Annotated in this window: 97 protein-coding genes, 1 pseudogene, 2 riboswitches and 1 other annotated feature; of the genes and pseudogenes, 66 read left to right on the top strand and 32 right to left on the bottom strand. The window is 44.5% G+C overall.

Annotated features, from left to right (window positions below; translation table 11 throughout):
- Positions 1-621: 621 nt before the first annotated feature.
- Both katA and AC58UU_RS32090 read left to right on the top strand, forming a co-directional pair.
- Positions 622-2,073, top strand: coding sequence for a catalase KatA (katA, locus tag AC58UU_RS32095; protein ID WP_497321600.1), 1,452 nt, complete (start codon positions 622-624; stop codon positions 2,071-2,073).
- Positions 2,074-2,175: 102 nt separating this feature from the next.
- The gene (locus AC58UU_RS32090; protein ID WP_497321598.1) at positions 2,176-2,670 is read left to right on the top strand and encodes a hypothetical protein; all 495 of its coding nucleotides are present in this window, start codon (positions 2,176-2,178) and stop codon (positions 2,668-2,670) included.
- Here the strand turns inward: AC58UU_RS32090 and AC58UU_RS32085 are convergent.
- From AC58UU_RS32085 to AC58UU_RS32070, 4 genes are all read right to left on the bottom strand, one after another.
- Positions 2,667-2,885 carry a hypothetical protein gene (locus AC58UU_RS32085; RefSeq protein ID WP_497321596.1) on the bottom strand — a complete coding sequence of 73 codons (219 nt, stop codon included), beginning with the start codon at positions 2,883-2,885 and terminating at the stop codon, positions 2,667-2,669. The two genes, AC58UU_RS32090 and AC58UU_RS32085, sit on opposite strands and share 4 nt — an antisense overlap.
- A gap of 118 nt (positions 2,886-3,003) precedes the next feature.
- Positions 3,004-4,125, bottom strand: coding sequence for a Ger(x)C family spore germination protein (locus AC58UU_RS32080; RefSeq protein ID WP_497321594.1), 1,122 nt, complete (start codon positions 4,123-4,125; stop codon positions 3,004-3,006).
- On the bottom strand, positions 4,118-5,206 hold the full coding sequence (locus AC58UU_RS32075; protein WP_497321592.1) for a GerAB/ArcD/ProY family transporter: 1,089 nt from the start codon (positions 5,204-5,206) through the stop codon (positions 4,118-4,120). Before AC58UU_RS32075 ends, AC58UU_RS32080 begins: the two co-directional genes overlap by 8 nt.
- Positions 5,207-5,217: 11 nt before the next feature.
- Positions 5,218-6,621 (bottom strand): spore germination protein, encoded by a 1,404-nt coding sequence (locus AC58UU_RS32070; RefSeq protein WP_497321590.1) that lies wholly within the window; start codon positions 6,619-6,621, stop codon positions 5,218-5,220.
- Positions 6,622-6,838: 217 nt separating this feature from the next.
- Here AC58UU_RS32070 and AC58UU_RS32065 point away from each other — a divergent pair, with 217 nt between their 5' ends.
- Entirely contained in the window at positions 6,839-7,768 is a 930-nt protein-coding gene (locus tag AC58UU_RS32065; protein WP_497321588.1) for a DMT family transporter, read from the top strand.
- Positions 7,769-7,830: 62 nt separating this feature from the next.
- Here the strand turns inward: AC58UU_RS32065 and AC58UU_RS32060 are convergent, their stop codons facing one another.
- The gene (locus AC58UU_RS32060) at positions 7,831-8,043 is read right to left on the bottom strand and encodes a hypothetical protein (RefSeq protein ID WP_497321586.1); all 213 of its coding nucleotides are present in this window, start codon (positions 8,041-8,043) and stop codon (positions 7,831-7,833) included.
- A gap of 207 nt (positions 8,044-8,250) precedes the next feature.
- On the opposite strand from AC58UU_RS32060, the gene AC58UU_RS32055 reads away from it, so the two are divergent.
- Genes AC58UU_RS32055 through AC58UU_RS32045 form a run of 3 tightly spaced genes read left to right on the top strand, consistent with a single transcriptional unit; the run spans position 8,251 to position 9,536 of the window.
- Positions 8,251-8,733 (top strand): YhcN/YlaJ family sporulation lipoprotein, encoded by a 483-nt coding sequence (locus AC58UU_RS32055; protein WP_497321585.1) that lies wholly within the window; start codon positions 8,251-8,253, stop codon positions 8,731-8,733.
- A 13-nt stretch (positions 8,734-8,746) separates the two neighbouring features.
- Positions 8,747-8,905, top strand: coding sequence for a hypothetical protein (locus tag AC58UU_RS32050; RefSeq protein ID WP_497321583.1), 159 nt, complete (start codon positions 8,747-8,749; stop codon positions 8,903-8,905).
- 31 nt (positions 8,906-8,936) lie between these two features.
- Complete coding sequence (locus tag AC58UU_RS32045) at positions 8,937-9,536, top strand: YitT family protein (protein WP_497321581.1); 600 nt, start codon at positions 8,937-8,939, stop codon at positions 9,534-9,536.
- A 58-nt stretch (positions 9,537-9,594) separates the two neighbouring features.
- Here AC58UU_RS32045 and AC58UU_RS32040 read toward each other — a convergent pair whose 3' ends face one another.
- Complete coding sequence (locus AC58UU_RS32040) at positions 9,595-9,960, bottom strand: hypothetical protein (RefSeq protein WP_497321579.1); 366 nt, start codon at positions 9,958-9,960, stop codon at positions 9,595-9,597.
- 249 nt (positions 9,961-10,209) lie between these two features.
- Between AC58UU_RS32040 and AC58UU_RS32035 the strand changes: the two genes are divergently transcribed.
- The 11 genes from AC58UU_RS32035 to AC58UU_RS31985 all read left to right on the top strand — a co-directional run bounded on the left by AC58UU_RS32035 (position 10,210) and on the right by AC58UU_RS31985 (position 21,445).
- Positions 10,210-10,854, top strand: coding sequence for a chromate transporter (locus AC58UU_RS32035; protein ID WP_497321578.1), 645 nt, complete (start codon positions 10,210-10,212; stop codon positions 10,852-10,854).
- 16 nt (positions 10,855-10,870) lie between these two features.
- On the top strand, positions 10,871-11,413 hold the full coding sequence (locus AC58UU_RS32030) for a chromate transporter (protein ID WP_497321576.1): 543 nt from the start codon (positions 10,871-10,873) through the stop codon (positions 11,411-11,413).
- A gap of 221 nt (positions 11,414-11,634) precedes the next feature.
- Positions 11,635-13,203 carry a phosphoenolpyruvate carboxykinase (ATP) gene (pckA, locus tag AC58UU_RS32025; RefSeq protein ID WP_497321574.1) on the top strand — a complete coding sequence of 523 codons (1,569 nt, stop codon included), beginning with the start codon at positions 11,635-11,637 and terminating at the stop codon, positions 13,201-13,203.
- 79 nt (positions 13,204-13,282) lie between these two features.
- Complete coding sequence (locus AC58UU_RS32020) at positions 13,283-13,894, top strand: helix-turn-helix transcriptional regulator (protein WP_497321572.1); 612 nt, start codon at positions 13,283-13,285, stop codon at positions 13,892-13,894.
- Between the two features lie 15 nt (positions 13,895-13,909).
- Positions 13,910-14,710: a pyruvate, water dikinase regulatory protein gene (locus tag AC58UU_RS32015; protein WP_497321571.1), complete on the top strand. Its 801-nt coding sequence runs from the start codon at positions 13,910-13,912 to the stop codon at positions 14,708-14,710.
- A gap of 41 nt (positions 14,711-14,751) precedes the next feature.
- A complete protein-coding gene (gene glpX / locus AC58UU_RS32010) occupies positions 14,752-15,717 on the top strand; it encodes a class II fructose-bisphosphatase (protein ID WP_497321570.1) in 966 nt (321 codons plus the stop codon).
- 249 nt (positions 15,718-15,966) lie between these two features.
- Entirely contained in the window at positions 15,967-17,277 is a 1,311-nt protein-coding gene (gene rpoN, locus AC58UU_RS32005) for an RNA polymerase factor sigma-54 (RefSeq protein ID WP_497321569.1), read from the top strand.
- A gap of 116 nt (positions 17,278-17,393) precedes the next feature.
- Positions 17,394-18,068: a hypothetical protein gene (locus tag AC58UU_RS32000; RefSeq protein WP_497321568.1), complete on the top strand. Its 675-nt coding sequence runs from the start codon at positions 17,394-17,396 to the stop codon at positions 18,066-18,068.
- Between the two features lie 152 nt (positions 18,069-18,220).
- A complete protein-coding gene (locus tag AC58UU_RS31995; protein ID WP_497321566.1) occupies positions 18,221-19,303 on the top strand; it encodes a Gfo/Idh/MocA family protein in 1,083 nt (360 codons plus the stop codon).
- Positions 19,304-19,337: 34 nt separating this feature from the next.
- Positions 19,338-20,423 carry a Gfo/Idh/MocA family protein gene (locus tag AC58UU_RS31990; RefSeq protein ID WP_497321564.1) on the top strand — a complete coding sequence of 362 codons (1,086 nt, stop codon included), beginning with the start codon at positions 19,338-19,340 and terminating at the stop codon, positions 20,421-20,423.
- A gap of 239 nt (positions 20,424-20,662) precedes the next feature.
- A complete protein-coding gene (locus tag AC58UU_RS31985; RefSeq protein WP_497321611.1) occupies positions 20,663-21,445 on the top strand; it encodes an SDR family NAD(P)-dependent oxidoreductase in 783 nt (260 codons plus the stop codon).
- A 481-nt stretch (positions 21,446-21,926) separates the two neighbouring features.
- On the opposite strand, the gene AC58UU_RS31980 is transcribed toward AC58UU_RS31985, so the two are convergent.
- Positions 21,927-22,046: a YjcZ family sporulation protein gene (locus AC58UU_RS31980; RefSeq protein WP_497321562.1), complete on the bottom strand. Its 120-nt coding sequence runs from the start codon at positions 22,044-22,046 to the stop codon at positions 21,927-21,929.
- A gap of 144 nt (positions 22,047-22,190) precedes the next feature.
- Positions 22,191-22,301 (bottom strand): sporulation protein YjcZ, encoded by a 111-nt coding sequence (locus AC58UU_RS31975; RefSeq protein WP_157036562.1) that lies wholly within the window; start codon positions 22,299-22,301, stop codon positions 22,191-22,193.
- Between the two features lie 227 nt (positions 22,302-22,528).
- Here AC58UU_RS31975 and AC58UU_RS31970 point away from each other — a divergent pair, with 227 nt between their 5' ends.
- The 7 genes from AC58UU_RS31970 to AC58UU_RS31940 all read left to right on the top strand — a co-directional run bounded on the left by AC58UU_RS31970 (position 22,529) and on the right by AC58UU_RS31940 (position 32,009).
- Entirely contained in the window at positions 22,529-23,875 is a 1,347-nt protein-coding gene (locus AC58UU_RS31970) for an ABC transporter substrate-binding protein (protein WP_497321560.1), read from the top strand.
- 159 nt (positions 23,876-24,034) lie between these two features.
- On the top strand, positions 24,035-25,054 hold the full coding sequence (locus tag AC58UU_RS31965; RefSeq protein ID WP_497321559.1) for a LacI family DNA-binding transcriptional regulator: 1,020 nt from the start codon (positions 24,035-24,037) through the stop codon (positions 25,052-25,054).
- 19 nt (positions 25,055-25,073) lie between these two features.
- Complete coding sequence (locus tag AC58UU_RS31960; RefSeq protein ID WP_497321558.1) at positions 25,074-26,189, top strand: glycoside hydrolase family 88 protein; 1,116 nt, start codon at positions 25,074-25,076, stop codon at positions 26,187-26,189.
- Positions 26,182-27,333, top strand: a complete 1,152-nt coding sequence (locus AC58UU_RS31955; RefSeq protein ID WP_497321557.1) for a DUF2264 domain-containing protein — start codon at positions 26,182-26,184, stop codon at positions 27,331-27,333. Before AC58UU_RS31960 ends, AC58UU_RS31955 begins: the two co-directional genes overlap by 8 nt.
- Before the next feature lie 186 nt (positions 27,334-27,519).
- Positions 27,520-29,175, top strand: a complete 1,656-nt coding sequence (locus tag AC58UU_RS31950; RefSeq protein WP_497321555.1) for a PucR family transcriptional regulator — start codon at positions 27,520-27,522, stop codon at positions 29,173-29,175.
- A gap of 122 nt (positions 29,176-29,297) precedes the next feature.
- A complete protein-coding gene (ald, locus tag AC58UU_RS31945) occupies positions 29,298-30,413 on the top strand; it encodes an alanine dehydrogenase (RefSeq protein WP_497321553.1) in 1,116 nt (371 codons plus the stop codon).
- A gap of 759 nt (positions 30,414-31,172) precedes the next feature.
- Positions 31,173-32,009: a YitT family protein gene (locus tag AC58UU_RS31940; protein WP_497321552.1), complete on the top strand. Its 837-nt coding sequence runs from the start codon at positions 31,173-31,175 to the stop codon at positions 32,007-32,009.
- Here the strand turns inward: AC58UU_RS31940 and AC58UU_RS31935 are convergent.
- Positions 31,996-32,181, bottom strand: a complete 186-nt coding sequence (locus tag AC58UU_RS31935; protein WP_497321551.1) for a helix-turn-helix domain-containing protein — start codon at positions 32,179-32,181, stop codon at positions 31,996-31,998. The genes AC58UU_RS31940 and AC58UU_RS31935 overlap by 14 nt on opposite strands.
- A 21-nt stretch (positions 32,182-32,202) precedes the next feature.
- Between AC58UU_RS31935 and AC58UU_RS31930 the strand changes: the two are divergent.
- Positions 32,203-32,907: pseudogene (locus tag AC58UU_RS31930) on the top strand (DUF5695 domain-containing protein); the annotation flags it as partial.
- Positions 32,908-33,188: 281 nt separating this feature from the next.
- On the opposite strand, the gene AC58UU_RS31925 reads toward AC58UU_RS31930, so the two are convergent.
- From AC58UU_RS31925 to AC58UU_RS31915, 3 genes are read right to left on the bottom strand one after another with little or no spacing between them, the layout of a single operon-like run.
- Positions 33,189-34,037, bottom strand: a complete 849-nt coding sequence (locus AC58UU_RS31925) for a MetQ/NlpA family ABC transporter substrate-binding protein (protein ID WP_497321549.1) — start codon at positions 34,035-34,037, stop codon at positions 33,189-33,191.
- Positions 34,038-34,065: 28 nt separating this feature from the next.
- The gene (locus AC58UU_RS31920) at positions 34,066-34,728 is read right to left on the bottom strand and encodes a methionine ABC transporter permease (protein WP_497321547.1); all 663 of its coding nucleotides are present in this window, start codon (positions 34,726-34,728) and stop codon (positions 34,066-34,068) included.
- On the bottom strand, positions 34,725-35,750 hold the full coding sequence (locus AC58UU_RS31915) for a methionine ABC transporter ATP-binding protein (RefSeq protein WP_497321609.1): 1,026 nt from the start codon (positions 35,748-35,750) through the stop codon (positions 34,725-34,727). Before AC58UU_RS31915 ends, AC58UU_RS31920 begins: the two co-directional genes overlap by 4 nt.
- A gap of 231 nt (positions 35,751-35,981) precedes the next feature.
- Here AC58UU_RS31915 and AC58UU_RS31910 point away from each other — a divergent pair, with 231 nt between their 5' ends.
- The gene (locus tag AC58UU_RS31910) at positions 35,982-37,652 is read left to right on the top strand and encodes a hypothetical protein (RefSeq protein WP_497321546.1); all 1,671 of its coding nucleotides are present in this window, start codon (positions 35,982-35,984) and stop codon (positions 37,650-37,652) included.
- A 24-nt stretch (positions 37,653-37,676) separates the two neighbouring features.
- Positions 37,677-38,636 (top strand): acetylxylan esterase, encoded by a 960-nt coding sequence (locus tag AC58UU_RS31905; protein ID WP_497321544.1) that lies wholly within the window; start codon positions 37,677-37,679, stop codon positions 38,634-38,636.
- 45 nt (positions 38,637-38,681) lie between these two features.
- On the opposite strand, the gene AC58UU_RS31900 is transcribed toward AC58UU_RS31905, so the two are convergent.
- Positions 38,682-39,560 (bottom strand): helix-turn-helix domain-containing protein, encoded by an 879-nt coding sequence (locus tag AC58UU_RS31900; RefSeq protein WP_497321543.1) that lies wholly within the window; start codon positions 39,558-39,560, stop codon positions 38,682-38,684.
- Positions 39,561-39,690: 130 nt separating this feature from the next.
- On the opposite strand from AC58UU_RS31900, the gene AC58UU_RS31895 reads away from it, so the two are divergent.
- Positions 39,691-42,666: a family 78 glycoside hydrolase catalytic domain gene (locus AC58UU_RS31895; RefSeq protein ID WP_497321542.1), complete on the top strand. Its 2,976-nt coding sequence runs from the start codon at positions 39,691-39,693 to the stop codon at positions 42,664-42,666.
- A 1,387-nt stretch (positions 42,667-44,053) separates the two neighbouring features.
- On the opposite strand, the gene AC58UU_RS31890 is transcribed toward AC58UU_RS31895, so the two are convergent.
- Both AC58UU_RS31890 and AC58UU_RS31885 read right to left on the bottom strand, forming a co-directional pair.
- On the bottom strand, positions 44,054-44,767 hold the full coding sequence (locus AC58UU_RS31890; RefSeq protein WP_497321540.1) for a DUF977 family protein: 714 nt from the start codon (positions 44,765-44,767) through the stop codon (positions 44,054-44,056).
- Positions 44,742-46,373, bottom strand: coding sequence for an ATP-binding protein (locus AC58UU_RS31885; protein ID WP_497321539.1), 1,632 nt, complete (start codon positions 46,371-46,373; stop codon positions 44,742-44,744). Before AC58UU_RS31885 ends, AC58UU_RS31890 begins: the two co-directional genes overlap by 26 nt.
- Before the next feature lie 225 nt (positions 46,374-46,598).
- On the opposite strand from AC58UU_RS31885, the gene AC58UU_RS31880 reads away from it, so the two are divergent.
- The 6 genes from AC58UU_RS31880 to AC58UU_RS31855 all read left to right on the top strand — a co-directional run bounded on the left by AC58UU_RS31880 (position 46,599) and on the right by AC58UU_RS31855 (position 52,503).
- The gene (locus tag AC58UU_RS31880) at positions 46,599-47,666 is read left to right on the top strand and encodes a Bug family tripartite tricarboxylate transporter substrate binding protein (protein ID WP_497321538.1); all 1,068 of its coding nucleotides are present in this window, start codon (positions 46,599-46,601) and stop codon (positions 47,664-47,666) included.
- A 72-nt stretch (positions 47,667-47,738) separates the two neighbouring features.
- Positions 47,739-48,197: a tripartite tricarboxylate transporter TctB family protein gene (locus tag AC58UU_RS31875; RefSeq protein WP_497321536.1), complete on the top strand. Its 459-nt coding sequence runs from the start codon at positions 47,739-47,741 to the stop codon at positions 48,195-48,197.
- 55 nt (positions 48,198-48,252) lie between these two features.
- Complete coding sequence (locus AC58UU_RS31870) at positions 48,253-49,779, top strand: tripartite tricarboxylate transporter permease (protein ID WP_497321534.1); 1,527 nt, start codon at positions 48,253-48,255, stop codon at positions 49,777-49,779.
- 96 nt (positions 49,780-49,875) lie between these two features.
- Positions 49,876-50,799 (top strand): AEC family transporter, encoded by a 924-nt coding sequence (locus tag AC58UU_RS31865; protein WP_497321533.1) that lies wholly within the window; start codon positions 49,876-49,878, stop codon positions 50,797-50,799.
- Between the two features lie 31 nt (positions 50,800-50,830).
- Positions 50,831-52,264 (top strand): NAD-dependent malic enzyme, encoded by a 1,434-nt coding sequence (locus tag AC58UU_RS31860; RefSeq protein ID WP_497321531.1) that lies wholly within the window; start codon positions 50,831-50,833, stop codon positions 52,262-52,264.
- Positions 52,261-52,503, top strand: a complete 243-nt coding sequence (locus tag AC58UU_RS31855) for an HPr family phosphocarrier protein (protein WP_171646211.1) — start codon at positions 52,261-52,263, stop codon at positions 52,501-52,503. Before AC58UU_RS31860 ends, AC58UU_RS31855 begins: the two co-directional genes overlap by 4 nt.
- A 488-nt stretch (positions 52,504-52,991) precedes the next feature.
- On the opposite strand, the gene AC58UU_RS31850 is transcribed toward AC58UU_RS31855, so the two are convergent.
- Positions 52,992-53,198, bottom strand: coding sequence for a YrzA family protein (locus AC58UU_RS31850; protein WP_047673864.1), 207 nt, complete (start codon positions 53,196-53,198; stop codon positions 52,992-52,994).
- 184 nt (positions 53,199-53,382) lie between these two features.
- Between AC58UU_RS31850 and AC58UU_RS31845 the strand changes: the two genes are divergently transcribed.
- From AC58UU_RS31845 to AC58UU_RS31805, 9 genes are all read left to right on the top strand, one after another.
- Positions 53,383-55,137 carry an ABC transporter ATP-binding protein gene (locus tag AC58UU_RS31845; RefSeq protein ID WP_497321607.1) on the top strand — a complete coding sequence of 585 codons (1,755 nt, stop codon included), beginning with the start codon at positions 53,383-53,385 and terminating at the stop codon, positions 55,135-55,137.
- Entirely contained in the window at positions 55,121-56,923 is a 1,803-nt protein-coding gene (locus tag AC58UU_RS31840; protein ID WP_497321529.1) for an ABC transporter ATP-binding protein, read from the top strand. Before AC58UU_RS31845 ends, AC58UU_RS31840 begins: the two co-directional genes overlap by 17 nt.
- A 348-nt stretch (positions 56,924-57,271) precedes the next feature.
- Positions 57,272-57,357, top strand: a riboswitch (cyclic di-GMP riboswitch).
- Between the two features lie 95 nt (positions 57,358-57,452).
- A complete protein-coding gene (locus AC58UU_RS31835) occupies positions 57,453-59,123 on the top strand; it encodes a pyridoxal phosphate-dependent decarboxylase family protein (RefSeq protein ID WP_497321527.1) in 1,671 nt (556 codons plus the stop codon).
- A gap of 7 nt (positions 59,124-59,130) precedes the next feature.
- Positions 59,131-60,867, top strand: coding sequence for a methyl-accepting chemotaxis protein (locus AC58UU_RS31830; protein ID WP_497321526.1), 1,737 nt, complete (start codon positions 59,131-59,133; stop codon positions 60,865-60,867).
- Positions 60,868-61,036: 169 nt separating this feature from the next.
- Complete coding sequence (locus AC58UU_RS31825; protein ID WP_497321525.1) at positions 61,037-63,274, top strand: GDYXXLXY domain-containing protein; 2,238 nt, start codon at positions 61,037-61,039, stop codon at positions 63,272-63,274.
- 57 nt (positions 63,275-63,331) lie between these two features.
- Positions 63,332-64,198 (top strand): EamA family transporter, encoded by an 867-nt coding sequence (locus AC58UU_RS31820; protein WP_497321524.1) that lies wholly within the window; start codon positions 63,332-63,334, stop codon positions 64,196-64,198.
- 48 nt (positions 64,199-64,246) lie between these two features.
- Positions 64,247-64,467: a binding site (T-box leader), on the top strand.
- 77 nt (positions 64,468-64,544) lie between these two features.
- Positions 64,545-66,431 carry an arginine--tRNA ligase gene (locus tag AC58UU_RS31815; protein WP_497321523.1) on the top strand — a complete coding sequence of 629 codons (1,887 nt, stop codon included), beginning with the start codon at positions 64,545-64,547 and terminating at the stop codon, positions 66,429-66,431.
- A gap of 25 nt (positions 66,432-66,456) precedes the next feature.
- The gene (locus AC58UU_RS31810) at positions 66,457-66,600 is read left to right on the top strand and encodes a hypothetical protein (protein ID WP_497321521.1); all 144 of its coding nucleotides are present in this window, start codon (positions 66,457-66,459) and stop codon (positions 66,598-66,600) included.
- Between the two features lie 90 nt (positions 66,601-66,690).
- The gene (locus AC58UU_RS31805; protein WP_497321520.1) at positions 66,691-67,320 is read left to right on the top strand and encodes a hypothetical protein; all 630 of its coding nucleotides are present in this window, start codon (positions 66,691-66,693) and stop codon (positions 67,318-67,320) included.
- Positions 67,321-67,948: 628 nt separating this feature from the next.
- Here the strand turns inward: AC58UU_RS31805 and AC58UU_RS31800 are convergent.
- The 3 genes from AC58UU_RS31800 to panD all read right to left on the bottom strand — a co-directional run bounded on the left by AC58UU_RS31800 (position 67,949) and on the right by panD (position 70,450).
- The gene (locus AC58UU_RS31800; RefSeq protein ID WP_497321518.1) at positions 67,949-69,154 is read right to left on the bottom strand and encodes a threonine synthase; all 1,206 of its coding nucleotides are present in this window, start codon (positions 69,152-69,154) and stop codon (positions 67,949-67,951) included.
- Positions 69,155-69,309: 155 nt separating this feature from the next.
- Positions 69,310-70,056, bottom strand: coding sequence for a YheC/YheD family protein (locus tag AC58UU_RS31795; RefSeq protein ID WP_497321516.1), 747 nt, complete (start codon positions 70,054-70,056; stop codon positions 69,310-69,312).
- Entirely contained in the window at positions 70,049-70,450 is a 402-nt protein-coding gene (gene panD, locus AC58UU_RS31790) for an aspartate 1-decarboxylase (RefSeq protein WP_497321514.1), read from the bottom strand. The genes AC58UU_RS31795 and panD overlap by 8 nt, the downstream gene beginning before the upstream one ends.
- A 248-nt stretch (positions 70,451-70,698) precedes the next feature.
- On the opposite strand from panD, the gene AC58UU_RS31785 reads away from it, so the two are divergent.
- Together AC58UU_RS31785 and AC58UU_RS31780 are read left to right on the top strand one after the other, a co-directional pair.
- Entirely contained in the window at positions 70,699-71,364 is a 666-nt protein-coding gene (locus AC58UU_RS31785) for an ABC transporter ATP-binding protein (protein WP_497321512.1), read from the top strand.
- Complete coding sequence (locus AC58UU_RS31780) at positions 71,352-72,095, top strand: ABC transporter permease (protein WP_497321511.1); 744 nt, start codon at positions 71,352-71,354, stop codon at positions 72,093-72,095. Before AC58UU_RS31785 ends, AC58UU_RS31780 begins: the two co-directional genes overlap by 13 nt.
- Positions 72,096-72,243: 148 nt before the next feature.
- On the opposite strand, the gene AC58UU_RS31775 is transcribed toward AC58UU_RS31780, so the two are convergent.
- Positions 72,244-73,011, bottom strand: a complete 768-nt coding sequence (locus AC58UU_RS31775; RefSeq protein WP_497321510.1) for a sulfite exporter TauE/SafE family protein — start codon at positions 73,009-73,011, stop codon at positions 72,244-72,246.
- A gap of 198 nt (positions 73,012-73,209) precedes the next feature.
- Between AC58UU_RS31775 and AC58UU_RS31770 the strand changes: the two genes are divergently transcribed.
- Complete coding sequence (locus AC58UU_RS31770; RefSeq protein WP_497321605.1) at positions 73,210-74,541, top strand: MDR family MFS transporter; 1,332 nt, start codon at positions 73,210-73,212, stop codon at positions 74,539-74,541.
- 21 nt (positions 74,542-74,562) lie between these two features.
- On the opposite strand, the gene AC58UU_RS31765 is transcribed toward AC58UU_RS31770, so the two are convergent.
- Complete coding sequence (locus tag AC58UU_RS31765; RefSeq protein ID WP_497321509.1) at positions 74,563-76,344, bottom strand: putative bifunctional diguanylate cyclase/phosphodiesterase; 1,782 nt, start codon at positions 76,342-76,344, stop codon at positions 74,563-74,565.
- A 63-nt stretch (positions 76,345-76,407) separates the two neighbouring features.
- A riboswitch (cyclic di-GMP riboswitch) is annotated at positions 76,408-76,501 on the bottom strand.
- A 206-nt stretch (positions 76,502-76,707) separates the two neighbouring features.
- On the opposite strand from AC58UU_RS31765, the gene AC58UU_RS31760 reads away from it, so the two are divergent.
- Together AC58UU_RS31760 and AC58UU_RS31755 are read left to right on the top strand one after the other, a co-directional pair.
- Complete coding sequence (locus AC58UU_RS31760) at positions 76,708-77,358, top strand: HAD family hydrolase (RefSeq protein WP_497321508.1); 651 nt, start codon at positions 76,708-76,710, stop codon at positions 77,356-77,358.
- Between the two features lie 41 nt (positions 77,359-77,399).
- Positions 77,400-77,822 (top strand): GNAT family N-acetyltransferase, encoded by a 423-nt coding sequence (locus AC58UU_RS31755; RefSeq protein WP_497321507.1) that lies wholly within the window; start codon positions 77,400-77,402, stop codon positions 77,820-77,822.
- A gap of 73 nt (positions 77,823-77,895) precedes the next feature.
- Here AC58UU_RS31755 and AC58UU_RS31750 read toward each other — a convergent pair whose 3' ends face one another.
- Positions 77,896-79,449 (bottom strand): ABC transporter substrate-binding protein, encoded by a 1,554-nt coding sequence (locus AC58UU_RS31750; RefSeq protein WP_497321506.1) that lies wholly within the window; start codon positions 79,447-79,449, stop codon positions 77,896-77,898.
- Positions 79,450-79,560: 111 nt separating this feature from the next.
- On the opposite strand from AC58UU_RS31750, the gene AC58UU_RS31745 reads away from it, so the two are divergent.
- Both AC58UU_RS31745 and AC58UU_RS31740 read left to right on the top strand, forming a co-directional pair.
- A complete protein-coding gene (locus AC58UU_RS31745) occupies positions 79,561-81,309 on the top strand; it encodes a sensor histidine kinase (protein WP_497321504.1) in 1,749 nt (582 codons plus the stop codon).
- A 9-nt stretch (positions 81,310-81,318) separates the two neighbouring features.
- The gene (locus tag AC58UU_RS31740) at positions 81,319-82,911 is read left to right on the top strand and encodes a response regulator transcription factor (RefSeq protein ID WP_497321503.1); all 1,593 of its coding nucleotides are present in this window, start codon (positions 81,319-81,321) and stop codon (positions 82,909-82,911) included.
- A 346-nt stretch (positions 82,912-83,257) separates the two neighbouring features.
- Here AC58UU_RS31740 and AC58UU_RS31735 read toward each other — a convergent pair whose 3' ends face one another.
- The gene (locus tag AC58UU_RS31735) at positions 83,258-83,413 is read right to left on the bottom strand and encodes a hypothetical protein (protein WP_497321502.1); all 156 of its coding nucleotides are present in this window, start codon (positions 83,411-83,413) and stop codon (positions 83,258-83,260) included.
- 302 nt (positions 83,414-83,715) lie between these two features.
- On the opposite strand from AC58UU_RS31735, the gene AC58UU_RS31730 reads away from it, so the two are divergent.
- The 9 genes from AC58UU_RS31730 (at position 83,716) to AC58UU_RS31690 (ending at position 94,239) form a co-directional block, all read left to right on the top strand.
- Positions 83,716-84,657: an ABC transporter permease gene (locus AC58UU_RS31730; RefSeq protein WP_497321501.1), complete on the top strand. Its 942-nt coding sequence runs from the start codon at positions 83,716-83,718 to the stop codon at positions 84,655-84,657.
- Positions 84,658-84,674: 17 nt separating this feature from the next.
- Complete coding sequence (locus AC58UU_RS31725; protein ID WP_246358572.1) at positions 84,675-85,559, top strand: carbohydrate ABC transporter permease; 885 nt, start codon at positions 84,675-84,677, stop codon at positions 85,557-85,559.
- A 57-nt stretch (positions 85,560-85,616) separates the two neighbouring features.
- The gene (locus AC58UU_RS31720; RefSeq protein ID WP_497321499.1) at positions 85,617-87,185 is read left to right on the top strand and encodes an ABC transporter substrate-binding protein; all 1,569 of its coding nucleotides are present in this window, start codon (positions 85,617-85,619) and stop codon (positions 87,183-87,185) included.
- 283 nt (positions 87,186-87,468) lie between these two features.
- Positions 87,469-88,305: an electron transfer flavoprotein subunit beta/FixA family protein gene (locus tag AC58UU_RS31715; protein ID WP_060648969.1), complete on the top strand. Its 837-nt coding sequence runs from the start codon at positions 87,469-87,471 to the stop codon at positions 88,303-88,305.
- 64 nt (positions 88,306-88,369) lie between these two features.
- The gene (locus tag AC58UU_RS31710; RefSeq protein WP_497321497.1) at positions 88,370-89,512 is read left to right on the top strand and encodes an electron transfer flavoprotein subunit alpha/FixB family protein; all 1,143 of its coding nucleotides are present in this window, start codon (positions 88,370-88,372) and stop codon (positions 89,510-89,512) included.
- A complete protein-coding gene (locus AC58UU_RS31705; protein WP_057306460.1) occupies positions 89,509-90,819 on the top strand; it encodes an FAD-dependent oxidoreductase in 1,311 nt (436 codons plus the stop codon). The genes AC58UU_RS31710 and AC58UU_RS31705 overlap by 4 nt, the downstream gene beginning before the upstream one ends.
- A complete protein-coding gene (locus tag AC58UU_RS31700) occupies positions 90,816-91,103 on the top strand; it encodes a ferredoxin family protein (protein WP_036634482.1) in 288 nt (95 codons plus the stop codon). Before AC58UU_RS31705 ends, AC58UU_RS31700 begins: the two co-directional genes overlap by 4 nt.
- Before the next feature lie 148 nt (positions 91,104-91,251).
- Positions 91,252-93,447, top strand: a complete 2,196-nt coding sequence (locus AC58UU_RS31695; RefSeq protein ID WP_497321495.1) for an alpha-galactosidase — start codon at positions 91,252-91,254, stop codon at positions 93,445-93,447.
- A 276-nt stretch (positions 93,448-93,723) separates the two neighbouring features.
- On the top strand, positions 93,724-94,239 hold the full coding sequence (locus AC58UU_RS31690) for a DinB family protein (RefSeq protein ID WP_497321494.1): 516 nt from the start codon (positions 93,724-93,726) through the stop codon (positions 94,237-94,239).
- A 35-nt stretch (positions 94,240-94,274) separates the two neighbouring features.
- Here AC58UU_RS31690 and AC58UU_RS31685 read toward each other — a convergent pair whose 3' ends face one another.
- Together AC58UU_RS31685 and AC58UU_RS31680 are read right to left on the bottom strand one after the other, a co-directional pair.
- Complete coding sequence (locus AC58UU_RS31685) at positions 94,275-94,502, bottom strand: hypothetical protein (RefSeq protein WP_029198041.1); 228 nt, start codon at positions 94,500-94,502, stop codon at positions 94,275-94,277.
- Positions 94,503-94,705: 203 nt separating this feature from the next.
- Positions 94,706-95,506, bottom strand: coding sequence for a helix-turn-helix domain-containing protein (locus tag AC58UU_RS31680; RefSeq protein WP_497321492.1), 801 nt, complete (start codon positions 95,504-95,506; stop codon positions 94,706-94,708).
- 135 nt (positions 95,507-95,641) lie between these two features.
- Here AC58UU_RS31680 and AC58UU_RS31675 point away from each other — a divergent pair, with 135 nt between their 5' ends.
- Both AC58UU_RS31675 and AC58UU_RS31670 read left to right on the top strand, forming a co-directional pair.
- On the top strand, positions 95,642-96,418 hold the full coding sequence (locus tag AC58UU_RS31675) for a sugar phosphate isomerase/epimerase family protein (RefSeq protein ID WP_497321490.1): 777 nt from the start codon (positions 95,642-95,644) through the stop codon (positions 96,416-96,418).
- A gap of 24 nt (positions 96,419-96,442) precedes the next feature.
- The gene (locus tag AC58UU_RS31670; protein ID WP_497321488.1) at positions 96,443-97,462 is read left to right on the top strand and encodes a Gfo/Idh/MocA family protein; all 1,020 of its coding nucleotides are present in this window, start codon (positions 96,443-96,445) and stop codon (positions 97,460-97,462) included.
- A 111-nt stretch (positions 97,463-97,573) separates the two neighbouring features.
- On the opposite strand, the gene AC58UU_RS31665 is transcribed toward AC58UU_RS31670, so the two are convergent.
- Positions 97,574-99,685 (bottom strand): LTA synthase family protein, encoded by a 2,112-nt coding sequence (locus tag AC58UU_RS31665; protein ID WP_497321487.1) that lies wholly within the window; start codon positions 99,683-99,685, stop codon positions 97,574-97,576.
- A gap of 244 nt (positions 99,686-99,929) precedes the next feature.
- Between AC58UU_RS31665 and AC58UU_RS31660 the strand changes: the two genes are divergently transcribed.
- Positions 99,930-100,790 carry a YitT family protein gene (locus AC58UU_RS31660; RefSeq protein WP_497321603.1) on the top strand — a complete coding sequence of 287 codons (861 nt, stop codon included), beginning with the start codon at positions 99,930-99,932 and terminating at the stop codon, positions 100,788-100,790.
- Here the strand turns inward: AC58UU_RS31660 and AC58UU_RS31655 are convergent.
- Both AC58UU_RS31655 and AC58UU_RS31650 read right to left on the bottom strand, forming a co-directional pair.
- Entirely contained in the window at positions 100,787-101,485 is a 699-nt protein-coding gene (locus tag AC58UU_RS31655) for a LuxR C-terminal-related transcriptional regulator (RefSeq protein ID WP_497321485.1), read from the bottom strand. The genes AC58UU_RS31660 and AC58UU_RS31655 overlap by 4 nt on opposite strands.
- A gap of 14 nt (positions 101,486-101,499) precedes the next feature.
- A complete protein-coding gene (locus tag AC58UU_RS31650; RefSeq protein ID WP_497321484.1) occupies positions 101,500-102,858 on the bottom strand; it encodes a sensor histidine kinase in 1,359 nt (452 codons plus the stop codon).
- Here AC58UU_RS31650 and AC58UU_RS31645 point away from each other — a divergent pair.
- Both AC58UU_RS31645 and AC58UU_RS31640 read left to right on the top strand, forming a co-directional pair.
- Positions 102,857-103,903 carry a CPBP family intramembrane glutamic endopeptidase gene (locus AC58UU_RS31645; protein WP_497321483.1) on the top strand — a complete coding sequence of 349 codons (1,047 nt, stop codon included), beginning with the start codon at positions 102,857-102,859 and terminating at the stop codon, positions 103,901-103,903. The two genes, AC58UU_RS31650 and AC58UU_RS31645, sit on opposite strands and share 2 nt — an antisense overlap.
- 81 nt (positions 103,904-103,984) lie before the next feature.
- Positions 103,985-104,965, top strand: coding sequence for an aldose 1-epimerase (locus tag AC58UU_RS31640; protein ID WP_497321481.1), 981 nt, complete (start codon positions 103,985-103,987; stop codon positions 104,963-104,965).
- 74 nt (positions 104,966-105,039) lie between these two features.
- Here AC58UU_RS31640 and AC58UU_RS31635 read toward each other — a convergent pair whose 3' ends face one another.
- Both AC58UU_RS31635 and AC58UU_RS31630 read right to left on the bottom strand, forming a co-directional pair.
- Positions 105,040-105,423: a YmaF family protein gene (locus tag AC58UU_RS31635; RefSeq protein ID WP_497321479.1), complete on the bottom strand. Its 384-nt coding sequence runs from the start codon at positions 105,421-105,423 to the stop codon at positions 105,040-105,042.
- Between the two features lie 60 nt (positions 105,424-105,483).
- Positions 105,484-107,571, bottom strand: coding sequence for an LTA synthase family protein (locus tag AC58UU_RS31630; protein WP_497321478.1), 2,088 nt, complete (start codon positions 107,569-107,571; stop codon positions 105,484-105,486).
- A 224-nt stretch (positions 107,572-107,795) separates the two neighbouring features.
- On the opposite strand from AC58UU_RS31630, the gene AC58UU_RS31625 reads away from it, so the two are divergent.
- Positions 107,796-109,187 (top strand): MFS transporter, encoded by a 1,392-nt coding sequence (locus AC58UU_RS31625; protein ID WP_497321476.1) that lies wholly within the window; start codon positions 107,796-107,798, stop codon positions 109,185-109,187.
- A 68-nt stretch (positions 109,188-109,255) separates the two neighbouring features.
- Here AC58UU_RS31625 and AC58UU_RS31620 read toward each other — a convergent pair whose 3' ends face one another.
- Entirely contained in the window at positions 109,256-109,900 is a 645-nt protein-coding gene (locus AC58UU_RS31620; RefSeq protein ID WP_497321475.1) for a DsbA family oxidoreductase, read from the bottom strand.
- Positions 109,901-109,952: 52 nt separating this feature from the next.
- Positions 109,953-110,753, bottom strand: coding sequence for an AraC family transcriptional regulator (locus AC58UU_RS31615; RefSeq protein WP_497321601.1), 801 nt, complete (start codon positions 110,751-110,753; stop codon positions 109,953-109,955).
- Positions 110,754-110,896: 143 nt separating this feature from the next.
- Here AC58UU_RS31615 and AC58UU_RS31610 point away from each other — a divergent pair, with 143 nt between their 5' ends.
- Positions 110,897-112,924: a beta-galactosidase gene (locus AC58UU_RS31610; protein ID WP_497321474.1), complete on the top strand. Its 2,028-nt coding sequence runs from the start codon at positions 110,897-110,899 to the stop codon at positions 112,922-112,924.
- Positions 112,925-113,514 lie beyond the last annotated feature (590 nt).

Below are 113,514 nucleotides of genomic sequence, written 5' to 3'. Positions count from 1 at the left end.
GCTTTTTCTTTACTTTCACCAAAAAAACAAACGGCACAGGACTTTTCCCATGCCGTTTCGGATTTCATTTTTATTCCTGTTCTTGTCTTTGAGCTAAACTAAATGACATTGCCCGTGAGGGATGCTTTTTTTGTAAGATAAGAATTTATATCTTTTGGGTGACCGAGATGTTCCCCTTTATTACAGGTGGTATTAGGCCAGATATCCGCGCTGTGTGTGGCTTGTAACGATGTTTTACATCGTTGCAGATGTCTCTCCGTGGCTGTCGCGCGCTGGAACGATGATTTTCATCGTTATAGATGAAAACAGCGCTGGCATCCGCGCTACGTGTGGCTTGTAACAATGTTTTACATCGTTGCAGATGTCAAAGTAACTGGGAGGGGCTGTTAACCGAAGGACCTAGCTAATGGAGCTTACGGAGTCGCGTCCGGAGGGGAAGTGAGCTGAAAGTGCGGAAATGGAGCACTTCCTTACCCTCGCATAATCGGAGCATCATATCATGACAGGTTCTCGAATACATATGAATAAGGGAAATGGAAGGTTGTCACATACATAATCCTGTAAGCGATGAGAGCGCTTTGCGCAGAGTTTTCAACATTTTACTGAAGAGGTGATTGTAGGATGAGTACGGAAAAAAACAAGCTAACGACCAGTTGGGGAGCTCCAGTTGGGGACAACCAAAACTCGATAACGGCGGGCTCGCGGGGTCCAACGTTGATTCAAGATGTCCACCTTTTAGAGAAACTAGCACACTTTAATCGAGAACGCGTACCTGAGCGAGTCGTTCATGCCAAAGGGGCCGGAGCGCACGGCTATTTGGAAGTCACGCAAGATTTGACGAAGTATACGAAAGCGAGCTTGTTCTCAGAGGTAGGCAAGCGTACACCGTTGTTCGTTCGATTTTCGACAGTGGCGGGTGAGAATGGTTCTTCAGACACGGTCCGGGACCCGCGTGGATTCGCTGTGAAATTTTATACCGATGAAGGCAATTATGACTTGGTTGGCAATAATACGCCTGTATTTTTCATTCGCGACGCGATTAAATTCCCTGACTTTATTCATACTCAGAAAAGACACCCCCAAACTCACTTGAAAAATCCAAATGCCGTCTGGGATTTCTGGTCATTATCTCCTGAATCTTTGCATCAAGTGACGATACTGATGTCCGATCGTGGTATTCCCGCAACGCTGAGACATATGCACGGATTTGGCAGTCACACGTTCAAATGGGTCAATGCCGAGGGTGAAGGCGTGTGGGTGAAGTATCATTTTAAAACCGAACAAGGCGTTCAGAACTTGGCGCCAGATGTTGCTGCACAGCTCGCAGCCGACAATCCGGATTATCATACCGAGGACTTGTTTAACGCGATTGAAAAAGGTGATTTCCCTACTTGGAAGCTATGTGTACAGATCATGCCGCTGGAAGATGCGAATTCGTACCGTTTTGATCCTTTTGATGTCACGAAAGTTTGGTCACAGAAAGATTATCCTTTAATTGAAGTTGGGCGTATGGTGCTGGATCGCAATCCAGAAAATTATTTTGCAGAGGTGGAACAAGCCACATTCTCGCCAGGGACACTCGTACCAGGAATCGATGTTTCACCAGATAAAATGCTGCAAGGTCGATTGTTTGCATATGGGGATGCACATCGGTATCGGGTAGGGGCTAATCATCAGACTTTACCAATTAATCGCCCGCGGAGTGAAGTGAATAACTATCAGCGAGATGGCCAAATGCGTGCGGATAACAACGGCGGGGGTTCTGTTTATTACGAGCCGAATAGCCTTGGTGGACCGAAAGAAACTCCTGCGGATAAACCGGCACCTTACGAGGTGTCTGGTTCGGCTGATAGTGTTGCCTATGATCATCACGATCATTACACACAACCAGGTGATTTATATCGCCTGTTAAGTGAAGAGGAACGCAGTCGACTTGTTCAAACGATTGTTGGTGCAATGAAACCTGTTGAGTCGGATGATATTAAGCTCAGACAGATTGGCCACTTCTACAAGGCAGATCCCGAATATGGTATCCGCGTGGCAGAGGGTCTTGGGTTATTCATACCGGAATGAAATGAATAGTGAGAGGCAGCTACCTTTTCGCCACAAAAGGATAGCTGTCTTTTTTCTATGGCATATGCTGTAGGGAGTAAGGCATAATCCGAAGAGGTGATCATGGTGGGGACTCGTTTATTATCCGAGCAGCTTGTGAGAAATCGTTTTCCGCATTTAAGATATATTAGAATTCATACGCCTGAAAAGCATAAAGCGACGATCTACGCTTGGAATGGGGATTTGTATTTAACCGAGAAAGATATTCAAAGCGTACAACATTATGCAAGCGGTTACTTATATCCCTATGTCAACTTTCAAGTAAAGGCATATAGCGCGGTTCAACCCGATAAAGTGCCACAACTGCAAGAAATACCGAATGCTATCATCCAAACAGCATTGCGGAGAAATTTGAATCAATATGGCATCTTAGAGGCGATAAACCGATTATTTCCTTATGGTCGTTTAACATTTAAAAGATATCAAGCTGCGGATAGTATTATCCATTTTGATTTTCATGCAATTAGATTACTCCATGATAAGGAAAAAAGAGCCATGCACGATTATCTACAAGAATTGATTCCCGTAGGTTCCTATTGTGAAGTGACCTTTTATTAAGGCTGATGGCTGGAGCGTTCCTCAATACGGAACTCACTTTCATCCCGCAAATAATTCGTTTCGCCAATCTTTACGTAATGAGTCGAATACTTTTCGATCACACCTGAAGCGATGAAGACAGGGATATCATCTGCTGTATGTTGAATGACTGCTACTGTAACTTGCGAAAGCGCAGCCGCGAATAATTCCATATCCGTTGTCAGTGTCTTGTTCATTGAGCTTTTCACCTCCGGGCTCCATGTCTCGTTAAGCCATCCTCTGATTCTAGCACAGGAACATTAACGTTAAAAGAGTCCGGAACGGAACGGTTCACACAGGTTTTCAGGTGAAACGCTAACGAATCATCCCGTAATCACTAATTCTGGTATCAACTTCTACACGGATATCAGCACGGGGATAAATGGATTTCCAATTCAATTTGTTCCATTTCTCATAGCTCATACTGTTGCGAACGTAAGTGCCAATACCCAAGTTATCCCCGCCACTGCTCTGCACAAGGCTAACTATCGCTTGTAATTGTTCGCGAATAGCTTCAGACAAATCCTGATTTAATTTTTTTTGCTCTTCCGCTTTTTTGAACGTCGATTTTCCTGTGTATTCCAGAATAATGCCACTCAATCGAATACGGATAACGACTTGGGGAACGGTGCTTGTACGTTCTTGTTTGTTTACAATCACTTCTCTCTTGCTCGCAATTGAACTAATCATCGCACTTTCTTTCCGTCCAGATGAACGATCCATGAATGTAATATCGAACTCACCCATTTTTAGGCTTTTATTAAGAATAGCAAACATGACGGTTTGTTCTGCACTAATTTTGCCAATGTAACGATCTTTTTTGAACAGGGCAATCCCGTCGATTTCAACATTATCACCTTTAACAACAAGTAACGGAGCGATTGGATCAGTACCATCGTCATAATAGTCGCGTACGAAACTGTAGAGAGATACATCAGGAATCTCATGGATTTTAGCCTCTTGGGTCAATAACTGATCGATATGACTTCCGATAGATCGTATTTGTGCATATTTATGGGTCAACATGTCGACAGCACTGCCGTTAACTACGACAATTTTCAATTTTTCTCCAACGGTATAATCGCGGCGATAGGAATCAAGTTCCTTCCAAATCCCCTGTTTAGCCAAGTCTTTACCGAACAGCATACTTCTCAATTGTCCTGAAACAAGGACTTTGTTAATTTTACGGGACATTTTGCTCCGTCCATCTTTAGGGGACTCAGCTATGGTTTGTAGAATGTCTGTTTGCTGTGTGTCCATTGTTCCAGCCTTCGGGATGGAGATAGCCGTAGACACGTCCGTTTCAGAAGGTTTTCCATTCTCTTTATACACGGAGTCCAAAGCAACGATATCAGACATGCCTAATTTCTCAATGCGATTTTGTTCGACACAACCGGTGAGACACAATAGTACGCCAACCATAACCCAGCTACGCATAATTCCGCCCTCGATACTTATTAATTAAAAGGATTACGAATAGGAAGATCGGCAGCAAGAAAGCAACTCCTGCTTCAGATAATCCAAACAGGCTTAACCAATGTTCTGTCTTTTCAAGCGCTGAAGGTATGACAAACAAGGCAGTTAATGGGAAAATTGTAAAAATAACATAGGGGATCCACTGCTTGTTTGAAGCTGGTAGGAGCCATTTTATCGTTTCAATCGCTGCCCAACCGTATAGGACATTCGTAATGAGAACTCGGAACAAAGTTATATTAAACACGATATCATCGATTCTTTTCACAAAGGGGAGTTCCACATACGAGAGCAAACTGAGTACAGGATACTTCATATGCTGAAGTTGATGCAGGCTGAAAAAGCCAAAGGAAGCAAATGCAACTACCGTATAAGTAAATGTGGTGATAAGATTTGCAATTTGAAAAGCACGGATCAAGTGTGTTTTTTCATCCGTATAAGGAAATAGCAAAAAACAAATTTCATAACCCAGAAAGGCTATGTAAACCTCAATCCATCCTTTGAAGGAGTGAGTGGCATCTTTAAACCAAAAGGTAGTCATTCGCGACAAATCAAAATCATTATAAGCATAAAGCAATAACAAAATATTCCATATAATTACATAAAAAGAAAGAACCGCGGTACTTGAGATACTCATAATACCTTTGGTTAAAAGCAAGAAAACAAGAATCTCGAACAAAATATATAAATAGGCGGGATGGAGCGAGGGGAATGACAACGATTTTAGAATTAAAATAAATTCTTTACCAACCAAGCTACCTAGAATTGCCCATAATCCAGCTAGTACCCCGAAAAAAGGAACTAAAATGAATTTAGGTAAAGCAGATTGTGAAATTTCGAAAATCGATCTCCCTCTAGCAAATCGATAAACGAATGAAATGAGCAATAGATTGAAAGCGGCGACGGATGAACAGATAAGTAAAGCTAACCACCCATTTGTACCGATATTCTCAGATAATAGCCTAGGAAGGCTGAATACGACGACACCGGTTTGAGCGAAGTTTGCCATAATGGTGGTCTGATAAAATGGAAGCTTAGCACGCATGAGTGTCTCCTTCATTCGTTCGGATTATTGGTGGTAGGCTTTTTGAGTTTAGTCAAAATCTGTATAGGTGCTCGGATAATAAGTTCTAACCAACGACTTGGTTTCGACGGTGCAATTGGGTATAAATAAGAGATACCAAACATGTTTAAACCAGAAAGTTGAATCATAATAAAGCTGAGTCCAAACACCAGGCCGAAATTTCCGAGGAGACCGGCCATAATAATGATCCCAAATCGCAGCAAGCGTATGGAAGAGCTCATGATATAGCTTGGTATGACGAAGGAGGCGATAGCCGAAATTGCAACCGAGATAATGAGGATATTGCTTGTAATGCCAGCCTGAACGGCCGCTTGTCCGATGACGATCCCGCCGACAGTACCGATGGTCGGACCGATTTTGGTAGGTAAGCGTGCGCCTGCTTCACGAAGCAGTTCGATAGTCATTTCCATGACAATGGCCTCTACGAGTGGCGAGAAGGGCACTTTATTGCGGGATTCCATTAAGTTTAGGAGCAGAGACGGTGGAATCATTTCATAATGATAAGTAACTAAAGATACATAAAAGGCAGTGAAGCAAAGTGTGATGAATAGGGCAATGAAGCGTAGAATACGAACCGCAGAGGCAACGGCCCATGGTTGATAATAATCGTCTGGCGATGAGAAAAATTCAATAAACGAGGTTGGTGCACTGAAAGCGATTGGACTCCCGTCGAGCAGCCCTACTATTTTACCGCTTGTCAGCTTGTCTGCTATATGATCAGGTCGTACGCTTGTCAGGAATTGCGGGAAAATCGATAGTTTGTTAGGTGTTAAGTGTTGTGCAAGTGTATTCGTATCATAGATCGTTTGGATATCAAGCTTTTCAATCATTTCGCTTAAATGCTGCACATGTGTGGGTTCTGCAAGATCTTCCAAGTAAAGCAGAACCATCGTCGTTGCTGTTCTTGTACCGATGGTGAAGGTGATCGCTTTTAATCCAGAATCCTTGATACGTCTCCGAATCAAAGACAAATTTGTACTTAGCGATTCAGTAAATGAGTCCATGGGACCATTAATGACGCTTTCTGTCTCTGAATTTTGAATGGATCGAGATTCAGGCGCGTAAGCTTTGTATATGTAGCCTCTATTTTTATAGTAAATAGCGATGTTTCCAGCCAAAATACCTGTAACTAGTTCGCTTGCTTGCAGCTTATTTATATAGGAAGATTGGCTTAGGATATTGACCATATCAACCTCTTTATTATTGAAAGGCTCTAAGGCATCTTTTCTTAGAGCCTCTGTGCTGACAAGGTGACCGAAATAAATGATATCGATTTGCGGTAGCGGGAGATGCAGATGAGATAAATCCGAGCAATCGCAGAGCAATTGCAAAGTTTGCTCTAGCAGACTATGATCACTCTTCAAGTCTCCGTTCATGCATATCGATCTCCTTCCTCGCTGTGAATCAGGATTGCCCAATATTTCCATCCTTTATTATGTTTCTTTTTCGAATTCGCTATTCGACTTCATGGAAACGATCCCAACCAAGTGTCTTATTTTCCATACATCGCCTTGTGGGTTGAATCATATGTTATCATGATGAATGAATAATAGAATGATCCAACAGTTATACAAAAAAGGAGCTAGAATCTATATGATCAAACATTCCCCCTACATTCTGCTAGTTCTCGCCACATGTATATGGGGAGGCAATTTTGTTGCTGGCAAGGCACTTGTCCTTCACATTCCGCCGATTACGCTGGCTGCATTACGTTGGAGTATTGCTTTTATTTGTCTTCTTCCATTCTTCGGTAGGCAGGCTTGGCAGCTAAGAACTGAATTTCTCCGCAGCTGGAAAATGATCCTTTTTCTGTCCGCAACCGGTGTTGCCGGATTCAATACGTTAACCTATGTGGCTGTCCAATATACGGGTTCGATTAATGCATCGTTAATGAATTCGGCCACACCCATCATGGTTGTACTTTTAACCTGGTTAGTTATGAAAGAGCGCTTCGCTTGGTCGGCTTTACCTGGAATTTTGGTGTCCATGGCTGGTGTGAGCTGGATTATTAGCCGGGGGAGTGTATCCGCTCTGTTGAGTCTTTCATTTAACAAAGGCGATCTATTCATGCTAGTGGCCGTTCTGTGTTGGGCTCTATATTCGGTAGGTATGAAAAAGATGTCAGGACGATTCCCATCCAGTCCTTTTTTACTGATTCAAATGACTGTGGCTTTAGTGCTGCTGCTTCCGCTTTCAGCAGTGGAATGGGCGCTGAAATCGCCACACGTTGATTGGAGTCCACCTCTTGTAACAGGACTTATCTATATTGGTTTGTTTGCTTCGATTGTAGCTTTCTTGAGCTGGAATCGTGCCATTGAGCTTGCTGGACCTCAGCGTTGTGCGGGTTTTCTGAATTTGATCCCGATGTTCAGTGCCATTTTTGCAACTGCTTTTACGGGGGAAGCGTTAAGGATGTATCATCTTTTAGGGGCTATTTGGATCGTAGTTGGGGTGTATATCACGAATTATGCAATTAAGAAGCAGCAATTGAAAGGCACAAGAATAGAGATATCAAAAACCTAGCGGAGCTTCCGCTAGGTTTTTCGCTTCAATTAAGACCAAATGTGCGAAGGAAAATATGGTTATTATTTAGTCTGTTGGGCGGTTTGAAGCGAAGAGTATACTTGGCTTACCATCGTTTGCGCCTGGGCTATTTCAGCAGAAGCTGCTTTTAAAGCTTGTTCACATAACGATTGGTTTGCAGCAGATTGTTCGATTGCTTGTGCAATCATGTCTTTGGCGATTGATGAAGATGCTTCTGCTTTTTTTAACAGGTCCGTATCGATTTGTTGAGCCACTTTCATTCTCCTCCATCCAGATAATTATTTATTAACGAACATAATATATCCCATCTTAATAAAAAAAAACTGGAAATAAATAAATAAAACGAAAGGATTGAACGTTGGAAAGATTCGTTAGAAATCAAGCTCCTGAGAGGAATGAATATATGTTTGATAATGCATACTAAACACACAAATACAGATACATAAAGGGAGTGTAATAACATGTTTATAACCAAAAGATCTTACAAAGTTTGGATTTTAACCGCAGTGACCATGTCGATATTTCTATCGGGATGTACCGCTAACCCGAATAACCAAAAAAAGCAAGCTACACCAATTAAACAGCAACAAGTACAACAACCAGTTAATGAGGATAATCGTATCCAAGTAGCGAATGAAGCGGTAGCTAGAATTACACAGTTAGACAGCGTAAAACAAGCAAATGTGCTGGTAACCAAAAGAAATGCCTATGTTGCAGCTGTGCTAAAAAACGACCAACAATTAACACGTAATATTGAAGACCAAATTGCCAATCAAGTCAGAGCAACGGATCCGAATATCCAGAATGTTTACGTCTCAACGAATCCAGATTTGGTAAACCGCTTCAATACTTATGTACTTGATGTTCAACAAGGAAGACCTGTTGCCGGTTTTGTTGACCAGTTTAAAGAGATCATAGCTAGAGTTTTCCCGACCGCCAAATAATTTCTTAAAAGGGATGGAAATAATTTATGAGCAGGCAGCCGGCATTTTCACCGGCTGCTTGCTTCATTTTCGGGCAGGGCTCGGTCAGTATGGTAGTCATCCAAGGACGACGTTAGCCGTTTTTGTCATTGCAAAAGATAAGAGTCTTTTATTTCTGTTATCAGCATATTAATCAGACAAGCCTTTTACAGGAGCTGGTTTGTTTGCCCTCGTTACAAAAAAATGTAGCAATCATTTTGGGAAGTTTACTGATCTCAATGGGGATCAATTTTTTTCTGATGCCTTTTAAGATACTAGATGGCGGGCTCATTGGAATTGCCCTTATTATCAATTATTTGTTTGGACTCAAAGTAGGACTTATTATGTTTTTGTGCAGCATTCCTATTTTTATATTGGTTTGGTTTCATTACAGTGACATGTTTTACAACAGCATTTATGGGTTGTTTTTTTCTTCATTCGTTATCGATTTCTTGGTGCCATACCGCGATCTTTTCTTATATTATGTGGATTTAACACCATTTAGCAGTTCCTTGATCGGTGGATTTATTGTGGGTACTGGAATTGGAATCATGTTGCGTTATGAAACTAGTACCGGAGGAACGGACTTGCTGGCTCAATATTTTTCGAAATGGGTTTCTCTAAATGTGGGGATAATTATTTTTGTAATCGATGGTATGATTATTTGCCTTGGAGGACTACTGCTTTCGGCTGAAACATTTCTGCTCTCCATCCTTACAATTACCGCAGGCGGGATAGCGACTAGTCTTTGTACAATGAAATTGAAAAACCACTGGAATATTTAATTAGAATATGCAAAAAAACTGCGTTCCCTACATCTGTAGAAAACGCAGTTTTTTTGTCTTAATCGATTTTCTCCATATGCGCATGATTGCGGCGAAGGAGATCAACAGCTGCGGGATAATCGGCATCGCTGACTTTGGCTGAAAGGACATAATGAAGAGCATCTTCATCCTCATCCCTATATGATTCCGAAGTATGAGTCTCGACTGTTGGCATCACACCTACAATTCCGACACCATTATTCAGATACGTTTCTCCACCGGTTCCAACTCCGTCTACGAAAGGCAGCAGTACACGTCCGGTGCCATTGAAGCCATCTGGTAATCGGCCAATCTCCATCATTTCCGGATTATACTTAAGAAGCAAAACCCTCGCATCTTCAGCTTGATTTTCATTGTGAAAATAGGCTTGAATCATTCGGCTCATGAATAATCACTCCTTATATTAGGGGTAATGGTAAGTTGTTCATATAGAGAACTTACCCCGATAGCGGCTGAACGCCTACCTTTCAACCAAAATAAATTAAACTTAGCTTAATAATCGGGATGATCGGGATTAAATTAGACGTTAGTCTTGCATTATAAAGGATAATTACAGAAAAGATTAAATCTTTTGATTGGACAATTCGCTGTCTTTAGTTCAAAATAGAATTAAGTGCAGGGGAGGTCAACCAACATGCCGATGAATAACTTTCGTCATTTACTACGTATTTTTTGGACATTTCTTCGTATCAGTCCACTCACATTCGGTGGTGGTTATGCCATGCTGCCTGCCATCCAAAGAGAAGTTGTTGTTACGAACAAGTGGATGACCGACGATGAAATGTCGGAACTGCTTGCTATTTCAGGAGCCGCTCCGGGTGGTGTTGGCGTTAATGTATCAGCATTAGTAGGGTATCATATGGCAGGAATAAGAGGAGCAGTAGCAGCCGTCATCGGCATTACGCTTCCTACTTTTTTTATTGTGATACTGCTTAGTATCATTTACACATTCCTTCAAAGTTATCCCAAAATGCAAGCCATTATGGAAGGTATCCATGCCGCTATCGTAGGTTTAATCGCTGCCGCTGCTTACAAAATGGCGAAATCCTCTATTATAGATAAAATGACGCTAATAGCCGCAGTTAGTACCGTTCTTCTGCTGCTTTTCATACCGATTTCACCTATTTTAATGATTATATTCGGTCTATTGGTCGGGATTGCCGTTGTTTTCCTGAAACAACGCTGGGGAATGAAGAATCCGATTAAGAGGCAAGAAGACTCTATGTCAGGGGACAAAAGCAATCGTGCTGCCGACTATTACTTCGCAGACGGGATTTGAGGAATGAGGTGGATATATGCTCTTAAGTTTATTTATTACTTTCTTTAAAATTGGCATGATCTCATTCGGTGGCGGTTACGCCATGATGCCTGTTATCCAACATGAGGTGGAGAGGCATCAATGGCTCACTTTAGATGATTTTAATAACGTTATATCCTTAGCAGGTACAGGACCGGGACCGATTGCAACGAATAGTGCCACTTTAATCGGTTTTCATACAGCCGGTGTGCCTGGTGCTATTGCAGCTACGCTAGGAATGGTTTTGCCTTCACTCATACTTATCATCGTATTAGCCGCTTTTTTGTATAAATGGCACGCGAATAAATGGTTTAAATCTTCTTTCTATGGTTTGAAACCGGTAGTAACGGGCTTTATTATTTTTGCAGCGATACACTTCGGGTGGTCGGGGTTAGGTCCAGTGAAGTACCAAATATCTTGGGACCAAATTGCGACGGTACTTATTGCGATAGGTGCCTTTCTGGCCATTATTAAATATAAGCTGCATCCTTTTATGGTCATCGTATTTGCGGGTGTTATGGGCATTGTTTTTTTTCAGTAATTTATAAAGCATCTTATTATAGGGCTCTCTTTTCATTCCTTCCGTTGGGGTGAAAGGAGAGTTTTTCGTATTATTGTGTATTATTTGTGTCGAATAGTGATAAAAAAATATTTTATGTGCTATAAACAATATTATATTCACTTATTTCGTTATATAATGTACACTATATAATAAATAGAACACACTATATAAAATGCCTTATGGATGAGAGGAATGGGAGAATGAGCATAGAACTAAAGGTTGAACAGCTAAGAGCAGGTGCTACCCACTACAATTTGTCAGTGTCAGAGCTAATGAGAATGAGCATCGAGCGTAAAGAAGGAACTTTCGCGTCCTCTGGAGCGCTTCAAGTGAACACTGGTAAGTATACAGGGCGTTCTCCCAAGGACAAATACATTGTAAATGAAGCTTCAGTAACTGATCATATCGATTGGGGAGCTGTGAATCAGCCGATGTCGGAGCAGCAGTTCGAGCGACTATATCGAAAAGCGCAAGACTACATGGCGACGAAGGAATTGTTCATCTTTGATGGCTTTGCAGGAGCAGATTTGACGTACAGGCTGCCGATTCGAGTTGTCAATGAGTATGCTTGGCACAATTTGTTCGCCCGACAACTGTTTATTCGTCCGAGTAAGATTGAACTGATGGCACATAAGCCTGAGTTCACAGTCATTGCTCTGCCTGGCTTAAAAGCTGATCCACTCATTGACGGTACCAGGTCAGAAACGTTCATCTGCCTCTCCATTGAGAAAAAGATCGTACTGATTGGTGGTACGGAGTACGCGGGTGAAATGAAGAAATCCATTTTCAGCGTTATGAATTATATCTTGCCTGGTCAAGATGTTCTACCCATGCATTGCTCGGCCAATGTTAGTGAAGAAGGAAAAGTAGCCTTGTTCTTCGGGTTATCGGGCACGGGGAAAACGACACTTTCGGCTGATCCGAATCGCCGTCTCATTGGCGATGATGAACACGGCTGGTCGGAAACGGGCGTGTTTAATTTCGAGGGAGGCTGCTACGCAAAATGCGCTGGCCTTACCGAGGAGAAGGAACCGCAGATTTGGCAGGCGATCCGATTCGGCACTGTTTTGGAGAATGTGGTGCTTGATCCTACCAGTGGCGTTGCCGAATACAGCAATACGCAGATTACGGAGAATACACGTGCAGCCTATCCTTTAGAATATATCCCTGGAGTGAAGATTCCGGGAACCGCCGGTCACCCTGATGTCATCATGTTCTTGACGGCAGATGCCTCCGGAGTTCTGCCTCCTATTTCTAAGCTTACGAAAGAACAAGCGATGTACCACTTCTTGTCTGGCTACACGTCCAAGCTAGCAGGTACGGAACGTGGAATTACTGAACCGGAAGCCACATTCTCTACTTGTTTCGGGGCGCCTTTCCTACCGCTTCGTCCTAACGTTTATGCACAAATGCTGGGGCGTAAGATCGAAGAACATAAGGCCAACGTGTACCTCATTAATACAGGTTGGGTTGGCGGCTCTTACGGCGAAGGCGAACGTATGAATTTAGTGTATACAAGAGCGATGGTTACAGCTGCTTTAAACGGCAGCTTGGAGAAGACAACGTTCACGGAAGCTCCCTTCTTCGGTCTATTATGTCCTGATGCGGTACAAGGGGTTCCGAGCGAGCTCTTGCTGCCAAGGAACACTTGGCAAGATCCAAGTCAATATGACGTCAAGGCGAAGGAATTAGCGCAGCGTTTTATCCACAACTTCAATAAATTCGCGGGTGTTGATGAACGTATCATCGCTGCTGGACCTAAGATTTGAAACGAAGTTTAGATGAATTAGAATAGGTAAGACATGAATTATGAAAGGAGGGAACATCATAGAGCTTACATCCAGACAGATGGAAATTATCGATCTCGTCAAGAAGCATGCACCTATTACAGGGGAGCGAATTGCTGAATTGCTTGGAATTAGCCGTCCAACCATTCGTTCCGACCTTGCTGTTTTGGTTATGCTTCGCCATATCGATGCCAAGCCAAAGGTTGGATATTTCCTAGGAACGGCTGCTCTTGAAGTAGATTCACCATTCAAACATATAGAAGCTGTAACAGTAAAGGATGTTATGGGAATCCCTATTGTTCTAAGGGAAACCGTCACCGTAAGCGATGCTGTTGTAACTCTTTTTCTCGAAAATGTAGGAAGCTTGATAATTGTGAATATGCAGGGAGCTTTAGCTGGTATTGTTACACGAAAGGACTTGCTAAAGGTTACGCTTGGGCAGGCGACGGCAAATTCGATGCCAGTTTCACTAGTCATGACAAGGCACCCGAATGTTGTGACGGTAAACCCGGAAGACAGTGTATTAGAAGCAGCGAGGAAAATGATTCATCATCAAGTGGATGGGCTGCCTGTGGTTAAGAGTGAGGCTGATCAAGAGCCAGGTGAAGTGGTTGGCCGAATTACGAAAACAACAATGACCAAATTGCTGCTTGATGTAGCGCTGGGGACTTAATCAGGGGGAGTGTAAGTGGGAGAGAAGATCCATACGATTTTCGTTTGTTCGGATTCAGTGGGGGAAACGGCGAATACTGTCGTACAAGCAACGATCCGCCAATTTAATGCAAGCCAAGTGCAAGTCAGGCGTTTCGGATCTATCCGAACGGAAGATGAAGTACGCGCTTTAGTAGAAGAGGCAGCGAAAGTGGATGGGTTCATTGCTTATACGCTAGTACTACCTGAGCTTAGAGAGATGATGCGGCAGGAAGCCATACGTTTAAGTGTAAATGCCATTGATATCATGGGACCCATGATGCAGGCATTCATAGATACCTTTAAGGGTTCCCCGAAGCGGAAAGTCGGTCTGCTTTATCAACTAGATGAACAATACTACCAACGGGTAGAAGCGGTCGAGTTCACGGTAAACAGTGACGATGGCAAGGACCCAAGCGCTATGAAGCAAGCGCAGATTGTTTTAATTGGACCTTCCCGAACTTCTAAAACGCCTCTCAGTATTTATTTGGCGCACAAAGGCTATAAGGTGGCGAATTACCCGCTTGTTCCTGAGGTAAAGCCGCCTGCAATTATATATGAGCTAGACCCGAGTAAATTGATTGGTTTGACGATGAGTCCCGAACATCTGGTGCGTATTCGTACGGAACGTCTGAAAGCGGTCGGACTTCCTTTTGGCGCTAAATATGCGACAGGGGAGCGAGTCGAAGAAGAGCTGGCATTCGCAATGAAATTATATCGTGAGCTTGGTTGTAAGATCATCGATGTAAGCGAGAAAGCCATTGAAGAAACGGCTGGTCTGATTTTGGCAGAAAGATAGTCAGGAAGCCAACATTTCCTAATAGAAAGGGTGAATGATGTATGCAAAGAGATTTGTCTCTGGAAATTGTACGAGTAACAGAATCTGCAGCTTTAGCGTCCGCACGTTGGACGGGAAAAGGGAATAAACACAGCGCTGACGAGGCAGCAACTTCTGCTATGCGTTCTATTTTTAGCTCCATTCCTTTCCGTGGAACGGTTGTCATTGGTGAAGGTGAGATGGATGAAGCCCCGATGCTGTTCATCGGTGAGTCTTTAGGAAATGGGTTGGGTCCCGAATATGATGTGGCTGTTGATCCGCTTGAAGGTACCGATATTGTAGCTAGTGGCAGGAGCAATGCTCTTTCCGTGGTAGCCATAGCTGAGAAAGGGAACCTGCTGCATGCACCGGATATGTATATGGAGAAGCTGGCAGTAGGGCCGCGTTTGGTTGGCAAATTGAATTTGGATGACCCCCTCGAATTAACGATTAGAAAGGCAGCCGTTCTGTTACAAAAAGAGATAACAGAGCTGACCGTTTCCATCCTAGATCGCAAAAGACATGCGGATAAAATCCTTGTTTTACGGACGCTAGGTGTCAAAATTCATTTACTGAATGATGGTGATGTCGCGGGAGCTATGGCAGCAGCTTTCCCAGAGACGGGTATTGATTTACACGTGGGTTCCGGAGGCGCGCCGGAAGGGGTGCTGGCAGCGGCTGCACTACGTTGTATGGGAGGCGAATTTCAAGGACGGCTTCTCCCAGAGAATGAAGAAGAGATACAGCGGTGCAAGGAGATGGGGATTATTGATCCATCCAAAGTGCTTGGAATGCGCGAGTTAGTTGGCGAATCTGACATTTATTTCGCTGCAACCGGTGTAACCTCGGGAGACTTCCTGACAGGAGTTAAATTTCTATTTGGCGGTCGTGCAGAAACACATTCGGTCGTTATGAGGGCGCAAACTCAGACGGTTCGTTTCATCCAATGCGTGCATCAGATGCATGAGTACCACCTCGGGAGTGCCTGAGCAGACATATAGAGGGCTACAATCAACGCATGCAAAGAAATCTCTCTTTCGTATAAGGAGAGATTTCTTTGTGTTTTACATTAGATCGACTTTTATTTGATAGTCGGCGAACTGTAGGATGTTACCATAAGCCAAATGGGTTTAAATAGAGCTATAATTGATTTATAATATTCGTAAGCGTTTTCAAGTAAATAACTTATGCTCACCACGAAAAGTGTTGCCAAGGCAAAACTCAAGGAGGATCTAGGTATGAGAACAGGTTATAGTCTAATACAAGTGCAGAACCAAAAGCTAACGATGACTCCTGAACTGCAACAGTCCATTCATATATTGCAATTATCAAGCTATGAGTTGTCGCAGTACCTCCAAGAACAAGCCTTGGAAAACCCCATACTGGACATCGAATCTTTCACAAGTTCTTATTTGAAATCGGGTAAATCTTCACAGATGGCAGGGTCTATGACAGATCCGCTATGGAAGGCAAAGGCGAGGGAGGAAACCTTGGAACAGTGGCTTCTCAGCCAACTGCGGATAGCAGGGGTTTCCGATTCCTTATATCAGACAGCAGCCTATCTGGCAGGAAATTTAGATGATAGAGGTTATTTACCCCTTTCCATTACGGAAGTAAGCTCGTTTTTGAATAAGCCTAGCGAGGCTGTCGTAGAAGCGCTAGCTTGTATACAGTCGTTGGATCCGCCGGGTGTAGGAGCGAAAGACTTGCAGGAATGCTTATTGCTGCAGATTTCTAGGGATCCGGAAGCGCCGCGCGGCACTTTTGAAGTGGTCAGCCAATATATGCAGCAGCTTGCTCAGATGAAGCTGGATAAGATTGCGCTGCAATTAGGTGTAACTCTCGTACAAGTGAAGGAGATTGTCACCTATATTCGTAGTTTGAATCCACGACCTGGTATGGCCTTTAGCTGGATCGAAGAATCTTATATTACTCCCGATGCTACTATTTATAAAGAACAAGGGGACATTGTGATCCAAATGAATGCTGGCGCAGTTCCCAAGACGTCAGTCAATAAGGACTATTATAGCCATATCCAGCAGGCAGGTTGTAAAGAAGCGGTTTCCTTTCTGAAAGAAAAATGGAAAACAGCCGATTGGATTGTGCGCAGCTTGGAACAGCGGAAGATGACCCTGTACCGGGTCATTCGGGCTATTTTTGAAGAACAGCTGGCATTTTTAGAGATCGGCGAACGTGGCATGAAGCCCTTAACCTTAAAAATGATTTCCGAGAAGCTTGATCTCCATGAATCTACGATAAGTAGGACGGTACAAAACAAATACATTCGTACCCCCTATGGAGTGCTTGAGCTAAAATATTTCTTTTCCTCGGGGCTTCAATCGGATGTAGGTGAACCAACTTCTATCAAAACAATCAAGATTAGAATCAAAGAACTCATTTCACAGGAACATAAGAAACAGCCTTATTCCGATCAAAAGGTTGTAGAAATCTTATCGGAAGAGGGCATTCGAATTTCACGCAGAACGGTGACCAAATATCGTGAAGAGTTGCATATTTTATCTTCTGCACTGCGTAAGAATATTTTATAAGCACAAAACTGCCAGAGGCTCACCTCAATAATCGATATGTTGTTGACTGCCACTCATGGGCCAAGTTCTCTGCCGCATATACTTTAGTTGAGAAAGATGCGAAAAGAGGGATAACGATGAGTTTGACCCCAATTGATTTCCATTCCGTCGTCCGAAGCTGTATACCTCAGGAAGCCGAGGTTGTCGTATTGCAGAGGGAGGGGAGCCCTGCGGCTATTATTTATGCAGATGTAGATGGCGATGGTCACCCTGAAATCACAGCCTTGTATAGATATTTAAACAATCAGTATCTGTTTTCGTTGAAAAACTATTCAGGTAACTGGTTTCCAATCGCCTCTGCTGCAACGGGGAGAACCCAAGCAATTACCGATTTCGCGGCTGCTCCTGTCTCACGAAGAGAAGGTTGGGACCTGGTTATTGGCTGGCGAAATGAGCGTGAATCCTCCTCCGAGCTCGATATCGTGCAGTGGATACCAACCGGTTTCCAGCGTCTGATTCCTCCGGGAACTTTCTACAACCATCTGGAAATTGAAGATATGCCTAGCCGAGACGGAAGAGACGGCCTTTGCGAAATAGCGCTGTGGGTGCATGAGCGGGATCGGGCCTACCATGTGGAAACCTATCGATGGGATCCTTACAGACTTGTCCCCATACAAGATGTGTATTCGTATTATTTTCAGAAGGTCACTCGTTACTATGAGGATTTAACTCGTGATCATCCGGATGAAGAAGCCTACAGAAGTTATCTGGAGGATGCGCAAAGGAAAGCAGGAGGAAGCAAGTCATTATAGAATCATATAAACCAGATGGTTAACACCCATCTGGTTTTTTCATGTCGTAATTTCTTAATCTGATTGTCCTAAAGTTAGACTAAAAATATCGCTATTCCTATGCTACATTTATGACAGATGTCTTAATATCATATAGCGATGAGGTAATCTCGATGAACAAAACGTTGAAGATCGGTATTATTGGAGGCGGCGGTATTGCTGGCGCTCATGTCAGAGCATATCGTGAGCTAGCTGACGTAGAGATTGTAGCGGTAGCTGATGCGGTACCAGGCAAAGCGGCACAATTCATTGATTTTTGGCAAATTCCTTCGGCACAAGCCTTTGATGATTATCGGCAGCTGCTGGAATTAGACCTTGATGGGGTAAGCATTTGCACACCTAATGTGGCTCACCATCGGACGACTGTAGATTCTTTACTGGCTGGGAAAAACGTTATGTTGGAAAAGCCGATGTCCGTCACGCTGGAAGAAGCCGTCGAGATGGCGCAAACGGCGAAGAAAACGGGCTTCATGCTCAATGTTGGTTTCCAACCGAGATATGATCCTAATATGAAGATTATTCAGGACGTGGTTCAGTCCGGTCAACTTGGAAAGGTCTATTATGTAGAAACAGGCGGAGGACGCCGCAGAGGGATGCCTGGCGGCACATTTATTAGCAAGGAAATCGCTGGAGCCGGAGCAATGGCTGATATCGGTTGTTACTCACTTGATATGGCTCTGAATGCGATGGGTTATCCGAAACCGCTTACCGTATCCGCTTACAGCAGTAACTACTTTGGAACGAATCCGTTATATCATAACGAAGCTAGTCGATTCGATGTGGAAGATTTCGGTGTTGCGATGATCCGTTTTGAAGACGATCTCGTGCTGAATTTCAAAATTTCATGGGCGATGCATATGGATACACTAGGACCAACCTTATTCCTTGGTACCGATGGTGGACTCAAAGTAACGCCAGCTGGTAAAGGGCCATGGAGCGGAGTGTTCGACGGAAATGTGGGTTCCATTGCCTATTTCCACGACGTTCGTGGACATCACACGGAAAGCCAAATTCCGCTGATTGATCATAAGCTAAATTTGTTTAACGAGAAAGTCCGCGATTTCGTAGAGGCTGTCCGGGATGGCAAACCAGCCCCGATTCCTGGCGAGCAAATCGTTCGCAATCAAGCAATCATTGATGGAATCATTCGGTCATCGCTCATTAAACGCGAAGTCGCTATCGAACTTCCTAATTAACTCAAAACTAAACACTACTCTGGAGGTATTTCACATGTCACGTATTTTCCGTATTGGTATTATTGGTTGTGGAGGCATTGCAAACGGCAAGCATTTGCCAAGTTTGAAGAAGCTTTCGAATGTAGAACTGGTCGCATTCTGTGACACCGTGCAAGAGCGGGCTGAAACTGCCGCTGAGAAATACGGCTCCAAAGCCGCTAAAGTATATGAGGATTACAAAGAGCTTTTGCTGGATGCTACTATTGATATCGTTCATGTGTTAACACCGAACGATTCACACGCCGAAATTGCCATTGCTGCGCTTGAAGCTGGCAAGCATGTAATGTGTGAGAAGCCAATGGCTAAGACAGCAGCGGATGCTAAGCGCATGGTTGAAACAGCTAAGCGTACAGGCAAGAAGCTAACTATCGGATACAACAACCGTTTCCGTCCTGATAGTCAGCATTTGAAGCGCGTTTGTGAGGAAGGGGAGCTTGGCGAGATTTATTTCGCGAAAGCGCATGCCATTCGTCGTCGTGCAGTTCCAACATGGGGCGTATTCCTGGATGAAGAGAAGCAAGGCGGAGGACCGCTTATTGATATCGGTACACATGCTTTGGATCTAACGCTTTGGATGATGAATAACTACAAGCCGAAAGTGGTGCTTGGAACGTCTTACCACGAATTGTCCCAAAAAGAAAATGCGGCCAATGCTTGGGGGCCTTGGGATCCGAGTAAATTCACCGTTGAGGATTCTGCTTTCGGAATGATCGTCATGGAAAACGGCGCTACGATTATGCTGGAATCCAGCTGGGCACTGAATACGCTTGAAGTCGACGAAGCCAAATGCTCATTAAGCGGTACCGAAGGTGGAGCCGATATGAAAGGCGGGCTTCGCATCAACGGCGAGAAACATAGCCGCTTATTTACAACAGAGGTGGACCTGAAAGCAGGCGGTGTAGCTTTCTATGACGGCGCTAAGGAAAGCGATGCGGATCTGGAAATGCGTACATGGATTAAAGCCATTGAAAATGATACAGATCCTGTAGTGACGCCTGAGCAAGCTTTTGTTGTTTCACAAATTCTTGAGGCGATTTATGAGTCTGCACGTACAGGCAAAGCTGTTTATTTGAATGAATAGTGCGTCAAACCTATCAGTTGTAACCGGAGGAGCCTAGGCTCCTCTTTTTTAGTAGATAAGAAAGTATAAGTTTTATACTTTTGCTTCGCATCTACCTTGACAAACGCGCTCGTCCCAGAAGGACGACGGAGTCGTTTATCCTTGGAATCCATTGAAATTTGAAAAAATAAGTGGAATAGGAGTATGCTAGAAATATTGAAATACCCAACTAAGAATTGATGGAAAGGAAGCGAGATGCGATGCATTTGGGATTGCAGGGTAAGGTAGCCTTGATTACTGGGGGAAGTAAAGGAATTGGATTGGCAACAGCGATTTCCTTATCGCGAGAGGGAGCCAAAGTTGTGATACTCGCTCGCAATGAGGAGCAGCTTCGAGAAGCCGCTGTCCATATTGCCAATTTGACAGAGGGTGAGGTGCTTACGATTCAAGCGGATGTGACCTCGGAGGCCGACTGTCAACGCGCCGTGGAACAAACCGTTCAGCGATTTGGAAGTTTACATATTCTCGTGAACAATGCAGGTACGTCTGCTGCACAGCCATTTGAACAGGTAGGCACGGAGTTATGGCGGCAAGATCTTGAGTTGAAATTATTTGGAGCCATTCATTGCTCCCGTTATGCGATCCCTTACATGCGTCAAGCAGGAGGCGGCTCTATCGTGAATATAACGACTTCTGCAGCCAAAACACCGCCTGCTTCTTCGTTACCGACTTCGGTCAGCCGTGCCGCAGGTCTTGCATTAACGAATGCGATGAGCAAAGACCTGGCATCGGCCCAGATTCGTGTGAACACTGTCTGCATTGGGAAAATTCGCAGCGACCAGATTGAGAGAGGTTGGAAGCGGGAGGCGCCGGAAAAGACTTGGGAGGAGTATGCATCGGATCCAAAGCATGACATTCCGCTCGGCCGGATTGGGAATGCCGAGGAAGCGGCTAATGTGATCACCTTCTTATCCTCGGAGGCAGCTTCCTATGTTACAGGCACTTCCGTCAATATTGATGGCGGTAAGGGTGCAGCACTGTAAATTGAAAAGCTAACGAAGGTAGACCGTCCAGGCATGGGCGGTTTTTGTTTACTTTTTACTTTACTTGATATAGCTGCTCATTCCTTATAAACAGTAAAAAGGCTGCATCTCTAGAAGGAATTCTTCATAGGAGCAGCCTTTTTCCAATCAACCTCGATAACGCTAGCGTCCTGCTGGACGTCATAGGTGTTTATCGGATGTATTTTTTTTCGTAGGGATACGAGTCATGTTACGCTCTTCGCTTCTTTCGTAAATACCAGACCAACATGGAGATAGCGTCCCGGATCGAAGCGGTTTGGTGAAGATGGAGTGTCGTTGTCATAAGCAAGAAACCTCCCTAACCCTGAAAGAATGTCATGCATAAACAGTATTACGTAAGAAAAGTGAAATAGGTTTTATTTTTTTTTATGTAAATAATCACAGAAAAAGATCCACAGCGTTTGCTGTGGATCTGAATTTTATTTTTACAGAATACGTCGTATTACCATGCAAAAGTCATTGTAATAATAACCAATAAAATAAAGAGAACCAATACTGCTGCTGCTGAACTAGTACCGTAACCTGCTGTTGTTGTTGTTGCTGCTGCTGCTGGATATCCCATATTCAGTCACTCCTTTCATCGTAATTTGTGGGCTCCTCAATAGCCAATAAATCAATAAGGACAAGTGGAGAGATGGGGGTGAAGAACGGGTTGAATGACATCCATGTTACTTCCTCTGTTGCACTCTTTAAGGTGTGTTACGAATTACCATACAAATGCGCTTGTAATAATCACCAATAGGATGAAGAGAACCAAGACAACACCTGTGCTTGTACCCAAACCACCGCCATAACAACCTCCTGCAGCATAACCCATTCAAAATCGCTCCCTTCTGCATTAAGATAGACTATTGTATTTCAATGGCATTTGAAATGTATAGACGAATGTCAATTATAGAAGCCCGTTTTGAGATTAAAATCAATGATCACTGTTTTTTGAACAAACACCACTATTTTCTGCATTAATCTTTCCTTCCGAAAGTTGGATAATAAACATGTAAGCGTTACCCAAATTCGAACGACTCATTTAGGGGAGGAATAGAGATGAAAAAAGTTTTCACCTTAGCTCTGTCGCTTTCTATGATGTTCACGGCAGTAGCTTGCTCCACAGGCACTAAAACGTCAACAACATCAGCTAGTAGCGAACCGACCAAAACGGCGACGACAGCACCGAGCACCGCACCAAGTAAAGATCCTGTTAAGCTTCGCGTTGCTTGGTGGGGAGGGCAAGCGCGTCACGATTACACGTTGAAAGTTATCGAGCTTTATGAGAAACAGCACCCGAATGTAAAAATTGAAGCGGAATACGCACCATTTGACGACTATTGGAAAAAGCTTGCGCCTCAGGCTTCGGCAAACCAATTACCTGATGTTATCCAGATGGATATCTCTTACCTTTCACAGTATGGTGGAAAAAATCAGTTAGCTGATCTCACGCCATATACGAAAAATGGCCTTCTCGATGTTTCTTCGATCAGCCCTAATGCGCTATCCGGCGGTGAAGTCGGAGGTAAACTTGTGGCTATGAACTTAGGGGTTAACGCGCTAAATACAACTTTAGATGTGAATACGTTCAAAAGCTTAGGAATCACAGTCCCTGGAAAAGATTGGACCTGGGAAGATTATGATGCGATAGCTGTTAAAGCTAAAGCGGCTGGCAAACAAATAGGCGGTTTCGGTGTCCGTCATGAAGTGTTTTTCCCGTATTATCTCAGAACGATCGATCAAAAAATGTACAATGCGGATGGAACGGCTCTTGGTTTCTCAGATGATAAGCCACTTGTCGACTACTTCAAGCGTTATCAGAAATGGTACGATGCCGGCTATATCCTTTCACTCGACAAAGAATCACAGAAGAAGGGCGTAGCAGAAGAGGATGAAATCTTGCTGGGCAACGCAATTGCTGGAAACGGTTGGTCCAATCAGTTCCTAGCCGTCGCTAATTTGATTAAAGATCGTCCGCTTGAATTATTTCCGCTTCCTGGTCGTAACGGCAATAAAGGTTTATTCTTGAAGCCAAGTATGTATTTCTCAGTAACGAATAACTCCAAGCAAAAAGAAGAAGCAGCGAAATTCATCAGCTTCTTCGTGAATGATATTGAAGCGAACAAATTGATTAAAGGTGACCGCGGTGTTCCTGTTTCTTCCAAAGTGAAGGATGCGCTGAAGCCACTCTTATCACCGAATGAAGTCAAAATCTTTGACTATGTGGCATGGGCTGAACAAAACAGCAGTCAAATGGATCCTCCAAATCCGGTAGGTTCCATCGAAATTGAGAAGCTGTTAAAAGCGACGAGCGAGCAGATCTTATATAAGAAAACAACGGTTGAAGAAGCGGCAGCCAAATTCCGTAAGGATGCGAATGCCATTTTGGAGAAAAACAAAAAGTAAGGCGGTAACTGAAAGATCGAACTACCTTCGAAAGAGGGTGTTCGGTCTTTTTTTTTGAGAAAGTGTTAAATCAGTTATTTTATCTCTTGACAGGTTAAACGTTTCAATTTAAGCTAATAGAGGATGTTAAACGTTTAACAAAGCGGAGTTGAAACAAGTATGAGCAAGCCTAAACAAGTCACAATTGTAGAAGTGGCAGCAGCAGCAGGAGTATCCATTGCCACAGTCTCCAATGTGCTGAATCGAGGTGGTATTCGTTCGTCCAAAGAGACGATACGCAAGGTCGAATTGGCTGCTGAGCAATTAGGTTATCGACGGAATACGATGGCAGCGGGGTTAAGCCGCAGCAAAACGTATGAGATCGGTCTCATCTTACCAGGGTTAACGAATTACTATGGAGAGCTCGCCGAACATTTGCAGATTGAAGCACATAATGCGGGGTATCACTTATCCGTATTTTCATCAGGGGGATTCGATCCGGATATTGAGCGGAGAAACCTGGAAGTTTTGCTGCAGCGTAGAGTAGACGGATTGATATGTCATGGTTTAGCAATGGGCTTCGAATCTACAAGGTCGATCGTAAACAGCGGTACGCCATTAGTTCTTATCAATGGTTGGAACTGGCCGGAGGATATTGCGTTAGGTGCAGTGAATTTAGGCTTTGCCGAGGCTTGCAAACAATCCACTAAATTGTTGGTGGAACGTGGCTGTAGAGCGCTTTGCTACGTAGGCAGTAAAGGTTCGAAAGTCATCGATGAACAGCGACGCATGGGTTTCAATGCCGGGACCGGGCAATATGCAAGCGATCTCATTCATGAGATCGTGGACACTACGAAGGATTTGGATATTGAAGCATTTCTCAAAAGCTTACTGCAGCGCCATGTGGCACCCGTAGGCATCGTTGCTTTTGATGACCATGTAGCCTTACGAATCTTATCGGCAGCAAATAAGCTGCGGATTGAGATTCCAAACCAGCTTCAAATTATTGGAATTAATAACGATTATATAGCTAAACACAGTTATCCGGGTATATCAAGCTGGGACATTCCTTATAGCGATCAAGCCCAAACAGCCATTAACAAGCTGCTACATAAATTTGGCAATAAGGCTGAGTCTGGTGAGGAGCGAGAAATCGAGGTCCCCCTTACTTTTATAGAACGAGAATCAACCAAATCATAGAAAACGGAGTGAATTGATCATGTGGAAACAAGCCATTGAAGATGCTTTGCAAAAAACGAGATTGAATATTGAACGTTTTGGGGATTTATTTCCTCACGTTAGCGAGAATGATGTGTATCACCTGAATCCCAATACAGACTGGACAGACGGCTTTTGGTCGGGTATTTTGTGGCTAGGCTACCAATATAGCGGTGACAAAGCGTTCCAGCAAGCCGCTCAGAAAACAGTTGCAAACTTTAAGCAAAGACTGGAAAACAATGTAGCGCTAGACCACCACGATATTGGATTCTTATATTCTTTATCTTCTAAAGCGCAATGGATCATTGAAAAAGATGAAGCTTCGAAACAACTTACGCTGCAAGCAGCAGATGTGCTGATGAAGCGCTGGAGACCGAAGGGTCAATATATTCAAGCTTGGGGTCCCGAAGGGGATAAAGAAAATGGGGGCCGTATCATCATTGACTGCTTGATGAATTTGCCCTTGCTGTACTGGGCTTACGAGCAAACAGGCGATGCCAAATACAAGGATGTTGCTATGATTCATGCGGATTTGAGCCGCCGCTATTTGGTTCGTGGCGATGATTCTTCCTATCATACTTTCTACTTTGATCAAGAGAATGGTGAACCTCTTCATGGCGGGACTGCGCAGGGTTATAGCGATGGTTCGACGTGGACACGAGGCCAAGCTTGGGGGATTTATGGATTTGCACTTTCTTATCACTACACCAAGAACCCGCTTTATTTAGAAACTGCCAAACGCTTGGCACGTTATTTCTTTGACCGCTTGCCGCAGGACGATGTTGTTTACTGGGATTTCAATGCGCCTGTGAATGCAGAAACGAAGCGCGATAGCTCAGCTTCAGCGATTGCCTCAGCGGGTGCTCTGGAAATCTTGGAGCATTTACCGGCAGATGATGCAGATCGTGGCTATTTGGAAAATGCGATTCAGCGCTCCATGTCTGGATTAGTGAAATCTTACGCAAGTAAGCCGGATGCACAAGGCTTCATCGAGCGCGGTTCTTATAGTGTTCGCGGCGGAGCGGCACCTGATGATTTCGTGATTTGGGGCGATTACTACTATTTAGAGGCCTTGGTTAGAATGGAAAAAGGAATCAAAGGCTACTGGTATGAGTAATCGCGCTGCAGCCGGCAATGACCGTGCATATTGGTTGGCTACGATGCTTCGTATAGCTGACCCTATGATAAAGGCATTGGCATCTAGAAAACTGCGCGCAACAATGCCAGTAGAGAATAAAAAAGAAGAGCAGCTCCAGTACTCGCATCTAGAAGCATTTGCACGGACACTGGTAGGCATGGCACCGTGGTTAGAAAATCCAGCTCAGGACGCTGAGGAAGAGAAGCTTCGCATTCACTATGGCGAGCTGGTCCGAGCTGGTCTGGATGCGGCGACAGATCCGGAGTCGCCTGATTTTTTGAACTTTTCCAAAGGCATGCAGCCGATTGTAGACACGGCATTTCTGGCTAATGCGATCCTAAGAGCCCCTAACACGCTTTGGCATCGTTTGGACAGCCGCGTTCAGGGCAATCTGGTGAAAGCCATGAAGGCAACAAGAACGCGCAAACCGGGTTTCAATAACTGGCTCTTATTCGCTGCTATGACAGAAACGGCATTAGGTGTAATGGGCGAGGATTGGGATACCATGCGCGTGGACTTTGCCCTTAAGCAGCACGAGCAGTGGTATCTCGGTGATGGGATGTATGGCGATGGTCCTCACTATCATGCCGATTATTACAACAGCTTCGTGATTCAACCCATGTTAGTTGATATCATTGAGCATGTTCAAGGGCATTACGATGACTGGGCGGGAATGCGCGAGAATATTTTGATGAGAGCACAGCGTTATGCTGCCGTGCAAGAACGATCGATTTCACCAGAGGGTACATTTCCCGTAACAGGTCGGTCAATTGCGTATCGCTTCGGCGCCTTTCAATCGCTTGCACAAACTGCGCTTCGTCACGAGCTGCCGACCGGTGTTGCACCAGCTCAAGTAAGATGCGCACTAAGCGCTGTCATCCGCAGGCTGATCGAAGCCCCAGGCACTTTCGATGAGGCAGGCTGGCTTAAGATTGGACTTTGCGGACACCAGCCTGAGCTTGGCGAAACGTATATCTCCACAGGCAGCCTGTACTTATGTTCAGCTGTTTTCCTTCCATTAGGATTATCGACCGATGATCCATTTTGGCAGGGGGCAGATACCCCTTGGACGTCTCAGAAGGTATGGTCAGGGCAAAGCGTTGCCATTGATAAAGCGTTATAATAAATTGCTAAATAAAGAGCGTTCTGTTTCTTAATGAAACAGGCGCTTTTTTCGTGTAAACTTAGAAGGGAAACTAGCTTGATCGGATGTCACTTAGCCATTGGTTAATATTTATCCACAAGTAGCCCGATAGGACGGTTGTGGATAACTTTTAGATATGAGTAGAAAGAAAGTGGAGTGATTCTTTTGAATCAAGATTATCAGCTAACGTTACAGGAAGTGCTGGGACGACCCACTTTCGAGCAAGCCTATATTGCGGCAGGTAAACAGGGATTACAGCGTCTAGTCCGCTGGGTACATATCATTGAGGTGATACAGTTTGAACAACTGCTGCAAGGTGGAGAAATGATCCTTACGACAGGGGCAGCCTTCAAGAGCGATACGGAATTGTTCATGACGTATCTGGAGCAGTTGATCAATAAAAACGTAACATGCCTTTGTATCGAAATGGGACACTACTTGAGTTCAGTTCCACAGGAATGGATACATGCTGCGGAATCCTATAATTTCCCGCTCATTATTTTCCCGCAAGCTGTGCGGTTCATTGACATTACGCAGGATATTCATGCACATATTATCAATCAACACCATAAGGCACTTCAGGATTTGGAGAAAATATCGCGTGAATTCCATCGAATGACGCTATCTTCACAAGGTGTCTCCCATGTACTGGGGCTGCTGCAAAGCAGTACCAAAGCCCAAGTTATTTATGTACCACTGAATGGACAGCCGAAGTTTATCCCGCATTTAGGGAGCCGGGAGTCTGGACAGTGGCTGGATTTTCTAGAAAGTCGACTGGTTGAAAGCCCGAACAACGGAAATATAGCGGCTCCTTCCGTGATGGAAGATGAGGGTCAAACCGTTATTGTACAACCCGTTGGGGCTATGGGCAAAACATGGGCGCATATCATCCTGGTGTTCAGCCGAAAGCCGCAGGAATATGAGTACTTAATTCTGGACTCCGCTTCATTGTCTATCGCACAGGATTTGCTGCGCAAACGCTATATCGAGGAGCGTAAGTTGTATTCACAGACGCTTTGGGTAGATGATCTGCTGCATTTGCGGATACGTGACGAAGAGCAAATAAAAGTATTGATTGGAACTGAATTTAAGCGGCTTAACGAACTACCCTATCACGTCATCTTGATCGAATTTGAGCATGAACAAGCGGAAGGGTATAGCACAGAGGAAGAGGGAGTGGAGTCTTCGGGTATTCATCTCTCACTTGCTGTAAGATCTGTTTTTGAGCAGCATTCCTTTCATCCATTAATTACGTTGAAAAATAATAGACTCGTCGTTGTAGCCTTCGATAAAGCGACGAAAAAACGATCGTCTAAAGAACGCCTTCAGCAGGTTTTCCAATCCATTCAATACCTGAAGGCCGATGATGAGATTAAGTTAACTATTGGCGTTGGACAAAGCAATCGAAGCTTTATGCAAGCTCACTTAAGCTACCAGGAGGCGCTTCAAGCGATTTCGCTCGCTCCAACACTGCAAGGGAAGGTACAGTTTTTTGATGAGCTTGGCGTATTTCAATTATTATTTCACATTCCAGATAAACAGATTTTACAATCCTTCGTACGTACGTATCTGGGGCCGATCATCGATCATGATCAGATGAAAGGCAGCGAGCTCCTGCGCACTCTCAAGGTGTACCTCGACACGGATGGCTCTAAGCAAATCGCTGCCCAGCAGCTTTTTATCGTCCGACAATCACTTTATTACCGCTTGGAAAAAATAGAAGAGCTCCTTGGAGCCGACTACATGCTGCCGGAAAAGCGCTTGGCGCTGCAGGTAGGGATACGGGCTTACCAGCTTTTGAATCCGGAAATGAAAATGTGAAAAGAATTTGTAAACATTTTTTACAATTTGTCTAATGGAACGTCCATGGATCGGTCTTATACTTGGAGACGAGATGAAATTGATCCATTTTTTATGGGATCGTCAAGAGAGGCTGATGCTAAATGATTATTGGGGTTCCTAAGGAAATAAAAAATAATGAGTTTCGTGTTGGCATGACGCCTAGTTCCGTCCTTTCTTACAAAAAAGCAGGGCATGACATTATAGTCGAAACCTTAGCAGGTCAAAGCATTGGATTCACGGATGAAGATTACACAGGGGCAGGTGCAACTATTGTTGCCTCAGCAGCTGAAGTATGGTCGGCAGATATGGTCGTTAAAGTGAAAGAACCACTTCCTGAAGAGTATAGCTATTTTCACGAGGGCTTGATTTTATACACGTATTTACACCTTGCACCTGAGGCTGAATTGACGCATGCCTTAGCTCATAATAAAGTGACAGCAATCGCCTATGAGACCATTCAATTGGACAATGGCAGCCTTCCGCTGCTGACGCCGATGAGTGAAGTGGCCGGACGCATGTCCGTTCAGATCGGTGCACACTTTCTGGAGAAAGCGCATGGCGGCAAAGGCATTCTGCTAGGCGGTGTACCAGGAGTTGAGCCGGGTAAGGTAGCTGTCATCGGTGGGGGGATAGTGGGTGCGAATGCGGCGAAAATGGCCATCGGGCTAGGTGCCGATGTCAGCATCGTTGATTTGAATCCGGATCGCCTACGTCAATTGGACGATCAGTTCCAAGGACGCGTAAAGACGATTATGTCCAATCCTTATAATATCGCCGAGGTTGTTCGTCGCGCTGATTTGGTCATTGGGGCTGTCCTTATTCCAGGAGCTCGAGCACCGCGTCTAGTTACGGAAGACATGGTCAAAATGATGAGCCCTGGCAGCGTTATCGTTGACGTAGCGATTGATCAAGGCGGATCCATCGAGACGATTGACCGTATTACGACTCATGATCAACCGACTTATGTGAAGCATGGGGTCATTCATTACGCGGTGGCGAACATGCCAGGAGCTGTTGCACGTACGTCTACGCTGGCTCTGACGAATGTGACAACACCTTACGGCTTGCAAATTGCAAACAAAGGCTATATGCGTGCAGCTTTGGACAACAAAGCAATTGCAAAGGGCATCAACGTGGCCGCAGGTCATGTTACTTACCAAGCCGTTGCAGAGGCACATGGCTACACATATACCGATATTTATTCGCTGTTGCAATAAATTTTACTAACAAGGAGGACTTTCGCTGCTTTGCGGAGGTCCTTTTTTAGTTATTGGTGAGAGGGACAAGAAGTTCGAGCCAAGTTTAGTTTGGAACTACAAGCCAACGAATGTGGTGGTTTCATTGTTTAGAGGAACTACGATCCGCTATTCGTGGAAAAATGCGCTAAAAGTTGAATTCGCGGAACGTGAATGCGGTATTTAATGGAATTTGAGGTGTCCGGAGGAAAACGGGAGAATAGCAGCTCCTCGTTCCTCGAAATCGGGAAATGAGCGGTTTAGAGCAAAATAAGGTCTCTGCGTTCCGCGAGCGCAATGGTAGGAGCAAGTTCGGACATATAAGCTGCTAATCTAGGCTAGCGGGGAACAAGGAGCCGCTATTTCGGCGATTATGCCGATACGGGGCTGATACGCGGAACGTAGGAGCGTTATTTTGGTGTTTTATGGCTTTTACACTTCGAAAACGGGAGAATAGAGGCTCCTCGTTCCGCGAAATCGGGAAATGAGCAGTTTCGAGCCAAATAAGGTCCCTACGTTCCGCGAGCGCAATGGTAGGAGCAAGTTCGGACATATAAGCTGCTAATAATCTAGGCTAGCGGGGAACAAGGAGCCGCTATTTCGACGATTATGCCGATACGGGGCTGATACGCGGAACGTAGGAGCGTTATTTTGGTTTTTCACTAAATGTATGGATGGGTTCATTTTATGGGTAAATAAGGGAATAATAGACGATCAATGTCGTTGTTGAGGAGAATTAGTATGAATAGAATCAAATGGATCAATATAGCTGCCATTATTGGAGGTTCTGCCATTATTGCTTTTGGTATCAATTATTTCAATCTTGCAAATGGGCTGGCAGAAGGGGGGATAACCGGCCTTGCGCTTTTGCTCAAATATGTGCTCGGTTGGAATCCGGCATGGACGAATTTACTCATTAATATTCCGCTTATTCTTATCGGGTGGAAAATGCTCGGACGCATTAGTTTCATTTATACAGTTGTAGGAATGTTATCGGTTTCGCTATTTTTGTGGTTATTCGAGAGCTTTTCCATGCCAATGCCTGATCCTCTGTTAGCTTCGTTATACGCGGGAGGGATTGTTGGACTAGGATTTGGCATTGTGTTCCGTTTCGAAGGAATGACAGAGGGGACAGATATCATTGCACGTCTGATGCAGAAGCATTATGGGATTGGGATCGCTAAGACTATTTTAGCGCTGGATTTCGTCATATTGTTGTTGTCGTTGATTTATTTAGATCTCACGCGTGCGATGTATACGTTAGTTGCGATTATTGTTGGTGCAAGAGTCATTGATTTTGTGCTGGCGGGTGCTTCCGGCGCGCGCGCGGCTTTTATCATAACAGCCCAACCAGATCTGACAGCCAATACGATTATGACGGAATTAAATAGAGGGATTACTTTTCTTGAAGGAAGAGGCGGCTATACGGGTAAACACAGAGAGGTGATTTATTGCATCGTAAGCCGCAAAGAAATCATCAAGCTGAAATCAATTGTACATCGCGTTGATCCATCCGCTTTCGTTACTTTCAGTGATGTGAGGGAAGTGGTTGGGAAAGGGTTCGCTACACATGATTAATAAACTTCCGACGGAAGTTCATGGGAGAAATGCCTTCCTTGTTGGAGAAACAGAACGAGAAGTACGAGCCATACTGAAAGCCAACCTCTTCCGCGATTCGAGTCATCGACCATCTGGTTTGGATGAGAAGCTTTTTGGCTTGCTCAATTCGGTATTGAAACAAATAATCCATCGGCGTAACCCCATACACTTCAAAATTGCTAATGTAGGAGCGATAAACTCCGGTCAAATTTCCTCGGATGCAGCCAATATCGGTGCCGTTTCCTGGACCTACCAAGCGGAGAAAGGCAATTATTGAGCTCTGGGTCTGGAAGGTGGACCTTTGTTCAATGGCTGGAGAGGTATGAGCGGTGAAGCCGATCTCGGATTGTTCGGAGCACTCAAAATTCTTAGTAGCGACATCAATGTTGATCCGATCTTCGGACTGTTCGGTTACGGGGCTGATGTTACTCAAACTGGTTCTAGCTATGTCATCACGCCGAAAGATGGTTTGTTCAAACGCTTGAATTTAATCACGCAGAAGCTATCCATGGAGCAGGAAAAAGATCAGTATACCTCAGCCACTGTAGCGATTGCGAAAAACAATGTCAACTTTACGTTGAAGAATTTGACTACAGGTACGGCACATACGACGAAAGTGACATTTAGCGGTCTTGCTGCAGGCCCCTATGACATTTTGGTCAATAATGTAAATGTAGGTACGGCAACTGCTGTGAATGGCGCGAAAACAAGTATTAATCTAAGTGTTGGTACAGCTGCTACTTATGATGTGAAACTGCAGGTTGGAACTGCTACGAGCCCCGTTGACATAGCTCCTCAAGGGATAGCTACGACATCGTTTGTATCTTCTTGGGAGAGTCTGGCTGGCTTAAACGATGGGTATACGCCTACAAGTTCCAATGACAGAGGGCATTCTGTGTATGGAAACTGGGATAATCCGGGAACGACGCAGTGGGTGCAATATGATTTTGCAACAAATAAGACGATTTCTAGCACTGATATTTATTGGTTTGATGACGATCTAGGTATCGACCTTCCTGCTTATATTACTGCGAAATCGACATTCTCTTCAGGGATTGAATCGTGGAAGGTTTACGGGTCTTAACTGTGAAAAAAAGCTGTCCCTCTAGGTCTTTAAACGACCAAAAGGAACAGCTTTTTGTTTAGATCGAAAGTTGCTTAGAACGCAGGCACGATGGCGCCTTTGTATTTATCTTCAATGAACTTTTTCGTGTCAGCGGAGTTCAGTTCCTTAGCAAGCTTTTGCATCGCTTCGGAATCCTTATTGTCCGGACGGGAAACGATGATGTTCACGTAAGGTGAATTTTTGTCCTCGATGAACAAAGCATCTTTCGTCGGATTTAGATTCGCTTGAAGTGCATAGTTCGTATTGATCAGAGCCAAATCAAACTCACCGATCGTACGTGGCAGCATAGCAGGGTCTAATTCTTTGATTTGAAGTTTCTTTTTGTTTTCTATGATATCTTTAACCGTACCTTTGATGCCAACGCCGTCTTTCAGTTTAATCAAACCGTTTTTCTCCATCAGTGCAAGCGCACGGCCGGCGTTAGAAGGATCGTTAGGAATAGCGACTGAAGCGCCATCTTTCAATTCTGTTGCGGACTTCACCTTTTGGGAGTAAGCGCCGAACGGTTCGATGTGAACGCCAACTACTTTAACGAGGTTTTGCTTTTTATCTAGGTTATATTGATCCAGGTAAGGCTGATGTTGGAAAAAGTTAGCGTCCAATTGTTTTTCAAACACTTGTACGTTCGGTTGAACATAATCGTTAAACTCAATAACTTCAAGCTTAACACCTTGTGTTTTCAATTTGTCTTTCAAACTATTCAAAATTTCGGCATGAGGGACTGAAGATGCACCGACTTTAAGTGTAACTTCTTTTGCAGCAGCTGGAGTAGCAGAGGCAGCAGGTGCCGAGCTTGCAGGAGTTTCAGCGGCTTTCTGTCCGCATGCTGCAAGAGCAAGCACAACGAATAGAGCCACTAAAGATAAAGTAAGTTTCTTCATGATGAGATTACCTCCAAAATAATGTGTTTTATTTGCGGTTAAATTTGGCGACCAAACGGTCTCCTAGCATTTGCAGGAGCTGAACGAATAGAACGAGAATGACGACGGTCACGATCATGATATCGGTACGGAACCGCATGTAGCCGTAGCGAAGCGAGAGATCGCCAAGCCCGCCGCCGCCTACGACACCTGACATGGCCGAGTAGGAGAGCAGGGCAACAGCCGTCACAGTAACGGCTGAAATCAGACCCGGACGAGCTTCCGGCATCAGGACGCGCCAGACGATTTGCCACGGCGTAGCGCCCATCGACTGCGCGGCTTCAATGACGCCGCCGTCGATCTCGCGCAGCGCGGTTTCAACCAACCGCGCGAGAAACGGCGCGGCTGCGATAACGAGTGGCGGGATCGCGCCCTGTACGCCGATGGTTGTATGCACGATTGCCTTCGTGATCGGAAAAACTGAGATCATCAGAATCACGAAAGGCACAGAGCGGAGGATGTTCACGATCAGCGAGAGCACTCCGTAAAGCGGCAGATTTTGCAGCAGCTGCCCCTTGGAAGTAAGAAATAAAATGATGCCCAATGCCATGCCGATGATGACAGTGAATAAGAGCGACCATCCCAGCATTACGAGTGTATCGCCAGTTGCTTTCGTAATTTCGGACCAGTTAATGTCCAAGGTCATATTCATTGGTTGAGCACCTCCACATCGATTCCTTCTTGCTCAAGTTTGGCAATCACAGAATCGATCTCTTCTTGGTGTCCGCCTGTAAGTTCAACTACCAATTGACCGTAAGGTACACTTTTCATGGAAGAAATAGTACCCTGAAGGATGGCAAAGGACACATTCGTCGACTTGACGGTTTCGAACAAGATCGGCTCATATGTTTTGGCACCGACGTAGGTAATTCGGATCACCGTTCCGTGCTTTTCTCCCTGTTTTACCATCGAATCCTCGTCTGAACTTTGTGCGAAATCAGAAACTTGTCCAACGAACTCCTTCGTAACCACATGCTGGGGCTTCAGGAATACATCAAGCACTTTCCCTGTTTCAACGATCAAGCCTTTCTCCATAACAGCAACACGGTCGCAGATCGCACGAATGACCTGCATCTCATGTGTGATGAGCAGGATCGTAATGCCAAGCTTTCGATTGATATCGAGCAGAAGCGCAAGAATTGCATTCGTTGTCTGAGGATCGAGCGCTGAAGTCGCTTCGTCGCAGAGTAGAATATCCGGATGATTGGCCAAAGCTCTAGCAATACCGACACGCTGCTTCTGTCCGCCTGAGAGCTGACTTGGATACTTATGCGCGTGTTCCTGCAGACCGACTAAATCGAGCAGTTCCTTAATTCGCGCTTGAATCGCCCCTTGCCCCATCCCAGCCAATTTCAGAGGAAAGGCAATATTTTCGGCAACGGTCGATGAAGAGAGGAGATTGAAATGTTGGAAAATCATCCCGATTTTGCGGCGTTTCGTTTGCAGCTGGCGAGAATCCAACTTTGTCATTTCTTCACCATCAATGTGAATGCTGCCGGAAGATGGTCGCTCCAGTAGATTTACACAACGCAGTAAAGTACTCTTTCCTGCACCGGAGTGTCCGATGATGCCGAATATTTCTCCGCGATCGATATGTAAATGGATCTGCTGGATGGCCGGTACACGTCCCGGTATATCCTCATATACTTTTTGTAAATTTTCGATATGAATCAGGATGAATACCTCCTATTCCATGCAAATATTGGTGATTATATATTTTGACCAACGGTAGATCATTTTATAAGAAATTACAAGAGGATGCAACATCTAAAATATGGAAAATGAAAGGTCAATTTGCATTGACGCTCCATTTATTTGCATATAAACTGAGGTTAACCGTTTCAATTATGAAAGATAGCGCTTAAATAATGTAAAAACTGCATTTTTTAAGTTTTTTCTAAGGAGGTGACAAAATTGACAAATTTGCAACAACGCCAAAATGAAATCAAGTCCAGAATTGCCGCAGACGCATTTAAGCAGCCTATTTTAAACAGCGGATTATTATTTCATCACGATATCCGAGATAATTTCTACTATGCTTCTTACTTATTTGCAGCTTCTCAGGAAGAAGCTATCCCATTTGAAGGGGATCGTGTACAGGCTAAGATCAAGGCTGAGGGCATCCTGTTTCAAGTTTTGGAACTCCAGGACCAGAACGAAGCGAGTGGAACCTATGGTCATTGGCCCTTACATTTAAGACCTACTCCTCAAGAAGCACCGAAAAATACACTTCCTGTTGAATTGATGGGGAGTCTGATGGTTTATTTCTATCAACGTTATTCAGATAATTTGAGTGAATCATTGCGAAACTTATTTGCTTTAGCGCTGCTGCATATTTATAGAAGTAACTTTTATCGTAAACCATCTGAGCATTACAACCATCATGAAGCGAAATACACAGCAGCTAAGCTTATTTTCGGACAACTTTATGAGGATACGGCATTGCTTGAGGATGGCTGCCAAAGCTTGCGCAGTACGCTGAATCGGGTTACTACGATAGGCATGTCGGAGTATGGAGGGTTACCTTGGTTCTGGCACTGGATGCAGGCTTTTACGTGCGCTTGGGAGCTTATGAGGGATACAGAAACCAAAACCGAATTAGCTCGTTTATTGGACTACCTCTGGGAGGTTCGCTCGACGTATTATCTGGGAGGGGCATGGGTGGGCCCGCACTCACGGATATGGCCGCATGATATGCCGAAGGACACCAATGTACTGCACGATTATGTCCAGTTTGGCGATTTCACTTTGCCTGATTACATGCCTCGAACCGAGTATGCAGGTTTTATTGCCTATGAAGCTTCGTCAGAAGTTAAGCGTAAGGTCTTACATCGTGGAGCTCCAGTAGAAGTTATTCGCAGAGTTCCCAAACAAGCAGCTTTAGCTATTAGCGATAACGATGTGCTGCACAGTTATGTATATATCACAGAAAACTTTGCACTAGGCGGTATGTGGGAACGCGTACTGGAGTTTGATAATGAACAACATCGCTGGGATGTAGCCCTTCCGCTAGATACGGTCCAAGGTGTGAATCATTTGTATTTTTTTCACCCGGGTCAAGGCTATGGAGAAGGAGATTTACGTCATCAAAGTGAATTTTCAGAAGTACTTTTTCATCAAAATGCATTGATCGCTTCCTATCAAATTCCAGATGGTCAGCCTGAATTCATTAAGGGATGTCTGCCTATAGGGGATTGGGTAGAGGAACCGAACGGACTGTTTGGATTATGTGGTCAAGTTTACATGGCTGTTTACGTGCAGAAGTCCTTTCAAAGGGAAATACGCGAAGATCGATCCGTTGTCACAAGCAATGGAAGAACGAATTCCGTAGTTGTCGAGTGTATCGACCAGAAAACAGCTGAAGCCCTTCAGATAAGAGATATCCAACAATTTGCGAATGTGATGAAGCAGAAACAACCGATTTATAAGCTGTCCAACGAGGACGATTTGCAAATCACCTATACGACTTTGAATGATGAGACGATGGTTTTATGCAGTGGCTTACATAATGACAGAAAGATCACCAGACTTGTGAATGGCGAAGCTGTTGATTTCTCTAGCTATACGGTCGCTTGAAAATAATAGAAAAGAGGATATGACATGCCATTATTTGATTTTCCATTAGACAAGCTAGTTACTTATGAAGGACGTAATCCACGCCCTGAAGATTTCGATTCATATTGGGAGCGGGCAATTGCTGAAATGAAGGCTGTCGATCCTCAAATCGAACTTCGTCCGAGTGAATTTCAAGTGCCTTACGCTGAATGTTTTGATCTCTATTTTACAGGTGTCAAAGGAGCACGTATTTATGCCAAATATGTTCGTCCAAAACATGCAGATAAGCCGCATCCAGCTGTCGTTCAATTCCATGGTTATTCCGGAAGCTCAGGCGACTGGTTAGATAAATTACCGTATGCGGCTCTAGGCTACTCGTTCTTTTCCTTGGATTGCCGTGGTCAAGGCGGTTTATCGGAAGATGCGGGTGGTGTGAAGGGGACGACGCTTCGCGGACATATCGTTCGTGGTTTAGATGATCATCCTGATCAATTGCTGTACAGGGATATTTTCTTAGATACGGCTCAACTCGCCGGCATTGCGATGAGTATGCCAGAGGTTGATCCCGAGCGAGTAGGCGCAATGGGTGGCTCTCAAGGAGGCGCGTTGACGATCGCTTGTGCTGCACTGGAGCCTCGCATTAAGCGGTTAGCGCCTGTTTATCCATTCCTTAGCGATTATAAGCGCGTATGGGAAATGGATTTGGCGAAAGATGCCTATCAGGAACTGAAGGATTTCTTCCGCCGTCACGATCCACAGCATAAACGCGAAGATGAAATATTCACGAAGCTGGGCTATATTGACATTCAGAATCTGGCAAATCGCATCCAAGGTGAAGTACTGATGGGGGTAGGTCTAAGCGACACGGTATGCCCACCTTCCACACAGTTTGCTGCTTATAACAAAATCAAGTCGAAAAAGCAGTTTGAGTTGTACCCGGATTATGGTCATGAAGGTTTACCAGGTTTCAGCGATAAAACCTTGCAATTTATGTTGGGCCTTTAAAATGAAATGCCTCTCACATCTTCGTGATGGAGGGGCATTTTTTGTTTATCTATTCTGCTGTCGGTACTGGCTGGGAGTGACACCGGTCATCTTTTTAAAAAGCTGGTTAAAAAATTTCATATCCTGATAACCGACACTTGCAGCGACATCGCTGATCTTGTGATCGTTCGCTCGTAATTGCTGGCAACAGGCTTCAATTCGCGCGTGCTGCACGTACTCCATGAAGGACATTCCCGTATGCTTTTTAAGCTGGCGATGAAGCTGACGCTCGCTGATGGTCAATCTGGCGGCAGCTTCCGTAAGTGAGATAGGGCTGCTGCAATGACCGCGAATATGGGCGAGTAGACTATCTAAGTCCTGAAGGCTCGCTTTGAACGCTTCCGGTGTGAAATCCATTTTGGAGCGATACATGTAAACAAGAAGCTGTGCAACACAAGTTTGTAAAATCGTCATATAGCCGCTGCGATTGGCATTATATTCGAAATGCAAACGTTCAAAAAGAGGCTGGAATTCCCCATTACGTTCTTTAAAAGATAACCAAGTAGATTGTTCGGTTGCCTGCTTGAATAGGACGTTAAATTCCTCTTTACTTCCATTCGTTTGCGAGTGAAATAATTGGTTCAACCATTCCTGGGTGAAAATGCAATTGTAAACGACGAGGTTTTTTCTCTGAGCAGTAGATGATGGGCGGAACACATGGGAGACGCCAACCGGAATGAAGAAGAGATCTCCTTTGGAAACGGGTAATGAGGTATTGTCGATGTAATGTGCACCGCTGCCCTCAGCTACATAGCTAATTTCAATGAAATCGTGCGTATGCTGCAGCATTTCAAATGATTCGTGAACTCGGTTGACGTAAAGCGGAAGCTCAGGAAGGAAAAATTGATCCCCGGGCGTTTCGATAATGCTTCGTTTAATGGTCATTTCGTTTTACTCCTGTTATGTCAATTAAGACCCTAATGAATGTCGGAATTAACCCTAAAAATGAGTATACTCTCATCATAAAATAAAGGCATCGAAGTAACAATCATTATTTTAGGTGGAGGCAGATGAAATGAGACAATTAGAAATCGACTGGCAAGCACATTGGGTTTGGGGTAATGGTGAAGTAAGTCCACGAAATGAGTGGCGGTGTTTTAGAAAGACATTCGATGTGGGCTCTGAAGGCTGGGGAGCAGCAAAAATATCCATAACGGCTGATTCGCGATACGCTTTATATGTGAATGGAACCAAAGTGGGACGAGGTCCTGTTCGCTCATGGCCATTCGAGCAGTCCTATGATACATACGAAATTGGACATTTGCTGCAGAAAGGACGACCTAATGTGATTGGGGTTATGGTGCTCCATTTCGGTGTGTCCAATTTCTATTATTTGCGCGGACGCGGGGGGTTGTTAGTGCAAGTGGAGAGTGAGCATGAGGGTCATTCTCTCTTAGAGCTGGTGACGGATGAAAGCTGGAAAACCTCGCTGCATCTTGGGTATGATAGCCGCTCTGGGCGGATGTCGTGCCAGCAAGGCTATGCTGAGCGGATGGATGCGAGCGCTTGGCCAATGGATTGGTATTTGACAGATTACGATGATTCTGCGTGGGGTCAAGCCACTATCGTTGGAGCTGTTGGTATAGAGCCTTGGAGCCGTCTTGTGCCGAGAGATATTCCATTCCTTACTGAGGAACTCGTTTGGCCGGTTCGTATCGAATCCCTTCATCAGGTAAAGCCCGTTGCATGGACTGCCTCGATTGATGTCCGTAATCAAATGGTGCCAGAGAGTGTGAATCACGCGAATCCAGTGGGTTTTGCTGGGTATATGGCAACGGTAGTGAGAACCGAGAAGGCAGTAAAAGCTGTGTTAGGAATCGTACAGCCGAGCACTGTGAAGGGATGCAGCGTGAATGGAGAGTGGCTGGAACCGGAGCGCTATACAGGAGTATTGCCGGAAAGGTATGCCGAGATAGAACTGAAGGCAGGAGACAATCTCATCTTGCTGGAAACGACCGGAGTTGACCATGGCCGAACATTGCAATTTGGCATTGATTGTGAAGCTTATTTTGAGGTCGTTTCTCCTTTAGGGGAGGCAGGTATCGATACGTCTCCATTTATTTCAATTGGTCCTTTTGCATCTTTTGAATGCATTGATCACCAGGAAAGCAGTGATTCTTTGCACCCATATGAAGGATTTGGGTCTTCTTCAGCGGGTGCTGATCGAAAGGATGAATTGGATGCGGATGTCTTGCCAGCTTTTAACACGTATGTAGAGATTCGGAGTCTTTCTACTGCTAAGGACCTGAGTCGCTATACGGATTGGATTCGCCCTTACCCACTGGAATTGGTGAGCAGGGATTCTATCTTTGCACTCAGTGTTTGGAAAAAAGAAGCGCTGGCGCAAGCTGTGCCGTACCCTTTGCAGCAGGCAGTTATCCCAAGTGTGAATCCTGCAATATTGCCGAGATACGAGGGTGCAGATACGGAATTTATCCTTGATTTTGGCCGTGAGTTATCGGGCTTTATACAATTTGAAGTAGATGCCGCTGAAGGAACCATACTTGATTTCTATGGCTATGAATATATGCGCGACGGGTGGCGTCAAGACACGTTCGATTTAGACAATACGCTGCGATACACGTGTTCAGAAGGACGTCAATTGTATACCTCTTATGTGAGGAGAGGATTCCGATATTTGATGGTTACGGTAAGAAATGCTGCAAGAGCAGTCAAAATGTATGGCGTACAGGTGCAGCAAAGTAATTATCCCATAGCCGAGATAGGCAAGTTCCAGAGTTCTGATGCGCTTTTGAACGATATATGGCAGATTAGTAAGCACACAACTCGACTTTGTATGGAAGATACGTTCGTTGATTGTCCGGCTTATGAACAGGTTTTCTGGGTTGGAGACAGCCGCAACGAGGCTTTAGTCAATTATTACGTGTTCGGAGCTACGGAGATTGTAGAGCGTTGTTTGAGGTTAGTGCCTGGTTCCAGCACACAAACACCGTTATACGTGGATCAGGTTCCTAGTGCTTGGAGCAGCGTTATTCCGAACTGGACGTTTTTTTGGGCACTGGCCAGCTGTGAATATTACGAGCATACAGGCGATGAGGTTTTTGCGAGAGACTTATGGCCGCATATTCGTTTTACCCTTGAGCATTATGAACAAAAACTCGATGATCGAGGATTATTGTTCATAAAAGGCTGGAACTTGCTGGATTGGGCACCGATTGATCAGCCGAATAATGGGGTGGTCACCCACCAGAATATGATTCTGGTCAAAACGCTGCGTAGCGCGGCAGAGTTGGCGAAAGCCGTTGGCGATGTGGGAGAAGCAGCTGAATATGAGGGGAAAGCGCTTCGTCTGAGCCAAGCCATTAACAAGCATTTATGGAGTGAGGAGCGCAGTGCATACTTGGATTGTATCCATGCAAATGGCCGAGCTTCGACTGTTTTCAGTATGCAGACACAGGTTATTGCCTACTTGTGTGGTGTCGCTGAAGGCGAACGCGCAGAGCAGATGAAGACATATTTGTTTGCTCCGCCGACGGATTTTGTTCAAATCGGCAGTCCGTTTATGTCCTTCTTCTATTATGAGGCTCTCGCGAAAATGGGCCGCATTGGAATTGATCGCATGATCACAGATATGAGGAAGCATTTTGGGCAAATGATTGAATATGATGCCACGACCTGCTGGGAAATGTACCCGAATTTCGCGGAAAATAGAGCGAACCCTGATATGCTTACGCGCAGTCATTGTCATGCGTGGTCGGCTGCGCCAGGCTATTTCTTAGGCGCGCATGTGCTTGGTGTCACTCCCGCCGACAAAGGCTGGCGGAAGGTCATTGTCGCCCCGCAGCCAGCGGATTTGCAGTGGGCGAGGGGTACTGTTCCGCTGCCGCAGGAGGGACGAATCGATGTCGCTTGGCGACTCGAGGAGGACGGACGCGTGATGCGGCTGCAGGTTTGGGCGCCGCGCAGCGTGGATGTGGAGATCCGCATCCCGGACGGCATGGACGGGATTGTGGAGCGTCACGAGGTGTGACGCAAAGAGACGCCGGCTGGTTTAGCCGGCGTCTTTGTTTATGGATTTTATTCTATAGCTACTTAGGGCACTCATGTGGATTCCAAGATTATTAGGATTTCTTATATGTTTTGGGATTGTGGGATGAGAACGCGAAGCTAACCCGCTATTTAGCCTGGCTAGTTATGGATTCTGCCTGAGTAAGGAGGATACATGATGAGATTATGTTTTCTGGGTTTGTGACCTCTGGTTTTTGGGAGAAATGGTGAAGTAGGAAGTTGTAAGTGATTAAGTTTTCTGTGATTTTGTCTTCTGGATTATGGAGAAGTGGTTCATTATGAAGGCAAGTTGTACAACGTACAACAATTTCCGGATGAGCAAGCGAATGACTATTATAAACAGCTGGGGGGATAACCTACTTTGCATCAACCCTGACAAACACTCCATTCAAGGACGGTTTAAGCCAGTTTTCTTCTATTGATCGTAGCTTTTGATATACATCACTGAAAGGGCTAAAAAAGTCATCTCAGAGGAGAGAAAACAGCTAATTCCAGCTGAGAAGACCGAAAAGGACGTTTCAGATCCAGTGAGAGGTGTTTGGGAGGATATACATTAACGTTGGATGATTACGCTGTTTTTCAGCGTTACAGCCAGGATCTATTCGTTTTCCGAGCTTATTCAGTACAGACGTACTGGACTGACTGCAGAGAATTCGATTTTCGACCTCTTAGACTCTTTCGGCGGGCTTAGGCTTGAGGAACTCTTGCTTTAAGAGCGGAATACGCGCTTATTGATTTGGGGCCACAAGAATAAGCGCGATTTCCGAGCTTATGCAGTACAGACGTACGGGACTGACTGTTGAGAAGTCGATTTCCGACTTCTCAGACTCTTTCGGCGAGCTTAGGCTTGAGTAACTTTCGCTTTAAGAGCGGAAAACGCGCTTATTGGTTTGGGGCCACATGAATAAGCGCGTTTTCCGCGCTTATTCTGCCCGGACGCACAGGAAGGTCTGCTGAGAAGTCGATTTCTGACCTCTCAGACTCTATCGGCGAGCTTAGGCTTGAGGAGCTCTCGCTTTAAGAGCGGAAAACGCGCTTATTGGTTCGGGGCCACATGAATAAGCGCGTTTTCCGCGCTTATTCTGCCCGGACGCGCAGGACGGTCTGCTGAGAAGTCGATTTCTGACTTCTCAGGGGCTACGTATGAGCTTCGGCTCGCGGAGCTCGCTCTGAAAGTTCGGTTTCTGTGCCTATTTGTTCGGGCGCTCCAGATTAAGCGCGTTTTCCGTGCTTATTCATCTCGGACACGCGGGACTGTCATCAGAAATGGCCACGAAGCATCGCAAATCAAAGCTGTAAAGCTATTTTTCGGCGATACAGCCACGGTCTAATAAGCATAATACCTACAATCAAGCTTTTTTCCTCCGGTACACTCGCTCCGGCCGGCCAACCACACCGTAAGACAGGTCGGCGTATAAATCGCCCGAGCTGACTAAGTGCTCCAGGTAGCGGCGGCCGGTGGAGCGGCTGACACCGATTTCCTTGGCGATTTGATCAGCGGTCAAGCCGCCGGATGCGCTAGAAATCGCTTGTACGATTTTTACCAATGTGAGCTTATCAATCCCTTTGGGCAGGAAAGAGGTGTCCAAGTTGGTTTCTTTCTTGGAAGTTCCAGACATAAGGCGATCGACATCGCTCTGATTGATCATACCGCTTTGGTTCATCCGACTGAGTTCACGATGGAAATTCAGATATCGCACTAGCGTTTCTTGAAGCCGATTAAAGACGAGCGGTTTGATGATATAATCAAACGCACCGCTGCGTATGGCGTCACGAATGGCGTCTATTTCTTTGGCAGCAGTGATCATAATGACGTCTGTTTCCCGGTAATGCTGTCGAATAAAGGAAAGCATCTCTAAGCCGTTGGCGCCCGGTAAATACACATCGAGTAGGACGAGATGCGGAGTCAGAATTTCCAACTGTTCCTTGGCTTGACCCAGATCCGTGGCGATACCGACAACGTGGAATCCATCTACTTTTTCTATGAATCGTCTGTTAATCTCAGCAATTTTCTCATCATCTTCTACGATTAATACTTCAACGGTTTGATTCTGGTGTTCCATGGGGTAGATTCCTTTCTTTGAGATCAGGGATTTTGGGAATCGCAACGGTGAAAATCGTGCCGCCTGCGGGGTTTTTATGAAATGTAATGTACCCACTCAACTTTCCGACGGCATGCTGGACCAAAGCGAGTCCAATGCCGCGGTGTTCCCCTTCTTTGGTTGAAAAGCCTTTCTCAAATACAGCCATACTCGTTTCCTCAGGAATTCCTACGCCTCGATCCTCGCATTCGATAATAAGATCCTCACCAAGGTCGGTTAGAAATAATTTCACATACGGCTCCGTCTGATCGCCACCAGCAAGCACCGCTTCCATGGCATTGTCAACGAGGTTACCGATGATGGTGACGAGCATATTTCGATCAATTTGAGCCGGGATGTCGCTGAATGAGCTTTCGTGATCAATTTCGAAGGTTATCTTTAACTCCTGTGCATGATTAAATTTGCCAATGAGCAGCCCGCCAATCATGGGATCTGGGATTTCTCGCATAATGAACTGTACCCAATTCTGATGCACATCGGCCTCCCTGGAGATAAGTTCCACAGCTTCTTGATACGATTCAAGTTGAATTAGCCCAGAGATAACATAAAGCTTGTTCGAAAATTCATGCGTTTGTGCGCGAAGCGCTTCTGCAAAGCGTTTGACCTGAGACAGTTCCTCGGCTAATCGATACAGGTCGGACTTGCTGCGAAAGCTCGAAACTGCACCGGTCACGCCGAATTTTCGCTCAATGATCGGTACCCGATTCACAATCACCTCATGGTCACCAATGAGCATTTCATGGTCAAATTCGGCTTTACCCGAACGAACGACTTCATACAATCTCGTATTCGGTATAACATCTTCAATTTGTCTTCCAGTAATCTTTGCCGTGACAGGCAGCTGAAGCAGCTGAAGCGCATAGCGGTTAGCCATCGTTATAATACCCTCACGATTAACCGCAATGATACCTTCGCGAATGGATTCTAGAATTGCCTTCTTTTCGGTATATAATGCGCCGATTTCCTTGGGCTCCAAGCCATGAATGGAACGCCGGACATTATGGGCGATGAGGACAGAGCCAACAAGTCCAATGATGAGAACAATCAATGAGATCATTTCGATTCGTGTTTGATACGCTGTAGTAATTAGTGCAATGTCTTCTGTCAGGAAGCCGACGGATACGATACCGATCACTTGGCCATTGTCGCCAAATACCGGAGCTTTGCCGCGGAGTGAGGGACCGAGAGATCCAATCGCCTTGGAAATAATGGATTGCCCCTCGAGAACGGGACCGTTGTCTCCACCTACCATTTCTTTGCCTATTCGGTCAGGCAGGGGATGCGAATAACGGATACCTTCGCGGTTCCCGACAACGATGTATTCCGCATCTATTTTCTCACGTACCGTCTCCGCAATGGGTTGAATGACGGCTGAGGGGTCATTTAATTGAAAGGCATGCCTTATTTCAGGCATACTAGCCACTGTTTCGGCTACCTTCAAGGCGCGTGTACCAATTTGATCCTCAAGGGCGGAGGTCATCAAGTAATAGAATATGCCGCCTAGACTTAGGATGATGAAGACAAGCAGTGAACAAATAATCAAGATTAGCTTGGTTTGCAGCCTCATTCCGAGTTAAAGCCCCCCGTTTTTGCTAGTATTGTATCATAAAGCGCTCTCATTTTGAGGGAAAACGCGTTGGAGCCGTCGTGAACAATATGAACAAAATGCCCAAAACGATGTTATTATAATTAATCTTGTTAAACTTCTCAATTTTCTATTCAGGTGATATTCTGAAAGCGCTTCAAAGAAAGCGGATACACGTATAAAACCAAAAAGTTGGAGGGGTTTCATTTGATAAAAAATGTCTTAGCAGCATCTTTGAAAGTAACATCGATCAGTTTATTAGCAATCTCCTTGGCAGCATGCGGTAATGGGGCAGCTAAACCAACAGACGCAACGGGTGACAAGACCAAAGAAACAACAGCACCAGCACAAGCAGCATCCAAATATCCAGAAAAAGCGCTGAGCATCATCGCTCCATCCGGCGCAGGTGGCGGCTGGGATATGACGGCTCGTACGATTGCCAAAGTATTGTCGGAAACGAAAGCGCTTGATAAACCGATTTCGGTTGAAAATAAACCGGGTGGAGGCGGCGCCGTTTTCATGGCTGAATATGCAACGAAAGATGTGAAAGATAATTATAAATTGTTCGTTAGCTCACCGCCGATTCTTATTAACCATCTAAAAAAAGAAGGTAACACGCCTTACGGTTATGCAGATACAACGCCACTTGCGCAATTGACGAAGGATTATGGCGCAGTTGCGGTTGCGGCAAACTCGAAATATAAAGATTTGAAATCACTGTTGGATGATATGAAAGCGGATCCTACGAAACTGACGGTTGCTGGTGGTTCTGCACCTGGCTCCATGGATCATCTGGTTTCCATTCTTCCTGCCTTTAAATACGGTATCGACCCGAAAAAGGTGAAATACGTATCCTATGATGGCGGCGGGGAAGCGGTAACAGCTTTACTCGGCGGTAATGCGGATGTGCTCGGAACCGATGCATCTTCCCTGGATCAGTATGTGAAAGCTGGCAAGATCAGAATACTGGCGGTGGCATCACCACAACGACTTGGTGGCAGCATGAAAGATGTTCCAACGATGAAAGAACAAGGTATTGACGCTGAGTTCTTAATCTGGCGCGGCTTCTTCGGACCTAAGAATATGGATGCGGGTGCGAAAAAGTTCTGGGAAGATACGATCAAGAAAATGGTTGATTCCGATACATGGAAAAAAGAAATGACAGCGAACAACTGGGAAACTGACTATAAAAAAGCGGATGATTTCAAAGCTTTCCTAGGTCAGCAAGAAACGCAATTGAAAGATATGTTGACAGCTTTGGGTATGCAGAAATAAGAGAGCCTTGGGATGCTGGGGAGAAGTGAATTTCCTTCTTCCCATGCACGAAGGGCGGGAGGTTGAGAACAGATGAACACCATGTTTGACCGTTATGCAGGTATCGTTTTTTTCGCTATCGGCACCACATTTGTGATCGGCAGCAGGAGCATTTCGACAAGTGCTTACGGCAGTAATGTAGGCGCGAATATTTTCCCAATGATGCTGGGGGCTTTCTTAGCATTAATGAGCATTCGTCTCATTTATGATACGTTCCGCAAGCAGCAAACGAAAAAACATAAAGAAAATTTGGATTACAAAAGATTTGGTATCATTTTCGTTTCAGCAGTTCTTTATGCGTTATTTCTCGAAGATATCGGATTCGTCATCTCCACGTTTCTCTTTTTAATGATTGGGTTCCAAACGATGCATAAAGGTAGAGTTTGGGTTTCGCTTTTGATCTCAGCTGCATTCTCCTATGGGGTGTATACGCTGTATGTGAATGGATTGGATGGATCTCTTCCTGGATTCCCAACTTGGTTAGGCTTCTAAGATATCGCTTACGCAGTGGGTTTGCTAAAAAGCAAGCTCTAAGGAGGTTATTGAAATGAGCACGATTGATTATGTGCTTCATGGCTTGGGTACTGCAATGCAGTGGCACAATGTCGTGTTTGTTTTTCTAGGCGTATTAATTGGTACAGTGGTAGGTGTCCTACCCGGGATTGGACCCATGAGCGGTGTAGCTCTGTTAATCCCGATAACAGCGACAATGACCGCAGGATTAGGTCCTGAAGAAGCCGCGACGAGCTCCATTATTTTGCTTGCTGGTGTCTATTATGGAGCGATGTACGGAGGTTCGACGACTTCCATCCTGCTGAATACACCGGGGGAATCTTCTTCCGTAGTAACGACCCTAGATGGTTATCAGATGGCAAAACAAGGCAGAGCCGGGGCGGCGCTTGCGATTTCAGCGATTGGTTCCTTTGCTGCCGGCATTATTTCTCTAATAGGCCTTATTTTCCTTGCTAGGCCTTTGTCGGCGGTTGCCATCAAGTTTGGTCCTGCCGAATATTTCTCTCTCATGGTTCTCGGCTTACTCGCAATCAGCGGTCTAGCTGGCAAATCCATGGTCAAAGCTTTAATGATGACAGCATTCGGGTTGCTGCTCGCAACGATCGGGATTGATAATGTATCCGGCGTTGAACGGTTTACATTTAATATTCCGGAGCTCTATCAGGGCTTGGAATTCCTTACTGTGGCCGTAGGTACTTTCGCTGTCGGTGAAGTATTTAAGACCATTCTACAGCGAGAAGGAAACGATGGTGAATTGGCTAAAATCAATCGAATCCTACCGACGAAGCAGGATTTGAAGGATAGCGCGGCACCAATCGCTCGAGGCTCGGTTCTTGGATTTTTCATCGGGCTTCTGCCTGGAGCCGGTGCCATTCTTGCCTCCTTTTTCGCTTACATTGTAGAAAAGAAAATCAGTAAACATCCCGAGAAATTCGGGAAGGGTGCCATTGAGGGTGTAGCTTCTCCGGAAGCCGCGAATAATGCGGCGTCAGGCGGCGCCATGATTCCACTTTTGACACTCGGCATTCCTTCATCCGGTACAACCGCTATTCTGATGGGTGCTTTCATTATGTACAATGTTCAGCCGGGTCCTTTGTTATTCCAAGATCACCCGCAGCTCGCATGGGGCGTTATTGCAAGTATGTTCGTCGGCAACCTGATGTTGCTAATTCTAAATATGCCGCTCGTCAAAGTGTTTGCGAAAGTCATTGAAACACCAACGAAATATTTGATTCCATTAATTATCGTGTTTTCCGTATTCGGTGTGTACGCAGTTCAATATTCAACGTTTGATTTGCTCTTAATTATGGGCTGCGGTCTTGTCGGGTACTTCTTATCGAAAAACGATTACCCGTTAGCGCCACTGGTACTTGGTCTTATTCTTGGACCGATGCTGGAAAATAACATGCGCAGAGCATTGACCATTTCGAATGGAGATTTCATGATTTTCTTACAAAAACCTGTTTCTCTCATCTTCTTGATCATTGGTTTCTTATGGTTGACGATTCCTTTAATCCTGAAGATGAGAGGTAAAAATGTTCTTGTAAACGAAGAAGCATAAGTTGAACGAAAACCCCTATGATGCTGGGTGGAGCTCTGATACCAATCAGCCTCTACTTTGTGGAATAGGGGTTCCATTTCATGGAGTGAAATTCAGATGGACGTACTTTTTCTTATCGTGCTCAATGTCATTGTACCTGTATTTTTATTAATTGGAGCAGGGGCTTTTATGCATCGTGTATTTCATTTTGATATGCATACACTGTCTAAGCTCAATGCGTATTTCTTACTTCCAGCTGTCTCTTTTGCGAATATTTATCAAAGTAAGCTGGAATGGAGTACTCTGCTGCAAATCGTTAGCTTTTTGATTCTACAAAGTATTGCTCTTATCGCGCTGAGCGTAGGAACAGCAAAGCTAGCTAAATTTGATAAGAGCTTGTCCTCTAGCTTTTCGAATAGTGTAGTGCTTAGCAATTCGGGTAATTTCGGCTTGCCAGTGTCACAGCTTGTGTTTCAGGGGAACCCGGTCGGCTTGTCTGTTCAAATCATTGTAACCATCTATCAAAACCTGTTAACGCATACCTTTGGCTTGGTTAATGCGGTTTCCGCACAAAGCCAAGGGCAGAAGATGCTGCGGGAGCTTTTGAAAAACCCCATGATTCATGCATTTCTACTAGGGTTGCTAATGCATGTTCTGGCGATTCCAATCCCAGCTTTCATATGGCATCCGATCCAAAATGTAGCTAATGCTTTCCTTGCGATTGCACTAGTTACATTAGGTGCACAGAGTGCTTACTTGCAGTTTAAGCGGCTAAGCAGCGCACTTATCTTCAGTCTGCTTGGAAGACTAATTGTCTCCCCGATCCTAGCATTAATTTTCATTTTACTGCTTCATTTAGAAGGTACAACGGCACAAGCATTGTTTATCGCCAGCTCGTTTCCCACGTCAAGGAACAGCGCGGTATTTGCATTAGAATACGGGAATCACCCGGAATACGCAGCTCAAGTGGTGCTGCTTTCTACTTTGTTCAGCAGCTTGACTGTTACCTTAGTCGTGTACGTATCAAAAATATTATTTTAGGCATGATGCCCGTAGAAACGAGGAGTTCAATTTGAAAGACACTATAGGTGGCAAAAGCATTATTCTGCGTGTGGAGCTGCAAACTGAAGCCGTTCATTTTGGACAATTAATCACCGTCATTACGGAAAATGGTGGGGATGTTATTGCCATTGACGTTATCCAAACAGGTCCAAATTGGACGGTTCGTGATATTACTGTCACAGCATCCGAACAGGTTCAACTGGAGGCCGTCACCAGCGCCATCAAGTTGCTTCAGGGTGTAAAGCTTGTTCATGTATCGGATCGTACCTTCCTTCTTCACCTAGGTGGCAAGATCGAGATGAAGCCTAAAGTGCCGATTCAAAATCGGGACGATCTGTCTCGTGTGTATACACCCGATGTTGCGCGAGTTTGTATGGCGATTCATGAGAAGCAGGAGAATGCGTACAAGCTTACGATTAAGCGAAATACGGTTGCTGTTGTTTCGGATGGCAGTGCGGTGCTAGGTTTGGGTAATATTGGACCCTACGCAGCTATGCCGGTCATGGAAGGTAAGGCGATGCTGTTCAAGCAGCTCGCGGATGTCGATGCCTTTCCAATCTGCCTAGACACGCAAAACACGGAAGAAATCATTACCACGATTAAGAATTTAGCTCCTGCTTTTGGCGGGATCAATTTAGAGGATATCTCTTCGCCGCGTTGTTTTGAAATTGAGGAAAGGCTGCGCGAAGAGCTTGATATTCCTGTATTCCATGACGACCAGCATGGGACGGCAGTCGTTCTGTATGCGGGGCTCATTAATGCACTGAAAGTCGTAGGGAAATCGATTAATGAAGCTAAGGTTGTCATCTGTGGAATTGGGGCTGCTGGCATAGCTTGTTCTAAAATTCTACTCGCAGCAGGTGTCAAGGAATTGATCGGAGTTGATCGAGAAGGGGCTTTGGTGAGCAGCACTTCGTATAGCAATCCCATGTGGAACTGGTACGCGGAACGAACCAACCCAAATCGACTTACGGGTTCCTTGCACGAAATTATTGAAGGTGCCGATGTATTTATCGGCTTATCCTCCGGGGGTGTGCTAAAGCGAGTCGATGTTGAACGGATGTCGCCGCATCCCATTGTATTCGTGATGGCGAATCCGACACCGGAGATTCATCCGGATGAAATTGAAGACATTGCAGGCGTAATAGCGACTGGAAGGTCTGATTTCCCGAATCAGATTAATAATGTCCTATGCTTCCCAGGCATATTTCGAGCTGCATTAGATTGCCAGGCTACAACAATTAATGAGGAAATGAAGCTAGCTGCTTCCGCGGCCATCGCCTCAGTTGTAGCTCCGCAAGAATTGAACAAACTGTACATTATTCCGAGTGTTTTCAATCAAGAGGTAGTTAGACGTATTCGAACAGGGGTCATTGAAGCAGCAATAAGAACCGGAGTGGCTCGGAGAATGCCGCGTGAATTCAGGTCAGGGGGAGCTATATGAGTGGACTGGATACAAGAGCGATTGTAGAAATCAATCAGTTGGCTAATCAATTTCAATCGAGCATTGTTATCAAAGTGGGCAAGCGTTTTATCGATGTCAAAAGTATTCTTGGTCTAAGCATTACGCTTTTCAGCAACGAGGTGTATCACTTAGAAATTCATGGCCCCGACGAAGCTAAGGCTAAGCTTGCAATGGAGCAACTATTTATCAAACATGGGCTTCCGCTAAGCGAAGTTTAATCGTGAATGGAGGTTGCCACTAAAGGAGGCACTAAGTGCAACACTAAGTGGCAATACAAAGTGCAACACCCAAGTGTAGCACCAAGCGCAACACCAAGTGAGGAAATCCCGAAATTTAAGCAAAAAAACCTTCGACACCACTATTAAAGTGGATCTGAAGGTTTTTTTTACGCAATATTACTTACATTAGAGGGGATTTGGAACACAAGTTGTACGCGTACAACAATTTCCTTAATTTCTTCTTGGTAAACGGAAGATGTTGTATGTTGTGCAACAATTATGCCTTCATTCCTGCTTTAGAGCTACTTTGGGCTGGAAAACACTCTAGTCCAGAGTCAGTGATAATCGTTTATCTAGTCATATAATGCATGTTTTGAGTTTTGGGAAGAAGTCTTAAAGTTTCAAAAGGAACTACGATGCGCTATTTATCGAAAATACGTGCGCCCAGAGTCCGATAGACCTGAGGCTTAGCCCCAGGCTATTTTTAATTACTTCACCTTAAAATGCACAACTGCGCTGTACAGCATTTTACCCGCGTTCGGGTCGAACACAATGTGATGCTGAATCGCGAAGACGTCCAGCAGTAAAGCTTTGTTGTTATCGATTTGCTCGTTGATTTGCCGTTCCAGCGTTTTCATATCATAAGCTTGAAAAAACTCGATTTTATTATCTATGCGGTCCAAAATAAAGTCCATGATCTTACTCCTCCCTAAGCTAAGTTGTAAAGTTAAGACAACTTCTCTTATTATAACGTCAATATCTGATATAGGAAGTACATCTGATTAGGCGTATACTGTAAGGGGATACATGACCGCATGTTCAGATGGATCGGGAATACCTCATTTGCTAGACAAACTTGTAGTAGGAAGTGATGTCGTTTTGAAGTCTACACGGTTATTGGTTGATTTCTTCAAAGAGAAATGGCCGTTGTACGCTGTAGCCGCATTGTCCATTTCTTTAGGTAACATTGTTCACTCGTATTACCCCAAGCTGCTAGGCATGTTTACAGACCAGCTGCAGCAAGGACTTTTGAACAAAACGCTAATTGTTGACTACAGTCTAAAGCTGCTGATGATTGGCGTTACATTCGGTGTTTTAGCAGCCATTGGTCAGTACATGATCATGCGTAACGGAAGACGCTTCGAGTTTGTTTCAAGAAACCGCTTGTTTAACCATTTCACACAGTTGGGCGCAACATTTTACTCGAAGAACGGCGTTGGTAAGCTGCTGAGTTATGTGATGAATGACGTAACTGTCATTCGAGAATCGATATCCATGGGGATTAACCACGTGGTAAACTCCGCGATTTTGATCACGGCTGTCATTCTAATGATGCTGTTCAGTTCGATCCCGCTTTATCTAATTATCATCTGTATTTTGCCCTTATTGCTCATTCCTGTTCTAACCGTTCGATTTCAGCCTATTATTAAAAAGCATTCTTTACAGGTACAAGAAGCATTAGGCAAAATGACGGAGTCGGCCGAGGAGCAATTCGGAGGCATACGGGTAGCCAAGAAATTTGCGGTGGAACCGATTATGGTTCGTAGATTCAGCGATACGGTAGATCGGATTCGCGACAACCAATTGAGATTGGTTCGGCTATCTTCCTTATTTGAAGCACTTATTCCGTTTCTGGGCGCAATATCGCTGATCATCGCGATTGCTTTTGGGGGCTATTTGACCATTCAAGGGCGGATTACGATTGGCCATTTCGTTGAATTAACGCTATACATACGGATGATGGTAAACCCTTTACAGCAAATTGGTCGCGTCATTAATGCCATGCAGCGCTCTCGAGCTTCGCTTGAACGAATGAATGAACTGCTCGATTTGAAATCCGAAATTGTGCAAAACGAGCTTGCGCAAATATCCGACCTCGATCACGAGGGAATTCGGATTGAACACTTGTCTTTTGCCTATCCAGATGACGAAGACGAAGTGCTTCATGACATAACGTTAACGATTGAACCTGGTAAATCTATTGGCATTATCGGGAAAACAGGCAGTGGTAAATCGACCTTGGTGAAGCTAATGCTTAGAATATACGACCCACCGGAGGGAACGGTATGGATCGGGGATACGGATATTCGCGATGTGACATTAGAAAGCCTGAGAAATCAAATCGCTTATGTTCCGCAAGAGGGGTTCTTGTTTAGCACGACCATCCGCGATAACATCGCCTTTTATAAAAGAGAATCACCCTTAGAACAGGTTGAGCGTGCTGCCAAGAAAGCACAAATCCTCTCCAGCATTACGTCATTTCCTGAAAAGTTTGAGACGAAGCTGGGTGAGCGCGGTGTCACCTTATCGGGTGGGCAGCGTCAACGAACAAGCTTAGCCAGAGGGATCATTAAGGATTCTCCTTTAATGATTCTAGATGATAGTGTAAGCGCTGTAGACTCTGTGACGGAGAGGCACATCATTGATACGATCCGCAAAGAGCGATTGAACAAAACGACCATTTGGATCGCACATCGAATCTCCGCGTTGAAGCATACGGATGAGATTATCGTACTTCACGAAGGCAGGATTGTGCAGCGCGGCACGCACGAAGAGCTAATTGCACAAGAAGGCTTGTACGCCGAGCTTCATGCGATACAAGAGGGAGGTAGCGACGATGCCCAAACGGAGTAACAAAAGCAATGAGGAGCGGCAGAAGACGCGATCTTCCTTTCGTTCTTTATCCGGTTATGCCAAACCGCATAGGTTTACTTTTGCTGCTGTTTTATTTTGCGCGTTACTTGGGATAGCAGCCGATTTGTTTCAGCCGTATCTGGTTAAGATCGCGATTGATGATAATTTGATGATTGGGAAAAATGACTATCGCTCCCTGCTGCTCATTTGCTTATTCTATGCAGGTCTATCTATCAGCAGTCTATTCTTCAGTTATCTGCAGAACAATTTATTGCAGTTTGCCGGCCAAAGCATCGTCGCTAAAATACGCAAGGATTTGTTCGAGCACATCTTTAAGCAGTCGATGTCTTATTATGACCGGACGCCAAGCGGCAGCCTGATTACGCATGTTTCTAGTGACACGGAAACGCTGAATCAGTTTTTTACACAGGTTCTTCTTAGTTTGGTACGCGATGGCATGACACTCGTATTCATCATCGTGCTGATGTATCATCTGGACCCACAGCTAACGATGTACAGCATGATCGTGATCCCTATCATTGTGATTATAGCGGTTAGCTTTCGCAGATATATGCGCAAAACCTATCAGCTCTCGAGGACGCAGCTGTCTCAAATGGTTGCTTTTGCCGCTGAGAATTTATCTGGGATGCATCTCATTCAAGCTTTTCATCAAGAGAAGGAACAGATGAATCGCTTCACTGAGCGGAATCTTGGGTATTTTCGAGCTAATTTGAGAGAAATTCGTACCAATGTTTTGTTCAATCGTTCCTTTGATATTTTGGGTAATTTATCGGTGGCCTTTATTACTTGGATTGGCGGTATTGCCGTTTTCGATAAAACGATTGAATTCGGTGTATTGTATGCTTTTATAACTTATATCCGGCAGTTTTTTCAACCGATTAATAACATTACTCAGCAGTGGAATACCCTTCAATCTACGACGGTGTCTGTAAATCGAATTTGGAATATCTTCTCCATTCAACCGGAAGTTAAGGATAAGGAAGGCGTGTTGTCACCCTCGTTATCCGACGTGAAGGGGGACATTCATTTCAATCATGTTCATTTCGGTTATTTGAAGGATACGGCTGTTATTGAGGATCTAGAGCTTCATATTGAACCCGGCGAAATGATCGGTATCGTGGGGACGACGGGTGCTGGTAAAAGCTCGCTGATTAGTCTGCTTTGCCGCTTTTATGATGTACAGGAGGGAAGTATCCGCATTGATGGCACGGATCTTCGAGATATCCCGCAGGCCGTGCTACATCGTATGGTTGGACTCGTACAGCAGGAACCGTACTTATACGCAGGCAGCATTTTGGACAATGTCCGGATGTTCGATGAAACCATAACACGTGAGGAAGTGATAGAGGCATGCCGGATGGTTGGGGCAGACAATCTCATTTCACGAATGAAGGATGGTTATGAGACACGCATATCCGAGAGAGGAAGCGGGCTTTCCGCAGGCGAGAGACAACTGATCTCGTTCGCAAGAATTATCGTATTCCAGCCGAAAGTACTGATTCTAGATGAAGCTACAGCGAATTTGGATTCACAAACGGAGCAGTTGATTCAATCCGCGCTGCAGGTTGTAGCCGAGGGAAGAACGACACTTGTTATCGCGCATCGCATCTCGACTATTATGCATGCCAACCGCATCATTGTGATGAGTCAGGGGAAAATTGTTGAAGAAGGGAACCACGTTCAATTACTTGCGCTCCGTGGCTATTACGAGCAATTATATCTGCATTCACAGGGGAATATGGATGCTGCACAAACCATTTCATAGTATGAATGCGCCCAACTGAGGGTGTAAAAATTAGCTTTGTCGGACTCCTAGTCAGGAAGTCGTGACGAAGCTTTTTTTATGCGTGATAAAAGTCCTAGAAGGATGCCTAAAGTTTCTATCGTTTTATTGCATAAATTGATTGGTATAAATGTTTAGTAAAGAGATATCTGATCCTATTTTACCATCGGTCAGAGAAAATGTTAAAAAAGCAATTTAGTTACAATATAATTACTTAACAAACAATAATGGAAAATTGTGTTGTTTATTTTAGTTTACTATACTATACTAATGTATAAAATTGTAAAGTTTGCTGTCGATTATTGTCGAACATGGGAATTTTCACCTACAACTTTATAATGGCAAACCTATTGAAAAATAGGGACGCAAAGCTAGAGGGACTACATCCAACAAGGATATGTCAGCCAGTTGCATTGTAGCAATTGGTGGAATAGGGGCATTTATGCCCATGTTTCTCCTTTTTTTTTGTGAACATTTTCTTAACGCAATTCTATCGATAGGAGAGAAATTAATGAGAGAGAAAAGACTAACGAATGTACAGCAATTATTCCCTAGTGAGGATGGCAACCAACAAACGCGTCAAACGGTTTTGCGACTCATTGAACAATTAGTAACTGGAGTGGATGATCTTAAAAACCCGGACGGCGTCAATCTCAAGGGCGAGAAAAACCGAACAGGGACTTTCTATAACAATCTTATTCGAGATAGCTCCATTCCTATTGGCAGCGTCCCCCTAGAGGAAGTTAATACAGAGCTATTGAAATTGCTGCATGATCATCCTTATCATACGAAATATTTTTTAACGAATATTTTGCCGATGGCAAGCATCCCGGGGATTATGGGCATGATCGCGGCATTTTTGGTTAATGGCAACAATTTATGGGATGTATACGGCCCAGCCGGAGCTGAAGCTGAAGTAAGAGTCATCAGCATGATGTCCAAATTAATAGGCTATGATGCGCTGAAAAGCGGCGGGTATACGACATGGGGCGGACAAGGAGCTGTATTCTCAGGTCTCAGGATAGCGATCGCGAAATTCGTTCCGGACGCATTGCAAAAAGGTGTTCCCGACAACTTGTATGCTTTTTGTTCCGAAGCCGCTCACTACAGCTTGTTTAAATCTATGGAGGCATCGGGCATAGGGAGCGATAGATTGATCAGAGTTCGCACGAATGCTGACAGCTCCATGGATGTGAATGATCTGAGAGTTAAAATGGAAGAAGTGATCGCACGAGGCGGAATCCCGATTTACATTGTAGCTACGACAGGAACAACGGATGCCATGGGGATTGACGATTTGGAACAAATTTATGCTGTGTCTAACAAGGCAGCCGTTCATCATGGGTTGCTTAGACCTCATATTCATGCAGACTCTGCTTTAGGTGCATTCTTTGCTTTCTTTAATGACTATGATTTCACCGCCAATCCACTGGAATTAAAGAAAGATGTCACTCAGGCTTTAATTTCTATCCAAAGCAAGATGAGGCATTTGCATTTGGCCGACTCGCTTTGCTTCGATTTTCAAAAGCTAGGGCAAACCCCTTACCTGACAAGCCTATTTCTGGTCAAGGATGCCGCCGATTTAAGACTTATGGATCTGCATCCGGATGAAACCCCCTATGTCGGACATCGGGGATACGGACAGTATCATACTGGGTATACGTTGGAGTGCTCGCGCATGGCAAGCTCCATCAGTATATACAGCGCTCTGCTTGCATTCGGCATTCAAGGGTATCAGCAATTGCTAGCTCAGTTCGTTGAGGTTAATCTCGCTTTCCGGGAAGCGCTGCGCCAAGAAATCCCTCAAGCTGAAATCGTTAATAACGACAATCCGGGCATCATTACACTATTTCGTATATATCCGGAAGGCAGTCCGCATTTTCAGGATGAAATTTCGGGCAAGTGTACCCTTAAGGAAATTGAGCGGAATAATAAATTTAACGAACGTTTATTCGAAATGCTTGGGAATCATCGCGACCGCATATTTTTTGGCGACACCAAAAAGCATCTGCTTGTTCAAACGAAGGATGCTAATTCTATTGCTCTGTACGCGACAAAGATTTTTGTCATCTCCCCTTATACGGAGACAAAACATGTGCATGAAATTATTCAATATTTGAAGGAAACAGTAGCGCAAGTCTATGAGAAATATTCCGAAACATCGATATTAAGCAGGAGGTAATTGAAAAGTGGCAAAGCATGCTCCAAATAAAATAATAAACTGGTTCAGAGGACAAATCGCGGTGAAGATGACGAGCAGTATTTTACTGCTGTTGCTATTCGTATGCGCAGCCTTCTCGGTCTCTTCCTATTTGGCCAGTAAAAGTTTAACTACGAAGCTTGAGGATCAATTCGTTCTAAGATTAACCACAAATATTGAAAATGTTTCGAAATATATGACTTCTATTCCCGAACATGCAGATGAAATTACAGGCAAAGATAAACCGGCCTATACCAAAATTAAACAGCAGTTTGAACAATTTAAAAAGCAAGACTCTCTTGAAAATGTTTATGTCTTACAGAAAGTTCAAAATAAAGATCAAATCGTCATTTTAACTGGCGTTGATGAAGATTTCGGCACCGAGTATCCTTTTACGCCAGAGATGAACAATGCGATCAAGGATGACAAACTAACGATCAGTGAGATTTACAAGGACGAATTTGGTATACATAAATCGGTCTTTGTCCCTCTCAAAAACGCTAAAGGCGAAAACGTCGGAATTGTTGGCATTGATTTAGATGCTTCGGTCGTTCCCAAAACGAAGCAAGAATTGTTATGGACAACCTTTACGATTACCTTAATCGTTATAGTCTTAGGCGGTCTAATAGCCTATTTCATAAGTCGGAGTGTGACGAGACCGGTCATCCAACTGATGCGTGTAACAGAGAAGGTTGCTGCGGGAGATTTGTCTGCACAAGTCTCTATCCATCGAGTGGATGAGATCGGTAAATTGGCAAATGCTTTTAACGAAATGCGTCAGAATTTAGATTCTTTGATCCGCCAAATATTTTCTTCATCCAACCTCATTACCAATACGAGCGCACATTTATATCAGTCTGCGGACGAATCCAGTGCAAGTGCTGGGCAGGTTGCCGTTTCTATGAACAGTATGAACGAAGGGGTTGCTGAAGTTGTTTCTTCCATTACAGAGAGTACTTCATCAATCGTTGAGATCAATTCGGAATTATCAGAGGTAACATCGGAAGTCAAAGAGATGCAGGAAATGGCCCATAAGGTTGGTGCACAATCTGCAGACGGTCAGCAGCTTGTTGAGAAGACATTACATCAGATGAATGTGATTCAGAAAGAGATGAAGCATTCCCAAGAAGCCGCGCAGCAGCTAGGAAACCGTTCGAAGGAAATCGGGGAAATTATCCATATCATCACCGAAATTGCACAGCAGACGAACCTATTGGCTTTGAATGCGTCCATTGAAGCGGCACGTGTTGGAGAACAGGGGAAAGGCTTTGCCGTTGTCGCTGGTGAAGTGAAGAAGCTGGCGGAGCAATCTACGAAAGCCGCAAGCTCGATCACCGAGCTCGTTTCCAGTACCCAAAATGATAGCCTACTTGTCATGGAGAGCATTGTTCAAGGAAATCAAGCAGTTGAGCAAGGTCAAAGCTGGATTAACGATACGTATGAAAGTTTTAAAGTTATTTTTAATGGAATTTCCGTTTTCTCCAATCGGACAGACCACTTGATCAATACTTTAGTGAGAGCAGAAAGATCTTTTGAGATCATTTCTAATGCCATGCAGAAAATCTCTGGGATCACAGAGGAACAATCTGCAGGCTACGAGGAAGTGGCGGCGGCGGCTCAAGAGCAAAGTGCTTCCATTCAAGAAATTACTTCAGCTATTCGCCAACTATCTGATATGGCTGTTGTGCTGCAAAGCTCCGTTCAAAATTTTAAGATTACAGATTGAATATATCGGCTTTCTTTAGTTGATTACTTGCCAGCCTAGCGCTGGCTTTTTTGTTTTATAAAAGTCGTAGTCATCCATAGGCTAATGATCTGGTACTAGGAATAGATAGTACTTCTCAAACTGAACATCTCTAGTACAATAAGAAGTAAGCGAGAGGAGGAATATCATCATGAAATCCAAATTTGTTACGATTCAACTAGGCTATGTATTGGGAGCTAGTGCTCTACTAACCGCCATTGTATATTTTTTTGCTACGAATTGGGAGAAATTAAACCGCTGGGAGAAATTCATTCCTGTCTTTGTGCTCATCATGGGCTTTTATGGCTTATCTGTATGGCTTTCTCGCCAAAATGGCAGGCAGTTTCTAAGTAAACTTAGCCTGTTCGCGAGCTGCATTTCGTTCGGTGTAGGTGTCGGACTCATTGGGCAAACCTACAATTCTCATGCTGACAGTTACAGCTTGTTCGCCGTATGGTTCATTCCGGCATTTTTACTTGCCCTATTAACTAGATGGCAGCCCTACTATGTACTGGCGTATATTTTGGGCCATCTCGCTTATGGGATTTATTTCTTCGGACGTTGGGGAGGGAGCTCAGATGCGGAAATCATTCAAATTACCATCTGGCTCGGAATCGCCATTGCGAATGGCATCTTGTATGTTCTGAGTGAGCGGGGGCGTTTGCACTCATCTTTTCTCAAATGGATCTCTTTTCAAGTTGGGATGGCAGTTTTGGTCGTGGCTTCAAATTCACAAGCGTACGAAAAGTACGGTGTCTTTATGAATTTACCTCTCGTCCTAGTACTTGCGATAGCCGTTTACTATACACACAAGACGAGGAATAAAGCTTATCTATTGTTTGCCGGTTTGTGGGTATCCATCACGGTGACAGTCAAATATATCGAGCTTATTATCCAACATTATAATGAGTTCTTTTTCATTGCTAGCTTGTTGTTTATTATCTTGTTCATCTTTGCGAATGTGAAGTTCATGAACTTTATTCGCTCTTGGAATCCTGCATCAAAGCAGTTGGATTCGGAAAACCACTCAGATTTAGAAGCTTCGGATCAAGCGAAGCCGGATGGAGATTTTACCAAATGGGTCGTCCGTGTCCTCACGGTCTCGGTCATCATTATTGGTTCGATTCTGGGAAGCTTGACGATTATTGGTATTGTTACAGTTGTACTAGGATTTGATGAACCTGAGAATGTGCTAATAGGTTTTGGTTTTGTCACTGTTATTGCGATAATCATAGCGAAAAAACTAAATTCATTAGTGCGATACACAATTCTCATTAGTGGATTGCTGCTTGGTGCCGGAGCGGCTGTTTTTACAGAGAATGTTCCTATTCTCTTGGTTTTCCTTGCTCTTACGATTGCAGCTTTTATCTACATTGCTGGGTTGGTACATCGTATATTCTTCTTTCTTACTGGTGTCATTATTGCTTCCTTCGTACTTTTCAATTGGATGGATAGCGGAATAATGGTGCTTACCGTGCTTACCGGTTTATTATTCGTTATCTTTGCCAGTGGTCAGGTCATACCAAATGAGGGAGTCAGACAACCTATACTTTACAGCAGTTTTCCTTCATTTCTATTGACTTTATTTGCTTTAACCTTTATGGCGGAGTCATCTTGGTATTATATAGCCAATGTGCTGTTCTTTATCGTCGTTGTTCTCGCTTTGTTCATTAGTAGACAACTGCATATCAAATGGATTTACGCTTGGTCAATGGGCTTCTGGATTGCTTTCCTGGTATACAAATATTACGATCTGGCCTGGAAGCTTCTGCACAAATCGATTAGTTTTGCGGTCATCGGGATTTTAGTTCTTGTCTTTACAGTTTGGTATGAAAAAAGACATCGCTTGGAATTAAGCGAACAACTAGGGGCTAGCTCTAATTATGCATTGAACCGCTGGATTATTGCTCTGCTAGTTCTGCTGCAAGTCATGGCAATGTCCTTACAAATTGGCAAAAGTGAGTGGCTGCTCGCTCACGGACAGCTGATTAAGCTGCAGCTTGAACCGCTTGATCCACGTTCTCTCATTCAGGGTGATTATGTCCGTTTACGGTATACGATATCTGAGCCGCCTCTATTTACAGATAAAAATCATGATGTAGACTCTAAAGGGAAAATTACAATCGTTCTCGCTCCGAACCGGGCGACAGGTGTTTACGAATACCGCCGCGTGTATACCAAAGGGGAAACATTAGCTCCGGGAGAGGTTCGCTTGAATGGAAACAAAATCGGTTACGAGGGTATTGAGTTCGGCATTGAGACTTATTTCATTCCGGAAGGAACAGGCCGTGTATATGAACGGGATGCCAAATTTGCTGAAGTAAAAGTATCTGCTGGCGGCGATGCGATCCTTGTGCGTTTATTGTTACAACCAAGTGTTGTCCAATAAAGATTATTGTGGTAAAATTACCCGATCTTTGCTTAAAAGAAAGGGGTATCTGTTCTCATGTGGCTTATATTTTCAGTACTTGCGGCTGTTAGCTTCGGGCTGCGAGGTATTCTATATCATTGGACCAGTCAGCAATCGCTGAATCGGAATGTGCTGCTCTGCGGCACATTTTTTATGGGGGCGCTCGTCAGCATTGCCTGCGCCCTTATAACACAGCAAGAGTGGACGGTGTCTGCTCTGATTGGTGTTCAGATGGGGTTGTTTTCCTTTGGAGCCAATGCCAGTATGTTCAAAGGCTTTGCGGTAGGCAAAGCTTCGTTAGTTGCAATCCTCACCGGTTTACCATCGGTCGTTGTGGTTTTCGTCGCATATCTACTTTGGGATGAACGACTCAATTTATGGCAGTTCTTTGCCTTCATTGTGATCGTTGTAGGTATCTTATTCGTTCGTTACTCGAATGATATCACATTAAAGAATCTGCAAGGAGCCGGATGGGGAGTGCTTGCTTTGTTTCTTTTTGCTGGGAATGATTTGTCTAGCAAATGGACAACCATCGTTTCTGCGCCACTATTTCCAACGCTATTTTTTATGTTTACAACGGGGACATGCTGTTTTGGATTATGGTGGTTGAAGGACAGAGCCAAGGATAAAGGAAAGGAAGCTGCGCCAGCCAGTTGGACCGAACGTAGAACCTTCCTGATTGGAATGGTCATCGGGATTACAAATGTCATTGGTATGATCTTCATTATTCATGCGTTCGATCAGGGGAAAACGGGGTTAGTTTCCGCGGTCGTCGCCCTTAATGTATTGATAGTCTTATTGTATACACGGTTTGTTTTGAGGGACAAATTCTCAAAAATGGAGCAATCCGGCTTAGCTTTAGCGTTCATTGGTATTATGATGATGAAATTAGTTGCATCTTGACAACACATTATTATTGCTGTAATATTCAGTAAATTCTTAATTTCATAAGTAACATTGGTGAACAGGACAGTAATTCTTGTCGGACAGTCGCAGCGAGCCGGAGCAGGTGGGAACCGGTACGAATGTCAAGGGTGAAGCGGGCCTGGGAAATGGTCTTCCGAAAGTACGATGTAGGGAGATCCGGCATAAGCCGTTATCGTTGGAGTGGTTAAACCAGTGGTTTAACACTTAGAGTGGTACCGCGGGAATGAACAGCTCTCGTCTCTTATTGTAGAGACGGGGGCTTTTTTGCATTTTCCTGCAAAACATTCGCAGTTTCACACTATCCTATTAGGAGGAATATGCCATGATTCAGCAGCTTCTAACGAATGAAATCAAGCTTCATGTAGATGTTTTATTTCAAGAGTACGGAATAGAACAGCCTGCGACTCTGAAAATCTTGACGGAGCACCCAGCTCATCCTGAGCACGGTGATTACAGTACGAATGTAGCTATGCTTTTAGCAAAAATAGTACGAAAATCTCCTTTGCAAATCGCGCAAGAGCTTCAACAGCGCATAGAAAAGAACGGGTGTATTCAAGGCTTATTCGCCAAAGTCGCTGCGGTGCCGCCGGGGTTTCTAAACTTTTATGTAAATTGGGACACCTGGTCTTCAGGTCAGTATTTTGCTGCCAAAGGGCTTGTTGATCAAAGAAACAAAACAAAAATTTTGATCGAGCATACGTCAATCAACCCCAATAAAGCTGCTCATGTTGGCCATTTGAGAAATTCCTGTATCGGTGATTCGTTGTCACGCATGCTCTCGCAAGCAGGCTATCAGGTGGAGGTGCATAACTATATTGATGATCTGGGGAATCAATTAGCGGATACCGTGGTGGGTATTCTTCATACACAAACAGAAGAGACTTTTAACCGATTTGGCGACTTTTGTTGGGAGACCTACGCGAAGGTGAATCAGGTTTACAAATTGCAGCCGGAGCTTGTAGAGCAGCGTTCTACAGTTCTCCATGCGCTAGAGAGCGGGCATTCCAATCTTGCATGGATGGGTGCTTTGGTGGCGGAAAGGATCGTTCGCGAGCAGTTGGAAGAAATGAAGCAATTCGGCATTCACTACGATGTGCTGGTTTGGGAAAGCAGTATTGTGAGAGCGGGATTTTGGGATACAACCTTCGAGCTGTTGAGCCAAACAGATATGTTTCATAAGGTGACGGATGGAAAATTAGCAGGCTGCTGGGTACTGAAGAATCTAGAAGAAGGAGCTGTTACAGTTGGAGAAAGCACGGATTATCAAGGGGATAAAGTGCTTGTTCGTTCCAATGGTATTTTAACGTATACAGCGAAGGATATAGCCTATCATCTTTGGAAATTCGGTGTGCTGTCGAATGATTTTGAATATAAAAAATGGGAGGATGGACTATGGTCCACAGCTTCCCAGGGCAGAAAGAAATCGATAGGGCAAGCGGATGTCGTCATTAATGTCATTGATTATCGTCAGCAATACCCGCAGGAGATGGTTAAGCTAGCTCTAGAAGTACTGGGCTATGAGCAGCAGGCGAGTCAGCTTAAACACGTGAGTTATGGGGTCGTTTCCTTAAGTCCGGAAACTGCTGCAGGACTGGGGATTGATATTTCGGAGGGCAAAAGCTCCTATGCGATGTCTGGGCGCCAAGGGATTGGAATTAAAGTCGCGGACCTACTTGATCGCATGGAGAGAGTCATTGACGCTAAACGCTCAAGAAAAGCGGGGATTTCCAGCAGATCGATAGCTGCGGCTGCGATCCGTTATTATTTGCTGAAATATCAGCTGCAAACGGAAGTTATTTTTGACTTGGAGCATGCGACGGAAATTACTGGGAACACGGGCGTCTACTTGCTTTATGCATACACAAGAGCAAACAGTATTTTGGACAAAGCAAAGAAAGATACTCGTCTGCCACGAATGGAGGCAAAGTTCGATGGGACTCTTTTGGAAGAACAGGAATACCAACTTTTGAGGCACACCGCCTATTGGCCCGAAACACTGGAAACTGCCACTAAGCAATTGGCACCTAGCATACTCTGCCATTATGCTTTCGAGCTAGCTTCGCTTTTTAACCACTTCTACAGTGTTTGTCCGGTTTTAAAAGGTAGTGAAGAAAGCATCGCCCATCGCCTTTGGATCACGCAAACGTATAAACAGACCATGCATCAGGTACTGGAAGTACTTGGTATGCCGACGCCAAAACGATTGTAACCGGAAAAACGCTCGAATTCATCCTATGCTCTCGCCGAGACATCAAAGCTACAGCAACGCGAAAACGAAAGTAAGAGTAAGACAATCCGCTAAGGCAACGATCGGTCAAGGAGGCAATGCCATTTCGATTAATGCATCGGAAGTCGGGGTTGTTTGCATTCGTCCTTAAAAATTAAACATAAGCTTTCTGAACTTGATCAAATGCGGTACAATAGGGATATTCGTGCCAATTTGAATGATTCAGGAGGCTTTAACCACAATGACAGAAAAAGATATTGATACACAAGCTCCAGTAGATAACGAACAAGATCAAGAACGCGAACAGGCCCAAATCATTATGACTTGGTTTCAGCACATTCAAGAAGTAATGAAAGAACAATTTCCCGAATATGAAGTAGATGGACAAATCGGCAATAATCCGACTTATGGTCCAATGTTTGCTTTCACACTTAAAAATGATGAAAAGTCCACATCATGCGGATTTTTCTTGAATGAAATTATGAGAAACTTCCAAACGAATCCGAATGCGGGGCTGTGGTTATCGTCCTTCTTCGTAGACTTGCTGAGAAGCCCAGAAGATCATCCGCTGCCGAATCCTCCACAATCGGAAGATGAAGCCAAAGAGCTGCTCGATAAACATATTGTTCCTTATTGTGCGGCTACCGTACGAGAAGAATTCCCTGATCAAAAGATCTATGTTGACTTGGAGCTTCATGAGGAGCATGGTCCAGTCCTAGAGGCTGGATTCGTAGCTGTTGAAGACGGCAATAATACGTGTGCGCTTCCGTTGCAATATTTAATGACGTTATTTTTATTGAATCGTGACCCGGCAGAGCCTTTAATTCAAGCGATGTATCGGTTGTATGAAGAAAATAATTTAGGTCAATAAGGTTGAGAAATGAACAGCCAGGAGGGTTTCCTCCTGGCTGTTTGATTTGGTTTGGTTTGATTTGTATGGGGTTATAGGGTTAGATTATATTTTTATTGATTTAATTTGAGTTTTGGTTGATATGGTTTGATTGAGGATGTTTTAGCGGAATAGTCTTACTCCTGTTAAAAGGCTTTACTGTGTTTGCAACTTGGGAAGTTGTACAACGGAGACTGTCAATTAATTCACAACTGGTATTCATAACTCCAAAATACGATTTTAGAGACATTCAGCTTTCGTGAGGGCTGAAGGGCTATCGTGGTTACCAATGTTGTATTTTTTACAACAATTAACACGCCAAAAGGCTATTTTGCAACTTGAAGTTGCATTTCGTACAACATTATGAGCTCGTTTGATGCGAAATGGTCTATATTGGGCAAAATTGTTGTACATTATGCAACAATGAAGGGAGATTAACGAGATTTAGGCATAAATTGTTGCACTTTCTACAACATCATTCAACAGCTAATATGAATTCAATCATCTAGCAACCTAAATTCTGCATATATGACGAAGATCCCGGTTTAAGACAAATCTATGTGGAGTAAGATTGGTCGAATGAATCGACGGCCTACAGCGTACAACATTCCTACAAACGGCGATAATCCTCATAGTTTCTAATAATCGGAAGTGCAGAGATGGAACCCAAATTCACATATTTCATCGCGTGCGAAGTATTAAAAAGCACAACAGAATCACTCGGACGCAGCCATCCGCTGTCGCAGAGGGCGAGCAGACCTGCCCAAGTTGCCGAGCCTTCGGGGGACGAGGAGATGCCCAATGAGCCTAAGGTTCGAGTAGCCTCGGCAATTTGGCTTTTGGAGAGGGCGATGGCTGTGCCGCCGCTTTGTTCCACAATCGACAGGATGAACGCCAAGTCTGGCGGATTCGGTACGCGCATACCTGTCGGACTTGCTTCTACATCGGCAACTTGGGCACTTTCAGCTCGGTTGCATGTTATGCCGTCGACAATTGGCTGGCATCCCTCTTCTTGCACGCAGACGAATCTGGGCATGGGACCATCAATCCAACGGAGTGCCTTGAGCTCCTGGTAAGCTTTCCACATGCCAATAATACCGGAGCCGCCGCCGGTTGGATAGATGATGACGTCGGGGAATGTCCAACCAAGTTGTTCGGCGAGCTCAAGTCCCATTGTTTTCTTGCCCTCTACACGTCCGGGCTCCTTCAATGTGCCGACGTTTACCCAGCCGTGTTCTTGTTTACCCGCTTCAATGATTGCTGCTGCATCATGAATGAAGCCGTCGACGAGGAAGGTGGCAGCTCCATATAACGGACATTCGTCCACGATTAATGGCGGGCAATCCATGGGGATAAAGACAGATGCCTCGATCCCTGCACGCCCTGCATAAGCGGCTAATGCGCCCGCGGCATTTCCATTGGATGGAACGGCCGCTTTAGTCGCTCCCGCTTCCTTAAGCAAGGAAACAGCGACGGAGAAGCCCCTTGACTTAAAGCTCCCCGTAGGGTTCTGCTCTTCTCTCTTGATCCATAGCCGTTTAATAGGCAGCTTCTGCTCCCAATCCTGCATGCGCAAGAGTGGCGTCCAGCCTTCGCCTAAGGTGACGATACAATCAGGGTTACTCACTGGAAGCAATTCTTTATATCTCCACATTGATGGGTAGCGTGTTTGTAAAGCTTCCTTCGTTAATGTTCTAGCTATGTGCTCCAAGTCGTAATCGACCAATAAAGTACCACCGCAGTCGCATTTCATTTCTTGATAGCGGAAAGGGAGCCTTGCAGAACATCGTGAGCAATAAAGCCCCAATCGGTTCATCTTCGGGCCTCCTCAAAGTTTTCAACAGGAAAACTATCGTAGTTGTAATTTGAGTGCTGCAACCGCAAACTCTTATTTAGACTATTACCAAGAGGAGAAGAAGGAAACGGCATGTGTCTTTTGATTTGGTTTATTTTTCGAACTTATTTTGCGATTCATTTATTTGGTTTGTTTTTGTGAAATGATTTTATCTTGTGGAACATAGACTTATCCTTCAGTTTCAAAAATAGCTCAAGCATAGGAGCAAAATTAACCTCAATAATCCAAACATTTCCCTCTTTGTCAAAAGCCATATCAATCCCCATCGTGCGCACCCAAGGATAGAAAGGACCTAATTTCTGAGCGGCTTGTAAAGCAACTTTATCGAGCTGTGAGAGGAGGTCGGCAGTCCGCCTCGTTTTGAGCGCCGAATTTTTGAGAGCATGCTCCACAGATACAACCTTACCGCTGCTCATGCGAATATTCGTTACGATAAAGCCCTTTCCGGCCACTTTGGCCAGTTTACCAGTTACTTCCCAAGGAGATTTGAGGCGTCGCTGTACCATCACTCTGAGATCAAAGGGCCGGTCATTCACCGTAGCAAGCGGAATTCGCTGTTGAATGATGTTGTTCTTGCTCGCTTTCTTTTTGATATAGGTGTTTAATTGGGTATGCTCTGTAAAATTTTTCTTCGTAGCGCCATCCTGTACCTCATATGTGGAAGATTCCATCCTTTTGATCCGAATGACACCATTGCCCCCATAGCTCCCAGTTGGTTTAATGATGACCTCACGGTATTTTTTTATCATGCGCCAAAAAGAGCTCTCTCGCAGCCAAGCTGTTTCTGGAAGATTCACACTAAGTTTAGACGATTTCCGCAACAGCTTATATTTGGTCCATTTGCTAGTGTTTAGCTTAGTCATTGGATTTCACTTCTTGCTTGAGAATAACTAGATCATGTTCTTCAACCCTCAGCAGTTGATTGCGTTCATCTACAAAAACCACTTGAGGTTTGAGGTTGTTAATTTCTGCTTCATTCATAAGTCCCATACTAAGAATAATAACGAGGTCGCCTGGAGCAAAAAGGTGGGCGGGGGGACCATTCAAACCGATCTTGCCGCAGCCTTCCGGCGCAGGTATCGCGTATGTTTTCCACCGGGTGGCGTTTCGCAGACTTGTGACTTGAACCATTTCATAGGGTAAAATATTCGCTTTGCGCATCAATAAACCGTCTATAGTAATGCTTCCCACGTAATCTAAATCGGCTTCCGTTACCGTCGCACGGTGGATCTTCCCTTTACACATTAGTCGCTGCATATGCAGTAGCTCCTTTATCATCACATTGGGTATTCATCACAAAGTATGACTAAGGTCAGTCTCCTGGTGTAGGCTAAAGCCTATTTCCAGCGAAAAATGGGTTAATGCCACGTTGAATTATGGCTGTGATATACTAATTAAACGGATATGTTGAAAACTTCGGTAGACGGGAGTGAAAAGTTCTGCAGCCTATTCTGGTTATTGAAAATCTACATAAGAAGCATCCAAACGAAGGCCTGACGCCTTTAATGGAGCAAATAAATACGAACGTATTGCCCAAAGATCGTATTGCGATCCTAGGTCCTTCCGGCCAAGGGAAGAGTACACTGCTGCGGATATTGTCCACCTTAGAAAGTATGGATGGCGGAAACTTATCCTTACATGGACGACTTGTTGCGAGCTGGGGACCAAGTGATTGGCGGAAGAAGGTCTGCTATGTCCCCCAACAGCCGGTTATGCTTCCTACTACGGTCGCAGACAACTTAGCTTTGGTAAGTAAACTGCATCAGCGTAATTTCGATAAACCATTGGCGCTTAGCTTGATGGAGCAGGTTGGGCTCGGTGACCTGAATTGGTCTCAGAAGGCGGCAGATTTATCTGGAGGACAGAAGCAGCGGGTTCAGCTAGTGCGGTCAATGCTGCTAGGAGCGGATATTCTCTTACTTGATGAAGTGACTTCTGCTCTTGATTCACAGAGCAAGCAGGCAGTAGAAGATACCCTGATGAAATGGCTTGAAGAGCGGGGAGGCGGGCTTATTTGGGTGACGCATGAAATGGAGCAAGCCAAAAGGGTAGGCAATCGGTTCTGGTATTTGAATCGTGGATCATTATCTGAATCTGTACCAGAAGAAACAGTTGAATGGACGGATTCATTCTCAGTCGAAGGGGGTATGGATTCATCGTGTCTACCCTAGCGTTAGGTTTTACATTGACCTTTGTCATGATTACGGTGGCCTTATCTAAATGGCAGAAGCTTGGGCTTGAGAAGGACATTGCCGTGGGAACCATTCGTGGAGCCTTGCAGTTGTTGTTTATTGGGTATGTGCTTCACTTTATTTTTCAAACGGAGCATTGGGGACTTATCTTTATTATCATTGCGATTATGATTGTGATTGCTACACACAATGCGGGTAAACGCGGAGAAGGGTTAAAGGGGATATATTGGAGAATAGCTGCTGCGATTGCTGTAACAGAAGCGTTAACAATGTCTCTCATGCTTGGTTTACATATTATCAAGCCAACGAGCCAATTCATTATCCCGATAAGCGGTATGACAATTGGTAGTTCGATGATTGTTTGTGGATTGTTTTTGAATCAAATGAACCGTGAGGTACAATCGTCGCGCGGGGAAATTGAAGCGCTGCTAGCTCTCGGATCTTCGGTTAGACAGGCCATTCAGCAAGCACTGCAGCGCTCCGTGAAGGCCAGCATGATTCCGACGATAGACGGAATGAAGACAGTTGGACTCGTTCAGCTTCCTGGAATGATGACGGGGATGATTATCGCAGGCGCAAATACTGTGGAGGCGGTTCGTTATCAAATGTTGATTTTGTTTGCTTTCACAGCAGCAGCAGCAATTACAAGTATCATATTGAGCATACTCAGCTATAAATTGTGGTTTACTCGGGAAATGACTTTGAAGTAAAGGAGCGGATATTTCCCGGGGAACCGCACAAAACGACATGATATGAGTACAACAAGAAGCATCCGAGTAAATTAAATCGGATGCTTCTTTGTATGGGTTACAGGATTTTTGGAAATAAAATCGGAGCCTTAGCTCATATTCATCCGATTCATCCTATTAATTTAAGGCCGCTAATTAATACCAGACTAGCAATAATCGTGCGCAGAATATTGGTCGGTGCTTTTGCAGAGAGCATGCTGCCGATAACGACGCCGGGAATGGATCCGATGAGAAGATTGAGGACAAGTGTATAATTCACATTTCCCATACTTGCGTGCAGAATTCCTGCTGTCGTTGCAAGGAAGAAAGCGTGAGCGATGTCAGTTCCTACGAGCTGAGCAGGGATCATACGGAAAAAGTAAAGCATCGCAATGGCATACAGGGAGCCGGATCCAATGGAAGTAAGTCCAACAACAAACCCCAGTACTGCACCAATTGTGATGGTTAGTCCTCGTTTCTCCTCCAAAGATTTGAGCTGCCAGCGATTTTCTTTGATCTTGTGACCGAAGAAAACTTTAAACAAGGTAGCAAACGCTACCAAAATCAAGACATAACCAAGAGCATGCTTAATAATGATCTCCTGATTATGAAAGAACGAATTGAATAATTTCAAAAAAATAATGGCTATGATTACACCTGGAATACTACCCATAGCCAGCATTTTAACCAGCTTGAAATCAATCGTTTTCTGCCGCCAATGCTGAATCGTGCCAAAAAGCTTTGTAATCGAATTATAAAGAAGATCTGTTCCCACGGCAATTGAAGGATTAACACCAATCAGGATCAAAATGGGGGTGAGCAGCGAAGCTCCACCTACACCGGTCAATCCGACCATAAAACCAACAAATACACCCATAAATAAAACTGTTAAAGTCATGTTGTCATGTCCCCAATCGAATTACCCACTAACCATATTGGATTAATTTTATTATATAGAAAAGCATTATGTAAAGGAAAATTTTAAATATTGTTTTTTAATTGGCTTCATCATGCTCTGAACATGCTATTCATTCATTCTGGAATCAGTTACAATATATGGATGTGAAAAAAAGTCATCATTTAGGAGGGGACATCCCTGAGAAATCGAACAACGGTTATGGTGAGTATTGTTTTGGCGGTATTAGTGTCGTCTATCGATACCACGATTGCCAATACCACAATGCCGATTATTGTGAAAGAAATTGGTGGCAATGACCTATACGCATGGGCATTTACCTCTTATATGGTCCTTTCTACTGTATTAGCTCCATTAGCAGGCAGATTATCTGACCTATTTGGGCGGAAAAGGATCTATGCAGCAGGTATACTTCTGTTTCTATTCGGATCTGTGCTTTGCGGTTTATCCCAAAGCATGCTGCAGCTGATTCTGTTCAGAGCGATTCAAGGGATTGGTGCAGGGGTGATGATGCCTTTTCCAGCCATCATTGCGGGAGATATATATCCGGTGGAGCAGCGCGGTAAAGTTCAAGCGTATTTCACAGGGATGTGGGGGTTATCTGCGATATTAGCGCCTCTACTGGGTACGTTCTTCGTGACCTACCTGAGCTGGCGGTGGATTTTTTTCGTTAATATACCGGTATGTATCGTTGCACTTCTAGCATTGCAGCCATATAAGGAGGTGTATCAACCGAAGAAAGCAGTGGTCGATTATGGCGGAGCTATGTTGTTTGCTGGTGGTATATCCTTATTGCTGCTTACAACAGCAGTTGAGCATTATAGCTACATTTATGGTGCGCTAGGGGGCATATTTATGATTGCTTTCTTTTTATATGAGAGAAAACATCCTGCACCGATCGTTCCATTAAACCTACTGCGCAATCGTCCGGTAGCCATTATGATTGCAAGCTCCTTTCTTAGCTGCGCGGCTCTCTTTGGGACTTCCAGCTTCATACCTCTCTTCTTGCAAAATCAAGGCTACTCATTATTTGTCAGTGGTATTGCACTTCTGAGTACATCCATTGGGTGGATGGCCGTAGCTATACCTGGTGGAAAATGGGTACTTCGCTTTGGATATAAACGGCTTTTGGTCATAGGTAATGTTATATTAGTCATTACAGCAGCCTTGCTTTATTTCATTCACGAGGCTACTCCATACTGGTACACGTTTACCGCACTAACGACGCTTGGTCTTGCTTATGGGATAATCTTCACCATTACTACAATCGGTTCACAGCAGCTTGTGGAAGCGCACCAGAAGGGGATTTCCACCTCGCTGCAGCTCTTTGCACGGAATATTGGAACAGCGGTCAGCGTAACCATTATGGGGGCAATCCTTACGAAATCCAGCGTCTTTTATACGGGTATTCACGGCATGTTCGTATTTGGACTTTTAGCAAGCTTACTTTCATTGGCCATGCCGTTTGCTATTCGTTCTGCGTCCAATCTGAAAAGCCAGAAGACGGAGTAACCTCCGCATTCTGGCTTTTTCTCATAAAGCATTTGGACTAGTACTAGCATCATGGATAACATAACTCTTTTCAAATAGCTGGGCCGTAAGTGGAACTGAGAATAAGTATCCTTGTATATTTTCACAACCAAATCTTTCTAGAAGAATGAGCTGTTCATGAGTTTCTACACCAACGGCAATGACATTCAAATTTAAACTTTGTGACATGGTCATAATCGCTTTAATAATAGAAGATGCAGATATGTTGGAGGAAATGTCTTGAACGATTGATTTATCAATTTTCAAAGTATCGACTGGCGATTTATGTAAATAACTTAAAGAAGAATAACCAGTTCCGTAATCATCGACGGAGATTTTTACTCCCTCGCGCTTTAAAGCATTAAGCTTTTCCATACAACTGAGGCTGTTATACATCGCTACACTTTCGGTAATTTCGAGTTCTAAGTACTTTGCTTCCAGCTCATTTTGATGCAGAATCTCGAGAATCATAGTCACCAAATCTTCTTGATGAAACTGGACTGCGGATATATTGACTGCAATAGGAACAGGCTCCATACCCGCATTTTGCCATTTTTTCATTTGTATACAGGCAGTTTGTAATACCCATTTTCCAATTGAAATAATTTGTCCGGATTCTTCTGCAATAGGAATAAATTCCTTCGGCGAGATACTTCCTAACTCATGGCTATCCCACCTTAGTAAAGCTTCTACGCCGTTTATTTTGCCTGTAGGGATATGGAATTTGGGTTGGTACATCAGGTAGAGCTCATTATGTTCTATGGCTGTCCGGAGGGATTGCTCACATGCGCTTCTCCTCAAATGAATGACACTCATTTCCTGTTCATAAAATTGATAATGGTTTCCTCCACGTTCTTTGGCCAGATACATCGCATGATCGGCATTTTTCAGTAAAACCTCCGGATCTTCTCCATCGATAGGATACAAAGAGATACCAATACTGGTGGAAACAAAAACATTTCGCCCGTCGATTTGGAAAGGAGCTTCCAATTGTTGCATGATCTTCTCCGCTTGCACAGCAGCTGACTTCCGATTACCGAATGGGTATAAAATCACAAATTCATCACCACTTAGTCTGGAGACAATGCTTTGTGCAAACAAGCTTTCCGAAAGCAATGCGGAGAACTTTTGCAAAACGAGATCTCCTAAGGGATGGCCTAAGGTATCATTAATGAGTTTAAACCGATTTACATCGAGGAAGAGTAGAGCTAAGCTCTGATTATGTTGTTTGGCTTTGTTTAACGCATCATGGAAAAGTGGATTGAACTGGTTGCGATTCGGCAAACCTGTCAGAAGATCAAAGTAGGCTAGCTGCTGTATCATATCATCGGACTTCTTTTTTTCAGTCAAATCGCGAAGATAAGCTGTATAGACATGCTTTCCTTTATACGAAGTGCTCGTAATCGTTATTTCCGCAGGAAATACACTGCCATCCGATCGAAATGCTTTCAATTCGATTCGCTTACCGATAATCGTTTCGTCTTTGGCCGTGAACAGCAGATTTAAGAAGGTTGTCTCCTGGCCATCTTTTTCAAAAAGAAAATCGATTAATGTAAGTCCTATAGCTTCTTTGCGTTCGTAACCAAAAATGGATTCTGCCGCAGGATTAAACGCAATGATCCTCCCACTTGAATTAATCAACATGATACAATCGATAGCAGACTCTAAGAGTGAAGCTTTGAGTGCTGTTTTGTTAGTAAAGTATAAGTAAAGAGCAGTTATTGAAATAATGAACGCTAGCAGCATGAGGTAAATAGGATAATTATCTATTAGCGTAAGATGCATGAATCGACCTCATTTCGTATAAATAAAAAAAGTCCATCCCGAATGAAAGGATGAACTCCTTGACTCGGTAACCTGTCGTCCATAGCATCGGAAGTTAGGGATGCCTTAGGTCATGGCTTTGCGTCGCATTGTTTCCAATGGTTTGCTTTTATCGATTCTATATATGTAGTTCAAAAGGCACTAGTTAATGATGTAAAAGACTTATGTACCAGTTAATACGCCTCATTATAAATAGTTGAAAATGACGTGTCTATAGCGGTATTTACATAAAATTAGCGAATCATGTCGAATTCGACTAAAAATAATTAATAATACTAATTTCTTAATTTTTCTATAGTTCTAGAGATGGATAGGTGAGGTTCAATGAGTAAATTAAGCCAAGTTCGAGGCATTATTTTTGATATGGATAATACACTGCTGAGGTCTAGCATTAATTTCCAAATGATGAAAAAGCAAGTGGCGGACTACCTTACCGAGAATGATCTATTGCAGGTTGGTTTTCCGATTCAAGAGCATACCACATCAACCATGATTGAGCATGTGAAAGCGAAAGGGATGCCTGAAGAGTCCTATATAGAAGTGATGAATATGGTTGTTCAACATGAACTAATAGGCATGGAGGGTGCAGGACTGGAATCCCATGTTTCCGAGCTTCTAAATGTTTTAAAGACGGGCTATGTCCTGGTTATTGTGACTAATAATTCATACAAAGCCGCCGTACATGCGCTGGAAAAGACCGGAATTCATCCATACTTTGATTTGATTATCGGAAGAGAGCAGATGAATGCCATGAAACCATCTCCATCCGGATACTTAGCCGCTAAGCAGCATTTTCCACAAATTCTTGAGAGCCAATGGATATCGATCGGTGACTCGTGGATAGATGGCAGAGCATCCATGGATGCAGGAGTTCCCTTTATCAGCTATGGGCCCAACGGACATCTGATGGAGGAGAAGGGAATCACCCCTGTAGCGCATGTTGACAGCTTGCTTAAGTTGTTAGATTATGTGTAGATAACGAAAAATGAAAGTAGTGAATAAAGATGTTAGTAAATGTGAAATCCCGACTAAACGAAAATGAAATACAAGAACTGCTGAGTTACAGCGTTTTCCCCGATCCGGAGGCGTTACAACCTGTCATTGAGCGTTATGAAAATGATGCTAATCTATGGTTGTTTGGGTATGAATCCGAAGGTATCTTAGTGGGCATCATTGGCTTTGAGCTCAGTGATAATCAGGAGATGACGATCACTCATCTGGCCGTTGAACCGGAGAGCAGAGGGGTAGGCTTTGGTCGAGGGATTATTCTTGAAATTATTGAAGATATGCATCCCGTTCGAATCGTGGCAGAAACAGATGAAGAGTCGGTCCAATTTTATCGGAATATTGGGTTCGTTATTCGCAGCCTCGGGGAGAAATATCCCGGTGTAGAACGTTTTCTATGTACATATGAGGTAGAAGAAGCCGAAGAGGATTAGTATCTCATTTACGAATCATAATCTGTACATAGCAAAAATCCCCTAACATTGAGGGGATTTTTTGCTATGTACACTATTTCTGTTTGCGGGAAGCAGCCCAAGCATCCAGTTGCCGCTGTTTCTCCTCAATGACCTTATTTCCACCAGCACCTTTCAGTGCTTTCAAAAAGGAGGGAAGGATCAGATCGGGATCGAATTCTCCTGAATTAAGTGCTCCTGCGTACTGTAGGAGGACGTTCCCACTGGCGATCACTTCATTTTTCACTTTGTCGGGGTCAAAAACGAACCCAAGGGCGATAGACTTGTCTGCGGTTTCGTTAAAGATCCGATACTTCTTCCAGAGGTCAGGGTCATCGGTGGCCCAGATGTAGGAATTCAGCTGGTTACCGAATATCCAAGGCAGGTTAAGGTTATAGCCAATGGTTTTGGCTGATTCTCCGGGAGGGTAATCGATCACATTGTCGGCTATTTTGACATAATGCTTGCCTTCGATTCCCCAATCAAGCAGATTCAGCAAGTATTTATCCGTATAAAGCAAATTAAGGAACATCATCGCCCGTTCGGGGTTTTGGGACGTTCTGGGGATAGCGAACATGGCGCTTGTCGTATCTCCGGTTGTCGTATAGGGCTTGGTCAGCTCCACGGTTACCATGGGAAAGCCTGTATTCCTTGATTCCTGCGTATCGAAGCCGGGTTTTATGGACTGCGAGTAAGCGAAAGCTTTGCCAGCTTTAACGGCTTCAAATTCATCTTGTCTTGTAGTGGAGCCGTCCTTATTGATATAACCGGCCTGATACCAGTTGTGCATAATCTTGGCGTCGTGAAGATATGCCGGTGTTTCATATAAGTTAATGACTTTCAGTTCTTTGCTATCACGGTCGATAACACCCGGACCACCGCTGGAATCCAGCATGTCGAACTTTCCATAGCCGTTCAATACGGTGAGGGGAGAACGGTCATATTTGACCTGAAGAGGGATCATGCCAGGTTCTTTTTCCTGTATCGTTTTCCAGATCGGCTCGAAATCTTCGAGTTTACGAATGGTGGAGAGATCGATATTGTATTTATCGACGATATCCTTTCGCATGACGATGCCTTTCGTCGAAGCGAATTCTTTATTGGTCACCACGCCATAAATGCTGCCTTTTACCCGTCCGTTCTCGATGTAAGTAGGATCAAGTGTGCTCGTAATGCCCTGTCCGTATTGGTGCAGCAGATCGTCCAAAGGGATGATTTGCTGTTTGGCAATTTCCTGACCGAGGTACAACCATGATGAGGTGAACAATAAATCAAATTTCTCATTGGAAAGAAACATCAAGTTGGTTTTATCCAACCAGACAGAGAAGTCAATCGGCCGTAATTCAATCGTAGCATTGATTTTCTTTTTCAGATAGACGTTCATGGCGTCTTGTACATCCGGCAAATCTTTAGGGACGGGTCCACTTGGGAACACCATTACCATGTGATAAGGCGGGAGTTCCGCTGCTGCTTCATCTTGCTGTTCGCTCGTGGGTGAAGGAGATGTAGCTGCAAGAGGTACGGTCTCCGCATTGTCGCATGACAAGAGGAGGGTGGAACAAACAAGGCTCGTGCTCAAAACATGGGCTAATTTGCGGATAAGTTTCAATGCGCATACCCCCTCCTAAGCTTAATATATCAAATAATGATGAGCTTAAAAAGAAGGAATCAGGTAGCGGGCGTGGAATTGACGGGGAGTAAAGGGGGCAGTGAAACGTTTATGAAAAGAAGTACTCTTCGATCTCAGCTTATTTTAGGCTTTGCCTTGGTAACCGTCCCGCTCGTCATTTTATTAATTTGGAATAATATGTATGCGACGAAGGTCGTGCATTCTCAAGTCGCACAGTCTAATAAAAATATGTTGACTATGTATATGAATCAAATCGATCAGGTACTTGAGGAACTGGATAAATACCTGTATAGAACAGCAAATCAGGATAACGATTTAATATCGCTAAGTGCTTTCGACAAGGACAATCCAGAATCCTATTATGCGAAAATTCGTACGTTAAACGCGATGTATCTGAATACGAATTACTATAAAGATGCGGACGTGCTGTTTGCTTACAGTTCCAAATATAACGATTTGTTGGTGGCGCCGCAGCCTTATATGAATAATGAACGGAAGGAATCGATCAAAACTAGACTGGATAAGCTGATGCTGGATTCAGGAAGCCGCAGCACTTTACAGCGCTCCTGGCAGCTGATCTATCAGGACAATCAATACTCGCTCGTACGTCTTGTTGATACTGGCTATGAATCGTACATCGGCGCTTGGGTGGACATTAATCGGCTCATGATCCCTCTGAATCTGCTCCATCTGGGGGAACGCGGGCAGGCGTTATTTTTATCTAAAGAAGGAACGGTTCTAAATGCACTTAAAGATGTGGAATTCAAGAAGAGTCTTCAATCGATAGATTGGAAGATGGACTTAACGGAAGAAGATCAACCTTATCAGATTGTGCGGCTGGCCGAAAAGTATTTGCTCGTTATTCAGCCGTCCCATAACGCGGATATTTATTTGTCTATTATGATACCTGAGCGCAATCTGCTCGAGGGGCTGACCTTTTTCCAAAGAATTAATTACTATGTGCCGGTTTTGGCGCTTGTGATTTTGTCGATTTACTTGTTTTTCCTGGAAAGCTTCATTCTGAAGCCGATCGCTCGGTTAATCAAAGGGATGAGGAGAATTTACTCGGGGGACTTGTCCGTACGGTTCAAAGATGATAGATTGATGGAATTTAAGGTTATCGGTGAGACATTTAATAACATGGTCACACAGATTGAAGTGCTGAAAATTGATATTTACGAGGAACAAATCCGTACGAAAAAGGCGGAGCTTAAACATCTGCAAGCGCAAATTCACCCGCATTTCTTTATGAATTCCTTGAATATAGTGTACAACTTGGCGCAAACGAAAAACTTTGAGCTGATTCAACAAATGGCCATTAATCTGGTTAAATATTTCCGATTCGCGATTCGGACGCATCTTTCCTCGATTACGTTATTGGAAGAATTGGAACATATCCGAAGCTATCTGGCGGTGCAGCAGGTGCGGTTTCCGGAGCATCTGTCTTTTCACATTGACATTGCGCCTGAACTGCAAAGTTATCGCATTCCACCTTCAACGATCCAGCCTCTCGTGGAAAATGCGATGATTCACGGATTCTCGATCAACCAATTTCAATCGTTTCAAATCGGCATTGAGGTGCGGTCCGATCCCGACTCTGAATCGCATATTGTTGTTCAGGTTCGTGACAACGGCAAGGGGATACCAGATGAGAGGCTGAGACAACTGCAATCTCATAGTTATTTTGAAGAAGAGGGCAACGAGCATATCGGCTTGTGGAATGTGATGCGCAGATGTAAGCTTTACTACAAATCAAATGTGGACATTGTGCTGGAGCGGGCGGAGCCCAGCGGTTCAATCGTTACATTAAGGCTTCCGCGCCAAAGATCAGATGAATGAGGGATAAGCATGTACACAGCTTTGTTGGTGGATGACGAGATCTTTGCAGTCAAAGGGATGATCTCAGGTGTGAATTGGGATCGATTAGGCATCAGTGAAGTTTACGAAGCTTACCATGCGACGACTGCTAAGGAAAGACTGCTGCAGACGCATGTTGACGTGATGATTTGTGACATAGAAATGCCCGATGAGACAGGACTGGAGCTGGTCGAGTGGGTCAAAGCGATTAGGCCGGAAGTGGTTGTGTTGTTTTTGACTTGCCATGCCGACTTTGCCTTCGCGCAGAAGGCGATTCACATGGGCAGCTTCGATTATTTGCTGAAGCCGGTTATTTTTAGCGAGCTTGAGCAGGTGCTGCAGAGCGCTCTTAATAGTATTCAGGAGCGAAGGGAGCTGAAAGAGTCGACTGAGCATCTGAAGAAATATCAGTCGATGTGGGAACACAAGAAGACAGCATTGATTGAACGATTTTGGCAGGATATTCTGTGCCAGCGATTACTGCCGAATGAGATGACACTACGATCCGCTTTTGAGGAATATCAGCTGCCCATTGAGGTACTTTCCCATGTGACGCTGATCCTGATTAGCGTAGAGCAGTGGGGGAAGGATTTCAGCGCCAGAGATGAAGAAATCATGAGCTTCGCGCTGCGCAACGCTGCGGAAGAGATGATTATTGGGACGAGTCATGGTCATGTGGTTGAGGATAACCGAGGCAATATGATCATTATGCTTTACAGAGACAGTATGACTTCGATTCATGATGATGAGCTCAGTGAAGTTTGTACGAGATATATGAAGGCGTGCCAGCAATACTTGTATTGCCAGCTCTCTTGTTATATCAGTGAAGTTGCACCGCTTCACGATATTATGAAATCGTACCACACCCTGCTGGAGTGGGAGCATAAGAACGTTGTCCAGCAGAATAGGGTGCTATTATATCGCGATTATCGGAATCATCGTGGCGATGACATGCTGAGTGTTTCCTTGATGGATTGGGCGGACTGGTTTGAGAAGGGTGATCGGGAAAAGCTGTACGGGTTGGTTGAACATCAGATGGTTACGTTCAGTGAACAGCAGGTAACGATCGAAACCTTGGAAGCTTTTTATCATGGGTTCCTGCAAGTCGTCTATTATGTTCTTCATCGCAAGGGTCTGTCAGCGCAAATGCTCTACAAGGACGCAGCAATGCCGGATCTATCCGTAGTAACGAAATCTATCTCTCACTTAGAGCAGTGGATGAAGCAGATGATCGGGAGCGTAACTGGGCTGTTATTCTCCAAGCGGCCGCCGAATTCAATCGTACAGAAGATTAAAGACTATATCGCAAGCCATCTGGACGTGGATTTTACCCGGGAGGATCTGGCTGATTACGTATTCCTGAATCCGGCCTATATCTCCCGGTTGTTTAAAGCGGAAACGAATCTTTCCCTATCGGACTACATCTTGCAGCAGCGCATGCACAAAGCCTCCGAGCTGCTGCTGAATACGGATCAACCGGTGAGCCAAATCGCCGTAAATCTCGGGTATGGGAATTTTTCGTATTTCGCGAGGATGTTTAAGCGGGTGTATGGAGTGACGCCGCAGGAGTATCGGAAGAAATAGGGTTAGAAAAGCGCCTGGCATCATGCTGTGCGCTTTTTTCTTTGGCATTGATTGCTTTACCAGTCCCTCGCAGCTAAACCGACTTCGAGAGCGTGAGGATTGCATCTAACTGGAAAACATCGTTACAGGAGCGAGGAAAAGCGGAAGCGCGTCTGTAACAATGTCTTTCATGCTTACAGACGAGAAAAGCGCGGATTAGCGCGCTGAACGAAGATGTAAGGTTGTTTTTCATCGTTACAGAAGCGAGGAAAAGCGGAGGCGCGTCTGTAACGATGTTTTTCATGCTTACAGACGAGAAAAGCGCGGATTAGCGCGCTGAATGATGGTGTAAGGTTGTTTTTCATCGTTACAGAAGCGAGGAAAAGCGGAAGCGCGTCTGTAGTTTTTCATGCTTACAGGCGAGAAAAGCGCGGATTAGCGCGCTGAATGAAGCTGTAAGGTTGTTTTTCATCGTTACAGAAGCGAGGAAAAGCGAAAGCGCGTCTGTAACGATGTTTTTCATGGTTACAGACGAGAAAAGCGCGGGTTTGCGCGCTGAACGAAGCTGTAAGGTTGTTTTTCATCGTTACAGAAGCGAGATGAAGCAGAAGCGCGTCTGTAACGATGTTTATCATGCTTACAGACGAGAAGGTATCACTTCGAGAGGGCTATTAGGAACATGCTCTGACTTTAACGCGAGAGGTAGGATTTTGTCCAACAACATAGGTAGTCACAATCGTATCATTTGAGGTCACAGGATTGGTAGGTCGAACCTTGGATTGAAAATATAATTAGATTATCAACCAAGGAGGATCAACCGCTGCTATGACGACAAAAACACTTACCAATAAAAGCACGTTTTGGAAACAGATGAACAGGTACAAGGCGCTCTGGCTGATGGCGCTGCCGGGCATCATCTATTTGCTGCTTAACAACTATTTACCGATGTTCGGCACCATCATTGCCTTCAAAAACATCAACTACGCCAAAGGCATATGGAAAAGCGACTGGGTCGGCTTCAAAAACTTCGAATACTTGTTCAGCACCAGCGACGCGTTCATCATTACTCGCAATACGCTGCTCTATAATACAGTGTTCATTGTGATCACACTCATCTGTTCCGTCAGCTTGGCGATTATGCTCAATGAGGTCAGAAAACAGCTGGCTAAGAAATTTTATCAGAGTGCGCTGCTGCTTCCTTACTTTTTATCCGCTGTTATCGTTGCCTATCTGGTGTATAGCTTATTGAGTTCGGAATATGGTTTTTTGAACAAAATTGTCCTTCCGCTCTTCGGCCAAGATCCAGTGTCTTGGTATAACGAGCCCAAATACTGGCCTTACATTCTGGTCATTGTGAATACTTGGAAGGGCGTCGGATACTCCTGTGTCATCTACATCGCAGCGATTGTCGGCATCGACAATGAATATTACGAGGCTGCGAAGATTGACGGAGCGAGCAAATGGCAGCAAATTCGCCACATTACGGTTCCTTTACTGATGCCGGTCATTACAACTATGGTGCTGTTGTCCATCGGACGTATTTTTTACGCGGACTTCGGATTGTTCTATCAGGTACCGCTTGATTCTGGCATGCTGCTTCCGGTAACCAACGTCATCGACACTTATGTATATAGGGGTTTGCTGCAACTTGGAGATCTTGGGATGTCTTCCGCAGCTGGACTGTATCAATCGCTAGTTGGCTTCATCTTGGTGCTCGTGTCTAATTCAATCGTTCGTAAATTTAATCGCGATCAGGCGCTATTCTAGAGAAGGAGGAGAGTTCCTTGGCAAGTCAAAACAAAACCCACTGGTTGTTACACCTAGTATTTTTACTCATCGCCTGTACAACGATTCTGCCGATCATTCTCGTCTTCATGGTGTCTGTCACAGATGAAACGACGATTACCCAAAATGGCTACTCATTTTTCCCGCAGAAAATAAGCTTTGAAGCTTACAAGTATCTGTTCCTGGACTCAATGACCATTATCAGGGCTTATGGGGTTACGATTCTTATCACTGTGGTGGGTACGATTGTCGGCCTCATGCTGACGGCACTGCTGGCCTATCCGATATCCAGAAGGGATTTCCCTTATAAAAATATGCTGACCTTCTTCGTTTTCTTCACGATGTTGTTCAATGGCGGGTTAGTCCCTTGGTACTTGGTGTTTACAAAGCTGATCCCGCTCAAGGACACGATCTGGAGTTTGATCATTCCGGGATTGCTTTTAAACGGATTCTTCGTTCTAATTATGCGAACCTTTTTCGCGACCTCGATTCCGATGGCTATCATCGAATCAGCTTATATGGATGGAGCTAGCGAATCCAGAATTTTCTTTAGAATCGTACTTCCGCTTTCTACGCCTGTATTGGCGACCATTGGCTTATTTAACACGCTAGGTTATTGGAATGATTGGTTTAACAGCTTGGTTTTCCTTACGGATTCCAAGTATTACAGTCTGCAGTATTTGCTGAATAAAATATTGCTGAACATTCAATTTCTCTCACAGAACTCCCGTAATACTAACGCTTCACAGATTATGGCGACGCTGCCAACCGAAACGGTGCGCATGGCGATGGCGATTATCGGGATAGGTCCGATTGTACTTGCCTATCCGTTTTTTCAGAAGTATTTTGTCAAGGGTTTGACTGTTGGCGCTGTGAAAGGGTAATACCGAAAACAAATTCGGTTTATCATATACAAATTTATCATTAATGGAGGGGTTTCCGTGTTTCAACCAAAAAGAAAATTGGTTTCAATCGCTTCTTCTGTGTTAGTTCTATCTTTAGCGCTAACTGCTTGTTCTAGCGGTGCCAAACCTGCAGCAGAAACAAGCACAAGTACACCTACAACGGGAGCGGCTCCAACAACAGAAGCTAAAGCAACATCTGCTGCCAATGATTTGAAACCCTACAAATTGGTCATGATTTTCCCTTCCGGCGTTGTACCGAAAGATTTACCTGCGGTTCAAGACGAAATCAACAAGTATTTGACGGGAAAAATAAACGCAACGATTGAAATTCGTCCGATCGATTGGGGTGCATGGACGAATAAAACGAACCTGATGTTTGCTTCCGGCGAGCAATTCGACCTGATGTTTACCGCTTCTTGGTATGGCTTAGGTCAGCAAGCGGCAAAAGGCCAAATCATTCCTCTGGACGATTTGATCAATAAACACGGTCAAGGCATCAAAAACGTGCTAGATCCCGCTTACGTAGAAGGCGGTAAGCTGAACGGTAAATCCTACGGTGTCGTAGCGAACAAAGAGTTTGCGGCAACGAAAGGCGTCGTCATGCGCAAAGATCTTGTCGATAAGTACAAAATCGATCTGTCAGCGGTTAAAGAGATGAAGGATCTCGAGCCTATTTTCAAAACGATTAAAGAGAATGAACCGGGCATCACGCCGCTCCAGGTGAAGAATGATCGTTCCCCGGCCAGCGCCATTCTCGGCTACGGACTATTTGACATGCTGGGCGACGGACCGGGTGTGCTGGATCGTGCAAGCAAAGAGCTGAAGGTCATAGACATGTTTGAGACTCCTCAATTTATGGAAGCGGTTAAACTCATGAACAAATGGTATAAAGCAGGCTACATCAATAAAGATGGAGCTACGAACAAAGAGAGTGAATTCTTGGCTGTCAAAGCTGGCAAAGCCTTCGCTTACGGCGAATCCATGAAACCAGGGTTCGAGATGCAGGAAACACGCAATACCGGCACGCCGATGGTTACGGTTGAACTGACGAAGCCTTATACGACTACGGGCGACACGACTAGCGCGATGTTTGCCATTCCGAACACGTCCAAGGATCCGGAAAGAGCCATGATGCTCTTGAATCTACTCTACACGGACAAACATTTGTTGAACTTGCTCGATTGGGGTATCGAAGGTAAACACTATGCCAAAGCAGGCGATAACATTATCGATTATCCGCAAGGCGTAGATGCAGCATCTGTTGGCTACAACCTTAACCTGCCATGGATGTTTGGTAACCAACTCAACTCCTATATTTGGAAAACCGAAGATCCGAAAATCTGGGATCGTTACAAAGAATTCAATACAGGCGCTCAAAAATCGATTGCACTTGGCTTTGTTTTTGACCCAGAGAAGGTGAAGAATGAAATTGCGGCTACGAACAACGTGGCTACACAGTTCACTGGAGGCTTGTATACAGGAACGATCGATCCTGAAAAGTTTGTTCCTGAGTTTGTCAGCAAGTTAAAAGCGGCAGGTATGGATAAAATTATTGCCGAGAAGCAAAAACAATTAGACGAATGGGCGAAAACGAACAAAAAATAAAACCTTATATAAGGAGAGAGCTGCAAACCACGCTTTGGCGTAGGCTGCAGCTTTTTCATTCTCCGTGCAGCATCGGTAAGATTACTTTTGAGCCTTAGACGAAAGTAAGTGTCATGTTAGGAAGCTTTTCGCATATATTGTGTTAGATTATTAACTTTAAAAAAAGAGTGAAAGCGATTTCGTTTCGTCATTTTAAGTGACAAAATTCACAATGCTGACAAGCTCAGATCCGTTTGTTGTCGAAAGTGCAAGTAAGTTTCCTAAGAAATAGGAGGGTGCAGAGATGCTGCATATTGTCGTTTGTATCAAGCAGGTACCTGACTCTAGAGAAATTCGCATTGACCCCAAAAATAATACGTTAATTCGCCAAGGTGTCCCAAGTATCGTGAACTTCTATGATATGCATGGGCTGGAAGAGGCGCTCCGTATTAAGGATGAACAGGGTGCGAGGATTACAGTAGTAACAATGGGACCTCCGCCTGCGGAGAAAGGTTTAAAGGAATGCATCTCCCTCGGGGCAGACGATGCTGTGTTGGTGACGGATCGTGGCTTCGCGGGAGCGGACACGCTGGCGACATCGTACGTTGTTGCCCGAACCATCCGTAAAATTGCTGAAACATGGGGACCGGTGGATATCGTTTTTTGCGGCAAACAAACGCTGGATGGCGATACGGGGCAAGTTGGGCCTGGCGTCGCATGCCGATTGGATCTGGAACAGCTTACTTATGTCAACAAAGTCGCCAGTGTGGATGAAAAGCGGCGAAAAGTTCGTGTCCATCGGCTTTTGGAAGATGGCATTGAAGTTGTTGAGACAAGCATGCCGGTGCTGATCACGGCACTGAAGGAACTGAACAAGGTGAGACGAGCATCGCTGCCTGGTATGATTCGGGCTGCGCGTTATAAGCCGACTGTTTGGACGACAGCTGATTTTCCGGATCTTGAAAAGGCGAAAATTGGTTTAAAAGGCTCACCAACGATCGTAGCCAAAACATGGGTGCCGGAGGTAAAAGCAGTTAAAACGCATATGATCGCGTTTGATTCTCCGGAAGCAGCCGCTGCTCAGCTAGCCGATCAGCTCATGACGAAAGAGATGCAGACTTTGTTAGACTGGTCTTCGTGAAAGTAAAGCATGTGTACGACCTAAAAAACTCAGAATCACCGTTATGGGAATGGAGGAAGTCACAATGTCAAATGAACAATCACCGGACCAGCCTGAAGCGTCGATGCCCGATTGGTCGGCTTATCGGGGGGTATTGATCGTTGTAGAGCAGCGAGATGGAGCTGCAAAGAAGGTCTCCTGGCAGCTGCTGGGCGAAGGCAAGAAGCTAGCCGCGAAGCTTGACGCGCCGCTCATGGCGCTCGTCATCGGCGAGAATGTGGGCCACCTCGCCGATGAAGCCGTGCATTACGGCGCGGACAAGGTGTACTTATGCGAAGCACCCGAGCTTCGCACCTACAGGACTCGGCCATACAGCCGAGTCTGCTTGAAGCTGATCGAGGAAGCGAAGCCCGAGATCGTACTGTTCGGCGCGACAGCGACGGGCCGCGACTTGGCAGGCGCGATAGCGACGCACCTGCCGACGGGGCTGACGGCCGACACGACGCAGCTCGACGTGGAGCCGCCGCCGTCAAGGCTGCTGCTGGCCAGCCGGCCGGCTTTTTCCGAGAAGATGATGGCCACCATCCTCTGTAAGCAGTACCGGCCGCAGATGGCGACGGCGCGCGCCGGGGTGTTTCAGGCGCTGCCGAAGGACGCGACGCGCCAAGGCGAAATCATTCGCATCGAGGCGACGATGCGCGAGGAAGAGATTGCCGCGCAGGTGCTCGACTTCCTGCGCGAAACAGGCAAACTCAATCTCGAGGATGCCGAGATTATCGTGGCAGGCGGCCGCGGACTGGGCGGGCCTGATGCTTTCGGGATGCTCGCCGAGCTAGCGGATGCGCTCGGCGGTGTCGTTGGCGCATCGCGTGCCGCGGTCGATGCGGGCTGGATCGGGCATGAGCACCAGGTAGGTCAAACCGGTGCCACGGTCAGGCCGAAGCTATACTTCGCCATCGGCATTTCTGGTGCAGTTCAGCATACCGTAGGTATGAGCCATGCTGACGTCGTCGTCGCAATTAACAAAGACGATAAAGCGCCAATTTTCCAATTCGCTCATTATGGCATTGTTGGCGATATGTTCAAAATTGTTCCTGCCATTACGAAAGAGATTAGGCAGCGCCGAACTTTATTTGGCCAACAACTAGCTGGCGCCGCAACCTCCTTGCCACAGGACGATTCGAAGACAGGGGTTAACGCGGCCCTTGAGAGGAGTGAAGCCAAGTGAACGAGAAATTTGATGCGATTGTTGTTGGCGGTGGTCCGGCGGGCGCAGCAGCAGCTTTGACGATGGCACGTGCAGGATTATCCGTTGTTTTGTTGGAGAGGGGCGAGTTCCCTGGAGCCAAAAACATTTTCGGAGGCGTCCTATACCGTAAGCAAATCGAAGAGCTGGTTCCCGAATTTTGGAAAGAAAAAAACTTTCCCATGGAGCGTTACATTGTGGAACAGCGCATCTGGATGATGGGCAAAGAATCTATGGTCACCTTCGGGCACCGCAATGAGGCTTACAAAGAGCCTTACAATTGCTTTACTGGACTGCGGGTTAAGTTCGATCAGTGGTTCGCGGACAAAGCCGTTGCTGCTGGGGCCATACCTATTTACGAGACCGTTGCACTCGATGTGATTCGCGAAGGTAATAAGGTCGTCGGTGTTCGTACCGATCGAGATGACGGCGATTTGTACGCCGATGTTGTTGTCATTGCCGATGGTGTGAACTCCTTGCTCGGTAAGGCGATGGGCATTCACAAAGAATGGATGCCGGACGAAGTTTCGTTGGCTGTGAAAGAAGTAATTGCACTTCCTAGGGAGAAAATCGAAGACCGGTTCGGGCTCGAAGGTGACGAAGGCGTTACGATTGAGTTTATGGGCGAGACCTCGCTAGGAATGGCGGGCATGGGTTTTCTATACACGAATAAAGAAACCATTTCACTAGGCGTAGGCGTTATGGTCAATCATTTGCGGGACAAAAAGGTGAAGCCTTATGCGGTCCTCGATGCTGTTAAGCAGCACCCTATGATTCGGAAATTGATTCAAGGGGGAGAAACGAAGGAGTACTCCGGGCACTTGATTCCCGAGGGTGGCTTTCACTCCATCCCGCCGTTGTCGGGAGATGGCTGGTGCGTATGTGGGGATGCCGCGCAGTTAATCAACTTTGTGCATCGTGAAGGTACTAACTTAGCGATGACCTCCGGTCGACTGGCCGGTGAGGCGATTGTGGAGGCCAAAGCACAAAGCGATTTTTCTGCTGCTTCACTCAAAGCCTACGACCAAAAAATTCGCGAATCCTTTGTCCATAAAGACTTACAGAAATACAAAGGCATGCATCAATTCCTCAAAGAGCAGGACCCAGAGTTATTGTTCGACAAGCTGCCAAGAGCGCTGAATGAAGCGGCTTACAACATGTTCCTCGTAGATGGGATTACCAAAGCAGATAAGCAAAAAATGGCCATGAAGCTCATCAAAAATGCCGCCGGCGGTACAGTAAACCTGATGAAGCTAGGCTACAAAGGATGGAGGGCGATGAACGGATGAGCCAAAGTGACATTTCAGATAAACTATTTACCATTCGTTATAAATGCGATGATAAGTCGCACCTCGTAATCAAGGATACGCAGACCTGTTTAAATTGCGTAACGAAGGATTGCAATTATTTCTGTCCCTCGGACGTCTATGAATGGGAAAAGAAACTCAAAATTACAACCGTTGCGTTTGAAAATTGTATCGAATGCGGGACCTGCCGAATTGCATGTCCATCTTACAACATTGATTGGGTCTATCCCAAAGGCGGCTATGGCATGACTTATAAATTTGGCTGAAAATGAAAAATACGAAACGGAGCTAGGGCTATTTCGCGCCTTGGCTCCTTTTCTATGCATCCCAAACTACATTCCTCCATATGTAGGTGCTAATCCTCCATAGTTTTGTTCTCGAAGGGATATGATAATAGGAGGTAGGAGGGATATCATGCGAATTACATTTGAACCAACACAAGGACTATTCCATTTACAAAACAAGCAAATGAGCTATGTTATTCAACTAATCAAATCCGCTTACCCAGCCCATGTTTACTGGGGACGCCCTATCCGATCAGGTCAATTGGCTTCGATCCTACAATTTCAGGAGAGATGTTCGTTTTCACCAAATCCTGTTCCCGAAGAACGCAGCATTTCTTTTGATACATTGCCTCAGGAGTATCCGGCATATGGTACAAGTGATTATCGGGAGCCAGCTTATCAAGTTGCTCTTCCTGATGGATCTACAATTTCTGAGCTCATCTATGATAAGCATCGAATTTACCAAGGAAAACCGGTGCTCGAGGGACTTCCTGCAACCTATGTAGAGCAAGATGATGAAGCGGAAACATTGGAGCTTGAACTCGTTGATTCTGTCATTGGCTTACGCGTGATTCTTACTTATACGATATTTGAGCAGCATGCAGCGATGACTAGATCGGTACGTTTCGTAAATGAAGGATCCGGAGATCTAAAGCTGCTTCGAGCGCTTAGTATGAGCCTTGATTATCAGCATAGCGAGTTTGATCTTCTTCAGCTTTCAGGTAGTTGGGTTAGAGAACGACATATCGAGAGAAGACCCTTAGCACCAGGAAAATTGACCGTAGAAAGTCGCCGCGGATCGAGTAGTCATCAGCACAATCCTTTTATTGCACTGCTTTCCAAGGACGCCAATGAAGATCATGGCGATGTGTATGGTTTCAGCCTTGTTTATAGTGGCAATTTCGCTGCCCATGCAGAGGTTGAGCCGTATGGTTCAGTACGTGTATCCATGGGTATTAATCCATTTGATTTTGGCTGGTTGCTTGAGCCGGGACAACATTTTCAAACGCCTGAAGCTGTAATGGTTTATTCAAACGCAGGCCTAGGGGACATGTCAAGAACCTATCACAAGCTTTACCGTACTCGACTTTGCCGCGGTGAATTCCGTGATCGGACAAGACCTGTGCTTGTGAATAACTGGGAAGCAACCTATTTTCAATTTAATGCGGATAAAATCGAAAGCATCGCCAGCGCCGGCAAAGAACTTGGCATCGAATTATTCGTTCTTGACGATGGTTGGTTCGGCAAAAGAGACAGCGATAACAGCTCCTTGGGAGACTGGGTCGTTGATAAAGCGAAACTGCCGGGAGGACTGGAGGACCTCGTCTCCAGAGTCAATGGAATGGGACTTGAGTTTGGACTGTGGTTTGAACCAGAAATGGTTTCCCCAGACAGTGACTTATACCGAAAACACCCAGACTGGTGCCTGCATGTACCGAACCGTAGACGTACAGAAGGTCGTCAGCAATTAATATTGGATTTTTCACGTACAGATGTATGTGAAGCGATCACGAAAATGATCAGTGATATCCTAAGCAGCGCGCCGATCACTTACGTGAAATGGGACATGAACCGTAATATGACCGAAATTGGTTCCGCTGCACTGCCTCCGGAAAGACAACGAGAAACCGCTCATCGCTATATTCTTGGTCTGTACCGTGTTCTTGAAACATTGACGAATGAGTTCCCGCATATCTTGTTCGAGAGCTGCTCCGGTGGCGGTGGCCGGTTTGACCCTGGTATGCTGTATTATATGCCGCAAACGTGGACAAGCGATAACACGGACGCTATCTCTCGTTTGAAAATTCAGTATGGGACTAGCATCGTTTATCCTGTTAGTTCAATGGGAGCGCACGTATCTGCCGTACCAAATCACCAAGTTCACCGCGAGACATCGTTGGAAATGCGCGGCGATGTTGCGATGTCCGGCAACTTTGGTTACGAACTCGACCTAACCAAGTTTAGCGACGAAGAAAAAGAAATCGTCAAAAAGCAAATAGCCGATTATAAACATATCCGGCCGCTCGTCCAATTCGGCGACATGTACCGCTTACTCAGTCCATTTGAAGGTAACGAAACTGCTTGGATGATCGTTTCTGAAGACAAGACTCAAGCTTTGGTCGCTTACTTCCGAGTTCTCGCCGAGCCTAATGCGCCACTCAAAACGCTGCGGCTCAAAGGACTCAACCCATCCTTCGATTACCAAATCGCAGGCTTGCAAGGTGAATACCCCGGCGACCATCTACTTTACGCCGGCCTTCCAGTCTCTGGTCTCCGTGGAGACTTCCAGAGTAAAATCTGGCTGCTCGAACAAAAGCCATTATAGACAGTTCAAAAACACTGACTTCTTCACTGAGGTCAGTATTTTTTTTGTTTCACGGAATATCCCCTTGACTCATGTTTTTAAGCAGATTTGTAGATATCACAGAATGGCTTATTTGAAAAAGTAGGTGAGGTGGAACACGACCGAAAACTTGAAGGGGTATAAGTCTAGCAATTGTAGATGTTGAAGGCTGAGCTGGCTTCATATTTGTTTAGGTTTGCTATATGATAGGGATATACATAGTTTCTATTTTTTATCACGAAGGGAGATTCATTCGATATGCTGCAGAGACCTGGTAGTGAAGAATACTCACCATTTTTTACTGGTTATATTAGTCAAGTTCCGGAAGGCGACTATCTGTCCTTTTTACACAGCCAATTAGACGCTGTTGTCGCTTTGTTTTCGCCGATTAATGATGAGCAAGGGCTTTATCGATATGAGCCGGGGAAGTGGAGCTTGAAGGAAGTCTTGGGGCATATGACGGATACGGAGCGGATTATGAGTTATCGGATGCTGCGTATTGCTCGTGGAGATACAACGAATTTACCAGGATTTGATCAGGACTTATTTATCGACAATGCTTCTTTCGACGAATTGTCGATGGAGGATTTGTTAAACGACTTTCAAGCCGCACGTCAAGCCACATTTTCTCTGCTGAAAACAATTTCGGAAGAAGCCTGGTCGCGTAAAGGGATAGCTAATAACAATGAAATCTCTGCACGCGCGCTTGCCTATGTGATAGCCGGTCATGCTCAGCATCATCTTGTCGTCATCCAACAAAAATACAATGACTAAAAAAAACGAGAAGTCCTGAGGACTTCTCGTTTTTTTTAGTAAAGGGATAATGCAAGGGAGTCGCGCTCATTAAAGGAATGGAGAATCGCTTCACAACCTACGATCTCAATACTAATGATAGAGTCCAAGCATTTCTTAATCGTTGCTCTTCCTTTGGTCACTTTAGCTTCGAGTGCGGATTTCAATAAATTGAATTTCTTTTTATTTTTCTCATCTGAGTAGACTGGCACGGGTTTGTTGTGAATTGTAATAAACATTTTCATCATTTTTCACCATCCTAGGAATTGGATATAGGTCTAGCATATATGAATATTATTAAATTAACCTTAAAATAGTTTTACAATTTTGAAACAAAACCATGTATTTCTATGTATTTTTACTTCTCATAAGCTTATACGGATGAGAGAGAGGAAATGTTTCACTCTTAGATAGCATTTCTTGAAATATTTGTGAATTCCATGCTTCGTTAATTTTGCTGAGCGTTTTGGCGAAAAAGCTTGGGGGATGTGCCAAATCTATGTTTAAATGCTCGGTGAAAGTAAGGGTAACTCCCGAAACCGCAGCTTAAGGCGATTTGTTCAAGGGACATTGAACTATCATGCATGCGTTCCACAGCGCTGGATAGGCGCACTTCAAGGGCGTATTGGATCATTGTTTTGCCGAAGCATTCTTTGAACAAATGAACCGCGCGGGAAACGCTGAGTCCAACATGGTTGGCAACATCATCTACTTTAAAAGTAGCAGTAGCTTGTGCTTCAATGAACCTTTTCATACGTGTTCCGGTAAATGGGCGTCCTTGTAAAGAGACGGTTTCCGTTGCTGCACGCTCTACATATAGGCAAAGGGCTTGCAGCAAATAGCCGCTAAGCTCCTGATTTTCTTCTTCCATTCTACGCTTCTCAAGAATAAGCTGGCGCCATAGCGAAATTAAGCGAGCATCTAAGTCGATGCGCGTACAAGTCTGTTTGAGGCTGCGTTTCCACCACGCATCGATCCAAGCACCTTTACAGAATACGTAGTAGTCGCCACTAGCAATTTTACTGCTAGGTTGATCCAACTCATGTTCGATACGAAGCTCATAAGGGTCTCCCGGTTTAAAAAGAAGAAGATGGCCAGCTTCAATTCGCTGCATACGTCCATCTACTAGAACCTCGCAAGTGCCTTCTGTCTGCAATCGGAAAAGATAAAAGTTGAGTTGGAATTTGTTACTCACATTAAACGGTTCCATATGAAAAGAATAGCCGCAGGTTAAGACCTCAGTTTCCATTGTATTCACCTTTCATAGCCAAATAGGAGATGTTTTGATTATATCGTGAATGGTCATTTAAGGCTATGATCCATTATACTAATTCTATCGTGTTCGATTTATCAAAATATAGATGAAGAGAAAAGAGGAGAACAAATGGGACGTTTAGGAATTGGTCTGCAATTGTATACATTAAGAGATGATATGGAAAAAGATATGGAAGGCACACTTCGTCATGTAGCGAAGTTAGGATATGAAGGTGTAGAATTTGCGGGTTATTATGGTAAGCCTGCTGCTGAACTCAAACAGCTGCTGGATGAGCTAGGTTTGAAAGCATTCGGCAGTCACGTGAGTTTAGAGAGATTTCGTAAAGATCTGCAAGGGGAACTTGACTACCTGAAAACAATCGGTGCTAAGTATGCAATCTGCCCGTATGTTGGTGCTGAAGAACGTGATTCAGCAGATCAATGGAAAGCGCTAATTGCTGAATGCCAAGCGATTGCCGTAGAAACGAATAAACAAGGTTTGCAATTCCTTTACCATAATCATGATTTCGAATTTCATCATAAAGTGGATAACGAGTTCGTCTTTGATGCCATGTTTGCCAAAACAGGTGAAGATGCAATTAACGTAGAGATGGACGTATGTTGGGTTCAATTCGCTGGTCAAGACCCACTTGCCTACATAGCGAAATATGCGGGCCGATTACCGCTGCTTCATTTCAAAGATTTCACGAAAGATGCAGAAGGTAAATTAGTAACATTAGAGCTGGGCTTAGGCGATGTTCCTTTGGAAAAAGTGATTAAAGCGGCCGAGCAAGCAGGCGTGGAATGGCTTGTTGTTGAGCAGGATCACTGCCAGAAGCCACCACTTACAAGTGTTGAGAACAGCTTGAACTGGGTAAAAGAGCATTACACAAATGTTCATAACTAACATTTAAAAGGAGCATTAATAAACATGAGTAAAATTAAAGTGGCCGTAGTAGGTTGCGGTTCAATAGCTAAACATAGACACATCCCGGAATATGCTTGGAATTCGAATGTTGAACTCGTCGCATTCGTTGATCCTGTTCTGGAGAGAGCGGAGCACTATGCGCAGCTGCATGGTGGCAAAGCATACAGCAGCTATACCGAAATGTTGAAGCAGGAGAAAGTGGATGCAGTTAGTGTATGTACACCGAACTTTCTTCATGCTGAAGTATCCATTGCCGCTGCAAATGCAGGCGCTCATGTCTTGGTGGAGAAGCCAATGGCTTCAACAGCAGAAGAAGCTGAGGCAATGATTGAAGCAGCAAAGAAAAATGGCGTGTTTTTGATGGTTGGTCACAACCAACGCCTGATGCCTCCACATGTCAAAGCCAAAGAAATTTTGAATTCTGGCAAATTAGGTAAAGTGCTGACATTCCGTACATCTTTCGGACATCCAGGTCCGGAAGGGTGGAGCGTGGACGGACGCGAAAGCTGGTTCTTCCGCAAAGAAGAAGCAACAATGGGCGCGATGGGCGATCTTGGCGTACACAAGTCAGATTTAATTCGTTGGTTGCTTGCTGATGAGGTTGCACAAGTGGCTGCTTTCGTCGGTACCCTTCATAAAGAAGGTACAGATGTTGACGATAACGCGACTTGCTTGCTACGCATGAAAAGCGGCGCGACAGGCTCACTAGTCGCTAGCTGGACTTATTATAAAGGTCAAGACAACTCAACCGTGTTATGGTGCGAGAATGGTGTTATCAAAATCGATACCGATCCGAATGACCAAGTCATCGTTGAGCTTCGTGATGGCACGGTTGAACGTTATAAAGTCGGACAAATCGCTACGAACGAGAAACAAACGCATAGTGGTGTCGTTGACGAGTTCATTACTAGCATATTGGAAGGCCAAAAGCCGCGTATTTCCGGCGAAGAGGGGCTTCGCTCCTTGCAAGTCATCCTTGCAGCCTTCGAATCCGAAGCAACAGGAAAAATCATCTCCTTGTAATCTAGGTCATTCTATATTGAAAAGCTCATCCATTCGTGGATTGAGCTTTTTTTATTTGAAAAGACCCGTTTTCTCAAATTAGAGAAAACGGGTCTTGGTGTCTAACTTAGTTTAACGCCCACCTATTTCGATAGACAATGTGTTTGATTTACCAACGGTGGTTTCCTTGGAATCTTTCACATACACTTGAATGTCCCAGATTCCAGCTTTGAGTAAATGGCCTTCGACCTTGGCAGTCAGTGTATGTTCATCTTGCCATATGCTTGGAACAGCTTTACCATTTAAAGTAACATAGCCAAGGGCGGGGATATTGCTTCCTCTCACCGTTAGGGTTACACTTGAACGTCCAGATAGATCCTGCGTATCGGATTCGACTTTATCAAGCATGATCGGTCCAAATCCGAGCATATACTTGGAATCTATAATGGGAATTTTATAATCCTTGTAAGCATGTCGATCACCGAAAATGATATCATACTGCAATGTCTCGTAATCTTTAAGGTCCTGTTCGTTAATATGCATGGACTCATAATAATCCTTCGGAGGTATGACAGGGATCTTTTTCGAAAGTTGACTTAAATAATCGGTATAATAGCTGCCTTGCTGTTTGGATAATTCAATGAGATAAGGGCCTAAGAAAGAAGGGCTAATATTTAATGTATCTTTGCGCCCTTGGTCAAAATTGTTCCAAACGACGAGCGGAACACTGTACATTTTTTTCAGGAAATCGGGATCGTCTTTGCCGCTAATATACTTAGTGTCAATGTAAGTGGCGTAATCATCACCCAGGGCTGGTAAGTGGTCTCCCCAGAAAGCGATAATCGTTGGTTCTCCCTTTTTCTCGTAGTACTCGACTAATTCCTTCAACATCTTATCTGAGGCACTTATGCCTTGGGCAAGCGTTTCAAGCATACCTTGAGAAGAAGGAGACATATTGCCAGTAACGTCGAATGTGTTTTTTGGGAATTTACCAGGGAAAAAGTGAAAATGATTTTCCATCGTGTTAGCAAATACGAAATCGGGTCCATCGCTTTGGTCTGTCGCATGAATAATATTGGCAGCAACTTCGCTGTCTGCGATATAAGGACCTGAATAGTTAGGCTTAAAGTATTCGATTGGAATATACTTGGAGAAGCCAAAGTATTTATATATTTTATTACTGTTGAAATACCAGTTGTAGAATGGACTTATCGCCGTAGATGTGTAACCTTGTCTGGCATAAATACTTGCCAAAGAATCTACTTCATTCGTAAGGAATTGATTGTAGGCGATAGACCCTTGCGGTAGGAAACGCATGGAGTTACCTGTCAAAACCTCAAACTCGACATTGGCTGTACCCCCGCCATACTGCGGTGAAAGCATCGTACCGCTTGTCCCCGTCTGCTGCAGCTTATGGAAGAATGGAATCGGATCACGGCTGAATTCCACACCTTTGATAACGGTTGGATCCCAGAAAGCCTCACTTAACACGACAATTACGTTTGGTTTTACAGGATTGTTTGGGTCCCCAGCTTTAATCGGCTTAGGTGTATTACTGACAATAGCTTCAACAGCTTTATCATCGTAACCTTCACGTTTATCGGTAAACATCGACTTGGTATTCAGAAACGATGCTAATGCGTAGCCGTTCGTATTGGTATTCTCAACTTGGTTCCAAACGGAAGCTTTGATACCGCACCATTTCTGAATCGGAAGAGGCAGATCCGTGTAAACCGCAGACAACATAGCGATCGCGATGAGAGCAAGAATTCCACGTTCTTTTAGTGCTACCTTTTTCGAGAATAAGGTCGTGCGGTATAACAAGAAATAACTGGCCACCAGGAACAAAAGAATGATTATCAAAATTTTGAAGCTTAGAATATTTGAGATGTATTTCACCATATCCGACGCTTCGCCGGCCAAGACGAGGTCCCAAGGTGTCAAAGGGACCCCTAATATTTTCAACTTCACGCCACTTGCGAGGGCCAAGGTAAGAAGAATACCTGAAATGACCCAATAGGCAATTCTAGTTCGGCCAATCATGGCGATGAATAACAATAACAAGCTGAAGACGATCCATTCATTGAATAGCAGTTCAAGCAGATGCTTGTAACTCCAAGTAATCATTTCTATATAGTTCCCGCGGCTCAAAATTTCCATGATCAATACAGGAATTAAGGCAATTAATAATAGTGGCAATCGTTGCTTGGTCAGAAGTAATAAGCGATTAATGTGCTGGTTCATATGTGTCTCCTATGACGATCAAATTAAGAAATTGTAAATGATAACAGCCATCATTATACCACGGCCGACGGTAATATTCGATGGTATTATATCTAACATTTTTTATAATTAAGTATCAAAAGAAAGGCTTAATAGGCAGGAAAAAGATGGTTTTGTCGAGAAATGTAAGTATAGAAGATAGAGAAATGGAGGGGATTGCATGGCGGAGGAACAAGTTCAATATGTGAAAAAAGCGACAATGCAAATGCAGCATCGAAGAATGACCAAGAGAGCTTTATTTCGACGCAGTGTGTTTTTATTTTTAGGTGCTGTACTTATGTCAATTGGATTGGAGATTTTCTTAGTCCCTAACAAAATTATTGACGGGGGCATCACGGGGATATCCATCATTTTATCTTATCTAACCAATATTCAAGTCGGGATATTTTTGACCTTATTAAATCTTCCATTCCTGTTTATCGGATATAAACTAATAGGAAAAACGTTTGCATTATCAACGTTTTTCGCAATTCTGGTCATGTCCACAGGAACGTATCTGCTACACCCAGTGAAAGAGCTAACCAATGATCCTTTGCTTGCAGCTGTATTCGGCGGCATAATTCTCGGTATTGGGGTAGGAATGGTTATTCGTTTCGGGGGTTCACTCGATGGTACAGAAATTGTTGCGATTCTCGTCTCCAAAAAGATACCGTTCTCTGTAGGCGAGATTGTGATGTTTTTCAACCTATTCATTCTAGGCAGCGCAGGGTTTGTATACAGTTGGGATCGTGCGATGTATTCCCTAATAGCTTATTTTATTGCTTATAAAATGATTGACGTGACCATTGAAGGGTTTGATGAGTCGAAGTCCGTGTGGATCATCAGTGATAGCTTCAGACAAATCGGTGAGGCTATTCTGGACCGCTTAGGGCGCGGTGTCACTTATCTGGAAGGGGAAGGCGGCTTCACGGGAGATAACAAAAAGGTCATCTTCTGTGTCATTACGCGGCTGGAGGAAGCGAAGTTGAAATCCATCGTGGATGAGCTCGATCCTGCAGCGTTTCTCGCAGTTGGCAATATCCACGATGTCAAGGGAGGACGTTTCAAGAAGCGGGACATCCATTAGTCCCCTTTGCCGTCTCCGCCCGTTTTATTTCCTCGTTCAAACAAACCCAAGTCTCTGATTTTCTGTGCGGCATCTTTGCTGCTCGGACTACCTAGTTTCTTCAAGATATGACCCACATGGATTTTGACGGTTCGCAAGGATATAAAAAATCGGTTTGCAATTTCCGTTTGTGTATGTCCTTGATCAATCATCTCCAGTACCTGAAGCTCTGTAGGCGTGATTAGATCGCTGACTTCTTTGACTTTGAATTGGTGCTCTAACCGTTTGAGCCTGCGGAATTCCTCACGCATCTGTTCAGCTACTGCCGCGTTAATCGAAGATTGGCGTGCATGTACGGCTCGAATAATGGAAGGAAGCTCTTCGAATCGAGATTTGATCTGGTAGTCAATTGCGCCGGCTTGAAAGGAACGGAAGATGAAATCTTTCTCCTCCATCGAAGTAAGCATAATCACTTTAACTCCCCAAGATAAGAGCGCTTGTTCAGCAAGTCCAATGCCCGCGGACTCATCTTGCAGCATGATATCCATAAGAACGACATCAGCTCCTGGTTCCGAAATAGCAAATAATTCCCTTGCTTCTTCTGCGGTTGATACGGTGGCCACGACTTTCAAATCTGGCTGACGATTCAAATATGCTTTAAGGCCGCGAAGCCAGTCAAGGTCATCCTCAACAATCAAAACACGAATTGATTCCAAGTAGGAATCCCCCTTTATTTCTTTAGTCGGTTGCCGGGGAAGGTTAGAAACACACTCGTGCCTTTCCCTTGCGAACTGCTTAATTCCAAGGCCCCCCCATGTTTCTTCATAACACTGTAGCAATAGGCGAGTCCGAGTCCAAAGTTGCTATGACTGCCGCTTTTGGTCGTATAAAACGGTTCTAATACTTGCTTTAGCACGGATTTCTCCATGCCTATTCCGCTATCTCTTATTTCCAAAATAATGTTCTTTTTAGCATGAAACGCTTTAATTTTAAGCTCTCCGCCTTTGGGCATGGCTTCTACTGCATTCATGAGTATATTGGTTAACGTTTCAGCTATTTGTATGGGATCTAATTGAAGAATTAAGTTCTCAGGGATGCTCTGTTTCACCTGAACTTTACTTAGGTAAGGTTCAAGAGGAAGAAGGACTTCATTAATAAGCACCGCTAAATCGACTGCAGATACCCGAAGAGGGAGCTCCTGTGTTTGTTCGTGTACTCGGCTAATCATGTCACGGATATGCATGGAAGCCCCCATAACGACATCGATGTCCTGGATAAGTTCATCTTGATTCGTTTCATCAGCATATTGTTTCATTTTCTCAAGGAACAGACGCATTTTCCCGACATCGTTCTTAATGGAATGGTTTAAAATCGCGGTTCCCGATGTAATGGCGCGAAGCGTCGAGTCCAGCTTGCGACGTTCGATGAGCAGACGCATTCCGAGAAAACCGTATTTGAAAAAAGTGAACACGAAAAAAGGCACAACGAAAGCAAGAATCCATACGTGATAGACCCACATACGGTAAAAACCGAAGCTTGGCATGACGTAATTAAGTATGCCTACACAAAGGATAGGCGGAAGGAGGGCTAAGCAAGTGAACAAATGCGTTCGCTTCATAGCTGGAAGCCGTTCTGATTTGATTACAATAAGTACTGTACCAATGAAGATGTAAGGAACAGCCCAGGTGGCTACAATGGGAAAGATAATGGGCATTTCCTCGGTATAACCGGGTGTGAACAGTATGCAGGCAATTGGAGGAATAAGTAGGCCTATTGGCAGCCACGTTTGAATAGCTGGCTTCTGCCACGACGCGTTATATCTCAAAGAAAGCATGGCAAAAGAATATGGCAAGCCATAGTAAGATATCAGTGAGCTAATGCCCATGACACGATAAAGTAGAGCACTAATGGATGGGTTTGGTACGGTTTGCTGGATATAGGGGATAAAGGTTTCAGACAAAACGGCAGCTAGGGCGCCAAAGCCACCGGTAAAAGCGATAGTGCTCATCCAGCGCATCGTACTGGATCGTGGATCAACCATGACAAGCCCCAACGCGATGATCCAGAGTGCAAATAGAACAAAAAGCATGTTTCCTCCGTCAAATGAATCAGATGTTTCTTCTATTGTGGCATGGAGCCAACATTTGCACAAGAGCATCCTTTCCTTCGTAAGTTGGCAGGAAATAGGCGATTTATTCTCGAATAAGTGGTTTAGAAGGGAGTGGAACCTTATCGAGGTAAAGAAGCGGAAGTCCTTATCCATTCTGGTGATTGTGGGTAAAGTACTATTAACCCTCGTTTTCATTGTTGTGATTACCGTGCTATTATCAGTTGCAGCCGCGGTTGTAGCGATTCTGAGGCATCCTGCTCATGATATTAGTATGGCAGGAGTTGCTGGAGATCCATTCTTTATAAAGGCAGCCTTATGGGCGCAAATTATTGGTTTTATTAGCGGGGTTGTTCTTTCGTATGCCATTTTCGAAAGACGTAAAGGCTGGACACTTGGACTTCAAACTCACTTGCTAGGTAGAAGATTCGGAGAAGGCTTCGCTGCAGGCGCTCTACTTATTACGATCAGCAGTGCAGGGATATGGCTGCTTGGTGGGATTAAGATTGTGTCGTTTCAATGGACTGGAACACTCGGGCTCGAGCTGATGTGGGGCTTTTTACTCTTCATAGGGGTTGCTGTTAATGAAGAGTTATTCGCACGCGGCTATTTACAAGGACTGGTGAAGGAAAGGTTCGGCGCCATTTCTGGTATAACGGTTTCGACGGTTGTTTTTGCCTTTTTGCATACATTTAATCCAGGTATGTGGAGTTCGCCTCTTCCAATCATGAATTTACTGCTTGCTGGCCTATTGTTCGCCTTAAGTCGAGAGTACTCGGGCGGTCTGTGGATGCCTATAGGAATGCACTTGTCTTGGAATTTTTTTCAGGGCTGTATCCTCGGATTTGAAGTATCTGGTACACCGATGTCGTCGCTCATTAAGACCGAGATACAGGGAGCTTCGCTTATTTCAGGAGCGGATTTTGGAGCAGAAGGCAGCGTGGTCACCACCATAATCCTTGTACTTGGAATTGTTTTGATATCTACATACTATCAAAAACGTGCTAAGCAAATGCAAATGAATTAAGAAATGCTTACGAAGAGAGAATGCTAATCTAATGCCTAAGTAGCAAAAATTGCTAATGTAAAACACTAAGGAGGATTCATCATGAGTCAGTACGAGATTATCAACAGCGAGTGGGACGGGGAGTCGACCCTGCGCCTAGTCGACCATCATGCCCAGGCCGAGGCCGAAATCATCCCGGCCGTCGGATTGCATCTGTTCCGCTTCGATGTGCGGAACAATGCCTACATCGCGAAGCCAGCCAGCTTGGCTGAGCTTCGCGTCAAGTCTTCGCGCTACGGCGTGCCCATTCTGTTCCCGCCGGGGCGCGTCAAGCTTGCGGCCTTCTCCTTCGGAGGCCGCGAGTACCGGCTCCCCGCGAATCGGGAGCCGGACCACGCCCACGGCGAGCTGCGCGAGCGGCCGTGGAAGGTCGTAGCCAGCGGCGCGGATGCCGCTGGCGGGGCCTATGTCTCCGCGGAGTTCGACTTCGCGGAGCATCCGGACATGCTGGCGTATTACCCACACGCCGCATGCTTTCGCTTCACGTACCGTCTGAAGGACGGTACGCTGTCACTCAGCGGTGAAATCGCCAACCGTAGCGGCCAAACGATGCCGCTATCTCTTGGCTTTCACCCGTACTTCGCGTTCGCAAAAGGCGAAGCCAGCCGCGTGCGGGTTGTGATCCCCGCGGCGGCGGAGTGGCCGCTCAGCGCGGAAGGCTACGCGGTGGCGGAGCCCGCGTCTTCGCCGCTCACTGCGGCGCTGCAACAAGGCACGCTCGTTATGGAGCTGCCGAATTACCCAGGCGGCTCGCAGATGCTCAGCATCGAGCCGGGCCCGCAAACTTGCGAGCTTCACTATGAAGCTCGGGGGACTAAGCTCGTGTACGATATGGGAGACAAGTTTCCCATTCATGTGTTATTCACAGCGCCGTGGGCGGAAGCTGTGTCGCTTGAACCTTATACAAGTATCATGAACGTGTTCAACGAGCCCTTTTCACCAGAAATTTCAGGTGCCCAAGGCTTAGCAGCGGGAGAGTCATTCAAATTCAATTGGTCTATCCATATTGAACCATTGCAGTAACACTCAAAAAAGAGTCAAGGGAAGGCACATCAGCCTTCATACTTGACTCTTTTACTTTTCCATTTCATGATGACTCACCAAGGCTCATAGCTCATACCAACAGAAGAATAACCAGCGTAACTGTGCCGGTGCAGCTCCTGAATAAGACCTTCGATTTGCTTAGATTTGACCAGTGCACCTCCACGCGAGGTGTTGTAAGCGTTCAGCTCAACAGTGCCATCAAGTAAATGAAAGTGAGTTCCATCCTGAAGCGCAATGGCCGGCCCTGTCGTACCATAGTAAGCATGATAATGGCCATATCGAATGCCGGAAATGCCCTGGTATTGATGTACGTGATTGTCGTAAGCCGTACCGTTTACATTAAACGTATATAGTCGCAATAAATGATGATGGTTTAATTCTTCTGATGTTATTATTTCAAAGAAATGAACATGAGCAGGTGGTATACGTGGGTGCATGAAAACCCCCCTCGGCTACAGGATATGCTTCATCCTATTCGAGGGGGGCTGGAGTCATGACTAGGGGAGCGGATAAAGGTTAGATTGGCCGATCTTCATCTTTTTATCATCGTAAATACGTACTTCGACTTGGTGAGGTTTCCCAGGCTCTAAAGGTGGGTTCTCCGACAGATCGACATAAAGCGAATCTTCACCATCAAAATTGGATTTAAACGCTACGCCATCCATATAAACATTGCAGGAAGAATAAAAGGGCTTACCAACAACCTGGAGTTTGTTTTCACTTTGAATCACCTTTGTTATAACGGGATCGCCGTACCCCAAGGTGTAACCTGGTAGTACAATTGAGTTTTTAAAGCCTTTAGCTTCGTATCCATACCGGCCACCGAATAAGTTATCGTATTGAAGTTTCATGTAGTCGGTTAGATCACTTTCTTTGATTTGATACTTTTCCCACATCTCATTTGGAGGAATGACAGGAGTTTTTTGCGACAATGTGTAGAGATAGTCTGTGTAGTAACTGCCTTGAACACCAGCCATTTGAAGTACCTTAGGGCCTAGAAAGGAAGGGCTCATTTTTAGATCCATCTTTTCTTGATCTGCAGGCAGGAAATTGTTCCAAATCAAGAAAGGCGTGTAATGTGTCTTCGTATACAAATCTGGATCATCAGGAAGGACATATTTAGCATCGCGGTAAACCTTATAGTTTTCCTCGAAAAAAGGTAAATGATCCCCGAAAAAGAGAATGATCGTTGGCTCGGATTTTTTTGAGTAATAGTCCACTAGGGACTGAAGCGCTTTGTCAGTACCCGAGATACCCTGTGCATATGTCTCTAAAATACCTTTGGATTCGGGTGTAATATCTCCTTTCACTTCAATCGTGTTTTTGATGAACTTCCCTGGTTTGAAGGGATGATGATTCTCCATCGTGTTCGCGAAAATGAAATCAGGCCCCTGGCTTTTCTCCGTTTCCTCAATAATCTTCTTTACAACAGCTCGGTCCGCATAGTTCGGGCCTTCAAAATCATTTGGGAAAAACTCACTTGCTATGAAACGTGAAAACCCAAAATGTTTATACACCTTTCTGCTATCGAAGAAATAGCTGAAGAACGGATTAATTGAGGTGGCGGTATAACCCTGCCTCGTTGTTATACTAGCTAAAGAGTCAACACCATGATTCATATACTCAATGTAAGGCAATATTTTATCCGGTGATTTCCCGAAGAATCGCATGGAATTACCCGATAAGACTTCAAATTCAACATTTGCAGTGCTGCCTCCGAATTGTGGAGATAACATCCAACCGCTGGTATACGATTTCTGAAGTTGATGTAAATTCGGAATAGGATCTCGACTAAACGAGATATTTTTCATAATCGTTGGATCCCAAAAAGCTTCCCCAAGCACCACAATGATGTTTGGTTTTTTATCACTTGCTGGTTTTTTCTCAGGAATCTGCTCCAGAATGGATGTGATTGCTTTTTTACTGTATCCCTCTGGTTTTGCGACCTTCAGAAAACCTAACATTTGTACAGAGGAATACAAGTATCCATTCTCGTCGTAGGTGATCGTTTGATCCCAAGGCACCGTATAAATGCCATATAAATTCATGAAAGGAATCGGCTTGTCCGTATAAAGACTAGTCGCCATGATGATAACAATAACAGCATAAATACTACGTTCAATCCAAGTGAATTGGATTCGTCGATGCAGGAAAACCAAATGAAATAATAAAGCAATTATCACGAGGAAGATCACAACTGTACCCATTATTCTAAAATTAAGATACCCTTGCAAAAATTCCTTGTACTCAACAATTTGATTATTAAATACAAGGTCCCATGGATAATAAGGCGCTCCAATGGCTTTTAATTTACTGCCGCTAATTGCACCTAGAGGAAGCAATATTGCACAAAGCATCCAAAAGGATAACCGGCTTCGACCCGTTAATGCAATAAGGAACAAATACATAGTACCAACAACAAAGTAGGCAAGAACCATCGAAAGTGGGTGAGACATGACCCATTTATGAAGTTCTTCATAGGAGCCTCTTTCTAAGTATTCAACCATGCCCATCAGTAGAAAAGGTAATACAATAATCAAAATGCGAGAGGGTACATGCTTAAGTGTTTGAAGTAAATTAGTCATTCGTTGAACTCCTGTTCTATATAAACCATTTCCATTCGTCCATTATCTTATATTATCGAAAAAGATGAAAGATAGCCCTTGACAGTCCTAACTATAACATTTATTATTACAGTTAATTGTTATGAAAAATATTACAGTTAGTTGATTGTAATTGTTTTTTCCAGTCAATATAAGAAACTCTTATGATAAGATGGCTGGAGACATAGAAAATGGAGGTGGAAACCATGCAGCATGTTGCTACAGCAACAGACATGACACAAGAGAAGGTTATAGATGCCAAGAAGGCTGTGCCATGGATTATTTTTGTTATTTTTTTCGCGGTGTTGAATGAAACGGTTTTTAACGTTTCCACGCCAGCAATCGCCAAGCAATACGCGATTACCCCGACAGGTGTGAGTTGGGTACTCACCACATTTATTATTTTCTTTGGGATAGGATCGGTTATTTATGGCCGCTTATCCGATATTTTCAGCTTGAAGAAGCTAATTGTTGTAGGAATCGTCATCTATAGCGTAGGTTCCACTCTGGGCTTTCTTCTTCAAGCTTGGTATCCAGCCGTCATTTTTGCCCGCGCGGTTCAAGGTGCAGGCGCATCGGCTATTCCGGCATTAATCATGGTCGTGGTGGCTCGATACTTTTCTCCTTCAGATCGGGGGAAAATATTCGGAATTTTAACATCTACCGTATCATTTGCTATTGCAGTAGGCCCCGTTGTTGGCGGATTTGTCTCATCAACCTTGCATTGGACATATCTATTTATTATTCCACTATTTACACTGATTTCAATTCCTTTCTTCAGACAGATATTACCTGAGGAGAAGCGTAAAGAAGGCAGTGTCGACATTCTTGGTGCGGTCCTCGTTGCTTTTTCCGTAGCGGGTATCACGGTATATTTATCATTCCCTCATTGGTACTATTTGGCCGCGAGTGTGGTCTTATTCATTTGGTTCGTTGCTCATATTCGCCGAGCTAAAGAGCCTTTTATCGAGCCTGCCTTGTTCCGTAACAAGCTGCTTCGTGGCGGTTTGATCGTTGGTTTTCTCATTTTCTGTACAGTGATGGGTATTATGTTTGTTATTCCTTTGATGCTGGCGACAGTAAATGATTTGAGTACAAGTATGATCGGTCTCATCCTGTTCCCTGGTGCCATTTGCGCTGTTGTGTTCGGAACAATAGGCGGTAATTTAGCAGACAAGAAGGGAAATAACTTCGTTGTGTACATTGGAATGGGGCTTCTGTTTGTAAGTCTCGCGGCTATTGCCCTCACGGTAGGTCATTCCCCATGGCTCATTTCAGCAGCATTGCTTCCCACCTATGTTGGTTTTTCCTTTATTCAGACGGCTTTAGCTAACCGTGTTTCCTTGACGCTGGAAGTGCATGAGACGGGTGTAGGGATGGGATTGTTCAATCTCATTTCGTTTATCTCAGGCGCGGTAGGAACGGCACTTGTTGCCAAACTGTTAGATGGCGGCATGATGGAGTTTTACAAGAATCCGATTTTGAATACAATAAAAGCCGTGCCGTATAGCAATCTTCTCCTTATTTTTGCCGCTGTAGTGATTATTAGTGCTTTATTTTACAAGCAAATATTTGGGAAAAAGCTGCAAACAGCTTAATTCACATGTGTTATAAAATAAATAAACCGACTACTTCTCAATAATGAGAGAGTCGGTTTTTGTTTGTTTTAAGCCTCTTCTTCCGTTTGCTCCTCACTGATTTGCTGCAGTGCTTGCAGGAAGGTAGCCGAAGGCTGAGCGCCAGTTAGTGCATATTTACGATTGATTACGAAAAAGGGAACTCCCGAAACTCCAGCTTGTCTAGCAAAATCAAGATCATCCTCGACCTGCTCTAACCCTTCCTTAGCACTTAAGCGAGTGGAAGTTTGTTCCCGATCCATGCCGATTTTCTCGGAAAAATCAAGCAAAACATCCACATTCCCAATATCTTTTCCATCTTCAAAATAAGCTTTAAACAAATCGTCAACAAGAGCTTTTTTACGATCTTCCGGTACGATAGCGATTAGTTGATGGGCCATTAACGTATTAGGCATCTTCTCAACTTTGGAGAAATCGAAATGTAAACCTGACGCTTGACCAGCTTGAGTAACCTGCTGCAGCATGCCATTCAGCTTAGCTTCATCCGCTCGAACCTTTTGGAGCATAACATCACGGAATGGTGATCCCTCTGGAGGTGTTGAAGGGTCAAGTTGATAAGCACGATAATGGATTTCAACAGGCTCCGTTGTAAAATTGGCTAACGCATCAGTCAAATTCTTTTTGCCGATACGGCACCATGGACAAACAATATCTTGAAATATTTCAATAATCATGAATTAGACTCCTTTGATAAAAAAATAGTAACTATATTTTTATTATAGCACACTAATTCATTTGCCTGAACCGCTCGGGTGTAAGTCCGACATGTTTGCGAAAACTCGCGACAAAATGGCTTGTATCCCGGAAACCTACCTGCTCAGCCACATCCTTGACGGTCTGATGCTGCTGCTTCAATAGCATCTCTTTGGATTTGCGAAGTCGCATCATAATTAAATAGGAATAAGGGGACAGCCCAAAGGCATGTTGAAACAGTGTATTCATGTGTCTAGGCGTAATCTGTAGGATCCCAGCCATCACTTCAAGTCCGATATCAGGGTTATCGTAGTGACTTTCAAGCCAAATTATTAATGGCTGCAGCTGGACCATCTGATTGCGAATAGAGGCGCGGTTATTGATCTGTCCATGCTTTTTTAGCTGAATTAGAAAATGATATAAATCCGCAGAGGCTTCATACCCCGAATATTCGAGTGCTGCATCCATATTAGCTAAAATTCGTCTTATTTCCACTTGCAGCGGACCTTCCTCATCCCAACGAAAAATTGCAGACTCCATCAAATCAAGGGAAGAAAGAATGGCATCTGCACAAGTCCCTCCGAATGTGACATATTGCGTGCACCATTGCTCAGTTACAGCCCAATAAGAATGAGGTACACCCGGAAGGAGCAATACCCCTGAACCTTTGGTTAGGCGGAATTTTTTCCCATCCATAGTGAATTCCCCTTCACCTGAATAAGTTTGCAGCCAATGGTAACTAGGAAAACCCTCAGGTCTTAATAACTTTTCTTGATCCTCATGGTGACCAATGCTTTCAATAAATAGTGGAAACGGTTGCGCAGTTGAAGGCATTAATTCATATCTTTTATGCATTTCTCACGATCCTGTTCCATTTTATTATATAGATGTGTAAGAATATTATATTTTAAGCCAGAAAATAATCCAATACAATGTACTTATTCTTATATTAATTATTGAAAAAAGAGGTGTATAACTTGATTAACAAGAAACTTCCCAAAATTTGGTATGGTGGAGACTACAACCCAGAACAATGGGACAAAGAGATCATGAATGAAGATCTACGGATGTTCAATCTTTCAGGGATTGATGTTGCGACCTTAAATGTTTTTTCGTGGGCGCTCTCCCAGCCGAATGAAGATACCTACGACTTTGCGTGGCTTGATGAAATAATTGACCGTCTTTATGAGAATGGAACCTACGTATGTCTAGCAACAAGTACAGGTGCTCATCCAGCATGGATGGCACGTAAATATCCAGATGTATTGCGAGTTGATTTCGAGGGGCGTAAACGTAAATTCGGAGGACGACATAATTCTTGTCCAAACAGCCCGACCTATCGAAAATATTCGGAGCGAATTGCAGAAAAGCTTGCTGAACGCTACAAGGATCACCCTGCAATACTAATCTGGCATGTTTCTAATGAATACGGTGGCTATTGTTACTGCGATCATTGCGCGGACGGCTTCCGAAATTGGCTCCAAGAACGTTATACAACACTCGAGACATTGAATAAAGTGTGGAATACGGGTTTCTGGGGTCATACCTTCTATGAATGGGAAGAAATTGTTCCACCAAATGCCCTTTCCGAAGAATGGGGAGTGGATAATACCAACTTCCAAGGAATCTCGCTCGATTACCGCCGTTTTATGTCGGATAGTTTGCTTGACTGTTACAAACTAGAATATAACGCCATCAAAAAACATACACCTGACTTACCCGTAACAACGAATTTAATGGGACTTTATAAAGAATTAGACTATTTCAAATGGGCCAAACACTTAGATGTTGTCTCTTGGGATAATTACCCTTCCCTAAATACACCTATTAGTCTGACGGCCATGACCCATGACCTGATGCGTGGCTTGAAGCAAGGACAGCCATTCATGCTTATGGAACAAACGCCAAGCCAACAAAACTGGCAGCCTTACAATTCACTCAAGCGGCCCGGTGTTATGAAGCTTTGGAGCTACCAGGCTGTGGCTCATGGAGCGGATACCGTGATGTTTTTCCAGCTTCGACGATCAGTAGGTGCATGCGAAAAATATCACGGAGCTGTCATCGAGCACGTTGGACATGAACATACACGAGTGTTCCGCGAATGCGCGGAGCTAGGTTCTGAACTGCAAAAACTCTCTGACAGTCTACTGGACACTATAATAAACGCTCGAGTCGCCATCGTTTTCGATTGGGAGAATCGCTGGGCCATTGAGCTGTCCAGTGGACCAACCGTTGCACTCAAATATGTGGACGAAGTCCACAAATATTATGACGCTCTATTTCAGCAAAATATTCAAGCCAATCTAATAGGTACAGACACAGATCTATCAAACTATGACATCGTTATTGCACCTGTGCTCTACATGGTGAAAAAAGGCTACTCGAAGCGGGTGGAGGACTTCGTCCGTGCGGGAGGAACCTTCCTCACGACATTCTTTAGCGGAATAGTAAATGAGAACGATATCGTCTCACTTGGCGGTTACCCTGGCGAATTGCGCGAGCTGCTCGGAATATGGGCAGAAGAAATCGATGCGCTTTTCCCAGATCAAAGCAACCAAATCGTGCTAAAAGAACAATGGGGAGCACTCAGCGGTGAGTACCAATGTGGACTTCTATGTGACTTAATCCATTCAGAAGGAGCAGAGATAAAAGCTGTCTATGGCAGCGATTTCTATCAAGGAATGCCAGCACTAACTGTAAATAAATTCGGGGCAGGTCAAGCTTGGTATGTAGCCACTAGTCCTGAGCCATCCTTTATGCAGAGCTTTCTAGCTAATTTGTGTAAAGAAAAAGGTATAACAGCACCAATTCCTCCAGTTCCTGGTGTTGAGATTTCACAAAGAACAAATGAGAGTGAAACATATCTGTTTATCCTAAATCACAATGAACAACCCGTTAACGTAGATTTAGGAACCTTAAAGGGAACTGATTTAATAGTAGGTCAACCAGTAACCAATACCGTTACACTTTCAGCAAAAGGTGTTCTCATTCTATCGATATGTTGAATATATTCTTCTATAAGTTTTCGGGAAATAACCTCAGTCTCAAGACAGAGGTTATTTTTATTTATGTAAAAGTTCATAAATAACAGCAATCGCAACAACGATTTTCACCATAGACGCGACCAATTTTAGTGAAATCACCTTGAAAGGGCTATGATCACCAAATGGCAATTCAATTATATTAGGATAGTAGTTTTGGTACTTTCAGTTACTGTGTGGAAAAGTCAGTTCCAGGCTACACTTCTACAAAACGTAAATTCTGTGGTATCTACAATAAGTGAAAATGTAATAACTTAAACGAAAAATCAATAGCTAATAACCAAAAGCTAACAACCAATAACCAAAAGCCAACAAAACCCAACACCCAAAACCCAACACCCAAAACCCAAAACCCAAAACCCAAAACCCAACAGCCAAAGCCAACACTCAACAGCCAGCAACCAACACCCAACAGCCAACAGCCAACAGCCAGCAACCAACACCCAACAGCCAACAGCCAACAGCCAACAGCCAACAGCCAACAGCCAACAGCCAACAGCCAACAGCCAACAGCCAACAGCCAACAGCCAACAGCCAACAGCCAACAGCCAACA

Source organism: Paenibacillus sp. JT22N1 (assembly GCF_059692155.1).
This window is presented reverse-complemented; position numbering and strand designations above follow the sequence as displayed.

What these genes read in the sequence shown, in the direction of transcription:
- katA (WP_497321600.1), top strand. Translation starts at nt 622, where the DNA reads ATGAGTACGGAAAAAAACAAGCTAACGACCAGTTGGGGAGCTCCAGTT.
- AC58UU_RS32090 (WP_497321598.1), top strand. Translation starts at nt 2,176, where the DNA reads ATGGTGGGGACTCGTTTATTATCCGAGCAGCTTGTGAGAAATCGTTTT.
- AC58UU_RS32085 (WP_497321596.1), bottom strand. Translation starts at nt 2,885, where the DNA reads ATGAACAAGACACTGACAACGGATATGGAATTATTCGCGGCTGCGCTT.
- AC58UU_RS32080 (WP_497321594.1), bottom strand. Translation starts at nt 4,125, where the DNA reads ATGCGTAGCTGGGTTATGGTTGGCGTACTATTGTGTCTCACCGGTTGT.
- AC58UU_RS32075 (WP_497321592.1), bottom strand. Translation starts at nt 5,206, where the DNA reads ATGCGTGCTAAGCTTCCATTTTATCAGACCACCATTATGGCAAACTTC.
- AC58UU_RS32070 (WP_497321590.1), bottom strand. Translation starts at nt 6,621, where the DNA reads ATGAACGGAGACTTGAAGAGTGATCATAGTCTGCTAGAGCAAACTTTG.
- AC58UU_RS32065 (WP_497321588.1), top strand. Translation starts at nt 6,839, where the DNA reads ATGATCAAACATTCCCCCTACATTCTGCTAGTTCTCGCCACATGTATA.
- AC58UU_RS32055 (WP_497321585.1), top strand. Translation starts at nt 8,251, where the DNA reads ATGTTTATAACCAAAAGATCTTACAAAGTTTGGATTTTAACCGCAGTG.
- AC58UU_RS32050 (WP_497321583.1), top strand. Translation starts at nt 8,747, where the DNA reads ATGGAAATAATTTATGAGCAGGCAGCCGGCATTTTCACCGGCTGCTTG.
- AC58UU_RS32040 (WP_497321579.1), bottom strand. Translation starts at nt 9,960, where the DNA reads ATGAGCCGAATGATTCAAGCCTATTTTCACAATGAAAATCAAGCTGAA.
- AC58UU_RS32035 (WP_497321578.1), top strand. Translation starts at nt 10,210, where the DNA reads ATGCCGATGAATAACTTTCGTCATTTACTACGTATTTTTTGGACATTT.
- AC58UU_RS32030 (WP_497321576.1), top strand. Translation starts at nt 10,871, where the DNA reads ATGCTCTTAAGTTTATTTATTACTTTCTTTAAAATTGGCATGATCTCA.
- pckA (WP_497321574.1), top strand. Translation starts at nt 11,635, where the DNA reads ATGAGCATAGAACTAAAGGTTGAACAGCTAAGAGCAGGTGCTACCCAC.
- AC58UU_RS32020 (WP_497321572.1), top strand. Translation starts at nt 13,283, where the DNA reads ATGGAAATTATCGATCTCGTCAAGAAGCATGCACCTATTACAGGGGAG.
- glpX (WP_497321570.1), top strand. Translation starts at nt 14,752, where the DNA reads ATGCAAAGAGATTTGTCTCTGGAAATTGTACGAGTAACAGAATCTGCA.
- rpoN (WP_497321569.1), top strand. Translation starts at nt 15,967, where the DNA reads ATGAGAACAGGTTATAGTCTAATACAAGTGCAGAACCAAAAGCTAACG.
- AC58UU_RS32000 (WP_497321568.1), top strand. Translation starts at nt 17,394, where the DNA reads ATGAGTTTGACCCCAATTGATTTCCATTCCGTCGTCCGAAGCTGTATA.
- AC58UU_RS31995 (WP_497321566.1), top strand. Translation starts at nt 18,221, where the DNA reads ATGAACAAAACGTTGAAGATCGGTATTATTGGAGGCGGCGGTATTGCT.
- AC58UU_RS31990 (WP_497321564.1), top strand. Translation starts at nt 19,338, where the DNA reads ATGTCACGTATTTTCCGTATTGGTATTATTGGTTGTGGAGGCATTGCA.
- AC58UU_RS31985 (WP_497321611.1), top strand. Translation starts at nt 20,663, where the DNA reads ATGCATTTGGGATTGCAGGGTAAGGTAGCCTTGATTACTGGGGGAAGT.
- AC58UU_RS31980 (WP_497321562.1), bottom strand. Translation starts at nt 22,046, where the DNA reads ATGGGATATCCAGCAGCAGCAGCAACAACAACAACAGCAGGTTACGGT.
- AC58UU_RS31975 (WP_157036562.1), bottom strand. Translation starts at nt 22,301, where the DNA reads ATGGGTTATGCTGCAGGAGGTTGTTATGGCGGTGGTTTGGGTACAAGC.
- AC58UU_RS31970 (WP_497321560.1), top strand. Translation starts at nt 22,529, where the DNA reads ATGAAAAAAGTTTTCACCTTAGCTCTGTCGCTTTCTATGATGTTCACG.
- AC58UU_RS31965 (WP_497321559.1), top strand. Translation starts at nt 24,035, where the DNA reads ATGAGCAAGCCTAAACAAGTCACAATTGTAGAAGTGGCAGCAGCAGCA.
- AC58UU_RS31960 (WP_497321558.1), top strand. Translation starts at nt 25,074, where the DNA reads ATGTGGAAACAAGCCATTGAAGATGCTTTGCAAAAAACGAGATTGAAT.
- AC58UU_RS31955 (WP_497321557.1), top strand. Translation starts at nt 26,182, where the DNA reads ATGAGTAATCGCGCTGCAGCCGGCAATGACCGTGCATATTGGTTGGCT.
- ald (WP_497321553.1), top strand. Translation starts at nt 29,298, where the DNA reads ATGATTATTGGGGTTCCTAAGGAAATAAAAAATAATGAGTTTCGTGTT.
- AC58UU_RS31940 (WP_497321552.1), top strand. Translation starts at nt 31,173, where the DNA reads ATGAATAGAATCAAATGGATCAATATAGCTGCCATTATTGGAGGTTCT.
- AC58UU_RS31935 (WP_497321551.1), bottom strand. Translation starts at nt 32,181, where the DNA reads ATGGATTATTTGTTTCAATACCGAATTGAGCAAGCCAAAAAGCTTCTC.
- AC58UU_RS31925 (WP_497321549.1), bottom strand. Translation starts at nt 34,037, where the DNA reads ATGAAGAAACTTACTTTATCTTTAGTGGCTCTATTCGTTGTGCTTGCT.
- AC58UU_RS31920 (WP_497321547.1), bottom strand. Translation starts at nt 34,728, where the DNA reads ATGAATATGACCTTGGACATTAACTGGTCCGAAATTACGAAAGCAACT.
- AC58UU_RS31905 (WP_497321544.1), top strand. Translation starts at nt 37,677, where the DNA reads ATGCCATTATTTGATTTTCCATTAGACAAGCTAGTTACTTATGAAGGA.
- AC58UU_RS31900 (WP_497321543.1), bottom strand. Translation starts at nt 39,560, where the DNA reads ATGACCATTAAACGAAGCATTATCGAAACGCCCGGGGATCAATTTTTC.
- AC58UU_RS31895 (WP_497321542.1), top strand. Translation starts at nt 39,691, where the DNA reads ATGAGACAATTAGAAATCGACTGGCAAGCACATTGGGTTTGGGGTAAT.
- AC58UU_RS31890 (WP_497321540.1), bottom strand. Translation starts at nt 44,767, where the DNA reads ATGGAACACCAGAATCAAACCGTTGAAGTATTAATCGTAGAAGATGAT.
- AC58UU_RS31885 (WP_497321539.1), bottom strand. Translation starts at nt 46,373, where the DNA reads ATGAGGCTGCAAACCAAGCTAATCTTGATTATTTGTTCACTGCTTGTC.
- AC58UU_RS31875 (WP_497321536.1), top strand. Translation starts at nt 47,739, where the DNA reads ATGAACACCATGTTTGACCGTTATGCAGGTATCGTTTTTTTCGCTATC.
- AC58UU_RS31870 (WP_497321534.1), top strand. Translation starts at nt 48,253, where the DNA reads ATGAGCACGATTGATTATGTGCTTCATGGCTTGGGTACTGCAATGCAG.
- AC58UU_RS31865 (WP_497321533.1), top strand. Translation starts at nt 49,876, where the DNA reads ATGGACGTACTTTTTCTTATCGTGCTCAATGTCATTGTACCTGTATTT.
- AC58UU_RS31855 (WP_171646211.1), top strand. Translation starts at nt 52,261, where the DNA reads ATGAGTGGACTGGATACAAGAGCGATTGTAGAAATCAATCAGTTGGCT.
- AC58UU_RS31850 (WP_047673864.1), bottom strand. Translation starts at nt 53,198, where the DNA reads ATGGACTTTATTTTGGACCGCATAGATAATAAAATCGAGTTTTTTCAA.
- AC58UU_RS31840 (WP_497321529.1), top strand. Translation starts at nt 55,121, where the DNA reads ATGCCCAAACGGAGTAACAAAAGCAATGAGGAGCGGCAGAAGACGCGA.
- AC58UU_RS31835 (WP_497321527.1), top strand. Translation starts at nt 57,453, where the DNA reads ATGAGAGAGAAAAGACTAACGAATGTACAGCAATTATTCCCTAGTGAG.
- AC58UU_RS31825 (WP_497321525.1), top strand. Translation starts at nt 61,037, where the DNA reads ATGAAATCCAAATTTGTTACGATTCAACTAGGCTATGTATTGGGAGCT.
- AC58UU_RS31820 (WP_497321524.1), top strand. Translation starts at nt 63,332, where the DNA reads ATGTGGCTTATATTTTCAGTACTTGCGGCTGTTAGCTTCGGGCTGCGA.
- AC58UU_RS31815 (WP_497321523.1), top strand. Translation starts at nt 64,545, where the DNA reads ATGATTCAGCAGCTTCTAACGAATGAAATCAAGCTTCATGTAGATGTT.
- AC58UU_RS31810 (WP_497321521.1), top strand. Translation starts at nt 66,457, where the DNA reads ATGCTCTCGCCGAGACATCAAAGCTACAGCAACGCGAAAACGAAAGTA.
- AC58UU_RS31805 (WP_497321520.1), top strand. Translation starts at nt 66,691, where the DNA reads ATGACAGAAAAAGATATTGATACACAAGCTCCAGTAGATAACGAACAA.
- AC58UU_RS31800 (WP_497321518.1), bottom strand. Translation starts at nt 69,154, where the DNA reads ATGAACCGATTGGGGCTTTATTGCTCACGATGTTCTGCAAGGCTCCCT.
- AC58UU_RS31795 (WP_497321516.1), bottom strand. Translation starts at nt 70,056, where the DNA reads ATGACTAAGCTAAACACTAGCAAATGGACCAAATATAAGCTGTTGCGG.
- panD (WP_497321514.1), bottom strand. Translation starts at nt 70,450, where the DNA reads ATGCAGCGACTAATGTGTAAAGGGAAGATCCACCGTGCGACGGTAACG.
- AC58UU_RS31785 (WP_497321512.1), top strand. Translation starts at nt 70,699, where the DNA reads ATGGAGCAAATAAATACGAACGTATTGCCCAAAGATCGTATTGCGATC.
- AC58UU_RS31775 (WP_497321510.1), bottom strand. Translation starts at nt 73,011, where the DNA reads ATGACTTTAACAGTTTTATTTATGGGTGTATTTGTTGGTTTTATGGTC.
- AC58UU_RS31765 (WP_497321509.1), bottom strand. Translation starts at nt 76,344, where the DNA reads ATGCATCTTACGCTAATAGATAATTATCCTATTTACCTCATGCTGCTA.
- AC58UU_RS31760 (WP_497321508.1), top strand. Translation starts at nt 76,708, where the DNA reads ATGAGTAAATTAAGCCAAGTTCGAGGCATTATTTTTGATATGGATAAT.
- AC58UU_RS31745 (WP_497321504.1), top strand. Translation starts at nt 79,561, where the DNA reads ATGAAAAGAAGTACTCTTCGATCTCAGCTTATTTTAGGCTTTGCCTTG.
- AC58UU_RS31740 (WP_497321503.1), top strand. Translation starts at nt 81,319, where the DNA reads ATGTACACAGCTTTGTTGGTGGATGACGAGATCTTTGCAGTCAAAGGG.
- AC58UU_RS31735 (WP_497321502.1), bottom strand. Translation starts at nt 83,413, where the DNA reads ATGAAAAACATCGTTACAGACGCGCTTTCGCTTTTCCTCGCTTCTGTA.
- AC58UU_RS31730 (WP_497321501.1), top strand. Translation starts at nt 83,716, where the DNA reads ATGACGACAAAAACACTTACCAATAAAAGCACGTTTTGGAAACAGATG.
- AC58UU_RS31715 (WP_060648969.1), top strand. Translation starts at nt 87,469, where the DNA reads ATGCTGCATATTGTCGTTTGTATCAAGCAGGTACCTGACTCTAGAGAA.
- AC58UU_RS31710 (WP_497321497.1), top strand. Translation starts at nt 88,370, where the DNA reads ATGTCAAATGAACAATCACCGGACCAGCCTGAAGCGTCGATGCCCGAT.
- AC58UU_RS31700 (WP_036634482.1), top strand. Translation starts at nt 90,816, where the DNA reads ATGAGCCAAAGTGACATTTCAGATAAACTATTTACCATTCGTTATAAA.
- AC58UU_RS31695 (WP_497321495.1), top strand. Translation starts at nt 91,252, where the DNA reads ATGCGAATTACATTTGAACCAACACAAGGACTATTCCATTTACAAAAC.
- AC58UU_RS31690 (WP_497321494.1), top strand. Translation starts at nt 93,724, where the DNA reads ATGCTGCAGAGACCTGGTAGTGAAGAATACTCACCATTTTTTACTGGT.
- AC58UU_RS31685 (WP_029198041.1), bottom strand. Translation starts at nt 94,502, where the DNA reads ATGAAAATGTTTATTACAATTCACAACAAACCCGTGCCAGTCTACTCA.
- AC58UU_RS31680 (WP_497321492.1), bottom strand. Translation starts at nt 95,506, where the DNA reads ATGGAAACTGAGGTCTTAACCTGCGGCTATTCTTTTCATATGGAACCG.
- AC58UU_RS31675 (WP_497321490.1), top strand. Translation starts at nt 95,642, where the DNA reads ATGGGACGTTTAGGAATTGGTCTGCAATTGTATACATTAAGAGATGAT.
- AC58UU_RS31670 (WP_497321488.1), top strand. Translation starts at nt 96,443, where the DNA reads ATGAGTAAAATTAAAGTGGCCGTAGTAGGTTGCGGTTCAATAGCTAAA.
- AC58UU_RS31665 (WP_497321487.1), bottom strand. Translation starts at nt 99,685, where the DNA reads ATGAACCAGCACATTAATCGCTTATTACTTCTGACCAAGCAACGATTG.
- AC58UU_RS31660 (WP_497321603.1), top strand. Translation starts at nt 99,930, where the DNA reads ATGCAGCATCGAAGAATGACCAAGAGAGCTTTATTTCGACGCAGTGTG.
- AC58UU_RS31645 (WP_497321483.1), top strand. Translation starts at nt 102,857, where the DNA reads ATGTTTCCTCCGTCAAATGAATCAGATGTTTCTTCTATTGTGGCATGG.
- AC58UU_RS31650 (WP_497321484.1), bottom strand. Translation starts at nt 102,858, where the DNA reads ATGCTTTTTGTTCTATTTGCACTCTGGATCATCGCGTTGGGGCTTGTC.
- AC58UU_RS31640 (WP_497321481.1), top strand. Translation starts at nt 103,985, where the DNA reads ATGAGTCAGTACGAGATTATCAACAGCGAGTGGGACGGGGAGTCGACC.
- AC58UU_RS31635 (WP_497321479.1), bottom strand. Translation starts at nt 105,423, where the DNA reads ATGCACCCACGTATACCACCTGCTCATGTTCATTTCTTTGAAATAATA.
- AC58UU_RS31630 (WP_497321478.1), bottom strand. Translation starts at nt 107,571, where the DNA reads ATGACTAATTTACTTCAAACACTTAAGCATGTACCCTCTCGCATTTTG.
- AC58UU_RS31625 (WP_497321476.1), top strand. Translation starts at nt 107,796, where the DNA reads ATGCAGCATGTTGCTACAGCAACAGACATGACACAAGAGAAGGTTATA.
- AC58UU_RS31620 (WP_497321475.1), bottom strand. Translation starts at nt 109,900, where the DNA reads ATGATTATTGAAATATTTCAAGATATTGTTTGTCCATGGTGCCGTATC.
- AC58UU_RS31615 (WP_497321601.1), bottom strand. Translation starts at nt 110,753, where the DNA reads ATGCCTTCAACTGCGCAACCGTTTCCACTATTTATTGAAAGCATTGGT.